Origin of the sequence: Halobacillus sp. B23F22_5 (genome assembly GCF_043497085.1) — a bacterium.
Lineage (GTDB): Bacteria > Bacillota > Bacilli > Bacillales > Halobacillaceae > Thalassobacillus.
Genome location: NZ_JBIEKI010000006.1, coordinates 1 through 113,441, shown reverse-complemented (window position 1 = coordinate 113,441; position 113,441 = coordinate 1). Strand labels below are relative to the sequence as shown.

At 44.1% G+C, this 113,441-nt stretch carries 121 protein-coding genes, 1 tRNA gene, 1 pseudogene, 1 riboswitch and 1 other annotated feature (1 of these 125 running past the window's edge); of the genes and pseudogenes, 31 read left to right on the top strand and 92 right to left on the bottom strand.

Annotation, left to right across the window (positions count from 1 at the left end):
• On the top strand, window positions 1-132 hold the 3' end of the coding sequence (locus ACGTN9_RS10870; protein WP_499592666.1) for a LysR family transcriptional regulator. Its footprint begins 750 nt before the window's first position; 132 of the gene's 882 nt are visible here — the last part of the coding sequence; its start codon lies beyond the left edge, outside the window; its stop codon occupies window positions 130-132.
• Window positions 133-199: 67 nt separating this feature from the next.
• Here the strand turns inward: ACGTN9_RS10870 and ACGTN9_RS10865 are convergent, their stop codons facing one another.
• The 4 genes from ACGTN9_RS10865 to ACGTN9_RS10850 form a co-directional block, all read right to left on the bottom strand.
• Complete coding sequence (locus ACGTN9_RS10865) at window positions 200-391, bottom strand: 4-oxalocrotonate tautomerase (protein ID WP_499592664.1); 192 nt, start codon at window positions 389-391, stop codon at window positions 200-202.
• A 68-nt stretch (window positions 392-459) separates the two neighbouring features.
• Window positions 460-1,245 (bottom strand): 2-keto-4-pentenoate hydratase, encoded by a 786-nt coding sequence (locus tag ACGTN9_RS10860; protein ID WP_499592663.1) that lies wholly within the window; start codon window positions 1,243-1,245, stop codon window positions 460-462.
• A gap of 14 nt (window positions 1,246-1,259) precedes the next feature.
• Complete coding sequence (locus ACGTN9_RS10855) at window positions 1,260-2,054, bottom strand: 2-keto-4-pentenoate hydratase (RefSeq protein ID WP_499592661.1); 795 nt, start codon at window positions 2,052-2,054, stop codon at window positions 1,260-1,262.
• Window positions 2,055-2,064: 10 nt separating this feature from the next.
• Window positions 2,065-3,519 carry an aldehyde dehydrogenase gene (locus ACGTN9_RS10850; RefSeq protein ID WP_499592659.1) on the bottom strand — a complete coding sequence of 485 codons (1,455 nt, stop codon included), beginning with the start codon at window positions 3,517-3,519 and terminating at the stop codon, window positions 2,065-2,067.
• Window positions 3,520-3,811: 292 nt separating this feature from the next.
• On the opposite strand from ACGTN9_RS10850, the gene ACGTN9_RS10845 reads away from it, so the two are divergent.
• Window positions 3,812-4,603 (top strand): IclR family transcriptional regulator, encoded by a 792-nt coding sequence (locus tag ACGTN9_RS10845; RefSeq protein WP_499592657.1) that lies wholly within the window; start codon window positions 3,812-3,814, stop codon window positions 4,601-4,603.
• Window positions 4,604-4,810: 207 nt separating this feature from the next.
• Here the strand turns inward: ACGTN9_RS10845 and dmpG are convergent, their stop codons facing one another.
• The 4 genes from dmpG to ACGTN9_RS10825 form a co-directional block, all read right to left on the bottom strand.
• Window positions 4,811-5,830 carry a 4-hydroxy-2-oxovalerate aldolase gene (gene dmpG, locus ACGTN9_RS10840; RefSeq protein ID WP_499592655.1) on the bottom strand — a complete coding sequence of 340 codons (1,020 nt, stop codon included), beginning with the start codon at window positions 5,828-5,830 and terminating at the stop codon, window positions 4,811-4,813.
• Window positions 5,827-6,729 carry an acetaldehyde dehydrogenase (acetylating) gene (locus ACGTN9_RS10835; RefSeq protein WP_499592654.1) on the bottom strand — a complete coding sequence of 301 codons (903 nt, stop codon included), beginning with the start codon at window positions 6,727-6,729 and terminating at the stop codon, window positions 5,827-5,829. Before ACGTN9_RS10835 ends, dmpG begins: the two co-directional genes overlap by 4 nt.
• Window positions 6,722-7,390 (bottom strand): GntR family transcriptional regulator, encoded by a 669-nt coding sequence (locus ACGTN9_RS10830; RefSeq protein WP_499592652.1) that lies wholly within the window; start codon window positions 7,388-7,390, stop codon window positions 6,722-6,724. Before ACGTN9_RS10830 ends, ACGTN9_RS10835 begins: the two co-directional genes overlap by 8 nt.
• A gap of 279 nt (window positions 7,391-7,669) precedes the next feature.
• Entirely contained in the window at window positions 7,670-8,503 is an 834-nt protein-coding gene (locus tag ACGTN9_RS10825; RefSeq protein ID WP_499592650.1) for an SDR family oxidoreductase, read from the bottom strand.
• Window positions 8,504-8,615: 112 nt separating this feature from the next.
• On the opposite strand from ACGTN9_RS10825, the gene ACGTN9_RS10820 reads away from it, so the two are divergent.
• The gene (locus ACGTN9_RS10820) at window positions 8,616-9,593 is read left to right on the top strand and encodes a helix-turn-helix transcriptional regulator (RefSeq protein ID WP_499592648.1); all 978 of its coding nucleotides are present in this window, start codon (window positions 8,616-8,618) and stop codon (window positions 9,591-9,593) included.
• Window positions 9,594-9,659: 66 nt separating this feature from the next.
• Here the strand turns inward: ACGTN9_RS10820 and ulaA are convergent, their stop codons facing one another.
• The 6 genes from ulaA to ACGTN9_RS10790 form a co-directional block, all read right to left on the bottom strand.
• Window positions 9,660-11,027 carry a PTS ascorbate transporter subunit IIC gene (gene ulaA / locus ACGTN9_RS10815; protein WP_499592646.1) on the bottom strand — a complete coding sequence of 456 codons (1,368 nt, stop codon included), beginning with the start codon at window positions 11,025-11,027 and terminating at the stop codon, window positions 9,660-9,662.
• A 41-nt stretch (window positions 11,028-11,068) separates the two neighbouring features.
• Window positions 11,069-11,335 (bottom strand): PTS sugar transporter subunit IIB, encoded by a 267-nt coding sequence (locus tag ACGTN9_RS10810; RefSeq protein ID WP_499592644.1) that lies wholly within the window; start codon window positions 11,333-11,335, stop codon window positions 11,069-11,071.
• Window positions 11,336-11,356: 21 nt separating this feature from the next.
• Window positions 11,357-13,468, bottom strand: a complete 2,112-nt coding sequence (locus ACGTN9_RS10805; RefSeq protein ID WP_499592642.1) for a BglG family transcription antiterminator — start codon at window positions 13,466-13,468, stop codon at window positions 11,357-11,359.
• Between the two features lie 488 nt (window positions 13,469-13,956).
• Window positions 13,957-14,328, bottom strand: coding sequence for a small nuclear ribonucleoprotein (locus tag ACGTN9_RS10800; RefSeq protein ID WP_499592640.1), 372 nt, complete (start codon window positions 14,326-14,328; stop codon window positions 13,957-13,959).
• A 124-nt stretch (window positions 14,329-14,452) separates the two neighbouring features.
• Entirely contained in the window at window positions 14,453-14,851 is a 399-nt protein-coding gene (locus ACGTN9_RS10795) for a nuclear transport factor 2 family protein (RefSeq protein WP_499592638.1), read from the bottom strand.
• A gap of 203 nt (window positions 14,852-15,054) precedes the next feature.
• Entirely contained in the window at window positions 15,055-15,411 is a 357-nt protein-coding gene (locus ACGTN9_RS10790; RefSeq protein ID WP_499592637.1) for a 2Fe-2S iron-sulfur cluster-binding protein, read from the bottom strand.
• 132 nt (window positions 15,412-15,543) lie between these two features.
• On the opposite strand from ACGTN9_RS10790, the gene ACGTN9_RS10785 reads away from it, so the two are divergent.
• Window positions 15,544-16,011 (top strand): hypothetical protein, encoded by a 468-nt coding sequence (locus ACGTN9_RS10785; protein ID WP_499592635.1) that lies wholly within the window; start codon window positions 15,544-15,546, stop codon window positions 16,009-16,011.
• Window positions 16,012-16,079: 68 nt separating this feature from the next.
• Here ACGTN9_RS10785 and ACGTN9_RS10780 read toward each other — a convergent pair.
• From ACGTN9_RS10780 to ACGTN9_RS10770, 3 genes and pseudogenes are all read right to left on the bottom strand, one after another.
• Window positions 16,080-16,926 (bottom strand): annotated as a pseudogene (locus tag ACGTN9_RS10780) (family 1 encapsulin nanocompartment shell protein).
• A gap of 12 nt (window positions 16,927-16,938) precedes the next feature.
• Window positions 16,939-17,538 (bottom strand): IMEF encapsulin system ferritin-like cargo protein, encoded by a 600-nt coding sequence (locus ACGTN9_RS10775; RefSeq protein WP_499592634.1) that lies wholly within the window; start codon window positions 17,536-17,538, stop codon window positions 16,939-16,941.
• Window positions 17,539-17,694: 156 nt separating this feature from the next.
• Window positions 17,695-18,102: an anti-sigma regulatory factor gene (locus ACGTN9_RS10770; protein WP_499592633.1), complete on the bottom strand. Its 408-nt coding sequence runs from the start codon at window positions 18,100-18,102 to the stop codon at window positions 17,695-17,697.
• Between the two features lie 449 nt (window positions 18,103-18,551).
• On the opposite strand from ACGTN9_RS10770, the gene ACGTN9_RS10765 reads away from it, so the two are divergent.
• The gene (locus tag ACGTN9_RS10765; RefSeq protein ID WP_499592631.1) at window positions 18,552-19,541 is read left to right on the top strand and encodes an aldo/keto reductase; all 990 of its coding nucleotides are present in this window, start codon (window positions 18,552-18,554) and stop codon (window positions 19,539-19,541) included.
• Between the two features lie 95 nt (window positions 19,542-19,636).
• Here the strand turns inward: ACGTN9_RS10765 and ACGTN9_RS10760 are convergent, their stop codons facing one another.
• From ACGTN9_RS10760 to ACGTN9_RS10680, 17 genes are all read right to left on the bottom strand, one after another.
• The gene (locus ACGTN9_RS10760) at window positions 19,637-20,902 is read right to left on the bottom strand and encodes a M20 family metallopeptidase (protein ID WP_499592629.1); all 1,266 of its coding nucleotides are present in this window, start codon (window positions 20,900-20,902) and stop codon (window positions 19,637-19,639) included.
• Between the two features lie 271 nt (window positions 20,903-21,173).
• Window positions 21,174-21,866: an aspartate/glutamate racemase family protein gene (locus ACGTN9_RS10755; RefSeq protein WP_499592627.1), complete on the bottom strand. Its 693-nt coding sequence runs from the start codon at window positions 21,864-21,866 to the stop codon at window positions 21,174-21,176.
• Between the two features lie 204 nt (window positions 21,867-22,070).
• Window positions 22,071-22,589, bottom strand: coding sequence for a hypothetical protein (locus tag ACGTN9_RS10750; protein ID WP_499592625.1), 519 nt, complete (start codon window positions 22,587-22,589; stop codon window positions 22,071-22,073).
• Between the two features lie 235 nt (window positions 22,590-22,824).
• The gene (locus tag ACGTN9_RS10745) at window positions 22,825-23,649 is read right to left on the bottom strand and encodes a DUF817 domain-containing protein (protein ID WP_499592623.1); all 825 of its coding nucleotides are present in this window, start codon (window positions 23,647-23,649) and stop codon (window positions 22,825-22,827) included.
• A complete protein-coding gene (locus tag ACGTN9_RS10740) occupies window positions 23,642-23,863 on the bottom strand; it encodes a helix-turn-helix domain-containing protein (protein WP_499592621.1) in 222 nt (73 codons plus the stop codon). Before ACGTN9_RS10740 ends, ACGTN9_RS10745 begins: the two co-directional genes overlap by 8 nt.
• 10 nt (window positions 23,864-23,873) lie before the next feature.
• Window positions 23,874-24,350, bottom strand: a complete 477-nt coding sequence (locus ACGTN9_RS10735; RefSeq protein WP_499592619.1) for a DUF2975 domain-containing protein — start codon at window positions 24,348-24,350, stop codon at window positions 23,874-23,876.
• Between the two features lie 269 nt (window positions 24,351-24,619).
• Window positions 24,620-24,769 (bottom strand): hypothetical protein, encoded by a 150-nt coding sequence (locus tag ACGTN9_RS10730; RefSeq protein ID WP_499592617.1) that lies wholly within the window; start codon window positions 24,767-24,769, stop codon window positions 24,620-24,622.
• Window positions 24,770-24,890: 121 nt separating this feature from the next.
• Window positions 24,891-25,352 carry a GNAT family N-acetyltransferase gene (locus tag ACGTN9_RS10725; protein WP_499592615.1) on the bottom strand — a complete coding sequence of 154 codons (462 nt, stop codon included), beginning with the start codon at window positions 25,350-25,352 and terminating at the stop codon, window positions 24,891-24,893.
• Between the two features lie 88 nt (window positions 25,353-25,440).
• Window positions 25,441-27,312 (bottom strand): OPT family oligopeptide transporter, encoded by a 1,872-nt coding sequence (locus ACGTN9_RS10720; protein WP_499592613.1) that lies wholly within the window; start codon window positions 27,310-27,312, stop codon window positions 25,441-25,443.
• A 323-nt stretch (window positions 27,313-27,635) separates the two neighbouring features.
• The gene (locus ACGTN9_RS10715; protein ID WP_499592611.1) at window positions 27,636-28,676 is read right to left on the bottom strand and encodes a zinc-binding dehydrogenase; all 1,041 of its coding nucleotides are present in this window, start codon (window positions 28,674-28,676) and stop codon (window positions 27,636-27,638) included.
• Window positions 28,677-28,773: 97 nt separating this feature from the next.
• Window positions 28,774-29,226 carry a hypothetical protein gene (locus tag ACGTN9_RS10710; RefSeq protein WP_499592609.1) on the bottom strand — a complete coding sequence of 151 codons (453 nt, stop codon included), beginning with the start codon at window positions 29,224-29,226 and terminating at the stop codon, window positions 28,774-28,776.
• 190 nt (window positions 29,227-29,416) lie between these two features.
• On the bottom strand, window positions 29,417-29,716 hold the full coding sequence (locus ACGTN9_RS10705; RefSeq protein WP_499592607.1) for a hypothetical protein: 300 nt from the start codon (window positions 29,714-29,716) through the stop codon (window positions 29,417-29,419).
• A 151-nt stretch (window positions 29,717-29,867) separates the two neighbouring features.
• Entirely contained in the window at window positions 29,868-31,316 is a 1,449-nt protein-coding gene (locus ACGTN9_RS10700) for a sodium:solute symporter family protein (protein ID WP_499592606.1), read from the bottom strand.
• Window positions 31,306-32,943 carry an amidohydrolase gene (locus ACGTN9_RS10695; protein WP_499592604.1) on the bottom strand — a complete coding sequence of 546 codons (1,638 nt, stop codon included), beginning with the start codon at window positions 32,941-32,943 and terminating at the stop codon, window positions 31,306-31,308. The genes ACGTN9_RS10700 and ACGTN9_RS10695 overlap by 11 nt, the downstream gene beginning before the upstream one ends.
• 32 nt (window positions 32,944-32,975) lie before the next feature.
• A complete protein-coding gene (locus ACGTN9_RS10690; protein ID WP_499592602.1) occupies window positions 32,976-34,307 on the bottom strand; it encodes an aminotransferase family protein in 1,332 nt (443 codons plus the stop codon).
• A gap of 429 nt (window positions 34,308-34,736) precedes the next feature.
• The gene (locus tag ACGTN9_RS10685; protein ID WP_499592754.1) at window positions 34,737-35,591 is read right to left on the bottom strand and encodes an AraC family transcriptional regulator; all 855 of its coding nucleotides are present in this window, start codon (window positions 35,589-35,591) and stop codon (window positions 34,737-34,739) included.
• A gap of 111 nt (window positions 35,592-35,702) precedes the next feature.
• Window positions 35,703-36,683: a M23 family metallopeptidase gene (locus ACGTN9_RS10680; RefSeq protein WP_499592752.1), complete on the bottom strand. Its 981-nt coding sequence runs from the start codon at window positions 36,681-36,683 to the stop codon at window positions 35,703-35,705.
• 243 nt (window positions 36,684-36,926) lie between these two features.
• On the opposite strand from ACGTN9_RS10680, the gene ACGTN9_RS10675 reads away from it, so the two are divergent.
• From ACGTN9_RS10675 to ACGTN9_RS10660, 4 genes are all read left to right on the top strand, one after another.
• Window positions 36,927-37,313, top strand: a complete 387-nt coding sequence (locus tag ACGTN9_RS10675) for a DUF6220 domain-containing protein (protein ID WP_499592600.1) — start codon at window positions 36,927-36,929, stop codon at window positions 37,311-37,313.
• A 59-nt stretch (window positions 37,314-37,372) separates the two neighbouring features.
• The gene (locus ACGTN9_RS10670; protein ID WP_499592598.1) at window positions 37,373-38,461 is read left to right on the top strand and encodes a sensor histidine kinase; all 1,089 of its coding nucleotides are present in this window, start codon (window positions 37,373-37,375) and stop codon (window positions 38,459-38,461) included.
• Window positions 38,458-39,153, top strand: a complete 696-nt coding sequence (locus tag ACGTN9_RS10665) for a response regulator transcription factor (RefSeq protein WP_499592596.1) — start codon at window positions 38,458-38,460, stop codon at window positions 39,151-39,153. The genes ACGTN9_RS10670 and ACGTN9_RS10665 overlap by 4 nt, the downstream gene beginning before the upstream one ends.
• Before the next feature lie 919 nt (window positions 39,154-40,072).
• On the top strand, window positions 40,073-40,579 hold the full coding sequence (locus ACGTN9_RS10660; protein ID WP_499592594.1) for a hypothetical protein: 507 nt from the start codon (window positions 40,073-40,075) through the stop codon (window positions 40,577-40,579).
• 226 nt (window positions 40,580-40,805) lie between these two features.
• Here the strand turns inward: ACGTN9_RS10660 and bluB are convergent, their stop codons facing one another.
• The 19 genes from bluB to ACGTN9_RS10565 all read right to left on the bottom strand — a co-directional run bounded on the left by bluB (window position 40,806) and on the right by ACGTN9_RS10565 (window position 56,820).
• Window positions 40,806-41,456 carry a 5,6-dimethylbenzimidazole synthase gene (gene bluB, locus ACGTN9_RS10655; protein WP_499592592.1) on the bottom strand — a complete coding sequence of 217 codons (651 nt, stop codon included), beginning with the start codon at window positions 41,454-41,456 and terminating at the stop codon, window positions 40,806-40,808.
• Window positions 41,457-41,470: 14 nt separating this feature from the next.
• Window positions 41,471-41,980 (bottom strand): histidine phosphatase family protein, encoded by a 510-nt coding sequence (locus tag ACGTN9_RS10650; RefSeq protein ID WP_499592590.1) that lies wholly within the window; start codon window positions 41,978-41,980, stop codon window positions 41,471-41,473.
• A 1-nt stretch (window position 41,981) separates the two neighbouring features.
• Window positions 41,982-42,413, bottom strand: a complete 432-nt coding sequence (locus tag ACGTN9_RS10645) for a bifunctional adenosylcobinamide kinase/adenosylcobinamide-phosphate guanylyltransferase (protein WP_499592588.1) — start codon at window positions 42,411-42,413, stop codon at window positions 41,982-41,984.
• Complete coding sequence (locus ACGTN9_RS10640) at window positions 42,368-42,985, bottom strand: histidine phosphatase family protein (RefSeq protein ID WP_499592586.1); 618 nt, start codon at window positions 42,983-42,985, stop codon at window positions 42,368-42,370. Before ACGTN9_RS10640 ends, ACGTN9_RS10645 begins: the two co-directional genes overlap by 46 nt.
• The gene (cobS, locus tag ACGTN9_RS10635; RefSeq protein ID WP_499592584.1) at window positions 42,937-43,713 is read right to left on the bottom strand and encodes an adenosylcobinamide-GDP ribazoletransferase; all 777 of its coding nucleotides are present in this window, start codon (window positions 43,711-43,713) and stop codon (window positions 42,937-42,939) included. Before cobS ends, ACGTN9_RS10640 begins: the two co-directional genes overlap by 49 nt.
• Window positions 43,714-44,247: a bifunctional adenosylcobinamide kinase/adenosylcobinamide-phosphate guanylyltransferase gene (locus ACGTN9_RS10630; protein WP_499592582.1), complete on the bottom strand. Its 534-nt coding sequence runs from the start codon at window positions 44,245-44,247 to the stop codon at window positions 43,714-43,716.
• The gene (gene cobD, locus ACGTN9_RS10625) at window positions 44,241-45,323 is read right to left on the bottom strand and encodes a threonine-phosphate decarboxylase CobD (RefSeq protein WP_499592580.1); all 1,083 of its coding nucleotides are present in this window, start codon (window positions 45,321-45,323) and stop codon (window positions 44,241-44,243) included. Before cobD ends, ACGTN9_RS10630 begins: the two co-directional genes overlap by 7 nt.
• Before the next feature lie 11 nt (window positions 45,324-45,334).
• Window positions 45,335-46,288 (bottom strand): adenosylcobinamide-phosphate synthase CbiB, encoded by a 954-nt coding sequence (cbiB, locus tag ACGTN9_RS10620; protein WP_499592578.1) that lies wholly within the window; start codon window positions 46,286-46,288, stop codon window positions 45,335-45,337.
• Window positions 46,289-47,752, bottom strand: a complete 1,464-nt coding sequence (locus tag ACGTN9_RS10615; RefSeq protein WP_499592576.1) for an adenosylcobinamide amidohydrolase — start codon at window positions 47,750-47,752, stop codon at window positions 46,289-46,291.
• A 4-nt stretch (window positions 47,753-47,756) separates the two neighbouring features.
• On the bottom strand, window positions 47,757-48,821 hold the full coding sequence (locus ACGTN9_RS10610) for a FecCD family ABC transporter permease (protein WP_499592574.1): 1,065 nt from the start codon (window positions 48,819-48,821) through the stop codon (window positions 47,757-47,759).
• On the bottom strand, window positions 48,784-49,788 hold the full coding sequence (locus tag ACGTN9_RS10605) for an ABC transporter substrate-binding protein (protein WP_499592572.1): 1,005 nt from the start codon (window positions 49,786-49,788) through the stop codon (window positions 48,784-48,786). Before ACGTN9_RS10605 ends, ACGTN9_RS10610 begins: the two co-directional genes overlap by 38 nt.
• A gap of 85 nt (window positions 49,789-49,873) precedes the next feature.
• The gene (cobT, locus tag ACGTN9_RS10600) at window positions 49,874-50,926 is read right to left on the bottom strand and encodes a nicotinate-nucleotide--dimethylbenzimidazole phosphoribosyltransferase (protein ID WP_499592570.1); all 1,053 of its coding nucleotides are present in this window, start codon (window positions 50,924-50,926) and stop codon (window positions 49,874-49,876) included.
• Window positions 50,923-52,440: a cobyric acid synthase gene (locus ACGTN9_RS10595; RefSeq protein ID WP_499592568.1), complete on the bottom strand. Its 1,518-nt coding sequence runs from the start codon at window positions 52,438-52,440 to the stop codon at window positions 50,923-50,925. The genes cobT and ACGTN9_RS10595 overlap by 4 nt, the downstream gene beginning before the upstream one ends.
• Window positions 52,430-53,800, bottom strand: a complete 1,371-nt coding sequence (locus tag ACGTN9_RS10590) for a cobyrinic acid a,c-diamide synthase CobB (RefSeq protein WP_499592566.1) — start codon at window positions 53,798-53,800, stop codon at window positions 52,430-52,432. The genes ACGTN9_RS10595 and ACGTN9_RS10590 overlap by 11 nt, the downstream gene beginning before the upstream one ends.
• Window positions 53,797-54,336, bottom strand: a complete 540-nt coding sequence (locus ACGTN9_RS10585) for a cob(I)yrinic acid a,c-diamide adenosyltransferase (RefSeq protein ID WP_499592565.1) — start codon at window positions 54,334-54,336, stop codon at window positions 53,797-53,799. Before ACGTN9_RS10585 ends, ACGTN9_RS10590 begins: the two co-directional genes overlap by 4 nt.
• Window positions 54,337-54,564: 228 nt before the next feature.
• Window positions 54,565-54,707, bottom strand: a riboswitch (cobalamin riboswitch).
• Between the two features lie 231 nt (window positions 54,708-54,938).
• The gene (locus ACGTN9_RS10580; protein WP_499592563.1) at window positions 54,939-55,778 is read right to left on the bottom strand and encodes a prenyltransferase; all 840 of its coding nucleotides are present in this window, start codon (window positions 55,776-55,778) and stop codon (window positions 54,939-54,941) included.
• A 98-nt stretch (window positions 55,779-55,876) separates the two neighbouring features.
• Complete coding sequence (locus ACGTN9_RS10575; RefSeq protein ID WP_499592561.1) at window positions 55,877-56,362, bottom strand: hypothetical protein; 486 nt, start codon at window positions 56,360-56,362, stop codon at window positions 55,877-55,879.
• A gap of 21 nt (window positions 56,363-56,383) precedes the next feature.
• A complete protein-coding gene (locus ACGTN9_RS10570; protein WP_499592559.1) occupies window positions 56,384-56,701 on the bottom strand; it encodes a hypothetical protein in 318 nt (105 codons plus the stop codon).
• Window positions 56,698-56,820: a hypothetical protein gene (locus ACGTN9_RS10565; RefSeq protein WP_499592557.1), complete on the bottom strand. Its 123-nt coding sequence runs from the start codon at window positions 56,818-56,820 to the stop codon at window positions 56,698-56,700. Before ACGTN9_RS10565 ends, ACGTN9_RS10570 begins: the two co-directional genes overlap by 4 nt.
• Window positions 56,821-56,964: 144 nt before the next feature.
• Between ACGTN9_RS10565 and ACGTN9_RS10560 the strand changes: the two genes are divergently transcribed.
• The 3 genes from ACGTN9_RS10560 to ACGTN9_RS10550 all read left to right on the top strand — a co-directional run bounded on the left by ACGTN9_RS10560 (window position 56,965) and on the right by ACGTN9_RS10550 (window position 59,946).
• Window positions 56,965-57,684: a Crp/Fnr family transcriptional regulator gene (locus ACGTN9_RS10560; RefSeq protein ID WP_499592555.1), complete on the top strand. Its 720-nt coding sequence runs from the start codon at window positions 56,965-56,967 to the stop codon at window positions 57,682-57,684.
• Between the two features lie 124 nt (window positions 57,685-57,808).
• Window positions 57,809-58,030 carry a heavy-metal-associated domain-containing protein gene (locus ACGTN9_RS10555; protein WP_499592553.1) on the top strand — a complete coding sequence of 74 codons (222 nt, stop codon included), beginning with the start codon at window positions 57,809-57,811 and terminating at the stop codon, window positions 58,028-58,030.
• 26 nt (window positions 58,031-58,056) lie between these two features.
• Window positions 58,057-59,946, top strand: coding sequence for a heavy metal translocating P-type ATPase (locus ACGTN9_RS10550; protein ID WP_499592551.1), 1,890 nt, complete (start codon window positions 58,057-58,059; stop codon window positions 59,944-59,946).
• Between the two features lie 300 nt (window positions 59,947-60,246).
• On the opposite strand, the gene ACGTN9_RS10545 is transcribed toward ACGTN9_RS10550, so the two are convergent.
• A complete protein-coding gene (locus tag ACGTN9_RS10545; RefSeq protein WP_499592550.1) occupies window positions 60,247-62,070 on the bottom strand; it encodes a YhgE/Pip domain-containing protein in 1,824 nt (607 codons plus the stop codon).
• Complete coding sequence (locus tag ACGTN9_RS10540; protein WP_499592548.1) at window positions 62,070-64,106, bottom strand: efflux RND transporter permease subunit; 2,037 nt, start codon at window positions 64,104-64,106, stop codon at window positions 62,070-62,072. The genes ACGTN9_RS10545 and ACGTN9_RS10540 overlap by 1 nt, the downstream gene beginning before the upstream one ends.
• Window positions 64,107-64,288: 182 nt before the next feature.
• Here ACGTN9_RS10540 and ACGTN9_RS10535 point away from each other — a divergent pair, with 182 nt between their 5' ends.
• A complete protein-coding gene (locus ACGTN9_RS10535) occupies window positions 64,289-64,855 on the top strand; it encodes a TetR/AcrR family transcriptional regulator (protein ID WP_499592547.1) in 567 nt (188 codons plus the stop codon).
• Window positions 64,856-64,897: 42 nt separating this feature from the next.
• On the opposite strand, the gene ACGTN9_RS10530 is transcribed toward ACGTN9_RS10535, so the two are convergent.
• Both ACGTN9_RS10530 and ACGTN9_RS10525 read right to left on the bottom strand, forming a co-directional pair.
• Complete coding sequence (locus ACGTN9_RS10530) at window positions 64,898-65,986, bottom strand: NAD(P)/FAD-dependent oxidoreductase (RefSeq protein WP_499592545.1); 1,089 nt, start codon at window positions 65,984-65,986, stop codon at window positions 64,898-64,900.
• A gap of 424 nt (window positions 65,987-66,410) precedes the next feature.
• A tRNA-Val gene (locus ACGTN9_RS10525) sits at window positions 66,411-66,483 on the bottom strand.
• A 256-nt stretch (window positions 66,484-66,739) separates the two neighbouring features.
• On the opposite strand from ACGTN9_RS10525, the gene ACGTN9_RS10520 reads away from it, so the two are divergent.
• From ACGTN9_RS10520 to ACGTN9_RS10505, 4 genes are all read left to right on the top strand, one after another.
• Complete coding sequence (locus ACGTN9_RS10520; RefSeq protein ID WP_499592543.1) at window positions 66,740-67,465, top strand: alpha/beta hydrolase; 726 nt, start codon at window positions 66,740-66,742, stop codon at window positions 67,463-67,465.
• Window positions 67,466-67,584: 119 nt separating this feature from the next.
• The gene (locus tag ACGTN9_RS10515; protein ID WP_499592542.1) at window positions 67,585-68,097 is read left to right on the top strand and encodes a YjcG family protein; all 513 of its coding nucleotides are present in this window, start codon (window positions 67,585-67,587) and stop codon (window positions 68,095-68,097) included.
• A gap of 4 nt (window positions 68,098-68,101) precedes the next feature.
• Entirely contained in the window at window positions 68,102-68,527 is a 426-nt protein-coding gene (locus ACGTN9_RS10510; protein WP_499592540.1) for a GNAT family N-acetyltransferase, read from the top strand.
• A gap of 97 nt (window positions 68,528-68,624) precedes the next feature.
• A complete protein-coding gene (locus ACGTN9_RS10505; RefSeq protein WP_499592751.1) occupies window positions 68,625-69,299 on the top strand; it encodes a DUF421 domain-containing protein in 675 nt (224 codons plus the stop codon).
• Here the strand turns inward: ACGTN9_RS10505 and ACGTN9_RS10500 are convergent.
• The 5 genes from ACGTN9_RS10500 to ACGTN9_RS10480 form a co-directional block, all read right to left on the bottom strand.
• Entirely contained in the window at window positions 69,296-70,201 is a 906-nt protein-coding gene (locus ACGTN9_RS10500; protein WP_499592538.1) for an MBL fold metallo-hydrolase, read from the bottom strand. The genes ACGTN9_RS10505 and ACGTN9_RS10500 overlap by 4 nt on opposite strands.
• 37 nt (window positions 70,202-70,238) lie before the next feature.
• A complete protein-coding gene (locus ACGTN9_RS10495; protein WP_499592537.1) occupies window positions 70,239-70,511 on the bottom strand; it encodes a hypothetical protein in 273 nt (90 codons plus the stop codon).
• Window positions 70,512-70,586: 75 nt separating this feature from the next.
• On the bottom strand, window positions 70,587-70,790 hold the full coding sequence (locus ACGTN9_RS10490; protein WP_499592535.1) for a hypothetical protein: 204 nt from the start codon (window positions 70,788-70,790) through the stop codon (window positions 70,587-70,589).
• Window positions 70,791-70,927: 137 nt separating this feature from the next.
• A complete protein-coding gene (locus ACGTN9_RS10485) occupies window positions 70,928-71,269 on the bottom strand; it encodes a DUF1360 domain-containing protein (RefSeq protein ID WP_499592533.1) in 342 nt (113 codons plus the stop codon).
• Window positions 71,270-71,388: 119 nt separating this feature from the next.
• A complete protein-coding gene (locus ACGTN9_RS10480) occupies window positions 71,389-71,805 on the bottom strand; it encodes a hypothetical protein (protein ID WP_499592531.1) in 417 nt (138 codons plus the stop codon).
• A 204-nt stretch (window positions 71,806-72,009) separates the two neighbouring features.
• Here ACGTN9_RS10480 and ACGTN9_RS10475 point away from each other — a divergent pair, with 204 nt between their 5' ends.
• Window positions 72,010-72,465, top strand: coding sequence for a CotY/CotZ family spore coat protein (locus ACGTN9_RS10475; protein WP_499592530.1), 456 nt, complete (start codon window positions 72,010-72,012; stop codon window positions 72,463-72,465).
• Window positions 72,466-72,518: 53 nt separating this feature from the next.
• On the opposite strand, the gene ACGTN9_RS10470 is transcribed toward ACGTN9_RS10475, so the two are convergent.
• From ACGTN9_RS10470 to mgtE, 5 genes are all read right to left on the bottom strand, one after another.
• Window positions 72,519-73,022: a CotO family spore coat protein gene (locus tag ACGTN9_RS10470; protein ID WP_499592528.1), complete on the bottom strand. Its 504-nt coding sequence runs from the start codon at window positions 73,020-73,022 to the stop codon at window positions 72,519-72,521.
• Window positions 73,023-73,252: 230 nt separating this feature from the next.
• Entirely contained in the window at window positions 73,253-74,029 is a 777-nt protein-coding gene (gene fabI / locus ACGTN9_RS10465; RefSeq protein WP_028782081.1) for an enoyl-ACP reductase FabI, read from the bottom strand.
• 410 nt (window positions 74,030-74,439) lie between these two features.
• Window positions 74,440-74,757, bottom strand: a complete 318-nt coding sequence (locus tag ACGTN9_RS10460) for a hypothetical protein (RefSeq protein WP_499592526.1) — start codon at window positions 74,755-74,757, stop codon at window positions 74,440-74,442.
• 224 nt (window positions 74,758-74,981) lie between these two features.
• A complete protein-coding gene (locus tag ACGTN9_RS10455) occupies window positions 74,982-76,847 on the bottom strand; it encodes a monovalent cation:proton antiporter family protein (protein ID WP_499592524.1) in 1,866 nt (621 codons plus the stop codon).
• Between the two features lie 20 nt (window positions 76,848-76,867).
• Window positions 76,868-78,232 carry a magnesium transporter gene (gene mgtE, locus ACGTN9_RS10450; protein ID WP_499592523.1) on the bottom strand — a complete coding sequence of 455 codons (1,365 nt, stop codon included), beginning with the start codon at window positions 78,230-78,232 and terminating at the stop codon, window positions 76,868-76,870.
• A 902-nt stretch (window positions 78,233-79,134) separates the two neighbouring features.
• Between mgtE and prpE the strand changes: the two genes are divergently transcribed.
• Entirely contained in the window at window positions 79,135-79,872 is a 738-nt protein-coding gene (gene prpE / locus ACGTN9_RS10445; protein WP_499592521.1) for a bis(5'-nucleosyl)-tetraphosphatase PrpE, read from the top strand.
• Here prpE and ACGTN9_RS10440 read toward each other — a convergent pair.
• Genes ACGTN9_RS10440 through yjbM form a run of 3 tightly spaced genes read right to left on the bottom strand, consistent with a single transcriptional unit; the run spans window position 79,869 to window position 82,219 of the window.
• Complete coding sequence (locus ACGTN9_RS10440) at window positions 79,869-80,756, bottom strand: RluA family pseudouridine synthase (protein WP_499592519.1); 888 nt, start codon at window positions 80,754-80,756, stop codon at window positions 79,869-79,871. The genes prpE and ACGTN9_RS10440 overlap by 4 nt on opposite strands.
• Window positions 80,753-81,556, bottom strand: coding sequence for an NAD kinase (locus ACGTN9_RS10435; RefSeq protein ID WP_028782075.1), 804 nt, complete (start codon window positions 81,554-81,556; stop codon window positions 80,753-80,755). Before ACGTN9_RS10435 ends, ACGTN9_RS10440 begins: the two co-directional genes overlap by 4 nt.
• A gap of 33 nt (window positions 81,557-81,589) precedes the next feature.
• Window positions 81,590-82,219, bottom strand: coding sequence for a GTP diphosphokinase (gene yjbM, locus ACGTN9_RS10430; RefSeq protein ID WP_499592517.1), 630 nt, complete (start codon window positions 82,217-82,219; stop codon window positions 81,590-81,592).
• 150 nt (window positions 82,220-82,369) lie between these two features.
• On the opposite strand from yjbM, the gene ACGTN9_RS10425 reads away from it, so the two are divergent.
• The 4 genes from ACGTN9_RS10425 to ACGTN9_RS10410 all read left to right on the top strand — a co-directional run bounded on the left by ACGTN9_RS10425 (window position 82,370) and on the right by ACGTN9_RS10410 (window position 85,638).
• The gene (locus ACGTN9_RS10425; protein WP_499592515.1) at window positions 82,370-82,942 is read left to right on the top strand and encodes a CYTH domain-containing protein; all 573 of its coding nucleotides are present in this window, start codon (window positions 82,370-82,372) and stop codon (window positions 82,940-82,942) included.
• A 66-nt stretch (window positions 82,943-83,008) separates the two neighbouring features.
• Window positions 83,009-83,410 (top strand): globin domain-containing protein, encoded by a 402-nt coding sequence (locus ACGTN9_RS10420; RefSeq protein WP_499592513.1) that lies wholly within the window; start codon window positions 83,009-83,011, stop codon window positions 83,408-83,410.
• Window positions 83,407-84,306, top strand: a complete 900-nt coding sequence (locus tag ACGTN9_RS10415; protein ID WP_499592511.1) for a ClpXP adapter SpxH family protein — start codon at window positions 83,407-83,409, stop codon at window positions 84,304-84,306. The genes ACGTN9_RS10420 and ACGTN9_RS10415 overlap by 4 nt, the downstream gene beginning before the upstream one ends.
• A gap of 162 nt (window positions 84,307-84,468) precedes the next feature.
• Window positions 84,469-85,638 (top strand): MFS transporter, encoded by a 1,170-nt coding sequence (locus tag ACGTN9_RS10410; protein ID WP_499592749.1) that lies wholly within the window; start codon window positions 84,469-84,471, stop codon window positions 85,636-85,638.
• A gap of 268 nt (window positions 85,639-85,906) precedes the next feature.
• Here ACGTN9_RS10410 and ACGTN9_RS10405 read toward each other — a convergent pair whose 3' ends face one another.
• Window positions 85,907-86,668, bottom strand: coding sequence for a cupin domain-containing protein (locus tag ACGTN9_RS10405; RefSeq protein WP_499592509.1), 762 nt, complete (start codon window positions 86,666-86,668; stop codon window positions 85,907-85,909).
• 417 nt (window positions 86,669-87,085) lie between these two features.
• Here ACGTN9_RS10405 and ACGTN9_RS10400 point away from each other — a divergent pair, with 417 nt between their 5' ends.
• Window positions 87,086-87,265, top strand: coding sequence for a hypothetical protein (locus tag ACGTN9_RS10400; protein ID WP_499592747.1), 180 nt, complete (start codon window positions 87,086-87,088; stop codon window positions 87,263-87,265).
• 59 nt (window positions 87,266-87,324) lie between these two features.
• Here ACGTN9_RS10400 and ACGTN9_RS10395 read toward each other — a convergent pair whose 3' ends face one another.
• The 6 genes from ACGTN9_RS10395 to mecA all read right to left on the bottom strand — a co-directional run bounded on the left by ACGTN9_RS10395 (window position 87,325) and on the right by mecA (window position 93,333).
• Window positions 87,325-87,732, bottom strand: a complete 408-nt coding sequence (locus ACGTN9_RS10395) for an NUDIX hydrolase (protein WP_499592507.1) — start codon at window positions 87,730-87,732, stop codon at window positions 87,325-87,327.
• A gap of 125 nt (window positions 87,733-87,857) precedes the next feature.
• Window positions 87,858-88,886, bottom strand: coding sequence for a DUF3231 family protein (locus tag ACGTN9_RS10390; protein WP_499592505.1), 1,029 nt, complete (start codon window positions 88,884-88,886; stop codon window positions 87,858-87,860).
• Entirely contained in the window at window positions 88,883-89,110 is a 228-nt protein-coding gene (locus ACGTN9_RS10385; protein WP_499592503.1) for a hypothetical protein, read from the bottom strand. The genes ACGTN9_RS10390 and ACGTN9_RS10385 overlap by 4 nt, the downstream gene beginning before the upstream one ends.
• A gap of 309 nt (window positions 89,111-89,419) precedes the next feature.
• Window positions 89,420-91,228, bottom strand: coding sequence for an oligoendopeptidase F (gene pepF, locus ACGTN9_RS10380; protein WP_499592501.1), 1,809 nt, complete (start codon window positions 91,226-91,228; stop codon window positions 89,420-89,422).
• An 82-nt stretch (window positions 91,229-91,310) separates the two neighbouring features.
• The gene (locus ACGTN9_RS10375; RefSeq protein WP_499592499.1) at window positions 91,311-92,480 is read right to left on the bottom strand and encodes a competence protein CoiA; all 1,170 of its coding nucleotides are present in this window, start codon (window positions 92,478-92,480) and stop codon (window positions 91,311-91,313) included.
• Window positions 92,481-92,643: 163 nt separating this feature from the next.
• The gene (mecA, locus tag ACGTN9_RS10370) at window positions 92,644-93,333 is read right to left on the bottom strand and encodes an adaptor protein MecA (protein ID WP_499592497.1); all 690 of its coding nucleotides are present in this window, start codon (window positions 93,331-93,333) and stop codon (window positions 92,644-92,646) included.
• A gap of 320 nt (window positions 93,334-93,653) precedes the next feature.
• Between mecA and ACGTN9_RS10365 the strand changes: the two genes are divergently transcribed.
• Entirely contained in the window at window positions 93,654-94,316 is a 663-nt protein-coding gene (locus tag ACGTN9_RS10365; RefSeq protein ID WP_499592495.1) for a TerC family protein, read from the top strand.
• A 40-nt stretch (window positions 94,317-94,356) separates the two neighbouring features.
• Here ACGTN9_RS10365 and spxA read toward each other — a convergent pair whose 3' ends face one another.
• A complete protein-coding gene (spxA, locus tag ACGTN9_RS10360; protein WP_028782060.1) occupies window positions 94,357-94,752 on the bottom strand; it encodes a transcriptional regulator SpxA in 396 nt (131 codons plus the stop codon).
• A gap of 380 nt (window positions 94,753-95,132) precedes the next feature.
• Entirely contained in the window at window positions 95,133-95,723 is a 591-nt protein-coding gene (locus ACGTN9_RS10355) for a GNAT family N-acetyltransferase (RefSeq protein WP_499592493.1), read from the bottom strand.
• A 156-nt stretch (window positions 95,724-95,879) separates the two neighbouring features.
• Here ACGTN9_RS10355 and ACGTN9_RS10350 point away from each other — a divergent pair, with 156 nt between their 5' ends.
• The gene (locus tag ACGTN9_RS10350) at window positions 95,880-96,065 is read left to right on the top strand and encodes a hypothetical protein (RefSeq protein WP_093040974.1); all 186 of its coding nucleotides are present in this window, start codon (window positions 95,880-95,882) and stop codon (window positions 96,063-96,065) included.
• Window positions 96,066-96,120: 55 nt separating this feature from the next.
• On the opposite strand, the gene ACGTN9_RS10345 is transcribed toward ACGTN9_RS10350, so the two are convergent.
• The 6 genes from ACGTN9_RS10345 to ACGTN9_RS10320 form a co-directional block, all read right to left on the bottom strand.
• Window positions 96,121-97,353 (bottom strand): putative glycoside hydrolase, encoded by a 1,233-nt coding sequence (locus tag ACGTN9_RS10345; protein WP_499592491.1) that lies wholly within the window; start codon window positions 97,351-97,353, stop codon window positions 96,121-96,123.
• Between the two features lie 208 nt (window positions 97,354-97,561).
• Window positions 97,562-98,497: an ABC transporter ATP-binding protein gene (locus ACGTN9_RS10340; RefSeq protein WP_499592489.1), complete on the bottom strand. Its 936-nt coding sequence runs from the start codon at window positions 98,495-98,497 to the stop codon at window positions 97,562-97,564.
• Window positions 98,494-99,555: an ABC transporter ATP-binding protein gene (locus tag ACGTN9_RS10335; RefSeq protein ID WP_499592487.1), complete on the bottom strand. Its 1,062-nt coding sequence runs from the start codon at window positions 99,553-99,555 to the stop codon at window positions 98,494-98,496. The genes ACGTN9_RS10340 and ACGTN9_RS10335 overlap by 4 nt, the downstream gene beginning before the upstream one ends.
• A gap of 16 nt (window positions 99,556-99,571) precedes the next feature.
• A complete protein-coding gene (gene opp3C / locus ACGTN9_RS10330) occupies window positions 99,572-100,714 on the bottom strand; it encodes an oligopeptide ABC transporter permease (RefSeq protein ID WP_499592485.1) in 1,143 nt (380 codons plus the stop codon).
• A 2-nt stretch (window positions 100,715-100,716) separates the two neighbouring features.
• The gene (gene opp3b, locus ACGTN9_RS10325; RefSeq protein WP_499592483.1) at window positions 100,717-101,646 is read right to left on the bottom strand and encodes an oligopeptide ABC transporter permease; all 930 of its coding nucleotides are present in this window, start codon (window positions 101,644-101,646) and stop codon (window positions 100,717-100,719) included.
• 166 nt (window positions 101,647-101,812) lie between these two features.
• Window positions 101,813-103,531 (bottom strand): peptide ABC transporter substrate-binding protein, encoded by a 1,719-nt coding sequence (locus ACGTN9_RS10320; RefSeq protein ID WP_499592481.1) that lies wholly within the window; start codon window positions 103,529-103,531, stop codon window positions 101,813-101,815.
• Between the two features lie 378 nt (window positions 103,532-103,909).
• Between ACGTN9_RS10320 and ACGTN9_RS10315 the strand changes: the two genes are divergently transcribed.
• Both ACGTN9_RS10315 and trpS read left to right on the top strand, forming a co-directional pair.
• Complete coding sequence (locus tag ACGTN9_RS10315) at window positions 103,910-104,278, top strand: DUF3899 domain-containing protein (RefSeq protein WP_499592479.1); 369 nt, start codon at window positions 103,910-103,912, stop codon at window positions 104,276-104,278.
• Window positions 104,279-104,338: 60 nt separating this feature from the next.
• Window positions 104,339-104,536 (top strand) — a binding site (T-box leader).
• Window positions 104,537-104,648: 112 nt separating this feature from the next.
• Window positions 104,649-105,647, top strand: a complete 999-nt coding sequence (gene trpS / locus ACGTN9_RS10310; RefSeq protein WP_499592477.1) for a tryptophan--tRNA ligase — start codon at window positions 104,649-104,651, stop codon at window positions 105,645-105,647.
• A gap of 56 nt (window positions 105,648-105,703) precedes the next feature.
• Here the strand turns inward: trpS and ACGTN9_RS10305 are convergent, their stop codons facing one another.
• Both ACGTN9_RS10305 and ACGTN9_RS10300 read right to left on the bottom strand, forming a co-directional pair.
• Window positions 105,704-106,468, bottom strand: a complete 765-nt coding sequence (locus ACGTN9_RS10305) for a YjbA family protein (RefSeq protein WP_499592475.1) — start codon at window positions 106,466-106,468, stop codon at window positions 105,704-105,706.
• A gap of 80 nt (window positions 106,469-106,548) precedes the next feature.
• Entirely contained in the window at window positions 106,549-106,767 is a 219-nt protein-coding gene (locus ACGTN9_RS10300; protein WP_499592473.1) for a YuzI family membrane protein, read from the bottom strand.
• A 151-nt stretch (window positions 106,768-106,918) separates the two neighbouring features.
• Here ACGTN9_RS10300 and ACGTN9_RS10295 point away from each other — a divergent pair, with 151 nt between their 5' ends.
• The gene (locus ACGTN9_RS10295) at window positions 106,919-107,902 is read left to right on the top strand and encodes an LCP family protein (protein ID WP_499592471.1); all 984 of its coding nucleotides are present in this window, start codon (window positions 106,919-106,921) and stop codon (window positions 107,900-107,902) included.
• 52 nt (window positions 107,903-107,954) lie between these two features.
• Here the strand turns inward: ACGTN9_RS10295 and fabF are convergent, their stop codons facing one another.
• A complete protein-coding gene (gene fabF / locus ACGTN9_RS10290; protein WP_499592469.1) occupies window positions 107,955-109,193 on the bottom strand; it encodes a beta-ketoacyl-ACP synthase II in 1,239 nt (412 codons plus the stop codon).
• 18 nt (window positions 109,194-109,211) lie between these two features.
• Window positions 109,212-110,150: a beta-ketoacyl-ACP synthase III gene (locus tag ACGTN9_RS10285; RefSeq protein WP_499592467.1), complete on the bottom strand. Its 939-nt coding sequence runs from the start codon at window positions 110,148-110,150 to the stop codon at window positions 109,212-109,214.
• 150 nt (window positions 110,151-110,300) lie between these two features.
• Between ACGTN9_RS10285 and ACGTN9_RS10280 the strand changes: the two genes are divergently transcribed.
• The gene (locus ACGTN9_RS10280) at window positions 110,301-110,528 is read left to right on the top strand and encodes a hypothetical protein (RefSeq protein ID WP_499592465.1); all 228 of its coding nucleotides are present in this window, start codon (window positions 110,301-110,303) and stop codon (window positions 110,526-110,528) included.
• A 231-nt stretch (window positions 110,529-110,759) separates the two neighbouring features.
• Here the strand turns inward: ACGTN9_RS10280 and ACGTN9_RS10275 are convergent, their stop codons facing one another.
• Together ACGTN9_RS10275 and ACGTN9_RS10270 are read right to left on the bottom strand one after the other, a co-directional pair.
• The gene (locus ACGTN9_RS10275) at window positions 110,760-111,713 is read right to left on the bottom strand and encodes a BMP family ABC transporter substrate-binding protein (RefSeq protein ID WP_499592463.1); all 954 of its coding nucleotides are present in this window, start codon (window positions 111,711-111,713) and stop codon (window positions 110,760-110,762) included.
• Between the two features lie 93 nt (window positions 111,714-111,806).
• Window positions 111,807-112,403: a hypothetical protein gene (locus ACGTN9_RS10270; protein ID WP_499592461.1), complete on the bottom strand. Its 597-nt coding sequence runs from the start codon at window positions 112,401-112,403 to the stop codon at window positions 111,807-111,809.
• Between the two features lie 144 nt (window positions 112,404-112,547).
• On the opposite strand from ACGTN9_RS10270, the gene ACGTN9_RS10265 reads away from it, so the two are divergent.
• The gene (locus ACGTN9_RS10265) at window positions 112,548-112,721 is read left to right on the top strand and encodes a YjzD family protein (RefSeq protein WP_499592459.1); all 174 of its coding nucleotides are present in this window, start codon (window positions 112,548-112,550) and stop codon (window positions 112,719-112,721) included.
• Window positions 112,722-112,813: 92 nt separating this feature from the next.
• Here the strand turns inward: ACGTN9_RS10265 and ACGTN9_RS10260 are convergent, their stop codons facing one another.
• Window positions 112,814-112,993: a YjzC family protein gene (locus ACGTN9_RS10260; RefSeq protein WP_028782041.1), complete on the bottom strand. Its 180-nt coding sequence runs from the start codon at window positions 112,991-112,993 to the stop codon at window positions 112,814-112,816.
• Window positions 112,994-113,441 lie beyond the last annotated feature (448 nt).

The window sequence follows — 113,441 nt, the reverse complement described above, 5'->3', positions numbered from 1 at the left end:
GTCCGGGAAATTGATGAAATTTATAGTATTCCTAATGAAGTCTATGTCCAATTTCGAAATAATTCTCGCATCGAGAGTCTGGCTAAAAAAATCATTTACTCGATCATCAATCATAAATATACAGAGGCCTAATAAAGCAAAGAGACGATTCTGCCGCTCCCATAAAGTTGGAAGGCAAAGAATCGTCTCTTCGCTTTTCTTATTTTCCTAATTCTTTTGCACTTTTACCACCAATAGACCAATGCGTTTTTGGTACTTCATTGACAAGAACGCGTACATTTTCTTTTGGAGCACCCAGTGACTCGCTGACTGTGTCAGTCAGATTCTTCATCAGTGATTCAATTTTATCTGGATCTCTTCCCTCCATCATTTGTACATTGATAATTGGCAAGTCCTTCACCACCTCTAAAGATTTTACTCTTTACCTATCTTTTAACCCGCTAACAAAGGTAAACTTTCTTAACGCACAAAAAATGACACGTTACCTAATCCGCCGTATTCTGCCTGGACAAAGTCACCAGGAGATAGGCGAACCGCTGCTGTGACACCACCGGTTAAAATCGGCTGTCCCGCTTTTACTTTTTCTCCCTTTTTACTTAACATATTGGCCAGTCTGGCCACTGAATTGGCTGGATTTCCAAGCACAGCGGCACCTGCCCCCAATGACTGGATTTCTCCATTTATAGATAACGTCACACCGACCACATCAAGGTCCAGTTCATCAGGTTTTCTTAAATAGGTTCCAAACACGGCACCTGCTGCAGATGTATTATCTGCAATAACATCCGGCAGCGTAAAGTTGAAGTTCTCATAGCGGCTGTCAATAATCTCTATTGCCGGAAATACATATTCTGTCGCCCGCAGCACGTCAAGAGCGGTCACGTTTGGTCCTTCTAAATCCCTTGCTAACATAAACCCAATTTCAGGTTCCACTTTGGGATGAATATAATCCGAGATAGAAATGGAATCCCCATCCTCGACCACCATATTATCGAATACATAGCCGTAGATCGGATCATCCACATCCATCTGTTTCATTTTAGCCTCACTGGTAATCCCCATTTTTGGGCCAATGATTTGATAGCCTTCTGCAATTTTTTGACGAACCAGCTCTTCTTGAACGATATACCCTTCATCAATAGAAAGTTCAGGATATAAATCGGCGGTAATTTTTGTTATTTCCCGTTTTTCTTTTTCTGCATGATGTACATAATCAGCAAGCTCTTTAATTAGATGATTATCCATTATATAACCTTCCTTTACTCCGTGAATGAAACATGCACTTCTCCTAATTCAGCAAATTTCGCGTAAAAATGATCTCCAGGTTCAGCAGGCATGGCAGCAGATAATGCTCCTGATAAAATAATTTCGCCTGCTTTTAATGTAATATCATAGCCTGCCAGTTTGTTGGCGAGCCAGGCCACACATTTTGCCGGATCCCCTAAAGCGGCGGCACCAACACCTGTATTGAGTAATTCATCATTTTTATAAAGGGCCATGCCCATTTGCTTCAGGTTTACGTCTTCAATCTTTTTCGGTCTTCCCCCGAGAATATACATCCCGGAAGATGCATTATCGGCCACTGTATCAGCTAACGTAATCTTCCAATCTTTAATACGGCTGTCTACGATTTCAAGTGCAGGAACAACAGCATCCGTTGCTTTTAAAACATCCAATGTCGTTACATTGGGTCCTACTAAATCGTCTTTTAAAATAAAGGCGATTTCTCCTTCTACTCTTGGCTGTAAGACTTGTTTAAAGGAGATCTTCCCACGGTTCGCACACTCCATCTCATTTAACAAATGGCCATAGTCCGGTTCATCTACACCTAATGATTCTTGCATAGCCTTGGATGTCAGACCGATTTTCTTGCCAGTTATCCGTTGTCCTTGTTCCACTTTTTGTTCAATCGTGTGTAATTGGACCTGATAAGCTTCATCAAGGGAGAGCTCAGGATCCAGCCCTGTGAGCGGCTGAACCCCTTCCCCTTTACTCCAAGCATCTAATAAGTGTTTCGCATGAGTTTCCTTTTTCGTTACGTTATCTGTTTTCACTGTCATCCTCCTACATTTTTAACGTGATATTTGTTAATTCAGAGTAGAAATCAAAACTGTGAGCCCCGCCTTCGCGGCCGATACCACTGCGCTTCATTCCTCCGAATGGTGTACGTAAGTCTCGAAGGAACCAAGTGTTCACCCAAACCATCCCAGCTTCGATTTGTCCGCTGAAACGTGTGGCACGTTTGATGTCACTTGTCCAAAGGCTTGCACTTAGACCATAATGCGTATCATTCACTTGTTCGAGCACTTCATCTTCGGTATCAAATGGAACAACGGTTACGACTGGTCCGAAGATTTCTTCGCGTACACATCTGGCATCAGTTCCAAGCCCTGTAATAATCGTAGGTTCCACGAAGAAGCCTTTATCAAAGCCTTCGGCAGGCTTACCGCCTGTCAGGAAGTTACCGCCTTCTTCTTTGGCAATATCCAGGTAGCCGACCACTTTGTTGTAGTGTTCTTCACTGACCAATGCTCCGACGTTGGTATCCGGGTCGAAAGGATCGCCAACTTTGAGTTCTTTTGTTTTTGCAGCAAATTTTTCAAGAAACTCATCATAAGCTGAACGTTCCACATATATTCTGGAACCGCATAAGCAAACTTCCCCCTGGTTAATGAAACTGGACTTGATCGTAGTCTCAATGACATCATCCAGGTCAGCGTCGGCAAAAATAATGTTCGGGTTCTTGCCGCCAAGTTCAAAGGATAGCTTCTTTAATGTTGGAGCAGCAACCTTCATGATTGCAGTACCAGTAATCGTCTCACCAGTAAAGGCAATCGCATCCACATCATCATGAGAGGATAGTGCCGCACCTGTTTCACCAAAGCCATGGACCATGTTGACCACGCCATCCGGTACCCCAGCGTCCTTACAAATCTGAGCCAGCACAGTTGCAGTCATTGGAGTCACTTCAGACGGTTTCATCACAGCTGTGTTTCCAGCCGCAAGAGCCGGAGCCAACTTCCAAGTCATCAGGAAGAGTGGCAAGTTCCATGGATTAATGAGTCCCACCACACCGACTGGACGACGTACAGCATAATGAATGGCGATGTCATCCTGTTGATAAGCTTCGGTTCCCACTGTAGTCATATAATCAGCAAAGAAATAGAAATTGTTGGCTGCACGATCAATATCAACTTTATTAGAGAGCCATAATGGTTTACCCGTATCCAAAGATTCGAGCTCGGCAAGTTCCTCTTTTCTCTCCAAAATCAAATCACCGATTTTACGGATAATGTTCGAACGTTTTTTCAAAGGCATGTTGCCCCATTCACCTTTAAGCGCCTTTCTGGCAGCACTTACTGCTTGATCAACTTCTCCTTTTCCACCTTCTGCGACGGATCCCAGCACTTCTTCTGTTGCTGGATTAACATTTTCAAACATTTTACCATTTTCTGACTGTACATAGGCACCATTAATGTAATGGGCGCAATCGACAGCTTTTGTTTTAGTCGTTTGCATATAGAAAGCCTCCTTAATTTTCTGGAAACCTGAACACAGTTTCCGATAAATGAATAATTATAATCTCTGAAAAATCTTTTTTTGTTCGGTACAGGTTCATTATAGAAACCATCAAAAGTTTTAAAAACACCAATGTTCCTCTATACGCAACAAAATTAAAAATAATTAAAATTTTCTTTGATTTCTATTTAGAAAATGCCCAGAATTCTATATAATTAGCGTATAATTAACTATCAACTACTCCCCAGAATCGTTCCCTTATAAAGAACTCCATTCAAGAGAGGTGAAAAACATGCCCAAAAAGAAGCAGACGCAAACACTTTCTTCTGTAAAAAATGCATTACTTATTTTAAAAAGTTTTTCTACATACGAACCAACCAAAAAAGTGAGCGAACTGGCAGAATCCTTAGGCCTGGCAAAAAGCACGGTCAGCCGTGTACTGTCGACACTTGCCAGTGAAGGGTTTGTCATTAAAGATCCAAAAACCAATGCCTATAAACTAGGAATGTCCGTCCTCACGCTTGGGGGCATCGTCACCAACAATCTGGAAATCCATAAAGAATCAGCTCCTGTTCTATATAAACTGGTCAATGACACCGGGGAAACAGCCCACTTAGCGATCATGGACGGTCTCGATACGATTTATATCCATAAAGAGGAATGTAATCATCCTGTTCGTATTCTCACGCACCTCGGAAGGAGAAACCCTTCCTACTGTACAAGTTCAGGCAAGGTATTGCTTGCTTTTAGTGACGAACATATTGTGGAGGCTGTCATCGAACAAGGGTTAGTCGCACATACAGAAAACAGCATCACCGATCCCGATTTACTTAAAGAAGAACTTACATCCATACGTGAACAAGGGTACGCGGTCAGTACAGAAGAACTAACAGAAGGAACGAAATCTGTAGCTGCCCCGATACGGGACTATAAAGGAAAAGTGGTCAGCGCAATTACCGTAGTTGGACCTATCCAGCGCATGAAAAATAGTAAAATCCCGGATATAGCCAAAAAAGTGATGGAAGCTGGTAAAGAGGCATCGGAACGTTTGGGGTATGATGAGAGATATTTCAGGCGCTTTTAGTGGATAGAAGACTAGTGTGGGGCTATATGTAAATATAGTAACTTGTAACTTTTACTATAAACTCGTATTTATCAAGAACGGATACAGTTAATGTTCGAGCCGCTAAATGATAAGGCGAGCCTGAAATTTCAGGCTCGCCTTTTTCAATGGTTATACCCTCGATTAAAAATGACCAGGCGTGGATATTTCCCACGCCTGGACTTCCATTTACACATGAGCTTTTTCTTTTGCCAAGTCCTGAGCTACCCCGATGATCCAGTCTTCCTGGCCACCGACAGCACCCATTTCACTGATTTTTGTCAAAATATCACGCGGATCTACCCCATATTCTTTCCCGGCCCGCTCTGCGAATAATAGGAAGCTGGAGTAAACACCGGTATAGCCTAACGTCAAGCTTAGGCGATCAATTTGGACAGGGCGGTTCATCATCGGTTTCATGATGTTTTCTGCCGCGTCCATTGCTTTATATAAATCTACCGAATGAGGGATATCCATTTTGTTCATGACAGCGACAAGCTGTTCGGTAGCCGTATTCCCTGCTCCCGCACCCATGCCAGCAAGGCTCGTATCAATCCGATCCGCTCCTTCTTCCAGTGCAACGATGGAGTTGGCAACGCCGAGTGACAGGTTATTATGTCCGTGAAACCCGATGTCCGTGCTCAGATTTTCTTTGAATAGCGCAATCCTTCTCCGGGTATCATCCATCGTCAAAGCCCCGGCGGAATCTACTACATAAATCGTTCCGGCTCCGTAAGATTCCATCTTTTTAGCTTCTTCCAGTAAATCTTCCGGCGTTGAACGGTGGGACATCATCAGGAATCCTACTGTATCCATACCCAAATCTACTGCTTTTTTGATATGTTGTTCGGAAACATCCGCTTCACTGCAATGCGTAGCGACGCGCACAACGGAGGCGCCCCACTCTCTTGCCTGTTTCAAATGGTCGATCGTTCCGATACCAGGAAGAAGCAGCACGCCAACTTTTGCGTTCTTGGCATTTTTCACTGCTGTTGTGATAATGTCTTTCTCTGATTCTTTTGAAAAACCATACTGGATCGAGCTTCCTCCAAGTCCGTCTCCATGGGTCGCTTCAATGATATCGACGCCAGACTCATCAATCAGCTGTGCCAGTTCAGCGATTTGTTCGGTTGTATATTGATGGGAAATAGCATGCATCCCGTCCCGCAATGTTACGTCATTAAAAACTACTTTTCTATTATTGCTCATTGTGCCGCTTCCTCCTTTGTCATATGTTCCGCCATGACCTCTCCTGTCTTCATGGCTGCTGAAGTGATGATATCAAGATTGCCTGCATATTTAGGCAGAAAATCTCCGTTTCCTTCCACTTCCACTGAGACCGTCACAACGTTTCCTTTGATCACTGGATCGGCCTTGAAGCGGTACCCTTTCACATATCCCTGCACCGTTTTTAACATGGAATCGAGGGAAGCTAATATGTCTTCTGTGTATGCTTCGGCGGATTGTTCCGTCTGGACGTGGATCGTATTTCTCATTAGAATTGGAGGTTCTGCCGGGTTTAGTGTAATGATAGCCTTAGACTCATCGGCTCCCCCTACCTCACGTAAGGCGTTAGCCGTCGTCACTGTAAATTCATCAATGTTCTGCCGTGTCCCAGGACCAGCACTTTTACTGGCAATTGACGCGACGATTTCCGCATAATTCACCTTCACCACATCAGAAATCGCTTTCACCATCGGGATAGTTGCCTGGCCGCCGCACGTAACCATGTTGACGTTATCCAGCTCGGCAATCTCTTCCTCCTTTAAATTCACCGACGGAACTAAAAAAGGACCTACGGCTGCCGGCGTCAAATCAATCGCTTTCATTCCCAAGTTTTTTAAAATCGGCGCATTATATGCATGCGCTTTTGCTGAAGTAGCTTCATAGACGATCTCTGCTAATTCCGGTTCTTCTGCCAGCCCTTCAATCCCGTTATAAATCGGTTTTACTCCATGTTCCTTCGCCAGCGCTAACCCTTTTGAATTACGATCGATCCCGACCATCGCAGTAAGTTCGAGCTTATCACTCCGAAGCAGTTTGTACATTAAATCAGTACCGATGTTACCTGAACCGATGATGGCACATTTCACTTTCTGATTAGACATATTCATCTCTCCCCATATTTAATTTCTTACCTTCACAGCAATAGTGACAAGCATCTTGTAAGTGTTCCGTTAACATGTTGTTTGCTTGTTTCAGATCCCCCTCAGCTAATGATTCCACTATACTGACGTGCTGGTCGATAATCTCCTGCTGTTTGGACTCTGTCACTTCACTGGTGATATCAATCAATGTTCGAAAAACTTCCTTTAAAGAGGTCCATAGCTGAATCAATGTATGGTTATCCGTCAATTGCACCAGATAACCATGGAAGGCTAAATCGGATTCAATATCCCTCTGTTTGTGTTCATACGATTTTTGCATCTCATCAACAAACAGAAAGAGATTTTCCTTATTCATTTCTAAAACTTCCGGATCAACCTGTTTGAGTGCATGAGTTTCTAACAGGATGCGACTATCATAAAGGTTTTGGATATCGATGATGTCAAACCGCTTCACCACCGTTCTGCCGTTGGAGTGCCTTTCTACAAGATTCTCCGCTTCCAGCTTTGATATGGCCTCCCTGATCGGACCACGGCTTACCCCCAGTTCTTTTGATAAAGCCGCTTCCACCAGATAATCACCTTTCTCGTACTGGCCAAGAATTATCTGCTTACGTAAGTATTCGAGTACTCGATTACTGATATTCTGCTTTTCAATCTTCATAACTTTATCTCCTTGAGAATATTCTGAAAAGTTAACAGTTAACAGTTCTTACGTAAAAGTATATGGGTCCTTCGTGTGGAAGTCAACTGTAAATTAAGATAAAAGCAGCTTCTACTAGGGAGAATAAGTAGTGGGTTCATTAAAAAAATGCCGACCCCACTGTAGTAAAGCGTTAACTCACTGGAGGTCGGCACTTTTTTCTTTTTTAAGGGTTCAGCCTTTATATCTATAACTAATAGAGCTTTTACAGGAACAAATAAAGGTTACTACTTTTTCCAGTCATATGGTAAACGGGGGGATATACCTGCCATCAATATCGGTAAACTCATACTCTCTGGCTAAATCACCCGCTTTTAATACCTGTCCGCTTTTCTCCATCACATTCGGATCACTGGCCAAAGCTGCAATTCCCCGTCCGACATAATGTGGCGTTTCGGTTCTCGTCAGATCTTCTGACTCCTCCCAATGTTCTTCATCCGCTTCATGGTGCTTCAACACAAGTTCCGTTCGCATAAACCCTGGCGAAACGGCAAGAACGGCAACATTGTCTTTTTTTAATTCGATGGAAAGACCATAAGCCATACGTATTAATGCATTCTTCGCTAAATCATAATAAAACTGTCCTGTGTATTTGCCATCATCCCAGAAGGTCGTGTGAATAATAATCGATTTCTCATTTTCACGAAGTAGTGGAATGGCGTAATGATTCGTAGCCAGCTGAGCACGTACACCAGCAGTGAACATCGTATCCCAATGCTTCAATGGCAATTCCCAAAAAGTGTTAGCATCAACGCCAAGATCATGCGCCCCCCACACATTGTTGACAAGAATATCTAACCTTCCCTGTTGCTGACGAATTTGATTGATTACAGATTCTGTTTCTGAATCATCTGTATGATCGCACTTAACCGCAACCCCTTTTCCACCATGGGTTTCAATTTCAGCAACTGTGTCATCAATCGTACCAGGCCAATCATTGGTGGAGGCACCTTTCGTGCTGCGGCCGGTGACGTAAACGGTTGCGCCAGCCTTTCCTAATTCAACAGCAATGCCCCGCCCGGCTCCTCTGCTTCCTCCTGTAACAAGCGCAACCTTTCCATTTAATGAATTCATATAAACCCATTCCTTTCATGACTAAAGTATTCCCATTATAACAATCAATTCTTGACAACTTGTGTCATATTTAATTAAATTAATATAATCATTGTGGAAAAAGGTGATCAGGATGAGAGGAGACCGTTTGGTATCCATTCTTTTATTATTACAGTCACAGGGTCAAATGACAGCAAAAGAACTAGCGGAGAAGCTGGAAGTCTCCGAACGAACCATTTATAGGGATATGGAAGCCTTGAGTGGAACAGGAATTCCTGTTATTGCAGAGCGTGGAAAAAATGGAGGCTGGTCACTATTAGAAGACTATCAAACAGATTTAACTGGATTGAAAAAATCTGAAATACGCGCTTTGTTTGTATCGCCTTCCGCACAATTGCTTGAAGATCTTGGTATGACACGAACATCTGAAGAAGCAAGAAATAAACTAGTCGCTTCCCTGCCATCCATCTATCGGGAAAATGCTAAGGATGTATGGAACCGAATTCATATCGATACTAGTGGATGGCGTAAGCAAAAAGAAGAAATAGCTTCCTTCGAAGTCCTTAAAGACGCCATATGGAATGAAAATAAATTAAAAATCAGCTATCAACGTGCAGACGGAAAGAAGGATGACCGTATTGTAGCCCCCCTTGGCCTGGTTGCCAAATCGGAACTTTGGTACTTAATTGCCTCGAAAGAAAATGGCGACCTGCGAACTTATAGGGCTTCACGGATTCAGCATGCTGTTCCTGTTAATGAAACCTTTGAAAGACCAGCCAACTTCGACCTTGCCCAGTATTGGAAATCCTCGACAAAGGCCTTCGTAAAAAATTTGCCTGCCTATGAAGTGAGTGTGGAAGTCACGGAGTCCATCTTATCAAGATTAACATTTACCGGTCGTTTTGCCCGTATTATTGAAGTTGGAGATAAGAAAAAAGATGACTGGATACCTGTTAAGCTCTCTTTTGATACAGAAGAGGAAGCAAAGGGCTATATATTAGGGTTTGCAGACCAAATTAAAGTAGTGGAACCGAAAGAATTACGAAACAAAATCTTTCAAATGGCTGAGTCCACTGTTGAGTTTTTAAAACAGCGCCCTCCGGGGAGTTAATACTTTTTTAAAAAACAACACCATAAAAATCCCTCCCTGCTTCCAGGAAGGGATTTTGAAAGTCTATTAAGCTACATCTGTACTGTCTTCTTCCTCTTTGCCTTTTGATCTGGAGCCAAGGAAGAAAAGGATTCCGATGATTATTAATACAGCTGCGAATACAACGCTGTTCGCTTCAATGATGCGGATCAGGTTACCAAGGACAATACCTACGACACCGAAGTCGGCATCCCCAAAGGTTGTTCCCTGGAATCCGAGTGAGCCAAGCACCGGCAGCAATAGGGCTGGTAAGAAGCTGATGATTGCCCCATTGGCCATCGAACCAATGATTGCTCCCTTTCTTCCGCCCGTGGCGTTACCGAATACTCCGGCAGCTGCACCTGTGAAGAAGTGAGGTACCAGTCCTGGCACAATGACTTTTAATCCCAGTAAAGGCAGGAATAGCATACTGACCAGGCCAGCAATAAAGCTGAAGAAGAAGCCGATGATCACTGCGTTTCCTGCGAATGGGAAGATCGCAGGGCAGTCCAGTGCTGGTTTGGCATTTGGAACAACCTTGTCAGCAATTCCTTTGAAGGCAGGTACAATTTCACCCAATAGCATACGCACACCAGCTAAAATGATGTAGACACCGGCAGCGAATGTAAGTCCTTGCATAAAGGCGAAGACAAGAAAGTTCTGTCCGCCGCTCAGTTCACCCTCAACGAAGGCAGGTCCGGCAGCGCCTGCAACGACAAAGAAGAGGATGGCCATCGTCAAGGAAACAGAAACTGAAGTGTCTCGTAAAAAGCTGAGCGATTTCGGCACTTTAATTTCTTCGGTTGATTTAGAGCCTTTTCCGACAGCTTTTCCTACTAAAGCAGAAATCAGATAACCGAATGAACCGAAGTGTCCGATGGCAAAGTCGTCAGAACCCGTTACTTTACGGGTGAAAGGCTGTAGCATAGCTGGGGATAACACCATCAGGGAACCAAGAATAATTGATCCCAGGATGATCATGGACGCCCCGGAGAATCCGCCTGTGACTAAGATGACAGCGATTAAACAGGCCATGAACATCGTATGGTGGCCAGTCAGAAAGATATATTTAAAAGGACTAAAGCGGGCGAGGAGAATATTGACGACCATACCGAACAGCATGATCATTGCCGTCTCTGTACCGAAACTTTCCTGTGCAAGGGCAACGATGGCTTCATTGTTTGGAATAACCCCGTCTACGGCAAAAGCTTCATTGAACATGCTGCTGAACTGACCCAGGGACTGGACGAGTACATTCGCCCCGGCACCAAGGATCACAAAGCCCATTACTGTTTTAAGTGTTCCGGAGACAACATCTCCGATATCTTTGCGTTGCACAAGGAGTCCGATAAGCGCGAATAAACCGACAAGTATGGCAGGGGTTCCTAAGACATCCTTCATTATTAAATCAATCATGTGTAACGCTCCTTTGTTTTGGATTTAATTCCCGTCGTCTATTACATATTTTTTTCTAATGCTTCACGGAGCTCATTTTTATCCATCAGGTTTTTCAGTTTCACGACATTTTTATTTCCGTCTTCCAGGCTGCCTACAATATCCTCGGAACCTAAGAAGATGTCCGCTTGTTCTGTCTTTGCTGTCGTCAAGTCTGTGTGGGATACTTCCGCTTCTTTCCCCATTTCCTTCAATGCAGCTTTCACGTTCATTTCGACAATCATGCTGCTCCCTAAACCATTCCCACATACTACCAATACTTTTTTCATTTTAAATTCCTCCTCAAATTGTTATACCTCTACGGTTTTGTTTACGATTTCAATCACATGCTCCGGTTCACTGGCTGCAATTAGCTGCTCGACATTTTCATCATTGGATAACATCTCCGTTAGCTGAGCCAATGCTTTTAAGTGGGTTTGATTATCAATCGCCGCCAGGATGATGACTAACTGGGCCCGGTGCTTTTCCTTGTCTGAAAAATAAACAGGATCTTTCAATCGCAGGAAACTCATTCCCAGTTTTTCAACCCCGGCTTCGGGACGTGCATGGGGAATTGCGATTCTAGGGGCTATTACGATATAAGGCCCCATTTCATTAACATTATCAATCATCGCCTGAATATACTCAGGGCGAATCGCTTGCTGTACGATCAATGGCTGAGCAGCCGTTTTGATGGCCTCCTCCCAGCTGGATACATGATCTTTGAATTGTATCGTTTGTTCCGTTAATAATTCGTTCAGCATAGGCTTTCGCAGCTCCTTTGTCAGCGGAGTATTTTGTTCTGTAAAATGAACCAATTCTCTTCTCAGTTCGTCTTTATGATGAATCGTGGCATATCGTTCGATCACTTCCATCAGCAAATCCGTCGAGTCTTTTTCCTGATGCTTCGATTGGAAAAGCTCATTCATCTGCCGCATGATCTGTTCTTTTTCCAGATTGGTCAGTATCGCTGGCACATGGATAACAGGAATATCTTTTGCCTTAATATAATTGGTAGAGAAGATAACGTCTGCGTCAGGTTCGATCGACTGGTATTCCCTAATGGACATGGTCCTGGTTACATTCAATCCGGCAATCAGATTTTCCAGTTGTGAGCGTAGCATGTTGGAGGTTCCAATCCCGTTTTCACAAACAATAATTGCGCTGAACTTTGTTTCTACCTGTTTTTTCTCTTTTGTCAGCCACCCGCCAAAGTGGAGTGTTATATAAGCCGTCTCTTCATCGGGGATTGTCTCTCCAACATAAATCTCTAAATGCTTCATCACACGTTTCGTTAAGTGGAAGATGTCCGGATAGTTTTCCTGAATACTATCAGCTAAATCATTGGCGATTTTCACGCCATATTTCAAGCGGTAATACGTAGGCTTGATGTGGGAAATCAGGTTTTCCTCAAGTCCTTCTTTATCATCAAACACCACACAGGAATACAATTGAAAGTCAGCTATCATTTCCTGAACCACATTCCGCAGCCCGGATAGTTCACGTTCCGTATAGCGGCTGAAGTCATCGTGCTGTACCTTGGAGCCTAATAAACTCATCGTAATGAAGCAGATTTCATCATCCGGGAAGGAAACCTTCCATAAATCTTTCAGTTTATTCGTAATGAACAGGGCTGCCTGATAAGCTTCCGTTTGCTGAAGCACCTCTTTTTCTTCTTCTTCAACAACGATATACTTTTGCAATTGGGTTCGTTTCATGATCATTAAGATCTGTAAAGAAAGAATTTCCACCATCTCATCGGTCAACGTCAGTCCTAATTTTTGTTCCACTTCATACAGAAGATTTCTCACGATCAGCCGTTGATCCGTCTCCTGGGACGATCCCTCTGCTCCCGGCTGGATCATTTGGTGAACCTCATTCCTGACATTCTGCCATTCCGGGTGGGAGAAGATGAGGGCCAGGATGTCTGAAAGTACCTCTCTTTTTGTTTCTTCAGGACCACTTAATCGGTAGCCCGACCCTTTCTGATAGTACAACTTCAATCCTGCCTGTCTGAACTCTTCTTTGATATTTTTGAGAACCTTAGCAACCGTGCCTCGACTCATACTCGTAATGTCCATGAAGCTTTGCATCGAGGCATCCTGTTCTTCTAATAATATTTTTGCTTTAATGAGTACTTCTCGTTCTTCTTTCGATAACTGGTACTGCCAGTCCTCAAAACCTTCCTCCTTTTGGAGGTTCAATTTGGACTTTGAAGTGTCGGGCAGATAAAGCCCTTCGCCATGCTTGCTTTCAATCGGCTCTAAATTCTGACCTTCTAACCAACTGTTGATCTGATCGATATCATAATAAATCGTCCGTTGGGACACATTCATTTTTGCAACCAGATCTTTCGTTGGAATGGGACCAGCGGATTGTTGAATGATGGATAATAAGTGTGCACGCCTTTTATCCAATACCATGGGGATCCCCCTCACTCTAGTTTGTCGCCTGGTGAATTTTGCAGAATTATACGGTTGTGATTTAGATGATCATCTTATGACCTTAGTATAATGGCTTTCCGAACGTTTTGTAAGGGGTTTCACTGTGCAGAGTTTGTAAGTGATGATTTTGCAAAAATGAACGCATATATATAATGGCTATGGATCAAAGCTTTTACGTGAATTTTAATCCATATAAAGGAAATCTGGTTTGGGGCGATATTCAGTAAAAGGAGGGAGACTTTCACGGTTGTATTTAAAAAATGCCTGGCCTACTGTTGTATAGCTTTAATCAACCGGGGGGCAGGCACCGCAGTTAAAGAGGAGGGCAGGTACTATTATTTAAAACTATCCATTCTTACCTGAATGCGCTTCGAGTTTCTATTCTAATTGCAGCTGTTTTACACAAAAAAGTGCCTGAACCCCTGTTGTAAAACATTACTTAGCCGAGGGGCAGGCACTATCCTTTTTCAATAATAGGGGTATGGCGAATATGGATAATAAGGGTACGGATAAGGATAAGGAGCAATATAAGGCAGCAGGGCCAATGCAGCTAACGAAGCAATTGGGAAATTACGACGTCTAAAGCGTCGGAACCTTCTTCTGGGTCGGCCAAAGCCACCGTAAAATTGCCGGGCTTCCTCTTCATTTTCCCGCTCCATGACATCTTCACCGACTAACACACTAACGTTATCCGAGCCTACATCTACAATGACGCCATCAAATGAACTTCCATCTTTCATTGAGATTATAACGTGATATTCCATGTGCCTCTTGCATTGCTCATGCATGTTCCTGGTACCTTCATATTGTGGCTGATATTCATAACCTTCTGTGCTCATATTTCTTCCCCCCTTTCAGATAAATGGTATTCATCTGAAAAGAGAAAAATACACTTATATCAAACTTTATCAGGAAATGGAATGATGGCTGTTCGTACTATTATGAAATTATTGGATAGTACACCTAAAAAACACCATTCTCATTAGGGGAGTTCTCAGGGAGTGGTTGACCTACATCCCATAATTCAACAATTAGATCATCCTGGAAACGGAAAATATGTACCACCACTGCTCCTAAATCCTCTGAATTTTGTTTTACATGGGAGTGAACTGCAACAAGGTCTCTCTCTTCAATAGCACGCTTAACCTCAAATGCTTTGTCAGGATTCTTTGCGGCATCCTCTTCCATCGCAACCATCAGTGATTCAGCATCCCCGCGAAAAAAAGGGTTGTGGTGGATAAAATCAGGAGCCGCATACCGGTTAAATGCTTCTCGGGCTTTCCCTGAAGCAACCAGTTGTAAAAATGACACTGCTTTTTCTTTATTGTAGGGTCCATCATCAGTTTGCTGCTTTGGACTCATTTTTTATCTTCCTTTCTTTTCAAATGAGGGGGAGATATGCTTGAAATGTACACATCGATGCATACATGTTTTTTTCGTCAATATGTACTATCGTATTCGTCACTAAATTAATTGTATTTGTCTCAAAGACTTCCCCGTTTCTCACCAATAAAGCCAGGATGTTCGGCGACTTTTTGCATAAGATTAAACAGCATACACGCGTTTTATCTCTCCTTAAATACAGCTTGACAGGCAAGCCGGTAACCATCATTTATTTTTCCCCTAAGCTTTTTTTGCTCTCTGTCATTTACAGAAGTAATCAAAGTATCCCCTTTTAACACTCTTATCTTGCACTTTCCGCACGTTCCTTTTTTACACTTATAATCAAGGTTAATTTTTTGGTTTAAAGCTGAATCTAACACGGTAACGTTATGTACAGGGTTTACTTTGTAAGTCGATCCATGCTGGTCAATCTCGAGTTGTTTTATTTCTGGTTGAGAAGAGGCTGTCTTGCTTTTCTCTTCCTGGTTATAAGCCGCTGTACTGCCTGGTTTTAAAGAACCGATCGTCAACTTTTTCATGCCGGCTATCACCTTTCTTTGAATAATAATTGTTAACTTGATGCAAAATATCCTTGACCCCCCAATTATTATCACTTACAATGATGATAATGAGAATCGTTATCAATAATGTTTCTGAGAAGGAGAGGTATCATGATGAAAAGTCAGATAAACGGATTTGAAGATATGCATACCATCCTTGCGAACGAAAGAAAAGTCGGTGGAGTCATTGAAAGCGATTATCTCCGCCTTTCTACCGGAGAAGAATACAATAATATCGTCATTACAAAGGTCGAATTATTAGGTTCTGCTCTCTGTTCTATTGGATGTGTTACCGAAGAAGGTCAGCTGTTAATAGTTAATGCTAAAGAAGTCAGCGTCATCCATCAGCCTAAACATAAACGAATTCATGAACTTCGTAATCAATCCTTCAAACATACAAAGATGCAACAAAAATTAAAGTATTTAAAACGCCTGATTGAACTGAATGACGGAAGCTATAACCCTCTTTTCCGCGAGGAAGCCTTATTAGTCATCAAAGATATCGGTCTGAAAAATGTGAAGAAAGAAATAGACGTCAGTGACGTTTATCCAGAAGAAAAGATTTATACGATTGCCTAACTCGAAATCACAAATATGCACAACAAGGTCAGGACTCCTCAGGTCCTGACCTTGTTGTATTTTTCCTATCATTCTTCAGGAGATTCGAGCGTACAAATGGCGGTAGGACGCTTAATTCTCAAGACAATCGCTTCATATACCCGGAATAAATAGTTCATATTTTCTTCATCCAGAAAAGACGTATCAAAGTCACTCGCTATCGCAAGATCAATGTTCTGTTTACCTGCATCGACAACAACTCCACGGCTTCCCCTGATCATTGGGGATTGGAATACACCGGCAGTCATCAGTTCACGTACATGATCAATTTCTAACACGTGGGTGTCCTGGTGAACCCGGTGGATTAATGCGTATAATTCCGGGGAAAGCACCAAGGCAAATGGACCCGTATGTCCCATTTTCAACAGTTTGTTTCTTGCCTCTACCACATCGCCAAAAGCATTCCCGGATTTCATCCAATCATTGCGAATGTGAGACAGCTTCCCTTTTATGTTCATGATTCCTTTCAGGTCAAATTCTTTGGATCCGTTAAAAATCAGATCATCTTCCACAAGCGCACATTGTTGCGCAGCATTGGCAGAAGCTGAAAAATCAATCGGGCTGCCAAGGGTTTTGGCTTGTTGGATATCTCCAATAAAGGATAAAGTCTTTATACAACAATGGCACCGTTAAATTGACACGGCGGGCAGGATTGGAAAGCTCGGAATCCTGTCCTTGCAGGCTGATCCCGCCGCGGCCCGGCGCTTCATAAATATCTGTCGGAACCGACTGTACCCCTTCCCCTAACGGACCATATATATCGATGAAGCGTCTGCCGACCAGCTGTTTTTTTGCGTGTTCAAAAACGGTCTGATCCAGTTCGTTCCATTCCTCATTACTTAAAGGTGAGTCTGCGAAAATTGTTGTTTTATCCATTGTTCGACCTCCTTATGATTGCTGTTTTAAGCTTCCGACGGTCAGTCTTTTTCTTGTTATATTCCTGTTAGATTCTTCTGCTTTTTCAGCTTGCTTGTCTGATTGGGAATAGGCTTCAACTTTAAGACTTTTATCAATATCATCTTTTTCATCCGTAGGCACTGAAGCTTGATAGTCAGCCATGTTGAACTCTTCATTCAACTGCTCCAGAAGCTGCTTGGACTGCTGGTAATCTTCTGCTGTCAGATCACGTAATTTCTGAATCGGCTGTTCAAATTCTGTATCTTTAAAGGTGTATAAAGAAAGGTCTAAATGCTCCAGGAAGTTATGTAATCCAAACTTCTCCAGACTGATATCTTGCAGCAGGTATACAAACTCTCGATTATCGGGGGAAACCTTCGCATTATTAGCGTTAATTTCATTCAACTGAGGCAGAAGCTGATCCAGGCGGTCTGAACGATGGTCTTCTTCCTCATAAATATGATGCCAATACAGGCGCTCGTGATCATCCTCAGCTTTTTCGATCACTGGAGTAATGATATCTTTAAACTCATTTAAAGCTCCTTGAGTTCTTTTGAAAATTTCTTCCAATTGTATAAACGACGACGCCATAAGTGCACCTCCTTATTGACCTCATTGTAACCGATTTCATTAACCCTGGACAAGTAATAGCGGGCACACCGAATGAAGCGGTCTTTTTACAATGAGCCACTTAAACAAAAAAAGTGTCTACCCGAAGGACAAGCTTTACCACAAGGCAGACACTCTCTATATTGTTTTCATCCATTTTACTGCAATGACTTGCGTTCCAAGCTCTGGCGAAGAATCTATTTTAAACTCGTCCATCATTTTCTTTGTTCCAGGCAGACCGGCACCGAGACTTCCGGAACTGGAATAGCCCGCCGTCAAAGCCTCACTAATGTTTCTAATCCCAGGACCTTTATCTACTGCTGTAATTTTTAGTCCTTTTTTTTGAGAAGACTGGATAACTTCCAACTTAATCCAGCCATTTTCTGCATATCGATAGATGTTCCTGGTAAGCTCTGAAACAGCAGTAATGACTCTTGTTTTGCTAATCGTGGAAAAACCAAGCATTTCTGAAAATTCTCTGCCCATTTTTCTGGCAATGACGATATCTTCTTCACTCGTGATAGGAATGACGATAGAATTCTCCATAAACAGACTCCCCTTCATAAAGCATTCGCTTAAAATGGTTCCCTGTATAGTTCCTTTAGAAAAACTTGGCTTGTCGCCAAGTACTTATGGCGAAAGCCTTAGTATTTCTTATACTTTGATCCTTTAACAAAGTTAAACTTTCTTAAAGTGTAAAAAAAGCCAAAAGAAGACAAGGTACCTTCTTTTGGCTTATGACCAGTTCTATCGCCTAGTACATTACTGCCGATTTATATTGATTTTTAATACCTAAATAACTATACTACCTACATTTACATCATTCGTCAACACACCAATAACGCCTTGCAAAAATTGGATGAACACGGTGTTTATTATATACCATTCATCCCAGCAATACCTTGTTCAAATCTCCGTGTACTTCGATGCTCTTGTTTCACTTTCCATTCAACTGGATATAGTCCTATATCAATGAAACAAGAGGAGGATTAACAATGAAATCACTTGATCAGGCATTAAACCATAAAATTGGCTTGGGCACAGCCCCGTTAGGAAATATGTTCCGCGACGTTCCGGAAGATGAAGCTCGGGAAACGATTCAGAACGCCTGGGATCAAGGGGTACGCTATTTTGATACCGCCCCTTTCTACGGCGCAGGTTTAGCGGAAATGCGACTTGGAGAGGTGTTATCCAACTATGATCGTGATGACTATGTGTTAAGCACCAAAGTAGGCCGCTATATGACCGATGAAAAAGAAGAAAAAGAGGGCTTATTCGAGGACGCCCGTGATAATAAAGTTATTACCGATTACACCGAAGATGCAACGAAGCGATCGATCGAGCAGAGCCTCGAGCGGTTAAAAACCGACCGATTAGACTTCGTATTTGTTCATGATGTCTCTCCTGATTTTCATGGAGATCAATGGACTGAAAAATTCGAAGAAGCCAGAAAAGGTGCATTTCGTGTGTTGACTCAGCTCCGCGAAGAAGGTGTTATCCGTTCCTGGGGCCTTGGGGTCAATACAACTGAACCGATTGAACTTGCCATGGATCTGGAGGAAACACAACCGGATATGTGCCTGTCTGCTACGCAATACACACTTCTGCAACATGAGAAGGCCTTACAGCGCATGATGAAAAAGGCAAAAGAAAAGAATGTCGATATTGTCGTAGGCAGCCCATATAACTCCGGTGTACTGCTCGGTGGAGACCATTATAATTATGAAAAAGCTCCACAGGAGATTATTGAACATGTCAATCAACTGAAGGAAATTGGACAACAATACGATGTCCCGTTAAAAGCAGCAGCCCTGCAATTTTCCACCGCCCATCCTGCCGTAAGAGCCGTGATTCCAGGCTCAACGCGGCCGGACCGAATCAAAGAAGATATTGAAATGATCCAGCGCGACATCCCAAAAGAATTCTGGGAAACGCTAGTAGAAAAGGGCTTCATTTCCCCGGAAGCTCCGCTGCCTAACAAGTAATTTTATTAATGAACGAAAAAATGCTCGGAGTATCCTCCGAGCATTTCCTTTATTTTATACTACCAAAGGGTCATAACCAGATGTCCTCGTACTGATTATTTTTCTTCACACCACCGCAAAATGAAATCAGCAATTACATTCGTCACCGTCTTCAGACTGTCCAGTTCAATGTATTCGTTGGGCGCATGCATATTTTCGCCGATCGGCCCATAACAAGTAGCCGGAATGTTAAACTCTCCGAACGCCCTCAGATCCGTAGTAGCGGTAAAAGCCAGATTCTCCGCCTGCTTGCCGGTTACAGCGGAATGAGATTCGGTCATCTCCTTCATGATCTCCTCTTCTTTGGAAATCGTATAGCCCGGTGCAGAGAAACCAATGAACGTAATTTCCGGCGTCGCTTCTTTCAGCCACTCGTCTTCCTTTGCAACATCCAATAGCCACTGCTTGACCTCTTGCTGGACGGTTTCCGGATCGGTTCCTGGATAAAAGCCAACTCTCGCTTCGAAGGTACATGCTGTCGGAACACTGGAAGCCCAGTCCCCGCCTTCTACCTTCCCAACATTAACATTGAGCGGGTGAGGATGATGCTCAAAATCAGGGTGTTTCGACCGGCTGTTGATATGCGCGCGATACTCCATCAACGCCTCCATCAATTTGTGCGCCTTCATGATCGCATTTTGGGCACTCTCTGCCCGCTCCACGTGAGCACCCGCTCCTTTCACTTTCACTTGAAGCCACATGACGCCCACTTGGGAATGGAACAGACTTAAGTGGGTCGGTTCCGGAATCAGTGCTCCATCGGCTGTGTAACCCCGATCCAGTAAAGCAAGCGCCCCGTTCCCGGTACATTCCTCTTCAATCACACTCTGTATTTGCAGATCTGCACCCAGATCTACGCCGAGATTCCGCAGGGCTTTGACTGCAAAAACGATGGCTGTAAAACCTCCCTTCATATCAAGCAGGCCTCTGCCATACATGTTGCCGTCTTTTATAACCGGAGCATAAGGATTCGTCTCCCACTGATCTAGAGGTCCGGCACTTACTACGTCCATATGGCTTTGAAGGATCAGACTTTTCCCTTTTTTCGGACCTGTGCTTTTCCATTCTCCTACAACCACCGGACGCTCTTTATAGGACCATTCCGGCTCCCCAAAATTATTATAATCTCTTAACCGCTCCGGATCGACTTCCACCGATTCTGTCTCCAGCCCCATATCCTGTAAATAATGATAGATAAATTCCTGTACTTCTTTTTCATTTCCTAACGTACTTGGAAAACTCCCAAGCGTTTTCAAAAACAACTTCTCTTCGTCCCACAATTCATCTATTTTCTTTCTTACTAGCTCTCTGCTGGTTCCCATAAATCATGCCCACCTTATTACTTAATTTTATGTAAGTACTATTTGACCGAGCACGTTAGCACCGTTCACGATACCCTCTTCCAGGATCAATCTCAATGGTACGTGACTCCAGTCGTTGGCATTTTCGCTTTATGTAGATATAACATTTTTCTAATTTTTCTGCATTTTCAATATATTATTATCATTTTGGTATGTCAAGAATCCCCCAATGTGAAATAAGAAAACAAGTGCTTGTCCCCTTTTATCCGGGACATGCACTTGCTTGATGAAGCTATGATTGTAACGCAGCTTTCACTGCTTCCATGGCATGAATTTCTGTTGTATCAAACAATGGGACCGCTGCATCTTCTCGTTTTATCAATAAACCAATTTCCGTACAACCTAATATGACTCCTTCCGCGCCCTCATCAATCAGGTTTTTTATTACTTTTTTATAATAATCCTTGGAAGACTGCCTGGTTTGTCCAAGACATAACTCTTCAAAAATCACTTGATTTACGATATTTATTTCTTCCTTATCCGGCACGATCACCTGAATGCCTTTCTCTTCAATCCGCGATTTATAAAAATCCTGCTCCATCGTATATTTCGTACCTAGCAGACCAACCTTCTTCATGTTTGCTTTTTGAATTTGATTAGAGGTCGCGTCTGCGATATGTAAGACAGGTATTTGAATCTCTTCTACGATTCTATCAATCACTTTATGCATCGTATTAGTACATATTACAATGAAATCTGCTCCTGCTGTTTCTAGAGACCTTGCAACCTTGCCTAACATTTCTCCGGCACTTTTCCAATCTCCCTCTGTCTGATAGCGTTCCACTTCATCAAAATCAACACTATATAACAGGCACTTGGCAGAATGTAACCCGCCTAATCTGTCTTTGACTTGCTCGTTGATCATCCGGTAGTATGCAGCCGAAGACTCCCAGCTCATCCCACCGATCAGTCCAATCGTTTTCATAATGTCCCTCCTTCTTTTCCTGGCAACGCTTTCTACCACATTATTAGTTTTGATCCTCTATCTACCATAATAGCCTTGGAAGCCATCATGGTAAATGTTTTACTTTAATAGAAAAAGCCACAGTCCTCGTTTACCGACAAACTGTGGTTTCGATTTTAATATTTAGGCCGGGTGATGTTAGTGGAACGGAAATACATCCAGTATTTACTTTTCAAACATACGTTTAAATTCCTCAAAAGTTTTAGTCTGTTTCTCCAAGGTACTCTGTGGTGCAGTGTCCTTCAAAAGTTTATCTTTTAAAGCGAGATAACGATTTAAAATCATCATTTGCTGTAAGGCCATATGAACATGGATATTTCGCACATTCTCCGCTTTCATCCTAAGCCCTGAGTTAAAGTTTTTATTAGCCATTGTTTGAGCAGATGCTATTAATTCTATCAGTATGTTCTCTTGAGTCATTCCTGGTGAAACGTTCTGACAGTTCAGTTGCGCCGGTTCCCATTGGTGTAAATCATTTACATCAATGGTTTCATTCTCGTTTGAATTCATTAGTCCTATCATGACTTTAATATGATTTTGCATGATCATATACTGTTCCTCTGCCACTTGCTTTACCTGTGGATTTTGTATAACACAGATAAAAGACGCTAATTTATCCAGTTCCGCTTTATGAACAGGCAAGTGTTCTGCCATTAGGCTCAAGTCTATCATCTTTAATATCAATCTTATCTCCCCCTTCCTTAAATGTTTATTACCTGGGGGTTAAAAAATGCTTATAAAGACCAGTGTCTGACCCCCACTGTAGTAAAGCATTAACTCATCGGGGAGGAGGCACTATTTTTTCTTTTTTCACTAAAACTCTCAAATCAAAAAAGACAGCTTGGGATTTCAAGATGTCCTTTTCCTGAAATGTACACATCGATGCATACATTGGTTTTTCGTCAAAATCATACATTCCCTACTCCTGATATATTTTCCCCTTCACTCGCTTCAACGTAGCCACGATCAAAAAGCTGACAATTACCAATAACAGCCAGGAACTTACCTTTCCTACATGTACGAGACTCCACGCCTCCGTTTGGTTCGGGTATTCCCATGCTCCGAAGAACGTTGCGATATTTTCAGCGATCCATATAAAAAATCCGATCAGTACAAAAGACAGGGCGAGCGGCATGCGATAACGACTGCCATTCACTGAATAGGTGACCCATGAGCGCCAGAAGACGATGATTACTAAGGCCGATAAGCCCCATCGCACATCGATCCAGTAATGGTGCGTGAAAAAGTTCAAGTAAATCGCTGCTGCCAGCGGCACAACGACCCAAAATGGCGGCCACTGAACCAGTTCCACCTTCAGCCTCCGCCACGCCTGGCAAAGATAGCTCGCCACACTTGCATACATAAAGCCGCTATACAAAGGGACGCCAAAAATCTTAAAATATCCTGCTTCCGGATAAGACCAGGAACCCATATGCACTTTGAAAATTTCAAGCGCGAGTCCAATCAGGTGAAAGAGGGTAATCACCTTTAATTCATCCCTCGTTTCCAGTCCAGAACGCACCATGCCCCACTGCATCAAAAGAAAGATGCTGAGGAGCCAATCATACCTTGGCAGGAATGGAAGCGGGATGAATTGTGTAATCGCTAAAGAGGCAAAAATGACCACAGGGAACAGGCAGGATAAGGCTTGCTCCCACCCAAAGTGAAAAAGTTGTTTGATCGCTCGCCTGATTTTTCCGCCAACGGATTTGTCTATATAGAAATCCTGAAGGGAATTATTCATCACTGTCCTCATTCGGCTGGTATTCCAGAATGTCCCCCGGCTGGCAATCCAAAGCCTTACAAATCGCATCCAGTGTGGAGACTCTAATCGCCTTGGCCTTTCCATTTTTCAATATCGAAAGATTAGCCATCGTAATACCAACCCTATCCGACAGTTCTGTCACACTCATCTTCCTTTTTGCCAGCATCACATCAATGTTGATTATAATCGCCATGTTCATCACCTCAGACCGTTAAATCATTTTCTGATTTTATTTCAATGGCAGTTCGTAGCAGCTTCTGAAGGACAGCAGCAAACACAGCAATCACCAGGGAGCCGAAAATTATCACTAACCCTATGACAATCACACCTGGGGCATCATCGTACTCCGCGACAAGATAAAATAGCGGCATGGCCAGCACATAAAAGCCGCTGATTGTGATCGCACAGTATTTGATGTTTTTTAAAGCAGTTACCGATAAATCCGAGAAAGCTTTATTCTTATCAATATAGCTTAGCAGTCTATAAGCCTGATATAGCGCCAGGAAAAAAGCTAGCGCCGTCGCGTACAACACTATCAAAACAGGGTATTGCAAATAAGCCATATCAAGAAATTCCGAAACTCCCTTAGCTATGGAAGGCACCCCAAATATACACAAAGCAAGAATGGGAAGCCCCATAAGAAACACAGCGATCTTTAAAAAGAGTGTTTCCCGTTTCATAAACAGCACCTCACTTATTCATTGTCAGTTAGAATTTACCATATAATTTATCGTTTTACAATAAATATTTATTTAATTAAGGTATGTTTTTGTTGTATCAGTGTTCCTTTTAGCCATAAAAAAGAGCCCCAAGATAAGGGCCAGGCTAATTAAATACATATTTTTTCAGTACATCGCCTTTATAGACATCCATCATTGAAAAAATACAAGTACCTTCAAATAAAACAAGGCGCCACCCTTCATAGGATGGCGCCTATTATGTATGTGGCTTACTTTTTGACTACTCGACAAGGACTGGCACTAATTTTCTTTCTCATCTCATCCGTGAACTGGAACATTTCCTTCCTTACAGGTGCGCCCTTCTTCCCCCATTCCTTGTTCAGCATACTGCCATCGAAATACATCGGTTTTGCTTCCATTATAGAATCCCCCCCTGTTAGTTATATGTTCTCTTATGTATGACAAGTTTAACTAGTCCTATAAAACCAGGACCATCGAACCTGTTAGAACTATATTAACAGAAATTTCCCATTATGTGTTTTATTGTAACTCTTTCTCGAAACAATCTACCTTTTTGCCTTCCCATTGGATTGTTCGGTAATATTCATAACCCTGCGTTATCCAGAAGGCTTTGGCGGCTTCATTTTCCTGCAGGACACCAAGGCGCACGTTATGGTAGTTCTCTTCGATCAATTTTTCTTCCAAAGCTTCATACACCTTTCTCCCGTAACCTTTTCCTTGATAAACACCATGTATCATGAGTAAACCGATCCAAGGGGTTTTATCTTTCGGGTTGTTTGGCAAAAAGTCGATGACTCCGATGTTCCTGTCTTCCACTTTTACCAGCAAGCTTTCCGTTTCAGTGTTGAGAAACTCATTTCTTACTTCCTTTTCTGACCGCATGGGGTTACCGTTTTCCAGTTCGTTGTAGACTGGATTGGAGTTAAGAATTTCTAAAATCTCTTCCATGGTTGCTTCGGTGACAGCTTCGAATGTAATCATATGATCCCCCTCTTTCTTATCTCCAAGTTACCACAAAAAAGCCGCAGCTCCTTGCATTTGGCAAGACACTGCGGTTTTTTTCTATTCATTAAGTTGTTTTACGATTTGCTGTGAAGAACAGGATGCCTGTAACGATAGCCATGGCGACCAGGGAAACCCAAGGTCCCATCAATGCTTCTTCCGGCATCGTAAATCCTGCAGTTACTGCGATGGCGATAATAACACCCATCAATGCTTCCCCGGCAATATAACCGGAAGCAAGCAGGATTCCGCGTTCACTTTTCTGCTGGCGTACTTCAGGATCTTTCTCCCGACGGTCGATCCAGCCTTTGACGATTCCGCCAAGCATGATTGGGGAAGTCAGGTGGATCGGCAGGTAAAGACCGACAGCGAATGGCAATGAACCAATGCCGAACAATTCGACGGTGGCAGCCGCTGCCATTCCGATCAGGATCAGGTTCCAAGGAAGATCTCCTTGCATGATTCCTTCAACGACCATTGACATCAATACAGCCTGTGGCGCTGGCAGTTCAGAAGAACCGAAGCCATAGGCGTTATCCAATAGGATAAGGATGAAGCCGACCAGGATACTGGCGATCAGTACACCATACAATTGTGCGATTTGCTGCCATTTCGGTGTTGAACCGACGATAAAACCGGTCTTCAAGTCCTGGGATGTATCCCCGGAGATGGCGGCTGCGATACAGACGACACTTCCAATAATGATCGCTGTCAGCATTCCTTCTTCTCCTGTGATCCCAGATCCTTTTAAAATCACGGCAACAAAAATCAAGGCAGCGATGGTCATCCCGGAAACCGGGTTTGAGGAGCTTCCGACAACACCGACAATACGGGCGGAAACGGTAACGAAAAAGAAACCGAAGATCAGGATCAGGATGGCGCCTAGAATCCCTACTTGAATTTGCGGGAAGAAAGCCAGGATTCCGATCAACAGGATTGTCAATCCGACAATCAGGGACAATGGGATGTCCTGATCGGTACGCAAGGTTCCCTGTTGCATATCAGCATCTTTGTATCCTTTCACCGCTCCAACAAATGATGAAAAAATGGTTGGCAAGGTTTTAAGCAGGCCAACGATACCTCCGAATGCGACGGCACCGGCACCGATATAGCGCAGGTAATTATCCCAAATGGCATGGTAGTCCATCTCGGAAATAGGAGTTGTCGCAGGCAGTACCGGATCGGCGGCAAATTGACCGAAATAACTGATAAGTGGAATAAGTCCAAGCCACCCAAGTACAGCACCTGCGAACATGATTCCTGCGATACGCGGACCGATGATGTAGCCGACAGCAAGAAGTGCTGGCATCGTGTTCATACCGATTGCGGCATTTTTAAATCCTGCAATGGACGTTTCCACTTGTGCGGGGAATGCTTTAACAGCATCTGTCAATACTTTGAATGCTGCACCAATTCCCAGTCCGGAGAAAACGATTTGCGCTCCTTTCCCTTTTCCTTCCCCAGCGACAAGCACCTCTGCACAGGCTGTTCCTTCTGGATAAGGCAGGGTATGGTGTTCATTGACGATTAATGCTTTCCGTAATGGAATCATCAGGATGACACCGAGAATCCCCCCAGCGACTGCAATGATCCCCATCGTAACCAGGCTCGGCTGCATATTCCAGATAAATAAAGCAGGCAGTGTGAAAATGACACCAGCCGCCAGTGCCTCACCGGATGAGGTGATCGTCTGGACGATATTATTTTCAAGAATCGACTGGCGTCGCAGAATCACACGCAGGATCGCCATCGAAATGACCGCCGCTGGAATCGAAGCAGATACCGTCATCCCAACCAATAGGCCAAGATAAGCGTTCGCCGCTCCGAATATAAGTACCAATAGCGCACCAACAAGCAATGCCAGGAACGTAAATTCCGGCTTTTTCTCACTTGCAGACACATATGGTTTAAAGTCTGTTGGCTTATTCGATTGAGCCATTTGAATCCTCCTTTTTTTAAATAAATAAAATAATTCCAAAAATCAAGATAACATAGGAAAGCGCCGCCAGAAAACAGCAGCAGCCAGTAAGATAGGGCAAATCACTAGATTTGTACCCGAAAGCTGATAGAATAAACCGCTTTCCACTGGATTTTTCTTGAAATCCCTCAATAACATTCGTAGGAAGATGTCGAAATATGTCCGCTTGCACATAACTTATTTACAATTGAATGGAATACCGTCCACTTGGATTGTTTATTAAGTAAATGTACGATTGACCATTTTCTTTCCGGATTTAATTACTTGTACGTTTGAATGGACAATTATTCTTCAGGAAGCAATACTATTTTTCCTAACTTCCCTTTATTTTTAAAATATACTTGAGCTTCTCTTGCCTTTTCTAAAGGAAAGGCTTTGTCAATGACGGGCTTAATTTTCCCTTCCGATATCGCCTGGAGCATATCTTTAAACTCTGCTCTCGTGCCCAGCACAGATCCATACATGGTAATATGTTTGAGATACAATGTTCTAAAATCAAGATTTGTCTGCTGGCCGCCAGCAGATCCTGAAATACAGAACTTGCCTCCTTTCTTAAGAACCTGAAGAGAGGTGGAAAACAAAGCATCTCCTACAACATCCAGCACGGAGTCGACCGGTCCACCATTCGCTTCTAAAATTTCTTCCGAAAGCTTATCGGATTTATATGATAAAACGTGTGTGGCTCCTAATTCCTTCATTTTTTCTTCCGCTTCTAAGTCACCAATGATTGCGATCACCTTAGCACCAAAAACTTTAGAGGCAATTTGTACATTTAATGATCCTACCCCGCCATTTGCTCCAGTTACCATCACAGTCTCACCATGTTGAACTTTAATTTGTTCAACCATATGCCAGGCAGTTAACCCGCTTACTGAAAATACAGCACTCTCTGAATAGCTGGTGAGGGGCATGTCATAGCAAAGCTCTGCTGGCCAAACCACGTATTCGGCATAACCCCCATCGTATTCTGAACCTATAAAGGACATGTCCTCAGCAATATGTTCGGAACCTTCTTCTCCACTGGAGGTAAAAGGAAATAACACAACATCTTTACCTTTCAGCGATTCCTCTACTAAATTTCCCACATTTACTATTTTTCCTGTTATGTCAGAGCCAGGTGTACGTGGAAATTGTACCCCTTCTGGTCTCCATCCAGATTTTGAACCGGTGCCGTAAGCACCTTCTCTCATCCAGATTTCTGTGTTATTAATAGCACAAGCCTTTACTTTTACAAGGACTTCGTTTTCTTTCGGCTCGGGTATGGATATTTCATTTACTTTTAATTGATCGACGTCTCCGTAACCTGTCACTTGCACAGCTTTCATAAAACCATCCTCTTTCTTTTATTTGAAAATACCTTTTAACACATGTTCATAAAAGAGTATACACAATTGTTATTTCCTTTCAGACACTCCGGCTCCCTTATCCATGAGCTTCCGTTTTCAAAGCTTGAAGAATGACACGTTTTAAGTATGGCGTCATTTCTCTTAACTGGTCGGCGTCATAAACACCTAAGTAGTACTGGATGACCAAACCATCTACGAAAGCGACGAGCAAAGAAGCTCCCTGATTTGAGTGAAGGACAGGGTATACCTTGTCCTCATCGAGCTGCTCCAATTTCACTTGAAGATGGTCGACCATTTCATTGAATGCACCGCTGAAGGTTCTTTGATAAATTTCACCCTGCTTGTAACGGCTCAACACGCTTTTGATGTTTTCTATATTCTCTTCATTATAATCCCAGGAATCATACAAAAACTTCTCAATGAAACCCTCTACGGTCGTGCTTTCATTCCCTTTGACGGCTTTCACATAGTCATCTTCCAATTGCTTTAATAGCTCATCCATTCCCTTGTGGGAAATTCTATGTTCCATATAGTATTACCTCCTTAACCGTTTTTCTTTACCCTCATGGTGGCTATGTCAGTCCTACTTTTAATTGATCTATGATCTTTAGCTTATATTTCCCTAACTTCCTTTCGAGTATATACTTATTGTCCTAATAAACCAAAAAAAGCCACAGTCCGTTGTTCCTTCAACAGCACTGCGGCTTACCCTACTTAATTCAATTCATGTATGCTTCCTCTTCCTGCTCAAGAGAAATGACAAAACGATTATGAGTTCGGTCGATATACAGACTATAAGGCTGATAGGGTTCTATCCGTAACTCTTTCTCAATCTCTTTTGGTATGTTGATCGCATTTGTTTCGGTCACATATCTTTTATTATGTGGGCTTTCCGGATTTGCTTTTTCAATGAAGATGTCATTTTGATGAAACGTAATATCAACCTGCTCCCCTGTGGAAATGCCTATTTCACGCCACCATTTCCCAGCCGCCCTTACTCCTGACTCGGCAACGGACACGAAGTATCTCGAAATCAAGTCTTCGAATTTTCGGGCCTTTTATTGAATGATCCTTACATGGAAAAAGTTAATAGTGACTAGAAAAAACTCTCTGACTGTGGTAGCAATCAGAGAGTTTCATTTTCTTCATTTGGCAGCTTTTCAAACATCATCAAACTGTCTTTTTCAATTCGGAGTACATGACATGTTCCTTTTCCCCTTCAGAAACCAACGTTACCGTCACTAAAGTAATGATCGAAATCGGCAAACCGAGGAAAACAGGATGGAGACCGAAAGGATGACCCGCGATCTGCCAGGCTACAGCAACGATTAGTCCTGCCCACATCGCAGAGAGCCCTGCCGTTTTCGTAGTTCTTTTCCAGAATAACCCGAATAGCACCGGTGCGAGCAGACCGGATACGAGCATCGCACTTCCAGTGATCCAGAGCGTAACCAGCTGAGGAATATATAGAGCAAGCAGCACGGACACGATAGAGACAACAACCACGGACAACCTGCTGTAAGTCAGCATTTTCTTATCACTGGCTTTGTGTCCAACTCTAGGTTTAATAATGTCATTAACGATCGAGGAAGAGGCAGCCAGGAAAAATGAATCCGCGCAGGAAATGACCGTAGCCAATAATGCAATCAGCATCACAATCACTAACGGGAATGGTAATACCTGCCCAATGATTTCATAGTAAATCAATGCCGGATCTATATTCGTCATATTCAAACCGAACTTCCCCAAAAATCCAATTACAACCGCTATAGCTGCTGTCAGGAATCCGAGGACAATGGCAGCCCAAAAACCGGTTTGTGCGGTCTTAATATCTTTAGCTGCCCAAAATCGCTGCCATACATCCTGTCTGACAAACTGGTAAGCTCCGATCGTAAGCATATAAACCAAAAATTCGGAAGTACCGATATTGAATATGCTCAACATATTCCCGCCTTCTGCATTTCTGGCACTTTCCGCAACCGGTCCCCAATCTCCGACCATGTACAGAATGACAAATAATAAAAAGAAAATACCAACGGTTTGGATGGTTCCATGGATCGCATCCTGAAGCATGACTGACTTGAGCCCGCCGAAATACGTTTTCAACGTTAAAAGTACCCATCCTATTAAAATCCCGGTAGTCATGTTAAGGTCTATAGTCAAATTCAAAATGGTGGCGATAGCGACAAACTGCATACCTGTTATGGCAGAATAAGCGAAAAGAATACTGATCACCGTCGGAACCCTGGCACCTTCTCCATAACGTAACGCCGTAAAGTCCCCTAGGGTGACCATATTGTATTTCTCGCCAAGCAGACGAATCCGCTTTAATAAAAAAACTGCTATCACGATGGAAGTCAATGTGAAACCGATCGCGAGCCACTGTTGACCCATCCCAAAGAGATACCCTTTTGTCATGTATCCAAGCAGAATCGAGCCGCCAATCGCCGTCCCTACAAATGTCAATATGAGCGGCATCAATTTGGTAGAACGGCCAGCGACATTATAATCTTCATAGGTTTTGGTGCTCCGGTTGACAAATAAAGAAAGTCCAAATAAGAACACAAAATAAACAGCGATAATCGTAATTAAAATTGTCTCTTGCTGATTACTGAACAATAGACTCACCCTTTCTTGTTGTTGACTTGCTGAAAATCTTTTTGCCTGCTAAGTAAGTTTCCTCTGTTTCGATGTCAAGCAGCTGTTCGGAATCAATGTCCAGCGGATTGTGAGAAAGGACCATTAAATCGGCTTTTGCACCTGGTTTGATGATTCCCAGGGTCTGCTCTTCAAACGAACTGTAAGCTGCATCGGTTGTAAAGGCCTTCAAAGCATCCCATACACTTATTTTTTCCTCTGATCCAGTGACTTGGCCATTAGCTGTTTTTCTAGTGACAGCTGCATAAATGCCCATCCATGGGTTGCCATCATTGACTGGTAAATCGGAGTTCCCCGGTGCGATGACACCTGCCTGTTTGAATGATTGATGAGGAAATGCATGCTTCATCCGCTCGTCCCCTACCTTAGCCAGGTAGTTATCACCGATGTGGTAGAGGAACCCTATCGATGAGCCTGCAATTAATTCGAGTTCTTTCATTTGTCGGAGTTGCTTAGTGGTAGGAAAAATACAATGTTCAATGCGGTTGCGCATATGGTTTATCGGTGTTGTTTCGTTGATTTGTTCATAGGAATTGATTGCTACATCAATGGCTCGATCGCCTATGGCATGGATAGCAATTCTTAAGCCTGCTTCAATTCCCCGTTTCATTAGGGGAGCGACTTCCTCGACGGTGTTATAGAGGATTCCTGTTTCTTGTGTACCGAGGTAAGGTTCGGAAAAAGCTGCCGTTTTCCCGCCGACACTGCCATCGAGCATGAACTTCAATCCCTGGACTTTCAGCATGTCATTACCAAAACCGCTCCTTAAACCGACGGTCAATACTTCTTCCATCACCCCGTCGAAACCATTCTGGTCAATTGCCCACATCCAGGGTCTGACCCGCACATTCAATTCATCCTGTTCTAATAAGGATTGGTATAACTGCAAATCAGCGGTCTGGGTGGACATACAATGGACAGTGGTGACTCCCCAGGCGGCGAACTGATCCTGGGCTAATTTCATCCCTTTGGCCATATCCTCCGGCCCATACTTTGGCGCTTTCAATAACCCCTGAGCTTTCTCCTGCAGCAGTCCTGTCAGCCTGCCTTGCTCATCCCGCTCGATATTTCCTCCTTCCGGGTTTGGGGTATCTTCTGATATCCCGCTTAATTCCAGCGCTTTGGAATTCGCGACTGCCATATGGGCGCATGTCCGTTTTAAGACGACCGGATGATTCGGCGCCACCTTATCGAGGTCCCAACGCATAGGATTACGCTTGTCTGCCATTTTGCTATCATCCCAGCCCCATCCCAGTATCCATTCTCCTTCCGGGATGTCGGCTGCCTTTTCACTTATTTTTTCTGTGATAGCTGCAATCGACGGAGTAGCTGTCGGCTTACAATCTACTTCTAGTAGGGTTAGGCCATAAATAGACGGATGGATATGGCTTTCTATGAAACTCGGCATTAGAGTCCTGCCTGCCAAATCGATGACCTCTGTCCGCTCCCGTTTCCAGTCAAGGGCCGCTTCTGGTTCCCCGACATAGACAACTTCTCCATTCCTTACGACCACCGCGCTTGCCGTCGGTGCCTCGTCAACCATCGTCACTATCGTTCCATTGATAAAAATCAGATCAGCTTCATCCATATTTCCTTCCTCCTCTGACAGATTCATGTACTTCATAGTTGCTTTTGTACGGATAAAATGGAATCATGCAACTTATCCAGTATGTCATTGATTTGTTGCTCATTGATGATCAGCGGCGGTGCAAAGCAGATGATGTTACTGGATTCATAGGTGACTGCTCTGCATATAACACCTCGTTGATGCAATTCCTCAATCACTTTCGGGGCCACTGCCTGATCTTTTGAAAAACTTTGATTCGTTTCCGGATTCTTCACCAGTTCTACTGCTCCTAATAAGCCCTTTGCTCTTACCTCGCCTACGATGTCCAAATCCCCTTTGATCTTTTTAAAACCTGCTAACAGCTTGGCACCCATGTTGCTGGAATTTTCGACCATCCCCTCCTTCTCGATCAGTTCAATATTTTTCAACCCTACAGCTGCAGCAGTTGGATGGCCACTATAGGTGAACCCATGAAAAAGTGTACCTTTGGAATGGGCTTTGAGCACTTCATGAATCGAATCAGAAATGACCACCCCGCCAAGAGGGATATATCCACTGGTCACCCCTTTGGCAAAGGTCATGACATCCGGCACAACGTCCGAATGTTCCAGCCCGAACATCTTTCCTGTCCGGCCAAAACCGGTAATGACTTCATCCGCGATAAATAAAACCCCATATTCATCGCATAGTTGACGGATCGCAGGGAAGTAATCATCAGGTGGAATGAGAACTCCCCCAGCCCCCTGAATCGGTTCTGCGATAAAAGCCGCAATCGTTTCCGGACCTTCCGCTTCGAATGTTTCCCGTAAGGATTCCACCGCTTCTTTCGTCGTACTTTGATAGGAAGTTTCCGCGTGGGTAAAATCATTCATCATATGACCGGCCATCTCCCAGAACTCAGGGATACCCGTCGCACTTGTGGAAGCAGTGGCTACCCCATGATAGGCCCGCTTCAAGCCAACAATTTTCCTGCGGTTTGGCTGTCCTTGAATTTTCCAGTAATGACGGACCAGCTTGATTGCCGTGTCATTCGATTCTGAACCTCCGGAAGTGAAGAAGACAGCGTTCAAGTCTCCTGGGGCGGTCGTGGCAATTTTTTCAGCGAGCAGGATTCCGGGCTCATGGGTGAAGGTAGAAAAGGCCGAACTGAACGCCAGCTTTTTCATCTGGGCCGCTGCGATATCCGCCAATTCCTCCCTGCCATGCCCGATATGTACATTCCAGAGCGACGACATCGCATCGATATAGGCTTTTCCATCCCGGTCTTTGAGATAAATCCCTTCCCCGCTTTCCACCAGCAGCTTAGAACCTTGTGCCTGCTGTTGCTGAATGGAAGAAGTCGGATGTAAAAAATGTTTTTTGTCGAGGTCAATCAGATGATCCAAAGCACTACCTCCATTTCCTTTAGAAAAACTTGGCTGATCGCCAAGTACTTATAGCGACAGCCTTCGTATTTTCTTATACTTTAATCCTTTTAAAAAAGTGAAATAAAAAACCAGTCCTATGCACACGAGCAGTATTTTGAACATACTTATCTCCATGCATAAAACTGGTTTCTTTCTAATGAAACGCCCTACTTTGAGCCAGTAGAGTCGATTAGAATAGACAGTTTTTTTACACTTCCTATGTAGTGTTTTTTATTCTAGCAAGATTTGTTTGTCATCGCAACAGATTATTCCAAATTTTCTAATAATTATACCACGGGAGGTTTCCTACGCGTATGTTTCAAATTCCATATAAAGTAATCCTGTCGCTGAAGGTCATGTGCAAAAGTGAAAAGGACTCCCGATGGTGGAAGTCCTCACTTGTTCTTATCACACTTTACTAACAGGAATCCAAATTTCGCTTCTGAAATTTGGCGATGAAAAATCTTTGTCCGCATTCCATAATATCTCCGGTCCTTCCTTTTGTTGATAATTAGAAGATGGAAACCACTCAGAATAAATCCTTCCCCATACATCCTGCAAGGTCTCCGGGAAGGGACCGACCGCTTCAAACACAGCCCACCTCGAGGCGGGTACCTCCAGTGCGGCGAATTCATCCCCCGCCTCCTCTGTTGTCGCTACTCCAAGATAGTGATCCAGCTCTCCTTTTTCCTCCATCCGTCCTTCTGAGAAGTTGGCGGATGCCTGGATGATCCCTTTGGGTTCCATATCAGAAAGATCCTTGAGCTGCTTGATCTTATCTTCGTTCAACGATTTCCACATTCCTTCGATGTGTGGATTGACTCCTTCAAAGATGATCGGTACCCTCTTTTTGATTCCTGCAATACGAAAAGCCTCTTTTTCTTCGATCCGATAGTTCATTTCGCTTCCTCCTTTAATGGATAATTGGAAGGTCATGCGTGGATAAGCTTTCAGGGCTTGCCCATTATCCCTTGCTTCTGATGGCGTGATGCCATGCATCTTATGAAAAGCACGTGTAAAGGCATCAGGAGAATGATAGCCATACTTCATGGCAATATCGATCACTTTTTGATCGTCTTCCCGCAGTTCGAATGCTGCCAGCGTGAGACGTCTGCGCCGGATGTATTCCGAGAGCGGGATGCCTGCCAGGAATGAAAACATCCGTTTGAAATGGTACTCCGACACAAGAGCAATACGTGCCACCTGCTGCATGTCGATTTCCTCGCTGAGGTGTTTCTCGATATAGCTCATTGCTTCATTCATTTTTTCTAATGTAGCCACTGTTATGACCTCCCTTCCTCCATTAGATTACCACCCTGTATACCGGCCTTCCCGACATTTCCTGTACGTTTCTGCAGGGTCAAAAAATCTTGATTACGGGCTCACATAATCTCCCTGGATTGGCTCTTCACCATTTTCGAACTGGATACGAATCGAAGTTGCCTCGAAGAAATCCGGATCATCCATCACCTGAAAATGAATGTGCGGTTCGCTGGAGTTTCCAGAGTTCCCGGTCAGACCAAGCACTTCCCCCTCCGCAACATTATCACCTGCTTTTACTGCGATTGAACCTTTCTTGAAATGGGCTAGCAGACTGTATTCGCCATTTTTGTGTTCCATAACGATATAATTGCCAAGTGGTGAGCCAGAATTCATTTCACCTGGTACATTGTCTTTAATACCATCGACGGCTTTCACAACCACCCCATCAGCCGGCGCAGTAACATCTTTACCGAACGCATAATAATGTTTATTTTTCTCGGAATTCCCATGATACGTGCTTCCGTTTTTCGTCATCACCAGATCGTAGGCATACCGTTGACTTTCTGTAGGATAATGATAGTTCAATAGTTGGTTGGTCCCGCCCCAGAATACCCTCCATTCTTCATTGATAGGCATGGTATAGGTGTTAGCAGTGTATACCTCATCGGTTTCCGGATAGGATTGAAGTGGAGCTAAAAACAACCCCTGAATGACGCTTTGATTATCAAAAACGACTTGAATCCCTTTCTCTCCCTTTTCATCAGTCCAGATGTATCGCTCTTGGTGTTTAGCAACCGGTGAGCTTGCCTGCAGTTCATAACCGGCTACATTCTGATTAAACTGTTCAGCTAACTGTTCAAACTCATTATAGGAAACCTGCTGCTGAAACTGGTCACTCGTTTGTCCGTAGAGTTCCGTATATTGTCCGTCCAAAAATGCTGCACCAAATTCCTCTGCATCGATCCTGTCTTTTTTCTTGACCGCTTGTTCCTGCTCCGCTTCAGCTGCTTCCGATGATTGGTCAGCTTGACCGCATGCTGCAGCAAATGGAAGCAGCCCCGCGGCCACCACTGCAATTACACTACTTTTCATATTCAAATAAGATCACCCTTTGTTTTTATCGTTACCCTATGTACGCTTTTGTTTTGGAAAAAGTTTCATGGAATGAATAGAACAGCTTACCCTCATGGGGATTCCGAACAGAATTACTAATGGCATAGTACGGGCCTGATATTTAAGCACCGATTTAAGAATTAGTTAAGAAATAATTAAGAGGGAGTTTAACTATAAGGGATAGAATTAAACCTGACGTTTACTCAGGAAAGGATGAATGAAATGAAGAAAAGTGGAAGAATCATATTTATAGGGTTAGCTGCATTATTGCTATTATGTTTTACAATTCAGTTTTTATTGGCAGGGATGGCTACGTTTATCCATTACGAATATTGGAGTGACCATACGTTTTTTGTGCATCTGTTCGGGTTTTATCTTCCCCTGATCATGCTGGTGGCTGCACTTGTCTGCAAGTTTTCTCGAAAAATATTCGGGCAACTCGCTCTCGTTTTTGGATTGACCTTCCTGTTGTATGTTACGGCAAATATTTCGACACACTTACCATGGGCAGGGGCGCTGCATCCGATTATCGGAATTTTGTTATTCCTGGCAGCTCTTGCTATCCTAAGATCATCATGGATAATGACTTTTATAGAAAGCCAAAAATGAACATGCAGTATTACTGAAGATATTCAGCCAGTTAAATCTATCCGGAAGCAGGTGATTTCATGTCCATTAAAAAAAGACTGGTACTATCCAATATAGCGATGATTGCCCTGCCGATTGTCGGCTTCCTGATCATAGAAATGATTTTAGGTTACTTATTCTTCGTCACCTTCAATGGCAGTCCTAAAGGTTCAGACTTACAGTTGTTTTTTGGACTGCGAATGGCAGGAATGATCATCATCTTAGCCGTAACCAATGGCCTGTTGACTTATTATGTATCACGCACCATTTTAACTCCGATAAAAAATCTACAGGTTGCTGCAAAGAAAATCAGTGAAGGGGATTTGGATCATCTTGTCCAATCCAAACGTAACGATGAGCTGGGTGAACTCTCCGAAACGTTTGAGACGATGCGTATCAGCTTAAAAGAAGCAGAGGCTGAACGCAGGAAATATGAACGAAACCGTCAGGAACTGATTGCAAGTATTTCCCATGATCTAGCGACACCGTTGACGTCGATTAAAGGCTATGTAAACGGGATTCAGGATGGAATCGCTAATACTCCGGAAAAGTTAGAACGCTATTTGGATACTATTTATAAAAAAACGGATGATATGGATGCGCTGATCCATGACTTATTTCTTTACTCCAAACTGGATGTCGACCGGGTTCCTTTTGATTTTGAAGAAGTTGATTTATATGCCTTCTTCTATGATTTCATTGAGGAAATCACGTTTGACCTGGAACAAGAAGGAGGCTCAGCGACACTTCATGCCAGGCAAAATGCTTCCTACCTGGTAAAAGCAGACCGGGAACAATTAAGAAGAGTCGTAAAAAACATTATCCAAAACAGCTTAAAATATATCGACAAACCGCATAAGGATATTCACGTTCATCTGCATCAGGAGGAGGATAAAGTCGTCGTACAAATACAGGATAATGGCAGTGGTATTGCAAAAGAACACCTTCCCTGCCTATTTGAAAGCTTTTACCGGACAGACACGTCAAGAAACTCTTCCACAGGTGGAAGCGGCCTTGGATTAGCCATCGTTAAAAAGATTATCGACCAACACCGAGGCAAAACCTGGGCTGAAAGTGAGCCGGGTCAGGGGACAAGTATTTATTTCACATTAAAGAAGGTGGCAAAATGAAAAAGATTTTAATCATCGAGGATGAACAGACGATCGCGGAACTGGAAAAGGATTATTTGGAGGTTAACGGTTTCACGTGCGATATCACCACAAGCGGTGAAGAAGGAATGAAACAAGCCAGAGGAGTACCCTACGATTTAATACTGCTGGACTTAATGCTTCCTGGTATAGATGGTTTTGAGTTGTGCAGACAACTCCGCAAGACTTTGGATATCCCCATCCTGATGGTGACAGCCAGAAAAGAAGACATCGATAAGATTCGCGGATTTGACCGCGGGGCAGATGATTATATTCAAAAGCCGTTCAACCCAAACGAACTAGTAGCCAGGGTGAAAGCCCACTTGTCCAGGTACGACCGGCTCGTCAACCGCCCCAGTGAACCAAATGAAATACTTACCAATGGATTAGCCATCGATCTCCAGTCGCGCCGACTATTCGTAGATGGGGAAGAAAAAGAGCTACGCGCCAAAGAATTTGATCTGCTCGTTTTGTTAGCCTCTCATCCTGACCGTGTGTTCACGAAAGAAGAGTTATTTGAACGAATCTGGGGGATTGATTCTTTCGGAGATATTACCACCGTAACCGTTCATATCCGTAAAATCAGGGAAAAAATCGAACAGGACCCTTCCAACCCAACGTTAATAGAAACGATCTGGGGCGTAGGCTATCGCTTTAATAAAGATGCCGCCTGAAAAACAGGGCGATTTTAGTACAGGATAAGCATCTTCTGAAGAAGCTTTCCGAACGCCCACGGAAAGCGCGTTAGTTGCCCGGCCAACTTGCTCCCAGTTAAATGAATACCCCACTCGACTATGACGAAGCTATTCCGATGCTTCGTCTTTTTATTTTTTTCTTAAGGCAAGGTTCTGTTAAATCTCAGTGTTGATTTTACAGTTAAGTACCCGATTGCTGGATACTCAGTTTCGAGATAAGATGTTTCCGTTATGGTTGAAAGCCTCCGAAGGTCCGGGAAATCACTCGCTTTCCATGGGAGTACGGTGAGCTTCCTCGGGCTAAAGCCCTGCGGGATCTCACCATGTACTTTAATCCCATAGGAGTCTCGCAATTTCCCGGACCTCCTTGCGTTCGTAGGGAAAACGGAAACATCGTTAGGTAGAATCATTCAAACATAGTAACAGCTGCTACAAAAAGGGCTTGTTTCCTAAATCATTGAGCCTTGTCATGCTGTGAATGTCGAAGATATCTTCTTACAATGTTGGGTTCGTTCATTTAAAAACGGATAGGGTGGAGGGGAAACGGTGAGACTCCCTCCCGTGGGAGAAGGATCTAGGCAAGACCCCGGAAGACGAAGTCTGAGGAGGCTTGCCAGCTCCCCCACAGGAAAGCGAACCGTTTCCCAGCCTCCCTTCTCCTGATACGGCGACGGACCCCAATTATCTTAAAATCAAGTCTTCGACTTTACGATCCTCCAGTCGAATGTTATGAAAAATCAACACTAACGTTTAACAAAGCCTAAGGCAAAGTATATCTGAAGATTTAAGAATTAATTAAGAAATGCCTAATAGGCAGTTAAGCTTTATTATTTATGATTGTTTCAGGCTTTCAAACAGAGGAAGCCTGATTAAACAAAACAAAAAAGGAGCAATCACTATGCTGCAAAAAGTTACTTTTTCTTCAGTAGTATCTCATTTGTGGGTTCAATGGATTATGTTAGGGAGTATTTTGTTAGATACATTCATGGTGTACCCAAATATTTTTCATGACATCCCGGAATCATTTGAAGTAAGTCTGGAATTTATGGCAGTGGCCAGCCCACACACGTACTTTCCGCCTTTAGGGATGGCTAGTATTGCAACCGGAATATTGGCAACGATTTTAGCCTGGAAAGTCAAACCCGCCCGCTACTGGATTTTGCTTAGCATGGGTATGATCGTCCTCGAAGGCGCCACTTCCATGATATTTGAGTGGCCACGTAATGAAATCATGTTCATCGAAGGAGCAGCTGTCCATTCCACCGAGTTCTTAAAACAAACTGCTCAAGAATTCCTGATAGTCCATTGGTTCCGTGTTGCTTTTAATGTCATTGGTTCGCTTCTCATGTTCGTCGGGTTTATAAAATATTATAATCACGCTTATCGTAATACAGTGACAAATTAATATAACAATACCAAAGGAGAGCTACTCTAAGAGCAGCTCTCCTTTTTCATGTGTAAAACAGTTGGAGTTATTGGACAATCTACATATGTACTAGATAACATTCTTCAATAATAGACTATAAAAAAATCAGCCTGCCTCCCCCAAGCAAAGCATTAAATCACTGGGGGACAGACAACTTACACATCTGTTTTGCTTATACACGGCGACGTTGGAAAAGCAGCTCCGATCATTTAACATATAACTTTCCCCACTTATTTTCAAAAATGAGATGATCTAACCCAGCTCGCTTTTCCCAGTTCGCTGTTTCTAAAATAGGTTTGTCCGGGTATGCATCTGTATATCCGACAGAAAGCAGGGCAATAGGATCTACATGCGGCGGGATATCGAGAATATCGCGGATATCATTCTTTTTATAAAAACTCACCCATCCCATTGCCAGTCCTTCTGCACACGCTGCCAGCCACATGTTCTGAATCGAACACGCTGTCGATAAGGAATCGGTTTCCGGAATGGAATTCCTCCCTAATATATGGGAGCCGCCTCTCGTAGGATCACAGGTTACACATATCGTCAAAGGAGCTTCTTTTAACCCTTCCACTTTCAAGCTAAGAAATTTCGATTTTTTTTCGTCTTCAAAATGGATAGCCATCGCCCGTCTTTCTTTGTCAGCTGCCCAGGCTAATTTTTCTTTGACAGCTTCTGAAGAAATGAGAATATAATTCCATGGCTGCATGAAACCTACGGAAGGTGCATGATGACCGGCTTGAAGAATGTTATGTATGACATTTCTTTCTATCGGTGTCGGCAAAAAACTGCGGATGTCCCTTCTCGTATGAATAACTTTATAGATCGCATCTTTTTCTTCTTGCGTAAACATAGATCCCCCTCCTTTTATACATAAATATATATGAAACTACCATTGGAAATAATCTCATCGTCTGTTAGCGACTTCCTCTCCAGCAGCTTCTCGATCTGCTGGATTACCAGGCCATGGGTTACCACGATGACAGCGTCGTCTTTGTATGTTTGATAGAGGGCCTTCAACTCTTTTTTTACCTGCTTTTCCAACTTGTTCATCTCCGCTTGATACCATTTCTTAAATGAGTGACTCGTAATTAAGGTTTGTCTTTCTTTTCCATTCCAATAACCATAATCCAGTTCTGTAAATAGATGAGCAGCAAAACGGGGTACCTCCATATTAACAGAAAGAATATAAGCTGATTCCCTCGCCCGCTGCAATGGGCTGCTAAGGATTACATCCCACTCTTCCCCCGCTAACTGTTTGGCGCACTCTCTTGATTGCCGAATTCCCCTTTCATTAAGCGATGTTGCTGTGTGACCTTGCAGCCTGCCTTCTGCATTCCAGTCTGTTTCTCCATGTCTTACAAAACAAACTTTCAACTTATTTCAACTGCCTAGATAGGCCATGCCAGCAATAATGCACAGATTCCGCATTTTCCGCCGCTGTCTGCAATACCCAGCCGGATAAGTCACGCCAGGACCGGTCATTTTTATCCATCGGGACAACACCCCGCCCCATTTCCAGCATAATCAGTACAATTTGCTGCTGTTTCTGTTTTTCTATTTGCTTCATCTCTGTGATACACGCTTCGAAATAGTTTCTTACGGGTTTGAATTCGCGAGCTTTCTCCCATTCCTGCCGAATCCAAATTTCCCATCCTTCTATTACCTGGGTCGAAGCACCAGTTTTATAAGTTTCTTTCCACTGGTTCAGTGACTCGTTTTCATAAGCGGAAAGCCACTGGCTGTCAGGGAACTTCCTGTTTACTAATTTTCTTTTTCCACTATAGGCACCGCCGACCACGAGCTGCATTTCCAGTCACCTCCAGACTGATTGAATAACATTCTGACGCCTTTCCCGTGAGGAATTTTAGAATCTGCAAAGGATAACGCGGGAATAAATCCATTCATGACTTCCCGAATAACGCCGCCATGGGTGACTACTAACACGTTTTTTCTATCATCTCTCTTCAGTATGTCATTTAAAAATGACCGGACACGCTTACGGAAGGATTGATAGTTTTCGCCATGAGGCGGTGCTGACATCTGCCAGTGATTGATCCAGTGCTGATACATAGGGTCGTTCTCGAGTTCATGGTGTGTCTTCCCCTCCCAATCACCGAAATCTATTTCACGGAGATTTGGGTCCGCACAAGCTGGCTTATCAGGAACAAGATATTCGGTCGTTTCCATGCATCTCCTCAGGTCACTCGTAAAAATCTGATCTAACGACTGCGTCGATAATTGTTGCTTCAATAATCGAGAATCATACAGAAGTTCCGGCAGTAATGGCTCATCCGAGTGACCGAGATAACGCTTTTCTTTGTTCCATTGGGTCAGCCCGTGCCGGATAAAATAAACAGATACACCATCATCAATCCCCATAGCTCTCCCCCTTCTATCGCTGCACCTAACATATCACCATTAATTCCATGGAATTTGGTGAGAAACCATCCACGTAAAAAATAGAAAAATAGTCCATAACCAACAAGAAGAAACCAGGCGTCCGGCACAAATAACCCGATAAGTACAATTGGCAGCAGTACGGCAATGACATCTCTATTAGTCAAGTGTTCCTGCCACGTGAAAGCAAGTCCTTTTCTTTTGACCGTCGGTGTGGTTCGTAATAGTAAAATCGCAAGGAATCTGCTGCAGGCCGGTACCAGCAGAAACATTACAGCAGTCAGGAAATCATCCATGATTATTCCACTGGTCAATAAACCATAAATGAGTGCCAGTTTCCATAACAGGTAAAAAATTAGTGTCAACATAGCGAAACTTCCAATGTGGGGGTCCTTCATAATTGTCAGCTTCTTTTCTACCGGTGCATTTGACCCGATAGCATCCGCCACATCCATCAAACCATCGAGATGAAGTCCACCCGTCAACGCAGTCCAGACAGATAAGAGTAAAAGAGCTGTAAACCATGCCGGCATCCAGCCATCAGCCAAAATGGAGACCCCCATCACCAGGAATCCTATGATCAAACCAACTAGACTAAAAGACTTCAACGCTCCCTTCAGTACGGCTTTTTCCCACGGTACATTAACGGGCAGCGGGACCCTTGTCAGAAATTGCAAGGCAAGCACCAGTCCATAACCAAACCCTTTCATTCAATCATCCTTCCATTTGACAGGAAGTCCAGCAATCACCTGATAGACTTTCTCTGCACTAGAAATGATATACTTGTGCAGCTTTTCCAGCATGCAGGTATAGGAAGCAACACTGTCCACATACGACGGTAGCCCTTCATTCACATCATTGGAGACAATATATAAGTTCAACTGCTGTGCTTGGGCTGTCTGAATCCAGCCGCTTACTTCCTGCATGATCGTCTCCCATCCTGCCTGGCCGATGTACAGCATGTTACTAAGCCATACGGTCAGACAGTCGATCAGCACGGTACTTTCTGTTGGTAAATTACATAATCTATCTTTAACATGCAGCGAAGCCTCGATGGTTTGCCATTCTTCCCCTCGATCGCCACGATGGCGGGCGATCCGTGCTTCCATTTCTTCATCAGATGGCACGGAAGTTGCGACGTAATACAGATTTCCATCCTTATGTTTGTGATAGCTTTCCAGTGCCAGCTTTTCTGCAAAGCTGCTTTTTCCCGATCGGGCACCACCGGAAATGAAGGTCAACATGGCTGATCCCTCCATTTTTTCAGCACATGGAGCAGATAATCATTTTCATCCGCACTCCTGACAGCAAACCTCAGGTAACGGCCATCGAGCCCTTTGAAATTGTCTGTATGCCTGGGAATGATGTTATTTGCTACTAAAAACTGGAACAGCTTCTCTGTGTCGTTTGGTCTGTTTCCGTCCTTCAGTAAATAGAAGTTGACGCTTGATATGGTATGTATAAAACCAAGGGCTGTCAGATTTTCCGCAAGTTTCTCACACTCACCCTTCCGCCACTCTTTCGTCGCTGCCATAAAGGCTCTATCGGACAGCAGTGCTGGCAATAAGCCCGCTGTTATCCCGTTGACGCTCCATGGCGGCTGCTTTTTCTGCAGTTTCTGAATCCAGTCACCGCCAGCCATGATATAGCCTGCCCGCAGGCCGGGAATGGCAAAAATCTTTGTTAACGACCGAAGGACAATCAGGTTAGGATAGAAAGCGAGCAGCTTCTTAACAGAAAGCTTCGTTTCAAAAAGAAAATGCACAAATGCTTCATCTATGACAATCGTCGTGTCCGTCTCCAGTCCGAGTTTTAGTAAATATTCCAATTCTGTAAAAGGCAAAAACGTTCCCGTCGGATTATTCGGCCGGCACAGGAATACGACTTCCACATCAGCCATTGCCTGCGCCATCGCTTCCACAGGAAACTGGAACGCCTGATTTAACCAGAGATGTGTAATCTCCAAGTCGAATGCACGACAGGCCCGCTCATATTCAGAAAAAGTCGGATCGATGATCAATGCTTTTTTTCCATGAAATAACTGGGCGATTAGAAAAATGGCTTCCGCTCCTCCATTGGTCAATAGCAGCTGTTCCGGATTCATCCCTTCGTGTCTGGAAAGAGCAGCGTACGCCTCTTTATATTCAGGGTCTGGATAGTTCGCTGTTTCCTTCATAAGCCGGGGTAGCTGATCAGACAGCCAGGCCGGCGGACCAATGGGATTAATGTTGGCACTGAAATCATAGACTCTCCCTTCCGCTTCCATGCCAATAGAAGCGGCAATACGGGCAGGCTGTCCACCGTGTGCAGGTAGTACCATAACGTTTCCTCCTAACTTACGATTAACCATCCGCTTAAAAATAGAATAAATACCAGCCAGCCGCCATGCATGATGTTAATCGACTGGGCTATATGTTCTGTTTTCAGTTCTGTTAGAGTGTTACCGATTTTGCTGCTATTGGATACGACCCCTTTGTAAGTATTGACGCCGCCAAGCTGGACACCGAGCAAACCTGCGGTCATCGCCTCCGGCCAGCCGCTGTTCGGACTTGGGTGCTTGCTGGCATCACGTAATGTAACCCGATAGGCATTCCTCTTGTGAAATGCCGGGTAAATCGATGCGGCGATCCACATACAAACTGCCGTAATCCTTGCAGGTATCCAATTGACCAGGTCATCAAAGCGGGCAGAAGCAAACCCGAATGCTTCATATCGCTCATTTTTATACCCGACCATGGAATCGAGTGTGTTCACGGCCCGGTAGATCATGGCAAGCGGGGCTCCCCCGATGAGCGCCCAGAATAGCGGAGCGGTAATGCCATCCACCGTATTCTCTGCAACCGTTTCAACTGTTCCACGAACAATTTCGGACTCGTCTAACGATTCCGTATCGCGGCCAACGATATAGCTGAGTTTCTCCCGCGCCAAAGTAAGGGAGCCTTCACGCAATGGCTTACCTACTTCTTCACCTGCCTTCTGTAAGCCTTTGATCGCTATCGTAGAGGAGATTAAGTATACCTCCAGCGCCGCTCCTGCCCAGAAAGAAACCCGTCCAGCCAGGTATACAACCATGCCAATTGAAATATAGGTTATAACAGTAACAGTCCCAAGCAGCAGGAATCCATTCGCCATCCGGTGCCTTCCCTTGTTCCATTTTTCATCCAAAAAAGTAATCAACTTTCCTATGATCACTACCGGATGAGGAAAAAATTTAGGATCACCGATGACCAGGTCGAGAATAATCGCAGCCAGGATAAGATACAGGTGATATTCCAAGAAACCCATCTACGTGTCCGTCCTCTGTCGATAGTTTTCGATCGCTTCGGTGACAGCACGATAGACACTTTGTCCAATCGCTTTTCCTACTCTGGTTCCGGAGCCTGCATACGGGGTTGATTCTCCCTGTTGGGTTGCAGCAATAGCGATGCTGTCGGTTGATGTTCCAGTGGCAATGGTCTTTGTAGCCGAGTCTGCAACCTGCATGTCCGCCAGTGCCTTCGTTTTTGCTTCGGTTGCGGACTGGACAGCATTGACGAATGCCCCATCCGTCAAATGGAAATCAACAAACACCATGATATTAATGGTACCGACCTGCCATTTTTCCTCTGCCGGGTGATTTTCTGTAATATCTACAGCATTGCCGACACCGGCGGTAACGACCGTGAAAACAGGCGTGTCCATGATCGTCTCTCTTACGAACGCCTGGTCCGCAAGCTTGACTGCCGTCATCATCCCCAATGTGTCCCCAGCAGGAATTTTCGCATCCTCCAGCCATCCGAGTACATCGGCAGCAGGATCCTGGCAATCGTAGTTTTTTGGCACGTGAAAATTACAAAAATGGCTGTGCCACTGCAGCCCTCCCCCTGAAACCGCGTTGGATAGCACCCGGAGCGGACGAGGGAAGGCAATATGAATGTACTGCTCATTCTGCTCCACCTCAGCCTCCAGGGTACGAAGATTTGGCTCCTCCATTTTTTCAGGAGCGACGAGCATCTGGGGTTTTGCAAGCGTAGGATGGCTATGGTGCTTGATATCAACCCCATATACTTGTTGCAGTAAAGCTTCATTTTTTAATACAGAGAGATCACCCTTTTTCACCAGCCGGCCTTGATGAAGAGCAGCAAACTTGTCAGCAAATAAAGCTGCCGTGTTCAGGTCATGAAGGATGGCCACAATCGTCATCTGGCGATTTTTCTGGTGCTCTTTCAAGTGCTGCAGCATATCGACCGTGTGTTTGACGTCCAAATGGTTGGTCGGCTCATCTAAAAACAGGAGTTTCGGCTCCTGGGCAAGGGCTTTTGCCAACAGTACGCGCTGCTTTTCCCCGCCACTCAGCCACTTAAACGGCTTGTCCCGGTAATGGTAGACTTCCGTCTGCTTCATCACTTCGGAAACGACTTCCTTGTCCCTGGGAGAAATATGCTTGATCCATCCTTTTTGATGGGGATAGCGCCCGAGCATGACAATTTCTTCGACGGAAAAATCAAATTCCACATGGGAATTCTGTGCGAGCACTGCCATCATTTTCGCTTTTTTTCTGGAGGAATACGATTGAATCGGTATACCAGATACGTAAATACTTCCATGGGAAGGCTGCAAAGCTCCGGCCATCAGCCTTAGCAGGGTCGTTTTCCCACTGCCATTCGGTCCTATTAACGCAAAAAAATCACCTTCTTCGATAATCAGGTTGATATCTGTAAGGATATCCTCCTTCTGGTATCCGCCTGCCAGGCCATTCGCTTCTATCATGCTTTCACCCCTTTCTCATCCGTTCACGAACCAGCAGCACTGCAAATATCGGCGCGCCAATCAGAGCGGTAATGACACCGATCGGCAATTCCTTCGGTGCGATGATTGCCCTCGAGATCAAATCGGCCAGGACCAGAAATCCCCCACCTGTCAACATTGACAATGGCAAAACATGCTTATGATCCGGTCCAGTGATCAGCCTGACAAAGTGCGGGATGACGAGACCGACGAAGCCGATCGATCCGGAAACAGCGACAGACGCACCCGTCAGTAACGAGGCTCCGACTAAAATCAGGACTTTTCCTCCTTGGACATTGACTCCGAGGTGACCGGCTGATTCCTCCCCCAGTGCAAAAGCATTCAGGTCATGCGTGCGTGACAACAGGAGAATGACACCCACGATGAAAAACGGAACGATCAGCTGTACGTGACTCCACCCTCTCATACCGATATTTCCCATCAGCCAGTAAAGAACCTGACGCATATCCTCTCTGTCGCTGAGTGCGATAATCAGAGAGATGACTGCACCGATGAAGGCGCTGATAATGATCCCAGCAAGGATGATCGTCTCAATATTCAAATCCCGGCTGGAGAGCCTGGTGATAATAAAAACGATCATCATCGTGATGAACCCGCCAAGTATAGCAACGACAGGTAAAGTATAGCTCCCCAGAAAAGCGATGGAGATTTGAAAATAAAGCACGGAAACTGCCCCAAGTGCCGCTCCTGACGAAACACCGATCGTGTACGGGTCGGCCAGCGGATTTCTTAAAAGTCCCTGGAAAGATGCGCCGGCAATCGATAACGAGGCTCCGACAAATAACGCCAGCAACACCCGGGGAAAACGTATTTCCCATATGATGACCTCGATATTACTGGCTGCCTCATGCCCGAAGATGTCACTACCGAACATTTTCTCTGCCAGCACGTCCAGAACAGCAGTTAAAGGAAAAGATACACTGCTGACAAATAAACCAAGAAGAGCTGCACTAAGTACAAATCCTCCACTGAATATATACATCCATACTGTTTTATCCACTGAAAACTTCCGGGTAAATGAGTTCTCCAAGTCTCTCCACTCCATCGATTAAACGTGGGCCGGGTCTTGTAACGGTGTCATTGTCGACCTCAAAAACCTGCTCGTCTTCAACCGCATTCACCTCACTCCACCCCTCGCGTTTCAGCACCTGATTTTCTGGGTTGTCCATATAATAACCATAGGTCGTAATAATTACTTCCGGATCTAAATTTACTGCTTCTTCTTCTGTAAACTTGACCCATCCTTCTTCCTCTTTGGCTGCGTTTTCTGCGTTGATCGCTTCCAGCATTTCGTGCATGAACGTCCCTGAACCAGTTGTGAAAATATCAGGGGCAGGCGCGACTTCGACCCAAACCTTTTTCTTCTCTTCCACTTGTAGTGCTTTTTCTTTCACATCAGCTAAGCGTGTTTCCATATCTTCTATGAGTGCAGTCGCCTCGTCTGAACTTCCTGTTGCTTTTCCAACAAGTTGAATATTGTTATACACGGCATCGAATGAATTAGCATCATCAACGACCACAACATCGATGCCCGCTTGCTCAAATTGCTCGAGCACAGCGGCATGATTTTCATGGTGGAAGGTGGTTACCAGCACCATATCCGGCATCAGTGACAGAATCTTTTCGACGTTCATTTCCTGGCCGCCGACCTTTTCAATGTCTTTCGTTTCTGCCGGGTAATTACAGTAATCCGAGACACCGATCATTTTCTCTCCCTGATCGAGTGCAAACGCGATTTCCGTGTTGCTTGCCTGTACCGAAACAATCGTTTCCGGTTCTGACTCTATTTCTACTTGCCCGCCTGACCCATCTTCTACGGTCACCGGGAAGGAGTTCCCAGAAGCTTCCCCTTGCGTTTCTTCACTTTGGTCTGCTGGTTCATTCGTACTTTTCTTGCCTTCGTTCCCTTCTTCTGTCACCCCGCATCCGGCCATCACAGCCAACAGGACTGCCAGCAGTATAGAAAATAACGATATTTTCGCTTTACTTGCCATCATTTTTCACATACTTCCTTTCTATTTAGCAACCACGGTTTGTTTTTCGCAATAATCTCCCTCATTTTAAATAGGCTTTTTCGTGAGGTTACTTGTTCGTAACGCTGGCCTCATCGAAGGTAGCCATTTCATTCCGCATTCTTGCTGCCGCTTCCAGTACCGGAAAGGCAAGAGCTGCACCTGTCCCTTCACCCAGCTTCAGCCCGAGATCCAATAACGGTGCGGACCCGATGTCCTCGAGGGCGATTTTATGACCCGGTTCTTGTGATACATGCCCCGCAAACAGATAATCTTTTATGTACGGGTTAAGCCGGACAGCTACCATTGCACCGGATGTACAGATAAATCCATCCATGAATACAGGAATTCCGGACTGTGCAGCTGCCAGAACCGCCCCTGAAATGGCGGCAATCTCATAGCCGCCCAGCTTTTGGAGCACATCTAACGGGGTGTCAGGGTTTGGGTCACGATGCCTGATCGCTTCTTCAATAATCCTGCTTTTGTGAAGCTTTCTCTCTGCTGAAATGCCTGTTCCGTAACCAACTGTCTGCTCCACGCTGTAGCCTGTAAGTACAGCCACCAGGGCGCTGGCTGCTGTTGTGTTTCCAATACCCATCTCACCTAAGATGAGGCATTTTATTCCCCGGGCAATCATCGTGTTCGCTGACTCGGCACCTGCCAATATCGCCGCTTCCATTTGTGCTTCAGTCATGGCATCCGTTTTTAAAAAATTCGCTGTGCCTGCAGCTATTTTTCTTGAAACGAGACGATCATCGTCTATCTCACCGGCAGCACCGACATCGACTACCTGCAGGGATGCACCAATTTGCCGGGCAAAGACATTGATCGCTGCCCCGCCCTCAAGAAAATTCCTAATCATCTGTACGGTCACTTCCTGTGGAAAAGCAGAAACCCCTTCTTCCACAATGCCATGATCACCGGCAAACACCAGGATTCCCGGCGGGGACACCTGTGGGACTCCCTGTTCAGTAATGCCGGCAAGCTGTTTAGCGATTTCCTCCAGCCTTCCGAGGCTTCCCGGAGGTTTTGTCAATGTATCCAGGTAACGGGCAGTTTCAGTGATTCTTTCCTTGCTTACTGGTTCAATCGATTGGATAATTTCCTGCAATTGTTTATTCATCTTACTCCCCCAATTTCTGCAAATTTAGTTAGTCGTTCATAAAGCTTTGGTATATCAATAGCCTTGCGGACATGCGCTGCCAACCGGTCGAATTCCTGTTCCTGAAAATGCTGGACGGAGGTTGATGACTGGAGTGTCTCCAACCCTTTTTTAATTCGGAGCGAATTTAAAAGTTCTCTCCGAAAAATATCGTTATGGAATATCCCGTGGAAATAAGTGCCAATAACGTTTTTATTGCTTGCACCATCGATCTGTCCGTCATCCATGGTAATGAAATGACTTATATTATCCTCAGCAACCGTTGTTCCCACATGGATTTCATACCCTTTCACAGGAAAAGCACGGCCATCCCAATTCACGGTTCCACTCGATCGGACCGTCTTTTTGTTTCTGGAAAGCGTCGTTTCGATCGGCAGCAAGTCCAGCCCAGGGACTTCCTCAAGATTGGTCTCCACCTGGTAAGGATCTCTTACTTTGGTTCCGAGCATTTGATACCCTCCGCAAATACCAACCACGATAGCCCCTAGTTCCCGGGCTGAGGTGATAGCCTGGTCCAGCCTTTTGTCTTGCACATAGATAAGATCCTCGATCGTATTTTTGCTACCAGGCATAATGATGACATCCGGCTGCATCAGGTCAGCTGCCTCCTTAACAAATCGGACATGGCAATCTGCTTCGATCAGGAAAGGATCAATATCGGTAAAATTAGAAATCTTTGGATATTCGATGACAGCAATATCGATCGGTTTATCGGTGTTCCCACTCCTCGTATATCGGCTTAGGCTTAACGAATCCTCCGCCTCGATATGAAGGTCATTGATATGGGGAAGGACACCAAGCACCGGTTTTCCAGTATACTTTTCAAACCATTCCAGCCCGGGATCAAGCAGTGCTTTGTCTCCCCGGAACTTATTGATGACCACCCCAATTACACGGTCGCGGTCTCTTTCGGGCAAAAGCTGGAGCGTTCCAACGAGACTGGCGAACACCCCGCCCTTATCAATGTCTCCCACTAATATGACCGGTGCGTCGGCCATTTTTGCAACGCTCATATTCACAAGCTCCCGGTCATTCAGGTTGACCTCAGCCGGACTGCCAGCTCCCTCGATGACAATCCGGTCATAACTTCCAGCAAGCCGATGGTATGCCTCTGTGATTATTTGTTTGGCATTATCGTAGTATTCTGAGCGGTAGGCGCTTGCCTTCATGTTCGACACCGGCTTTCCATGAACGACAATCTGGGCATCGTTATCACGGTTCGGTTTGATCAGGACAGGATTCATATCCGTGGTTGCCGTAATGCCGGACGCTTCCGCCTGGACGCCCTGAGCCCGTCCAATTTCTTTGCCATCGGCGGTTATGTAGGAATTGAGCGCCATGTTCTGCGACTTGAACGGAGCCGTTCGGCAGCCATCTTCTGTGAAAATCCGGCACAGGGCGGTAACAAACATACTTTTCCCTGCATCCGAATGGGTTCCCTGGATCATGATCGGTTTTGCTTTTTCACTTTCCATCCCGCTGCTCCTTGCAAAGACGCAAAAAATTCTCCAGAACGTCGGGATTCGAGGCAAAATGGATGTGCGTATAACCGGCAACCACATTTTTATAAAGAAATCCTTCCTCAACCGTTCCGAACCTGCTTTTCACCCGATAAGCTCCAGGAAGCTCACGTGATGGTTTGAAGATGGAATAATGGAATTCATGTCCCCGTACTTCCATGCCGTCTTTGAAAAGATAGTTGTTTGGAAGCCCAGAGATTTCCCGGTACCCAAGGGCAGCGAGTTTCGTCTGCATTTCCGTCTTACCAGGAAGCACACCTGCCATCGGATAGTCGTTACCATCGAGCGTCGTGATCGATTCGGATAAATACATCAACCCTCCGCATTCTGCGAGTACAGGGAGACCGCTTTCAATTGCTCCACTAACTGACTGCCTGGTTGCTCGGTTTTCCGCCAGCTGCTCAGCGAATTGCTCCGGAAATCCGCCACCTAAATAAACGCCATCCACTTGAGGAGGAAGCACCTCACCTTTTAAAGGTGAAAAATAAACAACCCTAGCCCCATACGCTTCCATCAACTCCAGGTTCTCCTGATAATAGAAGTTGAATGCCTCATCCCTAGCTACCGCGATTGTTACATTGATCATGCCCCTACGCTGAAACATGGAGGAATCAGTTTGCAAGGGTGCCTGTTCACTAATCTGATAGATTTGGTCCACGTCGATCGTTTCAGACACTACATCCCCAAGCTGTTCCAGCTGCTCATCCAGTTCCCCGCGCTCGATAGAAGGCACCAGCCCTAAGTGCCGCTCCGGCATCTTAAGACTATTATCTTTCAGCAGATATCCACAGACCGGAATGCCACACTCCTGTTCCACCGCATCTTTTATCAGCCGGTAATGCCCCTCACTTCCGACCTTATTTGCAATCACTCCGGCAATATGAACTCCGGGATCCAGTAACTGAAAACCTTTTACGATAGCAGCGGCACTCCGGGCCATCGCCGAGCAGTCCACAACCAGGATTGTCGGAGCACCCAGCAGAGTACTGATTTCTGCCGTAGAACCTTGATTGGACCTCGGCGATTTGCCATCATAAAAGCCCATCACACCCTCGATGATCGAAAGGTCTGCCCCTTCACTTCCTTTCACAAACACTTCTTTCATCACATCTTCAGGGAGCATCCAGCTATCGAGGTTACGGGAGGGACGACCAGTTACGGCGGTATGATAGGAAGGGTCTATGTAATCAGGACCGCACTTGAATCCTTGAACCGTGAGCCCCTTTTTGATAAAGGCAGCCATTAACCCGATTGCGATACTCGTCTTGCCGGCGCCACTGGATACACCTGCAACTACGAGACGGCGGGCAGTCAAAACTCAACACCACGGACGGCAGGGATGCCTTCATCATAATAATGTTTTTCCACATCAATGACCGATACAAGATCAGCTGCATCCTTTACTTCCTGGAGCGCACTTCTGCCAGTAATCACGAGGTGGACATACTCCGGCTTGTTGTGGATCAGTTCAATCACTTCTTCCAGCGGCAGTACATCATCGATCGGAAAAGAATCAATCGCAAGCGCATTATTCAGTTCATCCAGAATCACGACATCATACTGCCCAGACAGCACAGTTTCCTTGGCAAGAACCCACGCTTTTTTTAATGCCTCCCGGTGGATTTCCGGTGTCTTTGTCCAGGTGAACCCTTCGCCCAGCTGAATAATCTCAGCACCCAGTTTCAACAGTGATTTTCTTTCACCATAAGGCCGCTTCGGGGACTTGATAAATTGCAGCATTTTCACCTTTTTGTCATGGCCTAATGCCCGGACAGCAAGCCCGGTTGCAGCCGTCGTCTTCCCTTTTCCATCACCGGTAAAAACCAATGTCAACCCCTGCTTCTTTTGCATCCTATCTCCTCCTCAGTATTTACAAGTGCAATTAGAAAAGCTTGGCTTATCGCCAAGTTTTTATGACGAAAGCCTTAGATTTTCTTATACTTTAATCCTTTAACAAAGTTAAACATTCTTAAAGTAAAAAAAACACCTTCCTCTAAAGGAAGGTGTGACTATAAATAGGCAGAATATACAGCGTACGAATTCCGCGTACTTACAAGCCTCCCTTTTTCCTCGAAGGGTAAACTTTGCGACAAACAGGCAGGCATCCTGACTTACATTCTTCTAACGAATGCTTACAGTGGCGGGACCGTGTTGGACTTTCACCAACTTCCCCTTTTCACCTTAAAGGCTTCCCTTTAAGGACCTGTTCGTATGATATGAAATTAATCTTATTGTAGCGGAACCTATGAATCTTGTAAACAACTCTTTCTGGGAAGAGCTAATAATTTCATTTTATACACTCATTATTTTAAATTGTCGGTTAGTGTAATCAAAAATAAAGGCAGCGTATCACCAGTGACCTACCCGGGTTTCATGGTATAAACGCTGCTTTTTCCCTTGATTATCAGGCAGGAAAACGACTCGCTTTTAATCGAGACTAAACTGGAAGACCTTTACCACACTCCCATGAACACCCCCATTCCGAAAAGCAGCCCGAACGCCCAGTGATGCCAGGCGGCCTGTTTCATCACAAGCTGCTCTTCCTGCCGTTTTCCATGAAACGAGCGAGGAATACGGATAGCGATCGGTAAAGCAGCCAGGACGACAAGCACTTCCATAGGTACGACTGCAGTACCTGCGAGAATAATGGCACCCACGTAAGCCCCGCCCAACAGGAGCTTCAATAACCAGATGGCATTCCGACGTCCAAGCCGCATTGCGAGCGTCCTCCGGAATCCCACGTCTTTTTCAATATCGCGAATGTTATTGGTCAGCACCATGGAACTGATCAGCAGAGCAAAAATCAGCCCAACGAAGATAACCGGCAGGTTGATGCGTTGAGTTTGGACACTATAACCAAGCAGCGTTGTCGCTATCCCGAGAAACAGGGCGGCTGTTGCCTCGCCAAGCCCATGTGATGCTAAGGAATGGCGGCCGGCAGAATAAGCGATACCAGCTGTAATCCCGAAGAGGCCGACGAACGCGACCCACCAGCCGACGAGTACAGCAAGCCACAATCCAAGCAGGGCAGCTGTTGCAATTAGACCAGTCGCCACGTATGGCACGTGATGATGGAATGGATAGTTGCTCAGAGAGGCGGTCTGCGCTTTGCACCAGCGTTCTTTGTCCTGGCCATTTTGGAAGTCAAAATAATCATTGAACATGTTGACACCACTTTGAACGAAGAGAGCGGCGATAAGCAAAAGCACCATCAGCTCGTAGCGGAACACCTCTTCTTTGGCAGCCAACAGACTCCCTGCCAGAACCGGACTGATTGTTCCGCTCCACGTCATCGGGCGCGTTAGCTGCAGCCAGGACAGCTTGCAGGCGTAAGTTTTGCTCTCCTGCCACGGGACCGCTGTTTTGAATGTACGCATCTGCTCCCACCTCCTTACAGTTGGACCATGAGAAAAATAAGTACGAAAAAGCCGAGAATTTCCACCGATTCCAATGCGGCGAGCCGGAACAATTCCCGGGTCAGGGGTTTCCGGTCGCCGCTTTCTGCTTCCTTCCACAGGTAATCATCCGTAAACACGAGCATCATCTCCCGGTAACCGACAAAAACTCCCCAGAACAAGGCGAATGTCCCGCTTGAGAGTGCAGCCAGCCAGAGATGTCCATAGGTGGTAGTTTGAATGACCTCCCAGCTGTGGAGGGGGCCGAATACGGTTCCTAGTAATATACCGGTGATGATGACTCCTCCTCCCGACAGCGTGAATAGATGGTGCGTATGTCGCATCAAATGGAGCAGAATTGCACGCTGTGTGCTTACCGGCATTTTTGCAACCGCAGGAAATACGCCCAAGCCAATGAACAAAATGCCTCCTGCCCAAATGATGCCGAGCAAAATATGGACACCAAGCACGACTTCGCGCATTTCCCTCCCTCCTTCTGTTTCCTATAAAAACGACGACTGGCCTCCGTCTGCGCCTTTTGTCGTGATTACTCTCGGAATTCGGTGTGTTTTCTCTAACACAAGCCGGTAGTTGCGGTCGATGGCATGCAGCAACCGGAAGAGCAAGTAGACACTGATGATCAGCTGAACCAATCCAGTAATGATTAGCATCCAGCCTTCGAGCAAAACCATCATCCCAGGCAAAAGCACGATCTCCAGAGCGAAAATTTTCCTGCTGCGGAGAATGACGGACGCCACCAGTGATAAAATCCCCGCATACAAAACCCATGCATGGACTTCTGGCAGATAGAGGACGTTCATGCTTTCCCCTCCTCTTCTTCCAGGCTTTCAAGCCTGCGCCCGTCATACTCGTACAGGATATATCCCCCGCCTAACCCTTCATTGATCATCCGCTCCACTTCCAAAACTAATTCAGCCATGATCATCTCCTCCTTTGTCTTTCAGTATCCTCGCTTTAACCTGTCATTTCTTTGACGCAGATCAAGTTTTCACAAAAAACTTATAAGCGAATTTCTTTTTTTGCAAAATGATATAATGAAAGAAAATGGAAGGAGGAAGTATCGATGGATATCATGAAGAAAACCGGGGTTCAGCCGACCTGCCAGCATTGTCATCATGGGGATTCCGGCCATACGTGCGTCGCCCGGGTACCTATTTTCAATCATCTTGACCGTGAACAGATGCACGCGATAACCGAAGCTATCCGGTCTGTTTCCTATAAAAAAGGAGAGATCATATACCGGGCCGGCGATCCCTCTGAATCGCTATACATTGTCAACACAGGTTCGGTACGTATCTACCGGATTTCCGATTCCGGGAAAGAACAGATGGTCCGTCTTCTGCAACCCGGCTATTTCACCGGGGAGTATGCACTTTTTAGTGAATCACTCCACGAATCGTATGCTGAAGCAACAGAGCCTGTCACCATTTGTACGATCCAGCGGAAAGAATTGCAGAACTTTTTAATGCGCTATCCTTCTATTGCGTTGAAAATATTGAGAACTTATGCCAGAAGGCTGGAAGAATCGGAAAAACAGACGACCAGCCTTGCCACTGAAAGCGTCGAGAAGCGTCTCGCCCTTTATCTGGCAGACCTGGCAATAGCTTCAGCCAATGACATGATCCGCTTGCCAATGAATAAAAAAGACCTGGCCTCCTTTCTCGGTACCACCCCGGAAACGATCAGCCGGAGACTCGGCGATTTAGAAGCACAAGGTCTAATCAAAAAAATGGATCCTAAACGATTCCGCATCCTGGATAAAGATCAATTGCAAAACCTGTAAGTGCCTGCCCCATGTATTCCTTCACAACGGGTCGGCACTTTTTGTTTTTTCTTGACCCACGTCAAGGAACCTTTCCCTGAAACCGATTATGCTTGAACCATACCAGGCAAAGGGGAGATTCCAAATGAGAATAATCAAATTACAATTAGAGCCGCTGACTTGTCCATCCTGCATTAAAAAAATCGAAGGCAGCTTAGGAAAAATAGAAGGTGTGCAAGCAGCGAAGGTGTTGTTCCATTCCAGCAAGGTTAAAGTTCAATTTGATGAATCTATCGTAAGTGCCGGCGAGCTGGAAGCGACCATCGAAGGATTAGGCTACCCGGTTGTTTCAACTAAGGTTTCGTAACTATTAGTTATAAAGGAGAGATCATAATGACGTGGGTGCATAAACGAATCAACTGGATCACTGCCGGGTCTGGGGGGCTTCTGCTTGTTGCCGTCACTGCTTACCTGACCGGCTTCCATAATCTGCAGCAGGCTGCATTGATTGCAGCAACTTTTCTTGCCGGTGTGCCGATTAGCATTAAGGCTTTCCAGGCACTATGGGCAAAAGCTTTCAGCATCGAACTGCTGGTCACCATTGCTGTTTTGGGTGCGATGATAATTGGAGAATATGTAGAGTCGGCTGCTGTTACTTTTCTTTTCCTCTTTGGCGCCTATCTCGAGGCACGGACGCTGGAAAAAACCCGCTCTTCTTTAAAGGAACTCGTAGCTATGGCACCTGAGGAAGCAACCATTCTCCAGGCAGGCAATGAAATTACGATTCCGGTGGAAAAAGTGCAGCAAGGGGACAGAATCATCATCCGCTCTGGTGGAAAGGTACCGGTGGATGGAAAAATTGCTGCCGGCAAGGCTTCCTTGAATGAGGCTGCCATAACCGGAGAATCCGTCCCCGCCTCCAAACAAAAGAACGATCAGGTTTTCGGCAGTACAATCGTCGATCATGGCTACATGGAAGTAGTTGCTGAAAAAGTAGGGGATGACACGGTTTTTGCAAAAATCATTGAACTGGTCGAAGAAGCACAGGAAACCAAGTCACAGACAGAGAAGTTCCTTGACCGTTTCGCTGCTTTTTATACACCCGGTGTTGTCGTATTGGCTGTCCTCGTATATATGCTGACCGGCGACTTCCACCTCTCCATCACATTCCTGGTGGTTGCCTGCCCAGGAGCCCTCGTGATCGGTGCGCCTGTTTCCAATGTTGCCGGTATCGGCAACGGTGCGAAGCACGGGGTGCTCCTCAAAGGTGGAGATGTCATGGACCGTTTGTCAAAAGTTGATACGCTTATTTTTGATAAAACCGGGACGTTAACAAAAGGAAAACCAGAAGTGACGAATATAAAAACATTTAATGGTATAGAGGAAGCTGAACTTGTCCGACTGGTGGCACAGGCAGAGACCCTTTCCGAACATCATTTCGGCCGAACGATCATATTGGAAGCAAGGAAGCAGGGAATTGAAATAGATACAGGAGCCGCAACAGGTGAAATCATTAAAGGAGCAGGCATTATTGCCACTGTGGACAGTCACCGCCTCGCAATTGGCAACAGGAAACTGATAAAAAAAGAACAAATCGAGGTGACAGAGGAAATAAACAACTACGCCCTGAAGCGCGAACGAACAGGCAACACCGCCATATTTGCAGCGGTAGATGGAAAGCTTTCCGGTATATTTTCGATCGCTGACCAGATTCGTGAAGATGCCTCCGAAGCACTGGCTGCCATGCGGAAAAATGGGGTGAAACAGATCATCATGCTGACCGGGGACAACCGCCACACCGCCAAACTCGTAGCGGACCGGCTCGAACTCGAAGAATTTCATGCGGAGCTTCTTCCGGAACAAAAAACAGCATTTGTTCAGGAATTGAAGACAGCAGGTAACACCGTCGCAATGGCAGGGGACGGAATCAACGACGCCCCAGCGATAGCAAGTGCCGACATCGGGCTGGCGATGGGAGCAGGTGGCACCGACATCGCGATGGAAACGGCCGATGTCGTTCTAATGGCTGACAAACTTAACCAGTTTGCCCACGCCTACGCCCTCGCCAAAGCAACCATCCGAAACATGAAGCAAAATACTTTTTTCTCTGTCGGAATCGTAACCGTGCTGCTGGCTGGCGTCCTGATGGGCAATATCCATTTGGCAGCGGGGATGTTCATCCACGAGGCAAGCGTGCTAGCGGTCATCCTCAATGCCATCCGGCTGATGCGTTTCGGCCACCCTCGAAAAGAAAAGCCAGGCGTTATGCAGCCCGCTGTTTAGGTTGTTTTTTTAAAAAGCCTGCCCCCTTGTTAGTTAGTGGGAGCAGGCGTTCTTTGTAAGAATTAAAAACAGGACTTTTACTGGACAAATTCTTTCTATACTATACAAAATCCCTTCTTTACTAGAAAATACGGTATGTTTACTGGACATTTTTGAAGGATTACTAGACAAAATGGAAAACTTACTAGACATACTTTACCTTTTACTAGACACCAACTCCTTATACTAGACAATTCTGTCTGCTCCCCCCTTCAAGCAAAAAAACTTCCCCCATTTCCACAATGGGAGAAGTTTTTGTTGTTAGTTGAACAAGCCCAGGAAGCGGTCCCAGAAGCTTTTATCTTCTTCCTGCTTCGGCTCTTCTTTTTCTTCTTCTTCTTTCTTGATGCTTTCCGTTTTGATTACGAATTGTACCGTGTCTACTTTTTCATTTTTAGAGGAAACGAAGGAAACCGGGTCGAAATCGGATTTGTCGTATTGATTGATCATTTCATCGATTTCTTTTTGCAACTGATCAGGAAGGTCAGCCGTCTGTTGCGCTAACTCTGCTGTACCATTATGAAGTTCCCCGGCACCATTTTCCAGTTCATCCGTACCGTTGGTCAAGGATTCGATACCGCCGTGAACTTCCTCATAGGAACCTGCTAATTGCTTTACGCCGCCGGTATATTCCGTCAGCCCGGAATGGAAGCTATTATAATTGGACGACAGCGACTGCAGTCCTTCCTGTAATTGTTTCATAGATTCATTGAAATCATTACTTTCCATGCTGTTTGCCACGTTGTCCGCCATCGTACTCAGACTCCCGCTCATTTCATTCAAGGAACCGGATACTTTTCCTAAAGTCGGCTCGACAGCTGCGAATGCTTCTTTGGTACTCGCATACGTTTGTTTCGTAGTTTGCGCCGCTTTATAGTTGGCTACCAGTTTGTCGACGACTGCTTTATCGGCGCCACTCTCATACAGGGCCTGGATTTCCTCTACGGAAACATTCTGAGCTGGAATTGATTGGATGGACTGATCCAGTGCCTGATAGGCTTTGCTGTAATTATTTTTCAAATTCGTAAGCCCGGCCTCTGTCTCGTTCAACCCGCCGGCAATTTGACGCAGGCCATCTTCAAGCTGTTTGAACTGGCTCATGTCCATATCACCGGAGCCAGCGCTGACGGACTCGCTCATTTTTTGCAGTGCTGCCTTAATGGAGGCAGAACCATCTACTAATTCGGTCGAGCCGTTATTCAGCTCGATGATGCCATTTTTATACTGAGCTGAACCATCATACAGGCGTGCAACGCCATCATTCAGTTCCGCAATCCCATTTTCCAGTTCTCCGACACCGCGATTAATTTCAGCGGTGGCATCAGACAATGATTTCATGTCCTTTTTCATATCACCGGTGTCCGGCTTTTCAATCGGCATCGAGGATGGCATGGCCGCGATTTCGATGGCCTCCATTTCCATATCCGATACGAGCGCACTTACTTTGAAACTCTCTTCTTTTTCCGGCATCGCCGTGAATGTCACTTGCCGGGTCTTTCCGGCGCTTGCCACAGTGGCATCTTCTGCCTGGATGTTTTTATACTTAGCCGAATCAAATTTCAAGGTGATTTGCAGGAGATAATTCTTGAAAAAGCTTTCCTCGCCTTTTTCGTTTTTAGCTGTATCTATTTGAATTTCCAGATCGCCATCTTTTCCTGCCAACTCTTCCGGGGCCATTTTCTTCCCGTCTAATTTATAAGAAACATTGATATCCCACGGCAATGGCTTACCTTCCAAGTTACCTTGATAATAAAACTCATCTTCTTTTGCCGTGAATGCGATGTTGTTGTCATTTTTTTCGATATCCGTCAGATCGGTAAGGTTCTCTACACTGCTGTATGGTCCATGATCAATAATTTCACCCTGTTCCTTGATCGTAAAATTGTTGACGACATACATATCTTTCGGATCGCCGGAGCCATCGAGTGTCGCGTAGACGACTTCATTTTTTTCAGAGTAAGATCCTTTCCCTTTGGGAGCCTTCTTTTCGGATGATGATCCGTCATCGGCCTCCGCGGACACAAGAAACGTCGGCAGCACAAGCATTGTTGACATGAATATCGCAGTTATACGTTTCAGTCTCATTATCCTCTCTCCTTATAAAAGTTTGCTTTCCACGTAGTTTTTTCGATCACCTTGTCGAAGACCACCAGTAATGCCGGCAGGACGAAAACAACCATCAGGAATGCCAGCAATGCCCCACGGCCTAATAAAAGACCGATTGCCGATACGATCGGGTTGGATGATGTAGCTCCTAGGATGAACCCGACACTCGATAAGATCGAAGCTGAGATAAAAATAGCAAAAATCTTCTCATCAATCGTTTTCTTGATTGCCTGCATAGCGGGCATCTCTTTTCGTAAAGTATAGTAATTTTCCGTAAATAAAATTCCATAGTCGACCGTTGCTGCCAGCTGGATCGTGCTGATCAGCAGATAGCCGACATAGACAAGCGGCGTTTCTGTAAAATACGGTACTGCCAGGTTGATCCATACCGATGTCTGGATGGTTAGAAGCAGAACGACCGGAATTGATATCGAACGGAATGTTATCAAGAGCACAATCGCAATGGTGATGACCGTCAGTAAATTGACTAATTTGTTATCTTTTTGCACCGTATGTTTCATATCATACAAGGTCACACTCTCACCGAGCAGATGCGTTTCATCGTAATAGGAATCAGCTGTTTCTTTTACCTGTTCAATCAGGGAAAATGCTTCTTCCCCTTCCGAATCCGTTTCCGTATAAAGTGTGATCCGCGCGTAATCGCCGGAATAAAATTGCTCTGTCATCGACTCTTCTAAATACTCCGGTGGGATCGCCGAGCTGACCATATTCACATAAGAAATAACACTGGAGACATTCGGAAGCTCCTCTAACTGCTGGACGAGGTTTTCCTCTTTTCCCCTGTCCCCTTGTGGCACCAACAGCACCACCGGAACGTTCTTCCCGAACTCTTCCTCAATCGCATTCGCATCCTGTCCTGCCCGTGTATTGTCGGGCTGTTCGCCCGTTCCATATAGGAAAGTCGTGTTACTTTGTGCTAAAAAAGCAGGTACGATCAAAAGCAGTACCAATATCAAGCTTGGTATTCTGAATTTCATGACGTATTTTCCGATATTCCTGAAATCCGGCACGAACTGGCGGTGCTTGGTACGGTCAATCCAGTGATAAAGCATCAACGTCAACGCAGGTAAAAATACCATGACACTGATGAAACTGAGCAGAATCCCTTTTACCAGGTTGAGACCAAGATCCGCCCCGATGCCAAATTCCATGAACGTCAGGGCCATAAAGCCGAAGAATGTCGTCGACGCACTGGCGACAATGGCCGGGAATGACCGCTTCATCGCAAGTCTCATCGCTTTAGCCGGATCTTGCACATCCTTTCGGTAGTCAGCAAAGCTATGCAACAGAAATATCGCATAATCCAGCGATACCGCCAGCTGCAGGATCGGTGCTACCGACTGGGTAATGAACGAAATTTCACCAATAAAAATATTCGTCCCCAGGTTAATGACGATAGAAACCCCGATGGCAATGAGAAAGAACACCGGTTCCATCCATGAATTCGTGGATAACACCAAAATTATAATAATGATTGGAACGAGTAAGGCTGCCGCGTTCAATGACTCACTGCCAGCCATTTGCTGGGAGGTGGCCGTGGTCACCGCTTCGCCGGTAATCGCATTTTCTTCCCCGATCAAATCATAAATCTTATTCGTTACTTCAACTTCATCGCCTTCACGAATATTCAACGAAATCAATGCGCTTTTATTTTTATAATACGTTTCAATGGTATCCTCATTGGCCATTTCGAGAGGCTCTTTCAAATCGACGACGTCATCCAGCCAGGTTACCCCGCTGACCCCATCGATCGCTTCGAGTTCTTGTTTATATTCCAGCGCCTCGGTTACCGAGACGTCCTTTACCATCACGCGCGCATTGGCGATGGGCTCATCAAACTCTTCTTCCATCAAATCCACTGCTTGCATCGATGGAGAATCGTCCGGCAGATAATCCGCCATATTGTAATTGACCGATACGGCAAATTGCGCCACTGCGCTAATCAAGGTAAGAAGTATAAATATAATGACAATGCTTTTTTTATGTTTAATCATTCGTGATGTCCAGTCGATAAGGCTTCATCCTCTCTTGCAAATCCCTTTCACACATTCTAATATTGTATTGACACTGTGTTGGATTTTCAACAAACAGTTTTACAAATTGCGTCAGTTTCCCAACATTCCACTATGTATGTGTTGGATTGTCACAAAAATTTAACAAAAGGAGGGTTTGTGCCGTGAGTGAAAAACTGGACCGTCGTAAGAAATATACACGGAAAGTATTGAAGGAAAGCCTGATTACTCTGCTTGCCCAAAAACCGATTTCCGAAATAACGGTAAAAGAAATCTGCGAGCTTGCCGATATCAACCGCTCGACTTTCTACACCCACTATAACGATCAGTATGACTTGTTGAGTAAAATTGAAGAAGAAATAACCGAGGATATGAACGAATACCTGCATAGCTACAATTACCCCGCTGAAGAAGAGTCCATCCAGATGACTCAGAAAATACTAGAATATGTCATCGAAAACAAATTCATGTTTCAAACTTTGCTGAAAAAAGATGCAGCTCCTACTTTCGAGAAAAGAATGATGGAATTGACCCGCGGGTTCATGATTAATAATTGGATGAGCGACAATCATTTGGGGCAGGAAGAAGTGAACTACTTAAGTACCTTCGTTATCAGTGGAGCGATTCATGTGATCAAAGACTGGATAGCGAATGACATGGATCAGTCTCCGAAGGAAATGGCTTTCATGATCAACAACTTCATTAATTATGGGTTTTCTTATTTGGATTGAGAGCGGAATTGGAATAAAAAAATCCCCGCAAGACACAGGTCTCTATGTCTTGCGAGGGTATGGATGAAGGATTTTGCTCAATATTTTCATTGCATTGATTTTTTTACTGGTAATAAAGCTTTCCACTAATTCATTACTCATTGATTTCGTTAATAGATCAAGCTTTTTGTTATCCAGTTTTTCTAAGTTCCGGCGTAGTGTAAGAGAATCGTGATAGCTTTTGGATAATGGTTTGACGAGCTTCTCATATTCCCCCATCCCCACAATATCGTGGGCCGCATAAATTCCAGTCAGCATTGATTCAAATTGACCGAAACCAAACAATGGTGTAATAGCACCGAAACAGTTTCCTATAAAAAATGTATTTCCTATTCTGGGAGTTTCAATTTTACCAATTCGATAATCCTTAATGGAATATTCGTTAAGAATTTTAAAATCCTGATCCAGTCTCCTGGAACATTCTTCGAAAAACTTTTTCCATAGCTCTTCTTTATCTAAAGACTCATTCTCAGGGTATTGCGGATATACTAACACAAGGGTTGCTTCCGTGTCGGAATGCGGAAGAACATATGCCATTCCTTTAGGAGCAAAATCATTATTGAAAAAAGTATGCACTTCCGTCTGAGTAAAATCCCCTTCAATCACAGCCCCTTTAAAACTGGCTTTATATGCCACGTCGAATGGCTGCAGTTTTTGTGTATCCAACGCGTCTCCTGTAGCGAGAACCACATGGGTATACTCTTTGGAGATATCTTTATAGGAAACATCCTGATTGAAATGGATGGTTCCTTTTAATTGGTGGGCAAGCTGTTTTTCATAGGATTCTAGATGCTTCCCCCGCATATTTGTAAACCCTAAATGTCCATCTATAAAAGAGTGTTCGTTTTCAGAATAAATGTTTACCTTTTGTATATTTGTCGTAGGCTTAAGGTGTATATCATGGTTTTCAGACAAGTACTTGACTGCATCATCATAGGGGGTGTGAAACATGAAAAACATCGCTTCTGCAATGACAAAGCGGTCGCCAACCATCGCTCGCCTTTCAAAAATATCCGCTTGATATCCATGCTTCTCCAAGGTCAGGGCGCATGCGAGTCCTGACAAACCAGCACCCATTAACGCAATTTTCATAAAATCCCCCCTTCCTGGCTTTATTTTCATAGTATAGGGAAATAACACATTTCTACTCATCAAAAAACGACTGCTACATTTGTTATAGGGATTCCAATTTTCATCTAAGTAATCCACTCTAGATAAACGCTAGTCAATCATTTCTTTCCCTGCTTATCTCCTTACTTCTGTAGCTATCATTTTTGAAAACAAAGCACAAAAGCGCAAGTGCCTTGCTCACACCCGACAAGCTTAAGTCAAGCCTCGCCGTGACGTTTTTTGTCACAGAGAGGATTGACTTAAGACCTCGAGGGGGGTAGGCGCTGGAGCTGGATGTAGCCCGCCGCAAAACGTTATCCTCAACCATCAATTTTTATAAATTCCTAGATAATAAAAAAGCCCCTGACCGTTGCAGGATCAACGGCCAGAGGCTTTTAGAACTTAGTGATTCCGATTGGGCTCGAACCAACGACCTCCACCCTGTCAAGGTGGCGCTCTCCCAGCTGAGCTACGGAATCATGGGATAAAGTTGTTTTGAATTGGACAAGTACTAATATAATATGATTTCAGTAATGTGTCAATAACTTATCGACAATTTTTTATCATTTACAGAGAACCTCTGATATGTTGGCGACCGGCACACTTAGGGTTCCAACTGAAAGAGTTTTCAATTACATGACAATCGTCAGAGCTGTCCTACTTTTTTGACAATGATATGATAAAATAGGTGTGTTACATTTATAGATAAGTTGTCGTTTTTTGGAGGTGTTCGCTTTGGGACGTGATGGAACGTTCAAGGATTTTGAAATCAATAGTTCCTATTTAGATGAAACATTGACACTGAAAGTATTTCTGCCGGAGAATTATTCTCCGCTTTATAAGTATCATATCGCGATCATGCAGGATGGTGACGATTATTTTCAAATGGGGCGGGTCGCGACATTAAGCGATAAGCTGCATAAAGACAAACGGATCGCGGATACGATTTTTGTCGGGATCCATTATCAGGATAAATATGACCGCCAGGATAAGTATCATCCGAACGGGGAAAAGCAGGCCGCTTATATCAAGTTTCTTGTTAATGAAGTTGTCCCGCTTCTGGATGAAGAACTGCCGGGTTATCATATGGGCAGCGGCAGAACGTTGATGGGTGATTCGCTCGGTGGAACAGTGGCTTTAATGACGGCACTCAAATATCCGAACACATTCGGGAATGTCATCATGCAGTCCCCTTTCGTGAACGATGAGGTGATGGATAAAGTCCAGAACAGCAAGGACATGTCCTCGCTTGCTATTTATCATACGATCGGAAGCGAAGAGACGGATGTGCCAACGACTGATGGGGACCGCAAAGATTTTGTTACCCCGAACTATGAACTGAGAAAGCTATTGAATAAAAAGCCGCTCACTTACTTTTTCCATGAACTTGACGGTGATCATACATGGAAATATTGGCAGCAGGATATGGAGCGAGCCCTGGTAACAATGTTCCGACCGTAAAGCCTATGTAAGGAAAAGCAATATTTTGGTATAATAATGACAGCCTGAATAACTGACTAATTCACTTTGCATTCAACATGAATAATAACAGTACTATTATTTATAGGAGGGTTTTTCCAATGAAGTATGGTATCGCCATTTTTCCACCAAAAAAAATACAGGATGTCGCAAACTCCTATCGGAAACGTTACGACCCGCATTATGCATTGATTCCACCACACATTACGGTAAAAGAACCATTTGAAGCAGAAGATAATGAAATCAAAGAAATGGTACCTTATTTGAAGGAAATTGCGAAAGAAATGCAGCCATTCGAAATTGAAATCAACAAAGTCAGCTCTTTCACACCAATTACAAATACCATCTATTTGAAGGTAGAGCCTACGGATATCATCATGGGATTGAACGAAAAGCTCTATGCCGAGCATCTCCCTGGTGAGCGGGAACACTCTTATGTTCCGCATATTACGATTGCCCAGAAACTTTCCGATGACGAGTATTCTGATGTTTATGGCACGCTTCGCATGAAAGGGTTCGATTTGAAAGAGACGGTCGACCGCTTCCAGCTGCTTTACCAATTGGATAATGGCTCCTGGACTGTGTACGAAACATTCGTGCTCGGTGAAGGGTGATCCGATGCTGATTGAAACGGTAGAGAACGACCAACAGCTGAAAGATGCCTTCGGTGTCCGCCGCAGGGTCTTCATCGAAGAACAGCAGGTTCCGGAGGACTTAGAGCTCGATGAGCATGATGATTTGGCTGTCCATTTCATCGGCTATGAAAATAACGTGCCGATTGCCGCTGCCCGCCTTCGTTTTGTCGAGGAGAACGGGAAGCTGGAGCGTATTTGTGTGATGAAAGAATTCCGCGGTCGCTCATTCGGCAGGCAGATGATCGAAGCGATGGAAAAACGGATCCAAAAAGAAGGCTTGAAGCAGGCGAAATTGAATGCTCAGACGCATGCGGAAGATTTCTACCGATCCCTCGGTTATGAAACGATTTCCGGTCAGTTCATGGACGCCGGCATTCCTCATGTCACCATGATTAAAACCTTAGACTGATATCCCACCTGGAAGAGAAATATCTTCCAGGTTTTTTGTATAGCTCTTTCTATCTCTGTCTACAATGGTAACAGCAGATAGAAGGATCGTGATGATAATGGACTATTTACGTATTTTATTAGAAGCTTCTTTTGGGTTCGCTGCCCTGTTTGTTTTGGCCAAGGTACTTGGAAAATCTCAGATCACCCAGCTCACCCCGTTTGACTTCATCTCAGCTATTATTCTCGGTGAACTTGTAGGAAACGCACTCTATGATCCCGAGGTCGGGGTATGGCAGATTGCGTTTGCCGTGCTGGTGTGGGGTGTACTGATGTATGTAACAGAAATCTTGACAGAAAAAGTGAAAGCGACACGGGGGTTTCTGGAAGGACAGCCGTCGATTGTCATCCATAAAGGGAAGATCATCCGCGAAGAGTTGAAAAAAAACAAACTTGATATCAACCAGCTCCAGCACTTGCTCCGTTCCAAGGATGTATTTTCACTCCGTGAAGTCGAGTATGCGGTACTTGAAACCGATGGATCGATTTCTGTGTTGAAAAAATCAATGGATCAGACACCGACCCGTGGCGATTTGAACCTCACTCCACAGGCGACACCGCTGCCGATGGCATTCATCAGCGACGGCGAAGTGCTATGGGATAACCTGAAAGAAGCCGGGTTCGATAAACACTGGCTGTATACCCAGCTGCAACAGCAGGAAATCACCGATTACACAAAAGTTTTATATGCCGAATATAAAGAAGGAGAGGATTTGTATGTGTTACCATACTAATCCTCTCCTTTTTCAGTCTGTTTGAACACCCAGCGGTTTCCTTCGATGGCGTAACTAATCGTTTCCTCTTTGACAGCGCCAATCAAATAAGCAGTGACAGCCGTCCTGTACAACAGCCACTGGCCCAGCTGTTTATTTTCCACCCCGAATGAATCACACATCGCAGCGATGAGGTTTTCATGACTGACACCATTTGGATGCTCCCCGATATAATTCTCTAGCCACGTAAGCAGAACGACATGATAATCGATATTTTTCTGTACAGTTGTTTTGAATTCAGTTTCATACATACCATGACCAGGCACAGCACCATCACACGGGATCTCTTTCAGACGCTCCAGACTTTCGATCGTCAAAGCGGCATCCGTAATATACGGGATTTTGTGTTTTTCCAATTGGCCCGCTTCAAAATAGCTGTCTGCCGCATATAACACATCAAATACCTTCACTGCCAGCTGATGATAGCTGTGCCCAGGCAGCAAGTACGTCTCCAAGTCGAATGTTCCGAATGTAAAACTTCCTTCCCATACCTGGTCATCAATCCGGACGGGTGGACCTTCCAGAAACTTATTCCTTAATTCATCGAGCGGGTCATTGCCCCCGAATAAGTAAAGTGGTTCTAGTGACGGATTTTCCAGAATAGCTGTCTCGAATTTGGGAGCAATCGTCCGGACGTCAAAATTGTCCTGAAGATACATCGCTCCCCCATAATGATCGGCATGAGCATGGGTAATGAATAAATGAGTGATAGGCAGCCCGTGCTGCTTCAAACCTTTGATCACTTTTTTGATTGCTGACTTATCGATACCGGCATCGATGATCATGCCGTCATCCCCATTGTGGACATAGCCGATATTGACGGCGCTATGAAAATAGTAGCAGTGACTGTTAATCTGTTTCATTTCCATAAAAAAAGAACGACCCCTTTCAACGAAGCTACTAAATAGTTTCGCTGAAGTGTCGTCCTTTTCCTGTCAGATCGGAATAAACTTTTTCTGAGTAAGCTGCATGGATGTCATCCGGTGCATGCAGTTTCTTCTTTTTATGGAATGCTTTTTTATCAACCTTATCTGTATTTCTCATTTGCAGCTGCCTGTTGTCCAAAGTCACTTTGTGGACATTGGCATATTGGAAAGGTGACTCTTTCTGCTTGACGGTTCGCTCTTGGTAGTCGTCGTACTGATACATCGGTACTGGCAGAATGTAACCCATGAAGCTCCCCTCCTTACAGAATACATACCCTTTATTTAATAGATATATACGTGGAAACGCTCTCTTTTGAGGGGGCTATTCGAAAAATTTTCTTAAACGGTCTGCTTTCGTTTCTGTCCGCTTCTCGAACTCGCCCATTTGCTTTGTTAACAGTTTCTCAAGCGAGACCATCATTTGTTCAAATTCCGCCATCGTTTTTTCCGGCTTTTTCAAGTTGGGTTTTGATGTGATCATATAATCGATTTCATCGATCATCCGTCGCATATGGCGAAAGTTCATGATCTCGCCTTCTTTCCGCATCCGCAACCTTTCCGCTTCCTCGGCCTTGTGCGCTTCACTTGCTTTCGTCTTTCTCTATCCATGATGATCAGTCCTTTTTTCTATAGCTTATTCTGCAAAGTAAAGACAGGTGTAGTTCATCTATCCAGGAAAACGCGGAGAATAGCAGACGCTCCGGCAATTCCAAGCAGCAATATCACCCAGTCAAAATAAGGGATGAATACCCAGCCGGCTAATAGGATGCCGCTCGCCCAAATGCCAGTACACCAATGGCAGCTGAGTAATTCGCCGATAAATGCCTGGATACCAGTTCCTTTCACTTCAATAAATGTTTCCACGTTCCCCTCTTGATCGATCTCTTCTATATAATGATGAAAAGGCGCGCGAAGCCAGTCCGTGATTGTATCGTCTACAAGCAGCCGGGTCAATCGAAAACAAGCAAGTGTCAACAGAACGAGTTCCATCCATGTAATCCCCAATCAGCCAGCCTCCTCCATGATGATGATTTATGTAGCCCCATCCTATGGTATTGGATGGGAGGTTTTTTTAGAACCAGGATGAGCCACCGCAGTGACCTCTGTCTCCACGGCTGTCATCATCAGTGACGATGGGAGCTGCTCTCCATATCATCGTGTCGGCGTCTGCGCCCGAAGAATGGATCTACCCGATCATCATCCCGGCGACGGGAGCTGCTTTCCATGTCATCGTGACGGCGTCTGCGGCCGAAGAATGGATCCACCCGATCATCATCCCGGCGACGGGAGCTGCTTTCCATGTCATCGTGTCGGCGTCTGCGCCCGAAGAATGGGTCCACCCGGTCATCGTCCCGGCGACGGGAGCTGCTTTCCATATCATCGTGACGGCGTCTGCGGCCAAAGAATGGATCTACCCGGTCATCGTCCCGGCGATTATCGCGTCCACGACGGCCATGGTGGTGGCGGTCGTCATCTGACTTGATAATGACTTTATCAGCCTGGATGACTACTTCATCAGCTCTGATATAGTTTTTATTCATGCAGTTATCACACATGCCCTTTCTCTCCTTTTACTTCTATTGTTCGTTATTAGTCTATGAATGCGTGACGAATGTGTATGGGCTTCCCGCCCTGATATTTCTTAGGTGATTCACTAAAATCACGACGAATGCCCACACCATAAGGGCGAGTGTTCATATTCTATTAAAGACAATACGTCAATACCAGACGAAAGGGGAATTATAATGGGCTGTGGAAAAAAACATGACACAGGCAACTGCGTTTGTGACATTCTAAGAGAGATCCTCGACGCTCAAGAAGACGTCGTATCAATGGAATGTGAAACCGGCTGTGAACAATCCATTAATGAATTACTGGGAGAAATGGCTCCGACAGGAAAAGATACGGTTCCGATACTGCTATACTGCAAAGGAAACTGTAAGCCATTCAAAGGCTTCGGAGCTCCAAGAAATGACATCGGTGACGTAATGGGAAGCTTCTACTTCCGTGTCAAAGATGTTGATAAAGATTGCTGCGCAACGCTTGAACTTTTGCGTGACCCAGGCGACAACGATGACAATCCTAAAGATCCAGTCGATCAAAAAACAGGTAACCTTCGCACAACAGGCATCTGCATCAGTGTCGATCTAGACTGCTTCTGCCACGTCACTTGTCTTCCAGCAATCGATGCATTCTCGTAACACCTAAAAAAAGTCGCGTCCAACATGGGCGCGACTTTTTCTGTTTGTACGGTTTAAAAACCGATCAAGTTAATTTCTTTAATTTCTTCAAAATTGATTTCTTTCCGGAACGGGCGCTGGAATGTTTTCATATAGACGATACCATCTTGATAATCGTTGATATATCCACGCAGTTTTTCCTCTTCCGTGTCCACTTCACACTTCATTTTTGGAATCTGGGACGGAAGATTTACAAAATACGTAACCTTTTCTTCTAAAGTCATATCACGGAATCGCTGTCTACGGTCTCTGGCAGATCCTGCCTGGGACTGTTTTTTGGTTTTCTGTTCGGCCTCCGGCTGTTGATGTTCAACCCTCTGCTTCTTGCGGGCAGGTTTTTCTTCCACTTGTTCACGGGACTGCTTCCCCTCGGGTTCTGGTGCGGTTTTTCCTTTTTCTTGTTCCTTGGCTGTTTTTTTACCATGATAAGTCGTCTGCATCGAAGCCTTGCTGGGGGCGAAATCCGGCTGTGCAATATAAAGCATCGGGCGTTGTTCAAGCTTACTCTGCTTGCCCATAGATGTGCTCCCTCCTTAGCCTGTTCTCCGTCTTTTCATATATATGCCCAGATTTAAGGAAATGTGCTATCGAATTAAATTTCAATATCTATTTTATTTGATTTTTTATAAAAGTTGCTCGAAACCTTTTCGTTCCCAAATTAAAAATTATTACACAGAATACAGCTGCCCCTTATCAATAAAAAAAGCTTGAGGCGCGCACACCTCAAGCTCTCTGAACAGTTATTTTTTTAGAATCCGATGATGTTGAAACCGGAATCGACGTGGATGATTTCCCCAGTCACCCCGCGGGATAGATCACTCAATAGGTAGTAAGCTGTATCGCCGACTTCTTCCTGGGAAACAGGACGGCGGAGCGGCGCGCGCTCTTCGATTTCTTTCAGGATCGTATTGAAGCTGCCGACACCTTTTGCAGATACCGTACGGATTGGACCAGCGGAAATGGCATTGACACGGATACCGTGCTTCCCAAGGTCATTAGCCAGGTAGCGCATGCTCGCATCCAGGCTAGCCTTTGCAACACCCATGACATTGTAATTATTAACGACTTTTTCGCCGCCTAAATATGTCATGGTTACGATACCTCCGCCTTCGGTCATAAGCGGGTAAGCTTCTTTCGCTACGGCAGTCAACGAATACGCGCTGATATCGTGCGCCAGTTTGAAACCATCACGTGTGACATTCATGTACTCACCGTTCAGCTCGTCCCGGTTGGCAAACGCGATGCAGTGCGCCAGACCATGGATTGTGCCAACATCATTTTTGATGTCCGCAAATGTCTTTTTGATCGCTTCATCATCAGTTACGTCACATTCATAGAATAAAGCATCCTGCCCTTCCAGCGATTCACCAAGATCTCTGACCGGCTTTTCAAAGCGTTCATTCGCATAGGTAAAAATTAGACGTGCCCCTGCTTCATGAAGGGAGCGGGCAATTCCCCACGCAATGCTTCGTTTGTTCGCTACGCCCATGACGACGTATGTACGGCCTTCTAAAGAAAAATTCATACCATTAACCTCCTTGAGGTGATTTTTTATAAGTATTATGGTTTGTTATTAGTACCTGCTACTATTTTAGCGGAAACCATTTATAAATACAAATAATGACGTGAGTTTAGCTGAAGAAATATATTAGTTACTTATCAGGCTACACCAAGAAAAAGTCTCGGAACTGATTATTCAAGTTAAGGGAGCTTATCTGTAAATGAAATACTAAAATTAAACAAAGCCTATTAGTTACGATTGTTTACGTTTATATCTTCTAGTATTCTTATGATTTCTTCATTTTGTCGTACGGTTTTCCTTAGATGTGACTCGATCGAAAACCCAGAAACCATTAGTACAATCAGTAGTAAAATCTCCATAGCCACATTTCCTTTCTCTTATGTTACACCTGGACTTCTCTCCGGAAAGTTTAATCATTTTTCTTTCATCTTATAAGTATTTTTATGTACCAGTGTATCGTCTTCCCAAATATACCAGCCCCTGATTTTCGCATCATCCCGTTCATTGTAATAATCGACAAGCACATAGTTCTTAAAGAAATCCCCCTGCTGCATTCTTTCGATAAAGTCAATGCTGAAATCCTTATGGCCAACTCTTTCCTCGATATCCTCATAGACAGATGCTTCCAATGCTTTATCTTCGAAATAAAAAATCACTAAGGTACTGATGACGATTCCAAGTATTACCGCCCACATCACTCTATCGATTTTTACCGGTTTCCCCTTAGCCATATACTCCCCCTCCCACAATTGCATGAAAATGGTTGTTTTACAGAAGTCACCCACTATTTGGTAAATTATGATAATAACAGCTTAGCATAACAGTATCTTGCCGTGAATAGCTGACAAGCTAAATCATGCCACTTTTGCAGCTGAACAAAAAATCCACCTGGAACATTTGCCCAGGTGGATTATCTTACGCGCTACGCTTTACTATTTTAACTGCCTCAAATAGTTTAACACCATTCACAATATTCAAGCTGCATCTTCAGTTCCTCCACATACTCCGGCGAGCCGGTTACGATCAAGTGATCGAACATCCGCAGTTCCGTATCCCCGTGCGGCACAATCGAATCCTCACCCCGGAAAATACGAACCATGATGACGTCGCCGGTGAATGGAAATTCACGCAAGCGTATCCGATCATACAAGGGATTGTTCATGTTGATCTGGAACAATGCACTGTCTTGATCCGTCAGTATTTCTACCACGTCCGGCGCTACGATCATCGCTTTCAGCAGCGCTTTGGTGGATAGCATGACGGAGAAGACTTCGACTCCAATATTTTTAAGCTCCTGATCGAGCTCTGGAGATTCGGCACGGGCGATAACCCGTTCCACGCCGTTATTTTTGGCGAACTTGGCGATTTCAGCGTTTTTCACCTGATCGCCGGTGGATGCCACGAGAATGTCGACATCGAAGACGCCTAATTCTTTCATACTCTCCAGATCGTAATCCGTAAGCTCCTGGATATCGAAGCAGGAGCGGCTGATATTTTCATCCACTTTATCAACCTTGGTGTGATACAGGTGAGTTTCATATAAATTTTCATCCAGTTCACGAACGACTGGTAACGTCTGGCGGTTGGAGCCAATGAAAGAAACCGTTTGTCTATGATTTTCTTCCTCAAAACGTCCGTAAATTTTCTTAAACGCGATCGGTGTAATCAGACAAGTCAGAACGGCAACCAAAATCAGCGCCCCTTCCATCTGCTTGTCGATCATGCCTTCCCGCTCTCCGATGGTTGCGGCCGCAATGACCAGCGATAAGGTGGAAGTCAGCAAAAAGCCGGATCCGACCACGGTTTTCCAGTCATACCATTTACGCAAAATCAAAGCTGGAACCATCTTGGATAGGAACAAGGCAATCAATAATAAAGGAATTAACAGAACCACTTGCCGATTGCTGAACAACTCCCATATATCGATTTCAACCCCGACCATAACGAAGAAAATCGGAATCAGGAACCCATAACCGAAGCTATCCATCCGTTTCACGAGCTCAGGGTTAGGAGATAAAAGGGAAACAAGTGTCCCCGCAAGGAAAGCGCCGAGAATGTTTTCTGCGCCGACCGTTTCTGAAATAGCCACGAGCAGAATGATCAATGTAAAAACCGCCCGGGTGTCGATTTGGATCGTCCCTTTGGTCATCGTTTCCATGAAGGATTGATGACGATAATATTTTCCGACGAAGTAAAGCAGGACACCAACTCCAAAGAGAACGAGCAACAGCCACATGTTCCCTTCGCCTTCTCCATAAATAGAAACGAATACAGCAAGTAAAATCATCGTCGCCAAATCCGCAATGACCGCAATCATCAGAATCGTCTGACCGATCGTCGATTTCATCATTTGGGCATCTTTCAAAGTTGGCACCACTACCCCAAGGGAAATGGTAGAAATGATCAATGTCATCAGGAACAGGTTTTCAATAAACCCGAATAAAACGAATAGATAAGACAAACCAAGGGAAAGGACGAAGATAGCTGCAAATACCATCAACGAAATCCAAAGCGGATTCGGTGGCTCGACGCCTTTATTTTCCGGTTGCTTGGCTTTCTTCTTCTTACCGAAAATCGAAAAATCGATTTCCAGACCACTAAGGAACATAAGAAAAATGAACCCTAGCGTCGAGAGGATTTCTATCCAGCTTCCTGATTCATTAACGATATCGAAGCCGCTTTTCCCGATGATCAGACCGACGATGATTTCGGCCACAACCACGGGAATGGCTCTCAACTTGAATCGATGCATAAGAATCGGTGTAAGGAATGCTGCTAAAATTACAATAACTAATGAGGTGACGGAAGCGCCATGCTCCATTCAATCGTCCCCCTTTCTATTTATGTCAATAAGTTCATAAATGCTGTCGCCATCCCGAAATAAATAAGAATCGAGATGATATCATTAATGGTAGTGATAAAAGGACCGGATGCAACAGCCGGATCGATATTAAGACGATCCATTACTAAAGGAACGAGTGAGCCCGCCAATGTAGCTACGACCAGGGTGGCGAAAATCGATAGTCCCACCAGCATCCCGAGGTAAATGTCATGCTGCCAGAAAAAGATGATAATGGTAATCAAAATTCCACAGGAAGCACCGGTAATTAATCCGGTCGTTGCTTCTCTCAGGATAATCTTTCTTTTTCCTTGTTTATCGACTTCCCCTGTCGCCATCCCGCGGACAGCAACAGCAAGTGCCTGTGTTCCGGTATTACCTGCCATCCCGGCAATCAGCGGGATGAATATCGCCAAAATCGGTACGACATCAAGCGTATCCTCGAACCTTCCGATCAAGCTGGCCGTCAAACTGCCTAAAAACAAGAGGATGATCAGCCATGGGAGCCGCTTTTTAGCTGAAGCGAATGCATGGTCATCAGGACTGTCGACATCACTGATACCAGCGAGTTTGGAATAATCCTCACTTGCTTCCTCTTCCATGACATCCAGGACGTCATCGACAGTGATAATTCCAAGGAGATGGTTTTGAAAATCAATGACAGGAAGTGCAAGGAAATCATAGTCACGGAACATGCGTGCGATTTCTTCCTGGTCTTCCCCAACGGCTACAGACACAAGCCGCTCGTTCATCACTTCTGATATCAGCCATTCATCTTCCGCGATGATCAAGTCTCTTAAAGATATGACGCCGACTAAGTGTTTATCTTCATCTATGACGTAGGTGTAATAGATGGTTTCGGCATCCGGTGCTTCCCGGCGGAGATGCAGCATCGCTTCTCTGACGGTCTGGTTCGCTTTGACGACAACGAACTCCGTCGTCATGATACTCCCTGCTGTCTTCTCCTCATAATGCAGCAAGTCTTTGATTTCATCAGAATCGTTATCATCCATAATCGTCAAAAAGCTTGCCACTTTGTTTTTATCTAAAGTATTGAGGATATCGACCGCGTCATCCGTCGACATATCCGCTAGGACCTGAGATGCAAGTCGCGGATCCATCTCGGAGAAAAACGGCTCGACATTTTCATAGTCGATGTGCTCCATCACTTCTGAAATTTCCTCAGGGGATAAATACATATAAACTTTTATGCGAATTTCAGATTCCATATCCGCGAAAATACTAGCTTGATCATATGGATGCATTTCCAGGAATTCGGCACGGAACGTATCAATCTGGTCGTTCAGCAAAGCCTCTTTTACTTTTTCCCACATTCTTTCCCGTTCATCTGTTTCCAAATGTTCCATCAGAAATCCCTCCCCATGTTCAAGCCAGATTCATTTTGACCGTTATATCGTAATGGCATCAACAAGCTTTGTCAATAAAATAATTCTTTAAAAATACATGATAGTAGTTTATCAAATAAATGTGCAAAAATGGAACCGATAAGACCAGGGATGCCATCAAATACTGCCACTTTTACGGGCTTACTTTCTATTGTGACCTATCGTGCAATTCTTATTGAAATTTCACTTCTTACGATTCTAATGAAGCCGGAATGGGAATAATAACAGAAGCAACTTTTACATAAGGCTTTGTTATAACCTTGTTGATTTTGCATAACAGGCCCATTCAACAATAAGGCAGTAAAGTCGAAGACTTGATTTCGACATGTTTGAAGGAGTTTAGGTCGTTGGGGAAGGATTCGCTTTCCTGCGGGGGACCTGGCGAGCTTCCTCGGGCTATCGCCCTGTGGGATCTCGCCTAGACCCTTTTCCCACAGGAGTCTCACCGTTTCCCCGCCACCCTATCCGTTTTTTGTTGAACGAAACCTACGTTGTAAGAAGATATCTTCCACATTCGCTGCATGACAAGGCCCACTGACTCAGGAAACAAGCCTTTTTTGCAGCTGTTACTGCGTTTGAATGATTCTGCCTAACGATGTTTCCGTTTTCCCTACGAACGCAAGGAGGTCCGGGAAATTGCGAGACTCCTATGGGATTAAAGTACATGGTGAGATCCCGCAGGGCTTTAGCCCGAGGAAGCTCACCGTACGCCCATGGAAAGCGAGTGATTTCCCGGACCTCCAGAAATTCTAAAACGTTACGGAAACAGTTTCTCTCGAAACTGAGTCTTCGAGTAAAGGGAGCTTATCTGTAAAATCAGCAGAGAGATTTAACAAAGCCTTACATAAGGAAGGAGGATTTCTATGAAAGTAGATATCATCGGGGACGTACATGGCTGTCTCGACGAAATGAAAGCTTTATTCCGCAAACTGGGCTACGAGGAGGAGGACGGTGTCCCTGTCCATCCAGAAGGCAGAATACCTGTTTTTCTCGGCGACATTACCGACCGGGGACCTGATTCGATCGGCTGCATCCGTTACGTGTATAAAATAGTAGTAGAAAAAAATAAAGGCAGGTATGTCCCGGGAAACCATTGTAATAAGCTGTACCGCTTTTTTCTGGGAAACAAGGTACAAGAAAAACACGGTCTCGAGACAACGACCGCAGAATATCGCGCCCTTTCCCCAAAAGAACAAAAGGAAATACGCCATCACTTCATGAAATTATACGAAGAAGCACCGTTATACTTGGAGCTTCGTGAAGCCAATGCTGTCGTGGCTCATGCCGGCATCAAAGAAAGCTTTATCGGACAGCAAGGGAAAAAGGTTCGTACATTCGTGCTCTATGGAGATATTACCGGAGAGAAACATGAAGATGGAAGGCCGGTGCGCCGTGACTGGGCGCAGGCCTATGAAGGGAGCCGCTGGATCGTCTACGGCCATACACCGGTACGAGAGCCGCGGTTCGTTAATAATACGGTAAACATTGATACCGGATGTGTATTCGGAAACAAATTGACCGCTTTCCGGCTGCCCGAAGAGGAAATTGTCAGCGTTCCTTCTGAACAGCCATTCGTAGAAGAAAAATTTCGACTGGATTAAGCTTTATCCATAGCGGAAACCATATCCCGGGGAAGCTCTTTCTGGCAGACGACTGTTTCCCCGGTCAATGGATGAGTAAAGGCAAGCCTGTGGCAATGCAGTGCTTGCCTTTTCATTAGGTTCAGGGAGCCTCCATAAAGGTCATCGCCGGCAAGGGGATGTCCAAGGTAGCTCATATGAACACGGATCTGGTGGGTCCGCCCTGTGACCAGCTCCACTTCTACCAGCGAATGCTGTTTTAAAAATTCAAGAACCTGATATCGGGTGGTGGCAGGCTGGCCATCTTTACGTACTTCTCGTTCAATGATAGAGCCGTCTTTTCTTCCGATTGGAGCTTCAATGGTTCCCTTCGACTGATCGAGCTTTCCTTCCACCAGAGCCAGATAAGTCTTTTCTATAGGTCCGTCATGTCGAGCCGAGAGCAGGGAGTGACTGTAGGCATGCTTCGCAATCAGCACCAGCCCTGAGGTATCCCTGTCGAGACGGGTGACGACATGGATCGTACTCGGAATCCCGGTCTGCTGGTAATAAGCGATGATGCCATTCGCGAGCGTGACGTCATGGTTCATAGAAGGCATGACTGCAAGCCCTGCCGGTTTATCGACAACCAGGACATCCTCGTCCTCATAAACGATAGCCAGCTCCATCTCGACCGCTTCCAGCCGCTCCGCTGGTTCCGCAGGGGGCAGAGTCACTTCCAGTTCGTCTCCTGTCTCAAGTTTTTTCCGTACCGTAACAGCTGCACCATTTACCTTTAACCCTTGACCCTGTTTGATCTGTTTCAGTAATTGACGAGAAAATGCCCGCACAGAAATCAAATATTCCCGTACGAGCATCCCCTCATGCTGCTTTGCTATTTTCCACGTCCAGCTCCACTGCTTCATTCTTTATCGTCCGCCACGAATGAATCTCTGACCCGTTTCCAAAATGGGAACGGCCGGAACCTGGCAAACCGGACTTTTTCTCTTGCCACTCGGCACTGGATCGATTTTACTTCTTTATACGTATGGGTGTAGTGATCGACCGTGATCATGAAGCTCTTGTCTGAGGTCGGCTTCAGCAGGCAAGTATGGTGGCTTGGCAAAATCAACGGTGAACCGATAGTACGGAAAACGCGGTTATTGATCGAAGCCATTTCCGCAATCTGGATTGATTCCAGCGACGGATGGATGATAGCTCCGCCTAGCGCTTTGTTATAGGCGGTACTGCCTGATGGCGTCGAAATACATAACCCGTCGCCGCGGAACGTTTCAAAATGCTCCCCTTTGATATCAACATCGAGCACCACAGAGCCTTCCGAGGTCTTGATGGTACATTCATTGAGCGCTAAATATTGCCCTTCTTCCCCACCGTTTTTCAAGCGGATGATCAGCTCGAGTAACGGATATTCGACCACCTGGAAAGGCGTGCGCGCGACATCGATGATCAGCTTTTCCACTTCATCGGGAGTCCAGTCGGCATAGAACCCCAAGTGTCCGGTATGTATTCCCATGAAGGCTGTCTTGTCCAATCGATGGTTGTAGTTATGAAAAGCTTCCAAAAACGTCCCGTCACCGCCAACGGATATCACAATCTCCGGCTCTTCATCACAATACTCCATATCAAACTCCGATAAATAATTTTTAATTTTAGAACGGATTTCATTCGAATTTTTATCGCCTCTCGATAAAACGGAAAATTTCATACGCTATGCCTGCTCCTTTCCAGCTGCTGGTCACTATTCTGGTTGATTCCCTTGTTCTTTACGGTTAAACGCTTTCTTCGCGTCCTGGATTTCATTTTTTATTTTGGACATTTCCTCATCCAGCCGGAAGGCAGCCTCTGCAGCTCGCTTCAAGCGTGCCTTGACCTCCCCCGGGATCTGGCCGGAATATTTATAATTCAACGAGTGCTCGTTGGTCGCCCAAAAGTTCATCGCGAGTGTACGAATCTGGATTTCTGCGAGCACTTTTTTCTCGCCATGAATCGTTTCTACCGGGTAGCTGATAATAAGGTGATAAGAGCGGTAGCCGCTATCCTTCTTCTCAGAAACATAATCTTTTTCTTCGATGATTTCGAAATCGTGGCGGTTGTGAAGCATGTTGGCAATGACATAAATATCATCGACGAATTGGCAGACGACTCGCACCCCTGCGATATCCTGGAGTTCCTTCTCAACATCGGCCGGTGTGATACCTCGCCGCTTCATCTTTTCAATAATGCTTGTTCTTGGCTTGACACGACCGGTGACAAACTCAATCGGTGAATGCTCCAATTCATATTCAAACTGGGCACGCATCCCTTTCAGTTTCACTTTCAATTCATCCACCACTTGGGTATAGGGTGCCAAAAACACTTCCCAATCCATCTTGTCCTCCCCACCTTTAACCATACATCTATGTAGTAAATATGTGATATTAAGTACCCATTCATTGTATCATAAATTATGACAGGAGATAATCTTTGCAATCAACAGGCTCCCCCCCTCATAATGATTGCAGAGCGCTGGAGGGATAATATGAACCAGGAAATCGAAATCGAATTTAAAAATATGCTGACAAAAGCTGAATACAACCGTCTCAAGACAGCTTTACCCTTTGAAAAAGCAGAGATTAAAGAGCAGATCAACCACTACTTTGAGACAGAGAATTTTGACTTAAAAGATAATGGTGCCGCACTGAGAATCAGGGAGAAAAACGGCAGCTATACGTTGACCTTGAAGCAGCCGCACCCCGACGGTCTGCTTGAGACCCATGCCAAACTGACAATGGACGAATTTCAAAGCTGGATTAATGGCAGCCCGGTAGAAAAAGAAAATATCATCCAACAGCTTGAGCAGATGGGTGTCGACTATCACGCATTGAGATATTGGGGGAAATTAAAAACGAACCGCCAGGAAATCGACTACCTGGACACCCTCCTGGTCATAGATCATAGTCTTTATCATGATAAGGAAGATTATGAATTGGAACTGGAAGCGACAAACAGGGCGCATGGGGAAAAGATTTTCCACCAGTTATTGACCGATCATGAAATTCCTGAGCGCGATACCGATAATAAGATCAAGCGCTTTTTTCAGGCACGAGCGTGAGTCACATTATTTGAAGGCCATGCCTGGCGTTGCTACAATGAATAACAAGCAGAAAGGGTTCTGATCATGAGTGTACCAGGAACAATTTACGAAGCTATAGGCGGACAGCAAGCGGTATTCAAGCTTGTCGATGCCTTCTATGCAAGAGTTGGCAGCCATCCGGATCTGATACCGATTTTTCCGGATGACCTGACAGAAACCGCCCGGAAACAAAAGCAGTTTTTAACGCAATTTTTCGGTGGACCAGCTTTATATACCGAAGAACATGGACATCCGATGCTGCGCGCCCGGCACCTTCCTTTTCCGATTACACCAACGAGAAGGGATGCCTGGCTGGATTGCATGGCCGCAGCACTCGAAGAAGCGAATATTGAAGAACCATATCGCACGGCGATTTTCGAACGTCTGACCATGACAGCCAATCATATGATGAATACACCAGAGGATGAGAAAGGAGAATCGATGTGAGTTGGAAAGCTACTGGAGCATCCCAGGAACAATCAAGTGCCCAGTTCGGTTTTTTCGATCTTTTGAAACGGCCATTGGAGCTCTACCTATTCGTAGACCCCCTATGCCCGGAGTGTTGGTCCATTGAGCCGATCATCAAAAAGCTCACCATCGAATATGGACGCTTTTTTACTATAAAACCGATCATCAGCGGGAAGATGACTTCCCTTCATAAAAAAAGCGTAGAGAAGCCTTATCATTTGAAAAAAGAATGGGATAAAACAGCCAACCGCACTGGCATGTGCTGTGACGGCGACATTTGGCTCGAGAACCCTGTTTCTTCTCCGCTCATCACATCGCTTGCTATCAAAGCAGCGGAACTACAAGGAAAAAAATCGGGTATGCGGTTCTTGCGTAAAGTACAAGAGTATGTCTTTTTGGATAAGAAAAACATTTCCGATGAAGAAGTATTGGTAGAATGTGCGGAAAAAAGCAATCTTGATGTCGACGAGTTCCGGAAAGACCTTTATTCCGATACTGCACGACGCGCACTGCAATGCGATTTTAAGCTGACAAGGGAAATGGACGTCGAATCGATTCCTGCCCTCGTGTTGTTCAGCCAATCCGAAGAGGATGCAGGATTGAAAATTTCCGGTTCTTATCCTTATGACATTTACGTGAATGTACTGAAAGAGATGCTCCAGAAAGACCCGAAGCCCGCTAGGAAGCCCACTCTGGAAGCGTTCATGCAGCATTATAAATTCGTAGCAACCAAAGAAATCGCCGTCGTTTATGACTGGACCGAACAGCAGGCAAAGCGGGAAATGAAAAAGCTCGTTTTGAAACAAGTCGTCAAAGAAGTACCAGTCAAACATGGGGTGTTCTGGAAATACCAGCCCACTGAGCAACAATCCTAAAAAGCGGCTGTCTCAAAAGGGTCTGACTTACGTGCAGACTTTCATTTTGAGACAGTCGCTTTTTTCTATACTTAACATAGGAGAAAGCATTTATTTTCCAATCAGCTAGTGTTATGATATTTTCCGTAGTCTTATTTGTTTTGTAAAGGAGTGAACATTACTCTGGATATAAAAAAAGCATTACCTATATTATTTGCAATCATGTTTCTAGTGATGGTCGGTTTTGGAATCATCATTCCGGTACTTCCCTTTTACGCAGAAGAAATCGGGGCGACACCGACAGAACTAGGCTTGTTGATGGCTGTCTACTCGTTGATGCAGCTGCTGTTCGCACCCATGTGGGGAAGGTTATCTGACCGGATCGGGCGGAAGCCGGTGATCGCGACGGGCATTGCCGGGCTTGCTATTTCTTTCTTTCTAATGGCGTTGTCTACACAGCTATGGATGTTATTCGCCGCCAGAATTATCGGCGGATTCTTATCTTCAGCTAACATGCCTACCATCATGGCCTATGTCGCTGATATCACAACAGATGAGGATCGCGGGAAAGGCATGGGTATCATAGGAGCGGCTATTGGTCTTGGATTTGTATTCGGACCTGCGATTGGCGGCGTCTTTTCAAAAACAAGCCTGGAAATGCCGTTTTACATAGCTGGATTTTCCTCGCTGCTGACCTTTTTACTAGTTGTGTTCGTTTTGAAAGAATCACTGACCGAGGAAGCAAAAGGCCAGCACACAGGCAAAAGGGCCCCTTTGCGTCAGGCTTTAAACGGCCCAAGCTCGATGTTGTTCTTCCTGCAATTGTTTGTTTCACTGTCGCTTTCCGGACTGGAAGCGACATTCGCATACTTCGCTGCAGAAAAAGCCGGGCTTGGCACAGTAAAGCTGGGCTACATCTTCATGATCATGGGCTTTGCCGGAGCAATTGTACAAGGAGGATTGGTCGGAAGGCTGACGAAAAGGTTTGGTGAACCCTTCGTCATTCAACTCGGAATCGTCGTATCCGTCGTCGGCTTTGCATTAATCCTATTTGTCCGGGATTTTGTAACTGCTGCGATCTTCCTGTCTATTTTCGGAATCGGTAATGGAGTCATACGTCCAAGTGTGTCAGCTTTACTGACAAAGAAAACGAAGTCAGGATATGGTAGCGCCACCGGGCTGTTAGCCTCGTTTGATTCGCTGGGAAGGATTGTTGGTCCTCCACTTGGAGGGTGGCTGTTTTCTATCGCGATTGGCTTACCGTATATTTCCGGGATTATTCTATCGGTGATCGCCTTCACCTTATTCCAGGTGTATTCCAAACGATCCAAACAACTTTCCTCTGTTGCGTGATTCAGAAATGCCCAAAGCCTAAGAGGACAATTGGAGCATGAATAGTTATGATTCGATGCTCATTTTTCCGTGTTATCTCAAGAAAAGCACCAAACCTAAAAACGGTCGATGGTGGATTAGCCAATACCGAATAAACCATTAAATGATAGGCAAACTCTATTACTTAAGAGTTTGCCTTAGTTATTCGGTTTTACTGATATCCTGGCGGAAACAAGTATAAGTTTTAGGGATAACAACTAACCACGTAAAAGCCTCTAATTTTCTATGTCTACATTTTCTTGCTTTCCTGAAGAAGTTTGGATTTTCCCGTTCGTTCCCATTCTTCTACTGTTTCATATGCTCTTTCAGGAGAATACCCTTTCCCTACGAGAACCCCCATGAGAATAAACTCTTGCAGAATGTGGGTGGCATTTATTCCTTTTTCCACGTCTTCTAATCCTTTTTTCACCAAAAAATCCGTGTACTGTACCCATTCATCTGGAGTTCTTCCAGAAACAACTGTCTTTCTACCGCCGTACTCATGTCCTGCTTCCGCTGCCATTGCCTCCCCTTTTGTTCCATGGACAGTCCCGAATGGATGATTGGGAGGAGCATAGATCGAGTAAAGTTTTAATGGAATATCACCTGTATTGGTTAGATTATGCCATGTTCCAGCAGGAATCAAAATTGCAGAATTCTCCCTTACATTTCTTTGAAAGTTTAAATTATCTTTACTCTTTCCCATTCGGACAGTCCCCTGGCCTTGTTCAATACGTAAGAACTGATCTACATCAGGATGTATTTCCAAACCGATGTCTTCACCAGGATTAAGGCTCATTAACGTAACCTGGAAATGACTTCCCGTCCATAAAGCCGTACGAAATGTATCATTTTGCTTCGATGCTTCTTTAATATCCACGACAAATGGTCTTGGCCCATAATCAGCTAAGGTAATTCTTCCATTGCGATTAGAAGAGCGATTAAATTTATTAACAAGCTCGTTATCGTGAGGATAAGGCCAGTAATGTCTTCCATTGTTATACACTGGCATATTTACATAATAAGGAAAATGATATAGGCACGGATAATAAGGAGCATAGGACATTTTTCATCAATCCTTTACACAATTTTATAAACATCCTATGCACCTGTTAAGATAGTGTACGTATTTATAAAGTTCCTTTTCTCCTATTATTACCTGACTACTAAAGAGAAGATTAACCGATTTTTCCGCAAAAAAATAACCAGCATGGGAGCTGGTTATAGGTCCTTTATAAATAAAGGAGGATGGGAGAAAGCGGTCCCTATCAAACTGTTGGGGGGTTAATGGGATTTCTTTCACATCTATAATATAGCAAGCAGAAACCGCTGACGCAATACACTTGTTCAATATTTCACGAGTTTGTCACAAGTGTTCTATCTCTTCTTTACAAGCATAAATTTTTAGTAAGGAGGGTTGGACATGAAAATAGCTGCAGCCATTATTTTCACCGTCCTGGTGTTGGTTGCCTTTTTAATGAATCTATTCGGATTGATGCGTCTCTATCCCTTGTATATCACCTCACCTTTATTATTCCTGGTGATCTTCTTTGCGATTAAAAGCCTGTTTCATCGAAGAAAATTCAAAGGTTTCAAAAGCTATCATTGAATAAGGCTGGTGATAACTATAATCACCAGCCTTTAAACATATAGCTAAATGTGTTACTGCTAAAAATCCACAAAGAAGGGTTGTGATTCTTCCTGGAGGCAAAGTTCAATCCTTTGTCTGAAATTATTCCAAGTCACTTTCTCCAACGCTTCTTCTATCGGAAAGAAACCGACTTCTAATGCTTCTGATGTCGTTGTCAGCTCTCCCCCAACCGGCTTCCCCAGGAATAACGTATTGCAGATGCCACGCTTTACATTTTGAAAAACCCCACAGAATTTGGTCACTTCAATATCCAGCCCGCATTCCTCTTTCGTTTCCCTTACAGCCGCTTCTGTCAGCGATTCACCTATTTCCACCTGCCCGCCTGGCATCTCCCAGCCTCGCTTCGGTCCCTTGATCAACAGCAACTCACCTTCATCATTCACTACGATTGTTGCTGCCGAGACAATATGCTTTGGTGGTTCCATCACCATCTCCCCCTGTGTATGTAGCTTGATTTTACTTCTATTCATAATTATTCCAAACTAATCCATTTATCTCAATACTAAAAAAGAGCTTACCTGTCAGATAAGCTCTCATAAAATAGTCATTTTCAGCGATAAGAAGCTAATTGATACCGATCTATCATGATAGGCGGCTGTTCCATCCACCCGTTATCTATCATAATATTGGCTCCATCTTCTGTATACAATGATACATCCAGTAGACACCTTGCATACAAGGCTCCGATATCTTTTCTCCCGTTAAGGGAAGACCCATTGGCATAATTTCTTATTTTCATCGAGAACATATCGATTTTATGAAAAACCATCAACTTGTCAGAAAACGGAGGGACTGTCGAAGGCGTCACCAGGTGATCTAGCAGACTTGGAGCTGCCATATTATCTTCCTTCAACTTATTAGTAAATTTATCTATATGACTGACATTGATTTTTCTACCCCGATTCAAAAACTTAAGTACTCTCCGATCCCTTGCCCCCTGACAGAATCCCAGAATAAGCGCTTTACTTGTGATATCGTTTTGAAGATTATCGTACAAATGAGCTGCTTCCAGACCATGCACAGGCCGAACCTCTCCGATATAGCCATGCAAAAAGCTTTGCCGGTTTACAAAATCGACACCAGCCGGGCTTGGTGCCGCTGGAGTATTCCCTAAGGCTCCCATAGCAGTCAATAAATCATGTACATTCGTCGTCAATTCAGTCGTCTTTTTCAGACTACCCACAAAAAAGTCACGCGTTTCTTTACTAGTCATGAGAGGGATGGCAGCACTGTATATACTTATCCCAGCCTTTGCGAGATACCTGAGATAATGTAAATAAAACTCATCATAAAATAAACGTGGCGCCTCCAGATTGACGTCCTCTTCCGTAAACCCGACAGGTATGGGAAAATCTGCCTCATTAAATATTCGTTTGATATCTTTCATGAAAGTGTTCGTTAAATCTAAAGCGCGTTCTACAACCTTCTTAATGGCATCATCTTCTACATGGCGAATGAAGTAACTGAGTACGCACTTACCCATCGTATTCCCCTGATATGTTGCCCATAGCTTACCCATTTCTGCTGAAGTAAGCTGTTTGGTGTAACGTTTTTTTTCTTCATCCTTATCCCTTTTCATGACATTTTACCTCCTTCCTCATCATGATTATTATCTGTCTCTTCCATCATCTGATTTTGCTCCCGGTAGGAAGATATAGCTCGCTTTACAGAACGAATCGTCTGTCGCCAAAAAACAATCCATTTTCTACGAATATAATACGACCAGTATTTATATTTATTGTTCCGCATGCTCAACAGCAATAACAATACTATTATGACGATACCTAATGAATATTTCCGCACATCAAGGTCTCCTTTTCCACTATACGTTGCCCATATTATGAGCAATTAGGAAACATTGTATGTACAAATGGTCTCTACAGCGCATAACACCTTGGAAGCATTTCAAAAACTTCCAATTGACACACATGCGGCTACGCTCACCTACAACATTAAAAAAACCTGTCTTATCGCTATTTACTTATGGTGGTACCTTCGTACTTTCTTAAGCTTTAATCCTTTAACAAAGTTAAACTTCCATACAGTATAAAAAAAGCTCAAGATGGACACAGAGTGCTCCACCTTGAACTTTCATTAATGTCTTTCGGCTATTTACTTTAATAGTTCTTCCATTTCATTCAGCTTTTCCTCAAAAACATCCAAAGCTGCCAGGATTGGCTCCTTGGAAGTCATATCGACTCCAGCCTGCTTCAGCACTTCGATCGGATAATCGCTGCTACCTGCTTTCAGGAACTTCTTGTAACGCTCGACTGCCGGTTCTCCTTCTTCAAGAATTTGGGCAGCAAGCGCAGTAGCGGCAGAATAGCCGGTCGCATACTGGTAGACGTAGTAATTGTAATAGAAATGTGGAATCCGTGCCCACTCCAGTCCGATTTCATCATCGATGACAATATCATCACCGAAGTATTTCTTATTCAAATCATAATAAAGTTCAGTCAGCTTATCCGCGGTTAAAGCTTCGCCGTTTTGAGCACGCACATGGATGTCGTGTTCGAACTCGGCAAACATCGTCTGACGGAAAACTGTGCCCCGGAACCCTTCCAGGAAGTGATTCAACAAATATAGCTTTTCTTTTTTATCATCTGTCGCCTTCAACAAATGATCATTCAATAAAGCTTCGTTGCAGGTCGAAGCAACTTCCGCTACGAAGATCGAATAGTTGCCATAACGATAAGGCTGGTTGGCATGGGTATAGTAGCTGTGCATAGAGTGACCAAGCTCATGTGCCAGGGTAAACAGGTTGTTGATATTATCCTGCCAGTTCATCAGGATATAAGGGTTGGTACCATAGTGCCCGGATGAATACGCACCGCTGCGTTTCCCTTTATTTTCATCCACATCGATCCAACGGTTCTCATAACCCTCCTGGATGATGTTGACATACTCTTCTCCAAGCGGCTCCAGACCTTTGACGACCAGGTCCTTCGCTTCATCATAGCTTACTTCCATCTCGACATCTTTGACAAGCGGAGTGTAAAGGTCATACATATGAACCTCATCCAGTTCCAAAACTTTCTTACGAAGCGCGATATAGCGATGCAGCAAAGGCAGTCTGTCATTTACCGCGTCCACAAGGTTGTCATAGACCTTTTCAGGGATATTGTTATTGTCAAGCGCAGCCTCACGCGCAGAACCATAATTCTTTACTTCCGCATAGAAATTGTCTTTTTTGACGTTGCCGCCCAGTGTAGAAGAAAAGGTGTTTTTGAACTTATCAAATGTATCGTACATCGCCTGAAAAGCATTTTTACGGACGTTACGATCCTTTGACTCTAAGAAATTGATATATCGGCCATGGGTAAGATCGATTTCGTTGCCATTTTCATCTTTTACACTCGGGAACGTTAAATCCGCATTGTTCAACATACCAAATGTTTGAGATGGATTGGATGCAATCTCAGAAAATCCTGCAAGTAATGCTTCCTCTTTTTCACTCAGAACATGATCACGTTGACGGGTGATTTCATCAAGGGTGTGCCTGTAAAGCTCAAGTTCTTCTTTTTCTTCTAAGTATTTATCAATTTTCCCTTCTTCTAATGACAAGATTTCCGGTACAATAAAACTCATTGATGAAGATACCTGGGTCAGCAGGTTCTCCGCTTTAGAATTTAGTTCCTGGTAAAAGGAATTCGTCGTATCCTGATCCGCACGCATATGCGCATAAGTATATAACTTCCCAATCCGGTTGGAGATTTCATCCTGCTTCACAAGCATTTGATATAACTGGTCGGCTGACTCACCCAGTTTCCCTTTGAACACTGTTATTTCCGGAATCATTTCTTTAATGGCTTCCAGTTCTTTCTTCCATTCATCATCTGTCGCAAAAATATTTTCAAGCTTCCACGTCCGTTCAACCGGAAGCTCTTCACGCTTTGGTAGTTCCTTACTGGCTGTACTCATTCTACTTCCTCCTTTTACGCATTTCGTCACCCTAAATCATTTCTCTATAAAATAGGAAATACCTCCCTATTTTATGATATTTTCATGGTTTTACCCGCTTTTGTAAAGAATTAAAAACAAATTCATCCTGTTTGATCGCTTCTTCGATAGTAAGAGGGTTTTCTACTTCCTGACGTTTTCGGTATTCCCCTGGTAATACTTCTTCCACCAGGCCCAGAAGGCATAGCAGTTTCAGGTATTCTTTCAAAGGATTAGGCTTCTTGTGGACATGCAAAAGAGGAACGATTATCTGAGCAGGTTTTATCGGGAGCAATCCTCCAATAGGAGTTTTTAAAAAGGTGTCCAGGTAATAGCGGGACTGCCAGATCCATGGTGGTTCGACCATTTGAATTTGGCTCGGTACGGGGAGATAGGTGATTGAAGGCAGTAATGACGGGTGATAGCCTTTGGCATACAGATACTCGCGCCAGCTTTTTTCTTGCGGTGAGCAATGCCCCAAAGGACGAGTTCTTCTTTTTTTAATGAAACTTTTCCAACCCGCGGGCATATCATTAAGGAGGAGATTTTGAGAGCTGAACATCTCGATGAAGGAGATGCCGTTTAAGGAAAAATAATGGAGGTTTGAAAAAGTTTTGTTCGAACCGGTTCCCTGGAGATGAGAGCCAATCATAAGCTTATCGGTGATAGGATCAAAATAATGGATGCGATAATCGAGGAAATGATAGATGAAGTTACGATCAAAGCTTGTCAACTGAATCATGTTCGTTCCTTTTCGTTTCAATCGGTTGCCTCCCAGTATCCAAAAAGGATAGATACCAACTTGCAAGTACTGCTTTGTTCGCATGCTGATTTCTGAATCTGGAATTTTTGCACACTGATACTCGATGGCAATACGCCTCTTCTTTGTATGGAGCAATACGTCAGGACGCTGCTGGATTTCCGGCAAATAAGCTTCGAGCGCCACATCATAACCCTGACTTTTCAGCCACTCCCACAGCCGGACTTTCCCTTTATGATGATAGATCCCTTCACCGCTTCTGCTTGACGGGCAATCACTATTGGGAAAATGAGCGAAATGTGGAACAACCTTGGACCCAGCCCGGATCAACACCGGTGCCTTGCATTGTGGACAGAAATAACTTTCGTGTTTTTTTTGATGTATAAGTTCATGGATATGCTGACCAGCCAATTGAACAAATTGACCTTTGGCATTGATGGCACTAAGCAATCGTTCACCCCCTTGATATAACACATTTATTCGACATCAATCGCCAAAAATCCTGCTTATCTGACTAGCTAGTGCTAATTCTCTTACAACTGTTAAAGCTCTGTTTTTTTCCAATCAACTAAATTAGCGTCGACATGTCCTTTGGATGGCAAAACAAAAAAGCATACCATGGCGGCATGCTTATCAATTATAGAGGAAAGTAACTTTTTATTTGATTGAGTGCGTCTTCTGCAAAAATCGTTTTGCCATATTCCTGCAGGCGATGAATTGTGATATCCGATTCGTTTCCGTACTCTAATATATTACTTAAAATATTTTCCTGTTCGTCATCATTCATATTTTCATCATTGAATTGAATATATAGATAGTAGGCATCTTCAAAATGGTACATGCTTTGCTCGAATTCTTTTACGGATTGAAAACGGTGGCTCAATTGGATTGCATCTTCGAATTCATCAAAGCGGATCGTGAACTGCATAGGCTCAAGATCATTGCTCAAATCAGTATCTTCATCGGTTGTATGCGTATCTGCTTCATTTAGTTTATCATCCAGCATTGATTCTATTTTTTCATCCACGGGCATATCGATGGTTTTACCGTTTTCAGTAGGGAGCTCGAGCTTCTGTCCATCTGAAGAAAGCTGAGCTTTCGTAACAATGACTTCCAGGCCTTTCTCCATCGCTTGAACTTGGATCCATAAGGGACCTTCAGCGTGGAAATTTTCTTTATCATTAACTTCGTCCATCATTTCCCAGAACAGCTGCTCACTTCTGTCACGGTTATACCAAATATCTTCTCGGTCAAACCCGCGTTGTTCAACGTCATGGTAAGAAACATAAAATTTGATTGTGTTTTCATTGATTCTTTCGATTTCCATGCATCTCTCTCCCTTCTATATTCGGATAAGCGGAAGGGACTGCTTCACCCTCGTTGTTATTTTATAGTATACCTTACCCTATATTTCAGGACTTTAATCGCATGATTATACAGGTCAGGTACCTCTTGATTCTATTGTATGATAGCTTTGCCTTTTCTGGAAAACAAAATGCTTCATTTACAGAAAAACAAACGAATATCACGACTTTTATAAAAATCGCATGAGTAATGCTCTCCAAGAACTGCACAGCAATTCTATGGTTAGTTGTCTATTTTAGCTTATTTCTAGTCATTTGTCACTACATATCAGGAGGCTTTTTTATGGAATGGGAATTGATCCAAGCAATCTTAATCATCATAGGAATTGATATTGTACTCGGAGGAGATAACGCTATTGTCATTGCGCTGGCCAGCAGGAATCTGCCGGAAAGACAACGCAATAAAGCAATTTTCATGGGGACAGGCTTAGCTATTGTTGTCCGGGTGTTTTTGACAGCGATTGCCCTGTATCTTCTGCACATTCCCTTCCTTCGTTTGATTGGGGGAATCTTACTTATTTATATCGCAATCAAACTGTTGACTGATGAGGAGGAAGAACCGAATATCAAAGCCAGTGACAGTCTGATCTCGGCCGTTAAGACGATTGTATTCGCAGATATTGTGATGGGCTTTGATAATGTGCTTGCGATCGCCGGAGCCTCCCATGACAACATTTTACTAGTGGCAATGGGGCTGCTTGTATCCGTGCCGATTATCATTTGGGGAAGCAAATTGATATTGAAGCTGATGGAGCGATTCCCTTCCCTCGTTTATATCGGATCAGGCATCCTTGCTTATACAGCAGCTGAAATGATTTTAGAAGAACGACGGCTACGGCCGTTTTTTGAGCAATTCGATTCGCTTCATTATATGATGCCGATTGCTATCATTTTCCTTGTCATTTCATGGGGGTACCGCAACAATAATCCGGCTTCCCAAAATTAGAATAAACAAAAAAGACCGCCCTGTACGCGGTCTTCTTCTATTAGTTTACCAGGCGTTGTGCTTCACGAAGCTGAAAAGTACGAACGCTTCTTGGCAGGAATCGGCGGATTTCATCTTCATTATACCCTACCTGAAGACGCTTTTCATCAATGATAATCGGGCGGCGTAGCAGCCCAGGATTTTCTTGAATGAGATCGAAAAGATCCTTCAGAGGCATTTGTTCGAAATCAACGTCCAATTTTTGAAAAACTTTGGAGCGAGTGGAAATGATTTCTTCCGTTCCATCCTCTGTCATACGTAGAATTTCTTTAATTTCATCCAGAGTCAAAGACTCAGAGAAAATATTGCGTTCTTTGAATGGAATATTATGTTCTTCTAACCATGCTTTAGCTTTACGGCATGATGTACAGCTTGGTGAGGTATATAGAGTTACCATGGGAACTTCACTCCTCAAAATGTATTTATCATACAAGGTTTGCATGTGCTTGCCAGTTTAAAATAACTTTAATTAACAGCCTATGTATACTATATCATAACTGTCAAGTGTTAGCTAGTAGTATTATAGGTTTTTTATACAAAACTTGTACAGATCGAAAGATTTCATTGTGACACTTTTAATATACCCTTTTACACTTCCATTAAACATCTTTTTTTAAACTTTTCTGCTTCATTTATTTTCAGTTAGCTTTATGAATTGAAAAAAGCTGTCCCCTTATAACTTCACAGTTTGAAAGAAGCTTAGCGGTTACTGAAACCGCTGCCTTTCCTGGTCACTGTTTGTGAAGCTTTTAGGAGACAACCCTGTACCTTCCATTATTAAGCTTTTTCTTTTTCTAAGTCTTCCAGGATGTTTGTGTTATCTGCATCTTCGTCATAAGTGAGCACTTCTTCCACAGGCTCGTACGACTTGCCATAAAATTGAGTATCTTTATAGGTGTGGATTTCTTCATACATCTTTTTCATTTGTTCATAAATGTGTTCTTCAGATGCATCTTCAGGGGACCAATAGAGGATTTCCATAGAATTAGGTTCATCAGTAGCTAGAGACTTACGTGTGTAACCGATGGACTGGGCATGCTTGAACCCTTCGCGCTGGTAGAAACGAAGACGTTTCTCTGTATCGGTGTCATCATAATCGACCGGTTCCACTTCGAGAATAATTGGTTTTCCTTTATCTTTCATTTTTTGCATCAGCTTATGTCCTAAGCCCTGCCCTCTTGAGGATGCAGACACATAGACATAATCGATAAAAAGAAAAGAAGGGAATTCAGCATACATCAAAACATGGTGAGGACCCTCATCCTTATAATAAACATCGCCTTTTTCCTTTAACAAAGTTTCCATATGCTCTCGAGATTTCATTTCTTCGATAGGAAAATATTGTTTTAATTTTTCATACCAATTCATAAATCTGCTCCCTTACAAGTTAGTCTTTTCTATTATAACGAATTTCTCAGTAATTGTTAAATGGCTTTTGAAAACACTTACAATTTTACTCTTTCCAGCTTTCTTTTTTTTAACACATCATCTAAAATAAAAGTAACCGGTAAAGGAGGGGAGCATGTGGGTGCATTAATGCTCGATATCACGTTGCTTGGGTTAGGGATCATCGGAGCAACAGCATTTCTCGGAGTTGCCATGAATGGGATAGGCAATAAGCTGTTCAGCCGGGGTAAAAAAGATGAGTTTCTGGACAAGGCACGTTCTTACCAGGATACATGGAGAAACGTCGGAGGAACTCAGAAATAAGCTACATAAAAAAGCATGGAAGGTGAGCCTTCCATGCTTTTTTATTTAAAGTTATTTATTTTAATGGAGTGTAATCGACACCCTGGGTATAACTGTTACCTGGATTCCAAATCAGAAATTCATTGATCCCATTTTCGTTCAGGGCACGGATCTGGGCTTCCACTTCTGCTACCCCATACTGTTTTGCAGGTCCGGAATAGAGCCATGGCGCTTCGAAATCCTGAATCCATGGTCTTGATGTCGGCGGGTTATCCAGCTTAGCCAGCACTTCATTTTCCACCTTGGCATATTCCACCGTCAATTTATAAGGTTCCATATCCGGCTTCTTAATGCCGAAATAAGAGGTCCAGTGGCTTGGATAGATCATCGAAGAAATGACGTCGACATTGGAACTGATTTTAGAGAAATTCTGTCCTATTCCAGGCGCTTCCGGAATAGTAGCGGAATATCCGAATATATCAACGGATACATCAACGGCGTAATAATGTAATTCTTCCCTGGCATAAGCGACAAAGTCTGTTACAGCTTGCACCCGCTTTTGTACCTCATCCATTTCGAGTTTCGCATAGTCACCCTGATTATATTCCAATGTTTTATCCCGGTTTTCAAACCCTTCCGGAAAGCGGACATAATCGAACTGGATTTCCTCAAATCCTAGCTTTGCGGCCATTTTGGCGATTTCTACATTATATTCCCAAACTTCTTTCATAAACGGATTGACGAAGGCTTCTCCCCTGCCGTTTTTCCAGATCTGACCATTCATTTTAAAAGAAAGCTCGGGACGTTTTTCAGCTAAAATCGAATCTTTAAAAACAACCACTCGTGCAATCGGATAAATCCCCTTCTCCTCCAGAACCTCAAGCATTTTTCTCGGCTCTTTGATATACGGCTGCGCAATATCATAATAAGGAGAATCTTCATCTGGCTTAAACGTTATATTACCGTGGTCTTCTTTAATATCGATGACCATCGCGTTTAAATCCGTCGATCCTACAAGCTCCAATAATGATTCGAAACGACTTCCTCCAGCTGAATTACCTGTTACATAAATCCCCCGTACCGCATCAGGATATTCAAACGTCAATCCCGAATCATATACGAACCTTGCTGCCGGCTTATCATTATTCAATAACTCTAATGAAACTTCTCTTTCCTGCAAATTTTTCACTGGTAAAGATTCTGTCTCGTTTGATTCATCTGCATGCAAAGTATGTACCGGAACAAATGCCAACATAAAAAGAATACTTATGATTGTAATACTCTTAAGCTGTCTTAGCTTTTTCCTCATGATTAATCCTACTCCCCCATTTTTTTCTATCTCCTATTATAAAAGAGGATTCCTATAAATTGGTAGGTTATTTAGTAAAATTTTGTAGAAAATCACCAAAATATATCAAATGACCTAATTTTAAGACTTTCTCCGATTTATATATATACAAAAAGGCAAGGTGTCATTCCGCAAATCCGGAAAGAACCTTGTCTTTTTTACAGCCGTATTAAACGGACACATATTCTTTTTTATAGTGTTCGAACTCTTTGGTTGTACATAGCACCCAATGGTCCGGGCCAACCTCACGGAATTCCGGCTCTTCACTAGTATCGTGTTGACTTGGATCATATTCCTCCCGGACACGGTTTCGTTCGTAATCTGGATCCGGTAATGGAATAGCAGATAATAAAGATTTGGTGTACGGGTGCATCGGATTCTTATATAAGTCATCCGCGTCGGCAAGTTCCACAAGCTTACCGAAATACATAACACCAATCCGGTCACTGATATACTTGACCATCGACAAGTCATGGGCAATGAACAAGTAAGTCAAGTCATTCTCTCTTTGCAGTTTTTTCAATAAGTTGACTACCTGCGCCTGGATCGAAACATCAAGTGCCGAAATAGGTTCGTCGGCGATAATGAAACTAGGATCTACGGCCAGAGCACGGGCAATACCGATACGCTGACGCTGTCCACCACTGAATTCGTGGGGATAACGGTTAGCATGTTCTTTGTTTAAACCAACTGTCTCCAGCAGATCATGTACACGCTTCTTGCGCGCTTCTTTTGTTTTGGCCAAGCCATGGATATCCAAGCCCTCTGCAATGATGTCCTCCACCTTCATACGAGGATTCAAGGATGCATAAGGATCCTGGAATATCATTTGCATTTCACGATTGAATTGTTTCAAATCTGCTTTATTCTTTTTATCGTGAACATTGACTCCATTGAAATTGACTTCCCCTTCGGTAGCATCGTACAACCGGATGATTGTCCGGCCTGTCGTCGACTTACCACACCCGGACTCACCAACAAGGCCGAAAGTTTCCCCTTTATAAATATCAAAGGTCAAGCCATCGACTGCTTTTACGACACTGTGACGCCCGGTTTTGAAATGCTGCTTTAAGTTTTTGATTTCGACTAATTTTTCTCGACTCATGAGCGATCACCTTTCGTATTAAGTTCAGCCTCTTGAGCAAATCCTTGCATTCTACGTTGTATGGAAGCAGGAGGCTCAACATCCGGGGCATTCTCGTGCAACAGCCATGTCGCGGCATAATGCGTATCGGATACTTTGAACATTGGTGGTTGTTGCTCAAAGTCAATCTTCATCGCATAATCATTCCGGGCTGCGAACGCGTCACCTTTAGGTGGAGCGATCAAGTCCGGCGGTGTACCAGGAATGGCATATAAATCTTCATCCGCACTGTCCAAAGAAGGCATAGAGCCAAGCAGTCCCCAAGTATATGGATGTTTTGGATTATAGAAGATTTCATCAACGGTTCCGATTTCTACAATTTTACCTGCATACATGACGGCGACACGATCGGCCACATTAGCAACAACACCAAGGTCGTGCGTAATAAAGATAATGGAAGAATCCGTTTTCTTCTGGATATCCTTCATCAACTCTAAAATTTGTGCCTGTATGGTTACGTCAAGTGCAGTAGTCGGCTCATCGGCAATTAAAAGCTTAGGATTACAGGCAAGCGCAATCGCAACGACGACACGCTGACGCTGTCCCCCAGAGAATTGGTGAGGATATTGATCGACACGGTTAGCTGCATCAGGGAGCCCTACCAATTCCATCAATTCCACTGCACGCTTTTTCGCCTGGGAACGGCTCATTTTCTGGTGCTTGATGAGTCCTTCCATAATCTGATTGCCGATTTTCATCGTCGGATTCAATGAAGTCATCGGATCCTGAAAAATCATCGAAATATCCTTGCCTCGAATTTTCTCCATTTGCTTTTCACTTAATTTAGCTAAATCTTTACCTTCGAAAAGGATTTCCCCTTCTTTGATACGGCCTGGCGGCTGAGGGATCAGACGCATTAATGCTTTCGTCGTTACCGACTTGCCTGAACCAGATTCACCGACAATTGCCAGGGTTTCTCCTTTGTGTACATCGAAATTGACACCTCTGACAGCCTGGACTTCTCCTCCGTAGGTGTCAAAGGATACACTTAAGTTGTTTACCTGTAGAAGTTTTTCCATTTGGTATTCCTTCCTCCTATTCACGCATCTTCGGATCAAACGCATCCCGCAGTCCATCAGCCAGTATGTTGAAGGCAACCATAATCATGGAAATGATGATTGCAGGGAAGATCAACACGTGAGGATTGGTCTGCAATGACTTGAATCCGTCATCAATCAATGTTCCCAAGGATGCAATCGGGGTTGGAAGCCCTAACCCGATGAAGCTTAAGAATGCTTCAAAGAAAATAGCGGCTGGAATCGTAAACATCGTATTGATGACGATTAAGCCAGTAACATTCGGTACGAGGTGCTTTTTCAAAATTCTGCTGTCTGGTGCTCCGAGTGTTCTGGAAGCCAGTACGAATTCCTGATTCTTCAGTTTCAACACTTGTCCCCGTATGATCCGTGCCATCGATATCCAGCCGGTAATGGTCAGGGCAATGGTGATCGACAGGATCCCCGGTTCTAATATCAGAATCATCAGGATAACAATGACCAGGTTAGGTATCCCAACTAAGACTTCGATGATCCGTTGCATGATGTTGTCGACACGTCCGCCATAATATGCGGATACTCCACCATAAATGACACCAATTATCATATCAATAGTGGCTGCTAAAAAGGCGATATATAAAGAGATCCGAGTTCCATGCCAAGTACGTGTCCATAAGTCACGTCCAAGACTGTCCGTACCGAACCAATGATTTGCTTCAATACCTTTTGCTTCATATACATCGAGGGAAGCTTCAATTTTTGCTTTTTCGCCATTTCCGCCTTCAGAAATAACGTTATATTCAATGAAATCGGCATTAGCTGCGCCAAGTTTCAATTTTGCGACATTTTTTGCAGCGTCGACAGAATCTCCCTCAATAACGGTCGATTCCATACCATCTACACCCAGCCAGCCGATATTTTCCAGTACCGGAATCTTAGGTGGTGTGTAAGAACGGGATAAATTCTGTTCATAAGAATCGAACTCATTCATGTATGGGCCAAAAGCCGCCATCAATATCAAAACAATTAAAGTGAATACCCCTGCCATCGCACCGAGATTCTTCCTAAGACGGTTGAAGGAGTCCTGCCAGAAAGACAGACTAGGACGAGAAATCTTCTCGCTTTCCGTTCCTCCCCGCTCGACAGGGACAAAAAGATCTTTTGATGGTTTGCTGTTATCCATATTTATTTCTCTCCTTCGGCAAGTCTGATTCTAGGGTCGATGATTCCATATAGAAGGTCGATGACTAAAATGATAAATATAAAAAAGAAAGAGAAGAACAACGTTGTACCCATTATAATTGGGAAATCATTTGTTGTAATCGATGTAACGAACTGTTCACCGATTCCAGGAACTGCGAAAATCTTCTCAATTACCAATGTTCCAGTCATTAATCCTACTGCCAGAGGACCCATTACGGTTACCAAAGGAATCAAAGCGTTACGAACTCCGTGCTTGAAAACGACGCCAAATTTATTGACACCTTTTGCACGTGCGGTTTGGATAAAATCAGAACCAAGTACTTCTAGCATCTCTGTCCGCATGAAACGGGCGGCAATCGCAATCGGGAACATCGCCAGCGCTATGGTAGGCAGAACCGTATGTTGCCACGATCCCCAAAGTGCAACCGGGAACCAGCCTAATTTAAGGGCAATGAAATATTGCAATAGACCTGCGAAAATAAACGATGGAATAGATTTACCTATAACAGCCACGAATGTGGACGAGTAATCCAGGAAGCCATTATGGTAGATAGCCGCTATCAAACCAAGCAGCATTCCGAGGATCGTCCCAATAATCAGAGCCTGGGCCCCTAACTGCATAGAAGGACCGATACGATCCATAATAATGTCTGTAACTTCCCTGTTATCAAACTGGAATGAAATCCCCAAATCCCCTACAGCTAAACCACCCATGTATTTTAAATACTGGATTGGTACCGGGTCATTCAAACCGTACTTTTCAAGAATGATCTCTTTTTGCGCTGCTGATAATTTATCTTCCATGGTCAGTGGTGTACCAGGCAGCATTTTCATTAAGAAAAATGAAAAAGTCGCGATTATAATCAGTGTCAACAACATGTAGAGCAGTCGTTTGGTGATATAACGAGCCATTCTTGCCCACCTCCTATATTTATAAGTGTTTTCTTATTATTATAAATAACTGAATATTGATTATTATCAGTTATATTTGATGGCAGGGAAAAAGAGAGCATATGCCAACAACATGGTCATATACTCTCTCCCCTCCGAGTCAGCTTTATTCAATTATGAAAAGCTATTACTCTTTACCGTCAATATAAGCATACTTGTAAGTGTAGTCAGGTCCCATTGGGTTAGTGATTACACCTTTAACGTAAGGCTTCCAAAGTTTAGCACTGGCACGTTGATATAGAGGAGCAAGAACTGCGTCTTGTTCGATCAACATTTTTTCAGCTTCCAGGAATGCTTCGAAACGCTTAGTTGGCTCAAGAGCAAGCTCATTGTTTGCTTTCTCAATAAGCGCGTCATACTCTTCACTGGAGTAACCAGTTTTGTTGTTTCCGCCATCTGTTACCCACATGTTCAGGTATGTGTTCGGGTCAATGTAGTCAGGGCCCCAACCAGAGTTTTGCAAGTCATATTCCATTTCAGTGTCTAGACGAAGACGTTCTTTAAATGGAACCGGCTTAACATTTACAGTCAAACCTTCAAGCTGCTCCAATTGGTTCTTCAAGTAAGCATCCATCTCTTTAGCAACTTCAGAGTCGCCGCCAAGAAGTTCAAGCTCTACAGAGTCTTTTCCAAGCTCTTCCAAAGCAGTAGCCCAGTGTTCTTGCGCTTTTTCTACGTTAGTTTCAACCAGGTCACCATTGATTTCACGGAAGTCTTCTCCGCTTTCAGGGTGCTTAGCAAAGTTTTGAGGAATGTCACCTACAGCTGGAAGGGATCCGTTAGCAAGGATGACATTAACCAAGTCTTCGCGGTTGATTACAGATTGAATCGCTTTACGCGCATTTACATTACCAAGTACTTCATGTTGCTGGTTCATTTTCAAATAGAAAAGTACTGGTTCTTCTTCTGTCTTTAATTCTTCACTACCAGCTTTTTGCTGAACGAACTCACCGCTCAAACCAGCAGCATCGATTTCACCAGAATCATAAAGGTTTACACGAGTAGAAGTTTCTTTAACAACACTTACATTAATTTCTTCAAGGTTAACATTTTCAGCATCCCAGTAATCTTCGTTCTTAACAAGCTTCCAGCTTTCTTCATGCTTCCATTCAGTCATCTTGAATGGACCGTTAGCAAGAATGTTGTCAGCTTCAAGTGCGAACTGGTCACCTTGTTCTTCAACAAAGTCCTGGTTCAACGGCAGGAATGTACCGAAAGCAGTCAATGATAGGAAATAAGGGATCGGCTTTTCAAGTTCTACTTTCAACGTATAATCATCTTCAGCAGTAACTCCTAGCTCTTCCACTGCCATTTCACCGTTTGAAATAGCTTCAGCGTTTTTGATAACGCCATTCATCATGTATGGGCCATACTCGGAACCAGTGTCCGGGTTAACCGCACGCTGCCAAGCATATACGAAATCGTTTGCTGTAACAGGGTCACCGTTTTCCCAAGTAGCATCTTCACGTAGTTTGAAAGTCCAAGTCAAAGCATCTTCACTTTGCTCATGGCTTTCTGCGATAGCAGGTTCCATTTCAGCATTTTCACCTAGACGATATAGACCGTCCATTGTAGAACCTAACCATTGGAATGCAACTGCGTCAGTTGCCATGGAAGGATCCATTGTAGGAATCTCAGCAGAGTCAGTGATGTTCAATACTTGTTCTCCGCTAGGCTCACCTTCTGAACCTTCGCTTCCTTCATTACCTTCGTTTTCGTTTGTTTCTTCTGTGTTCCCTTCGCCTTCTCCACCGTCGGCGTTATTGTCGCCGCCGCCTGAGCAAGCTACCAGGAACATGCTTAGAACTAATGCTAGTCCAAGCAATAACCAATTTGTCTTTCTCATGAAAGAATGACCTCCCCAAAAATATAATTTTCTAAATATTAGCGCAGATAAATAATCTACAATACGAATTATACAAGTTTTCGAACTATTTTGCATTAATATTTTTTTGATAAAATTGTAAGAACCTTGTCATTATTACATTCTTGTGGCATAAAATAGGATAAATTACCTAGTTTATTTTACAAAGGTCCTATATGATTACGGGGAAATATTACACATTGAATTGTATTTTTACAATCTTTTCACCAATAATTAATTAAATTTTTTTCTTGTTATTATGCTGGTTGATATTTACTTTTTTTCCTCTACTAAAACAGACACATGAAAACATGCTATAATGAAAGAAGTATTTTCTAAGAAAGGATGTGCCTTCTTCCGATGGTATTAAAGAATAAGTGGGTGTTTTTAGGTATTAATTTCTCTGTTGTGACCCTGCTATTTTTTATGCGGGCACCTGTGTACGACTTGTTCCATTATATTAACCAGACCTTCTATGTCGCTTTCTTTTATCTTTTCGGCGGTCTTCTATTGTGGGTGATCCGCGGAGGCTTTTTCGACTCAATAACTTATAGTTTTCGCAGATTCTACCATAGAGTAGCGAAAACAGCAGATTATATGGAAGATTGGAAAAAGAAGCCTCTTCCCTCCCAGACCATCGACGGTAGAGTTTTAAAGTTCTTTCTATTTCAGGGAATGTTCATGAACTTCGGAATGATCGGTATGCTTATTTATTACTATCAGGGGTAATCAACTGATTGTTGCAACACACAGAAAACTTATTTATAATTTTCTTGAATAGCAAAATAGTGAAATGCGTTGAAAAAGTATAGTACCGGACTTCCCTGTTTTTCAGAGAGGCTGTGGTTGGTGAAAACAGCTGACAAAGGTTACCGGGAATTGGGCTTTGGAGCTTCGTTACAGACGACGTACCCCTGCGTTAAAGGTCAAGTGATTCCGCATAGTGCGGAGTAACAAGGGTGGTACCACGGTTCATTCGTCCCTTCTTTATAGAGGGAGAATGGCCTTTTTTTATTGGGGAAAGCTGCAATTTACATTTCTTGAAACAAACGTATCCCAGACACGAATGTTCACAAATAAATTAAATGAGGTGGAAAACATGAAGACAATTTTTTCAGGAATTCAGCCAAGTGGTACATTAACACTCGGTAACTATTTAGGAGCGATGAAACACTTCGTCGAACTTCAGGAAGAGAACCACTGTTACTTCTGTGTGGTCGATGAGCATGCCATCACTGTCCCACAGGACCGTTTAAAGCTGCGTGACAATATTCGTTCACTGGCTGCTTTATACCTTGCTTCTGGCATCGATCCAGAGAAATCTACGCTGTTCATCCAGTCGGAAGTTCCAGCCCACACGCAGCTCGGCTGGATGCTGCAATGTGTCAGCTACATCGGTGAACTGGAGCGGATGACGCAGTTCAAAGACAAATCGCAGGGAAAAGAAGCTGTCTCCTCTGGATTGTTGACCTACCCTCCATTGATGGCTGCCGATATTCTTCTATATAAAACCGACATTGTTCCAGTCGGGGAAGATCAGAAACAGCACCTGGAGCTTACCCGTAATTTAGCAGAACGCTTTAATAATAAATACAACGATATTTTCACAGTACCAGAAGTGAGTATCCCAAAAGTTGGCGCCAGGATTATGTCACTCCAGGATCCTACCAAAAAAATGAGCAAGTCCGATGAAAACCAGAAAGCCTATATTTCAATGCTCGACGCGCCAAAGAAAATCGAGAAAAAGATTAAGAGTGCTGTCACTGATTCGGAAGGCATCGTTAAATATGATAAAGAAAATAAACCGGGAATTTCCAACCTGCTTACCATTTATTCCACTTGTACCGGAGAGACGGTGGAAGCATTAGAAGTGAAATACGAAGGAAAAGGATACGGGGAATTCAAGCAGGACGTTGCGAATGCCGTCATTCAAACACTCTCCCCTATCCAGGAGCGTTATCATGAATTGTTTGAATCTGAAGAGCTGGATGATGTCCTGGATAACGGGGCAGAGCGTGCTAATCAGGCAGCAGAAAAAATGCTTCGCAAAGCAAAAAAAGCGATGGGTCTTGGGCGCGTCAAAAAGAAAAAGAAATAAAAACGGTGTGATTGCTTAACGAACCACACTAAAAAAACCAGAATTGAAGGACTCCTTCAATTCTGGTTTTTTATTCCTGCTTCTGCTTTATGATTTTCTAATTCCCAAATTTTCTCAAAGAATGGCTGCCCCTTGATGATTTTACCGCATAACTCTTCGTGAGCACGGCTCCACCCTGGGGTCGTCCCTTCATAAAGTTTTTGCCAGGCCTGTTCAATCGTATATTCTTTAACCATTGGATAATGGCTCGGCTCCCATTCGGTCAGCCAATAACGTATTTCTTCCGGGTTGTCGGTATGCTGTAATTGATCCAGCGCCATCATCAGCAGCTGTTTCAATTGTCTTTCCTTCCTTGTAAGCCCCAGCATGTATTCAGGAGACAAGGATAGTATGTGATGTTCCTTTTTCGCCAAGGAAGGATCCCAGTCATATTTATTCGGCTTTTGTCCTTCAATCATTTCAAGAGCCAGTCTTTCCTGGCGTGGAATCAGCCTGCTCTTACGGACTGGCAGTGTATAGCCAAGTGTATCGAATGCTAGCACAGAGTGACCATTGGTAACAATAGCGGCATAATCGAGTGACTTACGCTCCTGGTTTTTTCTTAAGTAAGCTCTTCTATGGATGGATTCTAACAAACTGATCGGCAAATCCTGTAAATCATTTTCAATATACTGATACAAATCATCTGTTATATACAGCAGCGGAGCTTGATCCAATAGCTCAATCCCATCTTCTTTCCGCCACTCATGAAATGGAGAAACGTTGTATCCGTTCTCCTCCCCTTCGAACCAGTTCACCCAAACATCATGTAAATATAACATACCCGGTACTCACCTTCCATCCCTTAGTTTCATTTGCCATCAGTATGGCCAAATTTGGAAGTTTTATTCTCCGATTGGAATTATTGACAAGGGGATTGTCCAATTTTTAATGTAGAAAGCAGCATAAGAGTGACACCGATTGGAAATAACCAGCACTCACTGCGCGTCTGGACAAACTGGAGGTACTCAATCCAGGTAAAGCCCGCTGGAAGCAGATTCATATAAGAAATCAAGGATATTCCACCACTGACAGTGAAACCGAACCCTACTAAAAACAAGAACCAATAAAAAATATCCATCCCTCCAGCCTGTCCATTTTTTGTTAAATATATGAGACAAACGCTCTTAACATGACATGAAAACGATATCATCCGTAAAAACTATTTACTATCTATGCTATAAGCGGTAAATTAATAGATAGTGGTTTTTTTAAAATGAGGTGATACTTTGGTGACCACTCGAAAAGAATACAAACAGCAAAACCGAAAGAAGAGAAGGAAAAGAAAAGCTTTCATTGCTGTGCTTCTGCTTTTCTTATTAATAGGAATCGGAATTAGCAGCTATGAATATATGGCAGGTAAACGGGACGCTATGGGCGAGTCTGAAGGAGAGCTTGAGAATAGTGAATTCAAAGATGAATTCCAGGGCGTGGATAATAAAGATGGCAAAACAACCGTGCTGATGCTTGGTGTCGATAAGCGCAGCAATAAAGAAACGATGCGTACTGATACCATTATGATTGCTCAATATGACCCTAAAGAAAATGAAGCAAAACTGGCATCCTTGATGCGGGACACCTACGTGGATATCCCCGGATATGGCTACAATAAGCTGAATGCTGCGTTTGCCTTTGGGGGACCGGAGCTGCTTAGACAAACGATCAAAAAGAACTTTGGTATTGAAACAGAATATTATTCGATCGTCGACTTTGACGGATTTAAACAAATCGTCGATACAGTAGCTCCAAAAGGCATTGAAGTAGATGTAGAGAAAAAAATGTACTATAAAGATAACGCAGGTACCATCAACTTAGAACCAGGCACCCAAAAGCTGAACGGGGAAGAATTATTAGGTTATGCACGCTACCGCGGAGATGCGTCCAGTGACTTTGGTCGTGTCAAACGGCAACAGGAAGTCATCCAATTAATGAAGGATGAACTAGTCTCTGCCAAAGGACTGCTAAAGGTACCCAGATTGATCGGTACGCTGCAGCCCTATATCGATACCAACATCGATTCTGGCAAGATGGTCGGACTCGGCAAAGATTTCATCTTTAATGCTCCTGACAGTATCGACACGTTACGAGTTCCAGTGGAAGGTTCCTACTGGGATGAAAGATACAGTCATGCTGGAGCAGTGCTTGCCCATGATGAACAAAAGAACCGTGAAGCCTTACAAAAGTTTTTCGAACTCGAAGATAAAACAACAGAATAAAATAAAAATGGTGCGATCCTTTAAAGGAATCGCACCATTTTTTATGCACGTATCACTCATATTTTTTGAAAACGAGGCTGGCATTATGCCCGCCGAATCCAAGCGAGTTACTCATGACAGCATCTACTTGCTGTTTACGAGCTTCATTTGGTACATAATCCAGATCACAATCCGGGTCCGGCGTTTCATAATTGATCGTTGGAGGTAAAATACCATCCTCGATCGCTTTCAAGGAAATGATCGCTTCAATCGCTCCGGCTGCACCAAGGAGATGACCAGTCATCGACTTGGTGGATGACATCGCTATTTTACGGGCATGCTCTCCGAATACCTGCTTAGCGGCCATCGTTTCGAATTTGTCGTTCAATTCGGTTGAGGTACCATGAGCATTGATATAAGAAATTGTTTCTGGACTCATACCAGCATCTTCAAGTGCCTGCTTCATCGCACGGACGGCTCCTTCCCCTTCTGGTGCTGGCGCCGTAATGTGATGAGCATCTCCAGTAGAACCATAACCTACGATTTCTCCGTAAATATGGGCACCACGCTTTTGTGCAGATTCCAATGTTTCCATAACCAGGATTCCAGCACCTTCACCCATAACGAAGCCATCGCGGTTTTTATCAAATGGACGGCTCGCTGTCTTCGGATCCTCATTAAAGGATAATGCTTTTGCAGAGGAGAAGCCGGCAAACGACATCTTATTCATCGGTGATTCTGTACCGCCGGTAATCATGATATCCGCATCTCCCCGTTGGATGACTTTGAACGCATCCCCGATCGAGTTCGCACCGGATGCACATGCTGTCACGGTACAAGAGTTCATCGCTTTTGCTCCCAGTGTGATCGATACTTGTCCAGCTGCCATATCCGGAATCATCATCGGGATGAAAAACGGGCTGACTCTCCGGTATCCTTTTTTCTGGAACTTTTCGAACTGTTCTTCATAAGTCCCCATACCTCCGATACCTGAGCCAATCCAGACACCGGTACGATAAGCATTCTCTTCTGTGATTTCAAGATTGGCGTCTTTGACAGCCATCAGGGAAGCTGCTACTGCGTATTGGGTAAACGGGTCCATCTTACGCGCTTCTTTTTTTTCAATGAATTCTGTAGGATCGAAATCCTTCACTTCCGCTGCCACTTTGGCAGGATATTCATCTTTATTAATCTTTGTCATCGTATCAATTCCGGAACGGCCGGAAGTGATGCTGTCCCACATATCTTTGACATTGTTTCCTACAGGGGAAATGGCTCCAAGCCCTGTAATGACAACACGTTTATTTTCCATACCTGCTACCTCCTTCTACTACTTGCCCCAACGCAGGGCGACTGCTCCCCAAGTCAATCCGCCGCCGAAACCGACAAGGACCACCAGGTCATCTTCTTTTATTTTACCTTCTTCTACTGCTTCAGACAAAGCGATCGGGATGGAAGCTGCTGAATTATTTCCATATTTATTCACTTTGATCGCCATTTTTTCTTCCGATATGCCAAGGCGTTCCCGTGCTGCTTCCATGATGCGGATGTTTGCCTGGTGTGGAATTAGATAGTCTACATCTTCTTTATTGAAGCCAGCTTTCTCTACCACATTTACCGAAGCCTCCGGCATACGGCGAACAGCGAATTTGAACACTTCCCGTCCGTTCATATACAGGTGATCTTCTTCGTCCTGGTACAGATGCTCACCACCGGCGCCATCTGCTCCCAGTTCATAAGAAAGAATTCCTTTTCCTTCACTGACAGGGCCGACGACAGCCGCTCCAGCACCGTCACCGAATAAGACAGCCGTATTGCGGTCATCCCAATCGACGATTTTCGATAGTTTTTCCACACCTACGACTAAAATATTTTTATAATCCCCAGACTCAATGAATTGCTTAGCTGTGGATAAACCGTACATGAACCCTGTACAAGCTGCGCTGACATCCATCGCGGCAGCTCCCTTTGCTCCAAGCCGTTCCTGAATCATACAGGAAACCGATGGGAAAGGCGTATCGGGTGTCACGGTAGCTACAAGGATCATATCCAGGTCTTCCGCCTTGACTCCGGCATTTTCAAGTGCACGCTCGGAAGCACGGAAGGCCATATCAGATGAGTCCATATCATCGTCCGCAATCCGACGTTCTTCTATCCCAGTTCTAGTCTTGATCCATTCATCGCTCGTATCAACCATTTTCTCTAAATCTTTATTCGTGAGGACTTTTTCCGGTACAAAGTGGCCAGTACCTAAAATTCCAGCTTTCATATATCCATCCCCTTATGGTAGTGTCTAATACTAATTATTATGACTTGGTCCTAATTTTAATGTATAAGCTTCATTTTAGCAAGTATTCAAAAGTCCTGCGCCCACAAGCGTCAGCCCTCTTTACATAGGATAATGCAGGAGGTGTTAGCTGTGGCCGATAATGAAAAAAGACAGGACCCTTTTGATGCTTTCATGTTTGGTAATCGGAACCCGGACCGGAATCGTCATACAAGCGCTGATGAAAAACAAGAAGAAACACCATCATTTGATTGGATGGAATTGATGAAAAGCATGTCCGATACCTACCACGCCTTCAACCCCTACATCAAAAACCTATCAAAAGCAATCGATAAATTTAAAAGCGGAAGCGACCGGTAAGCAGTCTTTAAAGCAACACCTCCACCAACGGAGGTGTTACTTTTAATTGGAATCATCTGCTTTATCTCTCATACATCCGTCCGTTTTCATGCTTATACGCAAAATCACCTCTTCCCAAGGTCTCAAATATGGTGCGGTTCTCTCTCTTCTTGCTGATTATTCTTATAATCATTTTTCCTCAGAGTATGTAAAAAGCCGCTGCTTATTTTGCTTAAGCAGCGGCTTTCTATTTTATCTCTCTGACGGGAGCTCTCCCGTTTCAATATAATTATCTACCATGTTGTTGACTTGATCCTTGACCTCTTCGGGAACATCAGGACTGAACTTCCCCATAGAAATGGCACCATCCTGAAAATCAAAGGTCAATACCTCTCCTGGAAGCTTTCCTTCCATTAAACGTTCCATCGCTATCAAATATAATTTCTCCACGTGCTGGACTGTACTGGTCAACACGGTTCCTTCGCCGAGAGAAGACTGGTCGGATACATACCCGATAGCATAATGGCCATCATTTTGTACCTGCTGAATCATAGGCGGATTAAAACCATCTCCGGCAGGATAGAAGACATCGGCTCCCTGCTGGGCCATCCGATCATATAACCGCATTGCCTGTTCCGTATTATCCCAGCTTCCTACGAAAGAAAAGTTCACCTTCGCCTCCGGGTTGATATATTTCACCCCTTCGTAGAATCCTTCCACTTCCGGCTGCCATTCATGAGCAGCAATCAATCCGATTTGATCAGAATTCGTCATACTTCCCGCTACTACCCCTCCGAAAAAACCCATGGCATCTGCGCTGAAATTTAGGCTCGTAACATTTTCAGCAGAATAGCCGCCGTTGAAATAGACAAAATGGACTTCCGGATAATCTTCATGTATGTTTTTGAAATATTCTCCATAAATACTGCTGTGGCCGAAGATGACATTGACTCCTTTATCAACAAGCTCATCTACTGCCTTGTTTACATCGGATTGGTCTTTGATGCCTTCCTTAAAATAAACATCGACATCATACTCTTCCTTTATATCCAACAACCCTTTATAACCTTTCTGTCCCCATGCCTGATCATGGATTGTCGTTTCCACCAGCATTCCGACAGATCTAATTTCCCCTTCACTGAAACCGACATTGCAACCAGTCAATATCATCATTGCCAGCAAGTTTATTACGATGATTTTTTTCACTATAAGCACTCCTACAGCTTCACTTATCACTTTGTTATTCTTATTTTAACTATATTTACTATTATAAGTAAATGAATTAGTAGGAAAATTAACCTAATCTTCATAAATTCGGCGGTATTGTCGATAATGTTCCTGTAACTGTTCTTTCAACTCTTCTTTATTTTTTGTTGGTGATAACTGGAGAGAACGTAAATCACTTGCTGAGACTCTCGTTCCTTTTTCCCAAAAATTCTTAAAGAAATATACAATAAAGTCTTCTATATAGATGGAATCCTCCCTATCAACCAGTTCGGAAAACAATAAGGGTTCTGATTTGCTGATATTAATCGCCTGTTCATCCCGCGGCATCCATTCCCCGTACAGTGGCGGAAGTTCAACACTGGTCCCTTCGTTCTTCATGAACCCTTCCACACTTTCACAAACAAACAATTCCCCAAAACGGCTTTTGCCATTTGCAGGTCTGCCAACACTTATAACTGCTTCAATCGTTTCGTTATGACAATGCCGCTCCATTTCTTCTATAGAATGAAAATGTTGAAAACGGCTGTTTCGACCGATAAAAAAATACAGGTTCTCCTGTTTTGTACCCTCAAGCGGATCAATACCAATCACTTCGTGCCCTTCTGTCAGCAAATGCTGCGTTAGATGAAATCCTATCCAATGGAAGCATGCATCGATGATATAAACCATGTTCGCGTCCCCCTTCGCTATTCCATATTTATTCATAAGAAGGGGGGTGTTATTCAATTATTCATCGACTAAAGCGATTTCATATTTATTTTTCTTACGGGGTTTGATAAACTAATGAGAGAATGTTAAATGAGGTGAACAGATATGCGTTTCTTTTGGACTATCTTTTGGGCTTTCTTATTAAGCTTCATGATTACGTATGTTATCAGCAATATGCAAAGCTCCGATTTCAGTTTCGTACAAGTCGTTGTTTTGACCGTACTATTCTCTGGAGCTGCAATTGTTCTTGGTGATGGGTTAATCAAGGACGAGGCTTAGATCCTTTTTAAAACAAATACAAATCAATGGGCTGTCTCCTAATGGTATGAAGTTGACCATTTATGGAGACAGCCTTTTGTATTCATGATATATTAAGGTTTGCGTTTATACGTCCAAATGCGGTCCTGGTTTTTTGTTTCAGGGAAGCGGTCGCCAGCCTTCAAATGGATTTGCTGCGGCTCTGTCACCATGCTTCCTGTCTCGCCGATTTCTACATATACCCCATTATTCGGGGCATGATCGCCTGCTCGAAATTGGTGTCTTTGACCCATTGTGCACACTCCTTTTTATTCTATATAGTTTTATCATGTGCATACGCCTGTCTTTCATACGTGGATAGTCATTCTGTCCTCGTACAAGCATAGGCTAATAATGAATCTTATCTATAAGAACTGTTGAACGTTATTGTGATTTTTTATGAGAAGATTATTCAACAACCGAATTGTGGAGGACTCAGTTTCAAGGTAATTTGGGTCCGTTACAAAGACAGGAAAAGGATGGCTGGGAAACGATTCGCTTTCCTGTGGGGGAGCTGGCGAGCCTCCTCGGTCGTTTCACGACCTGTGGGGTCTCGCCTAGCCCCTTCTCCCACGGGAGATTCCTGTGGGATTCAGTAGAGGGGTCCTTGAATTAAAAAAAGCCCTCCGTTAAGATGCATTTGTACAACCAAATACAAACATCAAAAGGAGGACTTCCCCTTGAATTCTAATAGGAATGATA

Excerpts from the sequence above, each read along its gene's own strand:
- ACGTN9_RS10710 (WP_499592609.1), bottom strand. The coding sequence starts at position 29,226 with ATGGAACATAGAATTTCCCACAAGGGAATGGATGAGCTATTAAAGCAA.
- ACGTN9_RS10540 (WP_499592548.1), bottom strand. The coding sequence starts at position 64,106 with ATGATTAAACATAAAAAAAGCATTGTCATTATATTTATACTTCTTACC.
- ACGTN9_RS10640 (WP_499592586.1), bottom strand. The coding sequence starts at position 42,985 with ATGGGGATTGATGATGGTGTATCTGTTTATTTTATCCGGCACGGGCTG.
- ACGTN9_RS10345 (WP_499592491.1), bottom strand. The coding sequence starts at position 97,353 with ATGAGGAAAAAGCTAAGACAGCTTAAGAGTATTACAATCATAAGTATT.
- ACGTN9_RS10390 (WP_499592505.1), bottom strand. The coding sequence starts at position 88,886 with ATGAAAAGGGATAAGGATGAAGAAAAAAAACGTTACACCAAACAGCTT.
- ACGTN9_RS10740 (WP_499592621.1), bottom strand. The coding sequence starts at position 23,863 with ATGGCGATTATAATCAACATTGATGTGATGCTGGCAAAAAGGAAGATG.
- ACGTN9_RS10500 (WP_499592538.1), bottom strand. The coding sequence starts at position 70,201 with ATGAAACAGATTAACAGTCACTGCTACTATTTTCATAGCGCCGTCAAT.
- ACGTN9_RS10745 (WP_499592623.1), bottom strand. The coding sequence starts at position 23,649 with ATGAATAATTCCCTTCAGGATTTCTATATAGACAAATCCGTTGGCGGA.
- bluB (WP_499592592.1), bottom strand. The coding sequence starts at position 41,456 with ATGTTTACGCAAGAAGAAAAAGATGCGATCTATAAAGTTATTCATACG.
- cbiB (WP_499592578.1), bottom strand. The coding sequence starts at position 46,288 with ATGGGTTTCTTGGAATATCACCTGTATCTTATCCTGGCTGCGATTATT.
- ACGTN9_RS10860 (WP_499592663.1), bottom strand. The coding sequence starts at position 1,245 with ATGGATAATCATCTAATTAAAGAGCTTGCTGATTATGTACATCATGCA.
- ACGTN9_RS10425 (WP_499592515.1), top strand. The coding sequence starts at position 82,370 with ATGAACCAGGAAATCGAAATCGAATTTAAAAATATGCTGACAAAAGCT.
- fabF (WP_499592469.1), bottom strand. The coding sequence starts at position 109,193 with ATGGAAAATAAACGTGTTGTCATTACAGGGCTTGGAGCCATTTCCCCT.
- ACGTN9_RS10530 (WP_499592545.1), bottom strand. The coding sequence starts at position 65,986 with ATGAAAATTGCGTTAATGGGTGCTGGTTTGTCAGGACTCGCATGCGCC.
- spxA (WP_028782060.1), bottom strand. The coding sequence starts at position 94,752 with ATGGTAACTCTATATACCTCACCAAGCTGTACATCATGCCGTAAAGCT.
- ACGTN9_RS10510 (WP_499592540.1), top strand. The coding sequence starts at position 68,102 with ATGCTGATTGAAACGGTAGAGAACGACCAACAGCTGAAAGATGCCTTC.
- opp3b (WP_499592483.1), bottom strand. The coding sequence starts at position 101,646 with ATGGCTCGTTATATCACCAAACGACTGCTCTACATGTTGTTGACACTG.
- ACGTN9_RS10725 (WP_499592615.1), bottom strand. The coding sequence starts at position 25,352 with ATGATTACATTCGAAGCTGTCACCGAAGCAACCATGGAAGAGATTTTA.
- ACGTN9_RS10845 (WP_499592657.1), top strand. The coding sequence starts at position 3,812 with ATGCCCAAAAAGAAGCAGACGCAAACACTTTCTTCTGTAAAAAATGCA.
- ACGTN9_RS10680 (WP_499592752.1), bottom strand. The coding sequence starts at position 36,683 with ATGAAAAGTAGTGTAATTGCAGTGGTGGCCGCGGGGCTGCTTCCATTT.
- ACGTN9_RS10405 (WP_499592509.1), bottom strand. The coding sequence starts at position 86,668 with ATGCCAGTGTATAACAATGGAAGACATTACTGGCCTTATCCTCACGAT.
- ACGTN9_RS10630 (WP_499592582.1), bottom strand. The coding sequence starts at position 44,247 with ATGTTGACCTTCATTTCCGGTGGTGCCCGATCGGGAAAAAGCAGCTTT.
- prpE (WP_499592521.1), top strand. The coding sequence starts at position 79,135 with ATGAAAGTAGATATCATCGGGGACGTACATGGCTGTCTCGACGAAATG.
- ACGTN9_RS10775 (WP_499592634.1), bottom strand. The coding sequence starts at position 17,538 with ATGGCGTCGTCGTTTATACAATTGGAAGAAATTTTCAAAAGAACTCAA.
- ACGTN9_RS10790 (WP_499592637.1), bottom strand. The coding sequence starts at position 15,411 with ATGAAAAAGTTGACGATCGGTTCTTTAAAACCAGGCAGTACAGCGGCT.
- ACGTN9_RS10550 (WP_499592551.1), top strand. The coding sequence starts at position 58,057 with ATGACGTGGGTGCATAAACGAATCAACTGGATCACTGCCGGGTCTGGG.
- ACGTN9_RS10695 (WP_499592604.1), bottom strand. The coding sequence starts at position 32,943 with ATGGATGAAGCTGATCTGATTTTTATCAATGGAACGATAGTGACGATG.
- ACGTN9_RS10800 (WP_499592640.1), bottom strand. The coding sequence starts at position 14,328 with ATGAGCACAGAAGGTTATGAATATCAGCCACAATATGAAGGTACCAGG.
- ACGTN9_RS10490 (WP_499592535.1), bottom strand. The coding sequence starts at position 70,790 with ATGAACTTTCGCCATATGCGACGGATGATCGATGAAATCGATTATATG.
- ACGTN9_RS10575 (WP_499592561.1), bottom strand. The coding sequence starts at position 56,362 with ATGCGCGAAGTCGTGCTTGGTGTCCATATTTTGCTCGGCATCATTTGG.
- trpS (WP_499592477.1), top strand. The coding sequence starts at position 104,649 with ATGAAGACAATTTTTTCAGGAATTCAGCCAAGTGGTACATTAACACTC.
- ACGTN9_RS10300 (WP_499592473.1), bottom strand. The coding sequence starts at position 106,767 with ATGGATATTTTTTATTGGTTCTTGTTTTTAGTAGGGTTCGGTTTCACT.
- ACGTN9_RS10560 (WP_499592555.1), top strand. The coding sequence starts at position 56,965 with ATGGATATCATGAAGAAAACCGGGGTTCAGCCGACCTGCCAGCATTGT.
- ulaA (WP_499592646.1), bottom strand. The coding sequence starts at position 11,027 with ATGATTGATTTAATAATGAAGGATGTCTTAGGAACCCCTGCCATACTT.
- ACGTN9_RS10830 (WP_499592652.1), bottom strand. The coding sequence starts at position 7,390 with ATGAAGATTGAAAAGCAGAATATCAGTAATCGAGTACTCGAATACTTA.
- ACGTN9_RS10475 (WP_499592530.1), top strand. The coding sequence starts at position 72,010 with ATGGGCTGTGGAAAAAAACATGACACAGGCAACTGCGTTTGTGACATT.
- ACGTN9_RS10585 (WP_499592565.1), bottom strand. The coding sequence starts at position 54,336 with ATGCAAAAGAAGCAGGGGTTGACATTGGTTTTTACCGGTGATGGAAAA.
- ACGTN9_RS10305 (WP_499592475.1), bottom strand. The coding sequence starts at position 106,468 with ATGTTATATTTACATGATGTTTGGGTGAACTGGTTCGAAGGGGAGGAG.
- ACGTN9_RS10735 (WP_499592619.1), bottom strand. The coding sequence starts at position 24,350 with ATGAAACGGGAAACACTCTTTTTAAAGATCGCTGTGTTTCTTATGGGG.
- ACGTN9_RS10505 (WP_499592751.1), top strand. The coding sequence starts at position 68,625 with ATGGACTATTTACGTATTTTATTAGAAGCTTCTTTTGGGTTCGCTGCC.
- ACGTN9_RS10660 (WP_499592594.1), top strand. The coding sequence starts at position 40,073 with ATGCTGCAAAAAGTTACTTTTTCTTCAGTAGTATCTCATTTGTGGGTT.
- ACGTN9_RS10645 (WP_499592588.1), bottom strand. The coding sequence starts at position 42,413 with ATGCAGCTCGTGGTCGGCGGTGCCTATAGTGGAAAAAGAAAATTAGTA.
- ACGTN9_RS10615 (WP_499592576.1), bottom strand. The coding sequence starts at position 47,752 with ATGATAGAAGCGAATGGCCTGGCAGGCGGATACCAGAAGGAGGATATC.
- ACGTN9_RS10670 (WP_499592598.1), top strand. The coding sequence starts at position 37,373 with ATGTCCATTAAAAAAAGACTGGTACTATCCAATATAGCGATGATTGCC.
- ACGTN9_RS10805 (WP_499592642.1), bottom strand. The coding sequence starts at position 13,468 with ATGGTATTGGATAAAAGGCGTGCACACTTATTATCCATCATTCAACAA.
- ACGTN9_RS10810 (WP_499592644.1), bottom strand. The coding sequence starts at position 11,335 with ATGAAAAAAGTATTGGTAGTATGTGGGAATGGTTTAGGGAGCAGCATG.
- ACGTN9_RS10320 (WP_499592481.1), bottom strand. The coding sequence starts at position 103,531 with ATGAGAAAGACAAATTGGTTATTGCTTGGACTAGCATTAGTTCTAAGC.
- ACGTN9_RS10685 (WP_499592754.1), bottom strand. The coding sequence starts at position 35,591 with ATGAATGAAGCAATGAGCTATATCGAGAAACACCTCAGCGAGGAAATC.
- ACGTN9_RS10335 (WP_499592487.1), bottom strand. The coding sequence starts at position 99,555 with ATGGAAAAACTTCTACAGGTAAACAACTTAAGTGTATCCTTTGACACC.
- ACGTN9_RS10495 (WP_499592537.1), bottom strand. The coding sequence starts at position 70,511 with ATGGGTTACATTCTGCCAGTACCGATGTATCAGTACGACGACTACCAA.
- cobT (WP_499592570.1), bottom strand. The coding sequence starts at position 50,926 with ATGAATAAACAATTGCAGGAAATTATCCAATCGATTGAACCAGTAAGC.
- ACGTN9_RS10760 (WP_499592629.1), bottom strand. The coding sequence starts at position 20,902 with ATGGGAACCAGCAGAGAGCTAGTAAGAAAGAAAATAGATGAATTGTGG.
- ACGTN9_RS10720 (WP_499592613.1), bottom strand. The coding sequence starts at position 27,312 with ATGGCTCAATCGAATAAGCCAACAGACTTTAAACCATATGTGTCTGCA.
- ACGTN9_RS10455 (WP_499592524.1), bottom strand. The coding sequence starts at position 76,847 with ATGGAGCATGGCGCTTCCGTCACCTCATTAGTTATTGTAATTTTAGCA.
- dmpG (WP_499592655.1), bottom strand. The coding sequence starts at position 5,830 with ATGAGCAATAATAGAAAAGTAGTTTTTAATGACGTAACATTGCGGGAC.
- ACGTN9_RS10545 (WP_499592550.1), bottom strand. The coding sequence starts at position 62,070 with ATGAGACTGAAACGTATAACTGCGATATTCATGTCAACAATGCTTGTG.
- ACGTN9_RS10355 (WP_499592493.1), bottom strand. The coding sequence starts at position 95,723 with ATGAATTGGTATGAAAAATTAAAACAATATTTTCCTATCGAAGAAATG.
- ACGTN9_RS10595 (WP_499592568.1), bottom strand. The coding sequence starts at position 52,440 with ATGGAAAGTGAAAAAGCAAAACCGATCATGATCCAGGGAACCCATTCG.
- ACGTN9_RS10420 (WP_499592513.1), top strand. The coding sequence starts at position 83,009 with ATGAGTGTACCAGGAACAATTTACGAAGCTATAGGCGGACAGCAAGCG.
- ACGTN9_RS10470 (WP_499592528.1), bottom strand. The coding sequence starts at position 73,022 with ATGGGCAAGCAGAGTAAGCTTGAACAACGCCCGATGCTTTATATTGCA.
- ACGTN9_RS10270 (WP_499592461.1), bottom strand. The coding sequence starts at position 112,403 with ATGGTTTATATCATCGATGCATGCTTCCATTGGATAGGATTTCATCTA.
- ACGTN9_RS10440 (WP_499592519.1), bottom strand. The coding sequence starts at position 80,756 with ATGAAGCAGTGGAGCTGGACGTGGAAAATAGCAAAGCAGCATGAGGGG.
- pepF (WP_499592501.1), bottom strand. The coding sequence starts at position 91,228 with ATGAGTACAGCCAGTAAGGAACTACCAAAGCGTGAAGAGCTTCCGGTT.
- ACGTN9_RS10675 (WP_499592600.1), top strand. The coding sequence starts at position 36,927 with ATGAAGAAAAGTGGAAGAATCATATTTATAGGGTTAGCTGCATTATTG.
- ACGTN9_RS10340 (WP_499592489.1), bottom strand. The coding sequence starts at position 98,497 with ATGAGTCGAGAAAAATTAGTCGAAATCAAAAACTTAAAGCAGCATTTC.
- ACGTN9_RS10605 (WP_499592572.1), bottom strand. The coding sequence starts at position 49,788 with ATGATGGCAAGTAAAGCGAAAATATCGTTATTTTCTATACTGCTGGCA.
- ACGTN9_RS10395 (WP_499592507.1), bottom strand. The coding sequence starts at position 87,732 with ATGGAACCACCAAAGCATATTGTCTCGGCAGCAACAATCGTAGTGAAT.
- ACGTN9_RS10825 (WP_499592650.1), bottom strand. The coding sequence starts at position 8,503 with ATGAATTCATTAAATGGAAAGGTTGCGCTTGTTACAGGAGGAAGCAGA.
- ACGTN9_RS10665 (WP_499592596.1), top strand. The coding sequence starts at position 38,458 with ATGAAAAAGATTTTAATCATCGAGGATGAACAGACGATCGCGGAACTG.
- ACGTN9_RS10770 (WP_499592633.1), bottom strand. The coding sequence starts at position 18,102 with ATGGAGAATTCTATCGTCATTCCTATCACGAGTGAAGAAGATATCGTC.
- ACGTN9_RS10565 (WP_499592557.1), bottom strand. The coding sequence starts at position 56,820 with ATGGCTGAATTAGTTTTGGAAGTGGAGCGGATGATCAATGAAGGGTTA.
- ACGTN9_RS10820 (WP_499592648.1), top strand. The coding sequence starts at position 8,616 with ATGAGAGGAGACCGTTTGGTATCCATTCTTTTATTATTACAGTCACAG.
- ACGTN9_RS10570 (WP_499592559.1), bottom strand. The coding sequence starts at position 56,701 with ATGAACGTCCTCTATCTGCCAGAAGTCCATGCATGGGTTTTGTATGCG.
- ACGTN9_RS10555 (WP_499592553.1), top strand. The coding sequence starts at position 57,809 with ATGAGAATAATCAAATTACAATTAGAGCCGCTGACTTGTCCATCCTGC.
- ACGTN9_RS10850 (WP_499592659.1), bottom strand. The coding sequence starts at position 3,519 with ATGCAAACGACTAAAACAAAAGCTGTCGATTGCGCCCATTACATTAAT.
- ACGTN9_RS10435 (WP_028782075.1), bottom strand. The coding sequence starts at position 81,556 with ATGAAATTTTCCGTTTTATCGAGAGGCGATAAAAATTCGAATGAAATC.
- ACGTN9_RS10515 (WP_499592542.1), top strand. The coding sequence starts at position 67,585 with ATGAAGTATGGTATCGCCATTTTTCCACCAAAAAAAATACAGGATGTC.
- ACGTN9_RS10765 (WP_499592631.1), top strand. The coding sequence starts at position 18,552 with ATGAAATCACTTGATCAGGCATTAAACCATAAAATTGGCTTGGGCACA.
- ACGTN9_RS10460 (WP_499592526.1), bottom strand. The coding sequence starts at position 74,757 with ATGGCTAAGGGGAAACCGGTAAAAATCGATAGAGTGATGTGGGCGGTA.
- opp3C (WP_499592485.1), bottom strand. The coding sequence starts at position 100,714 with ATGGATAACAGCAAACCATCAAAAGATCTTTTTGTCCCTGTCGAGCGG.
- ACGTN9_RS10795 (WP_499592638.1), bottom strand. The coding sequence starts at position 14,851 with ATGAGTCCAAAGCAGCAAACTGATGATGGACCCTACAATAAAGAAAAA.
- ACGTN9_RS10730 (WP_499592617.1), bottom strand. The coding sequence starts at position 24,769 with ATGGAAGCAAAACCGATGTATTTCGATGGCAGTATGCTGAACAAGGAA.
- cobD (WP_499592580.1), bottom strand. The coding sequence starts at position 45,323 with ATGGTACTACCTGCACACGGTGGACAGCCTGCCCGTATTGCCGCTTCT.
- ACGTN9_RS10580 (WP_499592563.1), bottom strand. The coding sequence starts at position 55,778 with ATGACGTGGAGCGGAACAATCAGTCCGGTTCTGGCAGGGAGTCTGTTG.
- ACGTN9_RS10785 (WP_499592635.1), top strand. The coding sequence starts at position 15,544 with ATGATGAAAAGTCAGATAAACGGATTTGAAGATATGCATACCATCCTT.
- cobS (WP_499592584.1), bottom strand. The coding sequence starts at position 43,713 with ATGAAAGGGTTTGGTTATGGACTGGTGCTTGCCTTGCAATTTCTGACA.
- fabI (WP_028782081.1), bottom strand. The coding sequence starts at position 74,029 with ATGAATTTTTCTTTAGAAGGCCGTACATACGTCGTCATGGGCGTAGCG.
- ACGTN9_RS10480 (WP_499592531.1), bottom strand. The coding sequence starts at position 71,805 with ATGAATAAAAACTATATCAGAGCTGATGAAGTAGTCATCCAGGCTGAT.
- mecA (WP_499592497.1), bottom strand. The coding sequence starts at position 93,333 with ATGGAAATCGAAAGAATCAATGAAAACACAATCAAATTTTATGTTTCT.
- ACGTN9_RS10365 (WP_499592495.1), top strand. The coding sequence starts at position 93,654 with ATGGAATGGGAATTGATCCAAGCAATCTTAATCATCATAGGAATTGAT.
- ACGTN9_RS10265 (WP_499592459.1), top strand. The coding sequence starts at position 112,548 with ATGCGTTTCTTTTGGACTATCTTTTGGGCTTTCTTATTAAGCTTCATG.
- ACGTN9_RS10835 (WP_499592654.1), bottom strand. The coding sequence starts at position 6,729 with ATGTCTAATCAGAAAGTGAAATGTGCCATCATCGGTTCAGGTAACATC.
- ACGTN9_RS10755 (WP_499592627.1), bottom strand. The coding sequence starts at position 21,866 with ATGAAAACGATTGGACTGATCGGTGGGATGAGCTGGGAGTCTTCGGCT.
- ACGTN9_RS10285 (WP_499592467.1), bottom strand. The coding sequence starts at position 110,150 with ATGAAAGCTGGAATTTTAGGTACTGGCCACTTTGTACCGGAAAAAGTC.
- ACGTN9_RS10315 (WP_499592479.1), top strand. The coding sequence starts at position 103,910 with ATGGTATTAAAGAATAAGTGGGTGTTTTTAGGTATTAATTTCTCTGTT.
- ACGTN9_RS10715 (WP_499592611.1), bottom strand. The coding sequence starts at position 28,676 with ATGAAAGCTGTGCAAGTGACAGGTTACGGAGACGTCGATCAATTAAAA.
- ACGTN9_RS10260 (WP_028782041.1), bottom strand. The coding sequence starts at position 112,993 with ATGGGTCAAAGACACCAATTTCGAGCAGGCGATCATGCCCCGAATAAT.
- mgtE (WP_499592523.1), bottom strand. The coding sequence starts at position 78,232 with ATGGAACATTTGGAAACAGATGAACGGGAAAGAATGTGGGAAAAAGTA.
- yjbM (WP_499592517.1), bottom strand. The coding sequence starts at position 82,219 with ATGGATTGGGAAGTGTTTTTGGCACCCTATACCCAAGTGGTGGATGAA.